This is a genomic window from Pararhizobium polonicum (genome assembly GCF_001687365.1).
GTDB lineage: Bacteria > Pseudomonadota > Alphaproteobacteria > Rhizobiales > Rhizobiaceae > Pararhizobium > Pararhizobium polonicum.
Genome location: NZ_LGLV01000014.1, coordinates 115,344 through 228,420, shown reverse-complemented (window position 1 = coordinate 228,420; position 113,077 = coordinate 115,344). Strand labels below are relative to the sequence as shown.

The following is a 113,077-nucleotide window of genomic DNA, read 5'->3' as shown; positions in this document are numbered from 1 at the left end:
TCCCGGCAAGGTCCGAGCTTGCCACTGTCGCGACGGCGCCCCCGCCGCGAAGGCTCCAACGAACCAGTTCGATCCAATCGCGGCTTGAGCCGGACCGCCGTGGCGGCGGAAACAGAAAAATCAGCGGCGGCGGCGCGGCGCGACTTGCCGCGCGATATCGCATCGACAATCCGATGACGCAGATCCAAGGAAAACGCGTGAGACATGGCAAAATCCTCCTGCCATATCGAATCACAAAAGTCCCCAGAACGGAATCCACAGATTCACAAAATCCCCCCGACGCTCTAATGCGACTGAGTTCCTGATAGGCGCCATTCGCGAGTTATATAGCCGGTCAAGATCTTTGTGTTGACGGCGGTTTCACGAAATCAATTCTGAGCTACCTTCCCGGGCGTCCAAGCTCAAAACAGTAGTCTTGGAAAATCATGGGCTGAATGCCACCATCTCGTCACGAAGAACGCTGGCGCGACCAAGCCAAGCTGGTCACCCTGCACGTGAGCGACGCGTCATATCTTAAGAATTCCCTTTGCAACAGGCATCCAATTTAACAGCCCCCGATGGGAGCCGGAGGCTGTTGTAACGTCATTGCAGATGGGGGCCGTTTGAATGCGGTTACCCGAAGTGGGGGGACCTTAATCCATGCCGAACCACACCAAACGGCTTCCGGCAAAGGCCACGCGGTTCACTGCTTTCCCGGCTTAGCTAAAGAAGTCCGGCCCCAGTGTTCCTTGAAGCCGCTCCTTCAGGCCAGATGAAAATTCGCGAACGACGTCAAACGGGCTTTGAAAGAGTTTGATGTTGTAGATGAGACCAGACTCATTCCGAGTGACGATGGTGGCGCCGGCGATCGGCTTGCCAGCGTGTATGGCATCCCACTCAAGGTAAGTCTTCACACCGTCAACCGTCTCCGCAGTGAACACGAATTGTTCGTACATAGTGCTCGTCGCGGCGAAGAACGCGCCGATGAGTGTCGGGCCGACCACCGCCTTGCTAAGGGCTGTGGCCTGAAGCCTAGCGTCAGCGGTGAACGATTCCGCGAAGTCGCTCGTTCCCTTTTTCTTGACGATTTGCATCCATGCCGTTCCCGGCGTGTTGGTGTCAGTGGGCATAATAATCTCCTATCAAGTGTCTACGTTCTCGTTGAAAGCGCGCGCATGCTATTTCTCGAGGTGGCCGATGAGAAACTCGCCGGCTCTCTGCAGCGCGTCGCGGGCCTGAGGCAAAGCTGCTGTTTGAATGCGCCAGACGTGCAGAGAAATAAGATCATTGCAAGATCGTAGACATTCCGCTTATTGACTTCTGCCACTGCTAAAGGTGAGGACTGGCCATGCCTATCCTGCCCGCGGCAGACGTTGCCGCGGGTGTATTCTCTTTTGAAGCCGGGCTGTCGTGCAGGGTGTCTATATCGCCTGGGGTCTGAAGTCAGCCGCGGCGCTGGGCATTACGCCCTGCAGGAGAGCAACGGATTTCTCCAGGCCTTCCAGGGAATTCAAGAGCACGTCCTCATGCTCGATCGAAAGCCAGCCGTCATATCCGGCCATCTTCAGGCGATAGCAGAATTGACGCCACCACTCCTCTCCGTGGCCGTAGCCCAGCGTGATATAGGACCAGCTGCGAGCAGGGATATCCATCAGGCTTCCGGTTTCGAGAAGGCTCGTAACAGCCTGCTTCGGAGCGTTGAGGAAAGTGTCCTTGGCATGAACATGATAGATCGCATCGCCGAGAGCTTCGGCGGCAATCAACGGGTCTGCGCCCATCCAGAAGAGGTGTGAGGGATCGAGGTTGGCGCCGACGGTCGGGCCGACGGCCTGACGCAGCTTCAAGAGCGATGGCACATTGTACACACACTGATTACCATGAAGCTCCAGAGCGATCCGCTCGACACCATTTTCCTTCGCAAGCGCGACGATCTCCTCCCAAAATGGAAGCAACTTCTCTTCCCACTGATATCGAAGGATAGCCTGTGTCTCTGGCGGCCAGGACGAGACGACCCAGTTCGGCATCGTGTCGTTGGGGCTGCCGGCAGGCAGGCCTGACATGGTGCAGACGGTTTTAATTCCCATTTCGCCAGCGACCCGGATCGTATTCTTTAAGCCTTCACCTTGCATGAGGTCTGTCGGATGCAACGGATTGCCGTTTGCGTTCAAGCTGATCACCTCAAGGTCGCGGTCGGCAAATCCCTGGAGAAAGGATTTCTGCGCATCCCGGTTACCCAGCATGGCTTCCAGATTGAAGTGCGGCGCGGTCGACCATCCGCAGGTGTTGACTTCCACCCCGGATACGCCCATGCGCCTGGCGTGCTCGAGCAGTTGATCGATTGGCACGCCGCCAAGGCTGTCGGATACGAAACCCAGTTTCATGCATAGAACTCCGGCTTATTGATCATTTCGACTGCGACTTTGCGCCCCTCGTTCAAAGCTTTGACGCCAGCTTCCGCGACGATGGCCGCGCAGTAGCCGTCCCAGCAACTCGATGCGATCTCCGGGAATTCCCGGGTCTCTACGAAGCGCAGGAAGGCACGGTTCTGGCGACGATAGGCGTCATAGTACCGGCCGCGCCAATCGGCGTCATAGCCGGTGTGTTGGCCGAGACGCTGGTCGATCCGCGTAAACGCGACCTGGTTCATCGCGATCGAGGCTTTTTCACCAACGAGTTCCGCGCGCACGTCGTAGCCATAGGCTGCGTTGTTATTGATTTCGATATTCACCAGCTGCCCATCCTCGGTCTCCAGAACCATGACGACAGGAGCGACCAGTGCATCCGAACGTTTCGGCTGAAACGCCGAGATCGATACATATTCTGTGCCAAGCACATGACGGACCACGTCGAATTCATGCGGCGCTGAATTGGTAATCGCCATCGCACCTGTGAAGTCAGATGCGGGCGTTTCCACATTGCGATGGAAATTGTGCATCATCAGCGGGCGCCCAATCACCCCGCTTTTCAGCGCCTGCTGCATTTCCATATAGGATTGGTCATACCGTCGCATAAAGCCGAGCTGCACGAACCGGGCAGCCGCTGCCATTTCGGCGTTCATCACCTTCAGGCATTCGTCGGGCGATTGTGACAGAGGCTTTTCGCAAAGGACCTTCTTTCCAGCTGCGATACAGGCGAGTGAAAGGGAGGCATGGGTGAAATCGGGGCTTGCCACGATCACCGCATCAATGTCGGCACGGCCGATAGCCGCTTCCGGATCGTTTCCGACATCAGCCGCACCATACAAATCGGCCACCTTGCGAGCGCGGCTCACATCCATATCGCAGACGAGTTGAAGGGTGGCGCCCTGCATTTCTTCGGCAACGATCTTCGCGTGATCCGCGCCCATCAGGCCTGCGCCGATAACTGCAATTCTTATTGTCATGGTCTTTCCTGTGTTTCGGACAAATGGCTGATGGATAAGTGAAAGGTTCGGCGTGCCGGAAACGGATTTCCGACACGCCCGGGAGGAATTACTTCTTGATGAACTGGTCGACGTTTTCCTTGGTGATGGAGGCGAAGGGAACCAGCTTCTCGGCCGGCGCCTGTTCGCCCTTCTTGATACCCTCAACGACCTCGAAGGCGGCCTTTGCCTGACCGGCGGCGTCTTGGAAGATCGTCTGGGACATTTCACCGGCTTTGATGGCCGTCAATGCATCCGGAACACCGTCGACGCCGGAGATAAGCACGCCCTTGAGGCGGTCGGCACCCTTGAGAGCTTCGAGAGCACCCAGCGCCATCTGGTCATTGGCGGTGATGATGCCGTCGAACTTCGGGAAGCTCTGGATCCAGTCTTCTGTCACCTTCATGCCTTCGGCGCGATCATAGTTTGCCGAGAGGCTGGCGAGCGTCGTGACGTCAGAACGGCCGAGGGCTTCTTCGAAACCTTTCTTGCGTTCCTGCGTATGCGACAGGCCCGGCGTGCCTTCGAGATAGAGGATCTTGGCGTCCTTTGGCAGGTTCGCCTTCATGAACTCGCCCTGAAGACGGCCGGCGTCGATGTTCTTGGAACCGACAAAGGTGTATTTGCCGCCAGCCGATTGAATCCCGAGAGCAATGACCGGAATTCCTGCCGCGTTGGCCTTTTCGACGCCTGGGACGATGCCCTGGTAATCGACGGGAACGACAACAATTGCATTGACCTTCTGGGCAATGAAATTGTCGATCTGGTCAAGCTGCTTGCTGGCGTCATTGTTGGCGTCAGAGAAGTTGACTTCGACAGCCGGGTCGGACTTGGCGGCTTCGATGAAGGCATTCTTGCGTGCCATGACGAAGACGTCGGTGTCGGCCATGTTCGCATATCCGACGACGAATTTGTCAGCGGCAAAGGCAGCATTTGCCGACAGCGCGGAGACGGAGACGGCGCAGGCGAGAGCAAGTTTAGCAAAAAGTTTCATAGGGTCCTCCCAATTGAGACTAGGTTACGTTCAGCGCCGCGAGGCGCACATACAGTTGGTCCCGGCCGCGCTTGTGGTGCGGCCCGAGCGGTGTCAGGCCTTCTTTTTGCTGCGGGCCGATTTTGTCCAGACATCGAGGATGACCGCGATCGCAATGATCAGTCCCTTGATGATCTGCTGCCAGTACGAGCTGACATTGAGGAGATTGAGGATGTTGTTGATGACGCCGATGATCATTGCACCGATGACTGTGCCGGTGATCGTGCCGGTTCCGCCCATCAAGCTTGTACCACCGACGACGACTGCCGTGATCGCATCGAATTCATAGCCGACGCCGCCTGCCGGCTGACCGGAATTGATGCGCGACATCAGCACGATCCCGGCGACCGCGCAGAGAATCCCGTTGAAAATAAACGCCTTGACGACGATGCTATCGGGATTGATGCCGGAGGCTCTGGACGCCCGCTCGTTACCGCCGACCGCGTAAACGTAGCGCCCGAACTTTGTCTTGTTGAGAAGACCCCATGACAAGATGACAAAAGCCACCAGGATGAGCACGGAAATCGGAACCGGACCGAGCGAACCCTGGCCGATGATCTTGAAGTCGCCAAGACCGGTAATCGGCGAGCCGCCGGTGTAGAGCAGCACCACGCCACGAGCGACCGTCGTCATCGCAAGCGTCATGATGAAAGATGGAATCCGGAAGAATGTGATGACAAAACCATTGATCAGGCCGGTAAGGATTCCGACCGCGATCCCGGCACAGACGGCAAGAACCACGCTACCAGTCATGGCCATGACGCTTGTGGCGATCACACCGCAAAGTGCCAGCACCGACCCGAGCGACACGTCGATATGGCCAAGGATGATGATGAAAGTGACGCCGCAGGCAAGAAGACTGACGACCACGACCTGGCGCAGCACGTTGGTCAAGTTGGCTTCGGTCAGGAACGTCGGGCTTAGAAGCGACGCAAGAATACAGATACCAATGAAGATCAGCACTGTTCCGTATTTGCGGTAAATCTGCGCAAAGTTCACATTGCTCAGCGGCGACGCTTTGCCCTGCCTGTCGCTTTTGGTTGCCGTTTCGATGCTCATCAGTGTCCTCCCGTTGCAAGGCGCATGACGCTTTCCTGCGTCGCCTCGCTTCTTGTCAGTTCGCCAGCAACGCGGCCCTCGCTCATCACCATCACGCGGTCGCTCATCCCGAGAACCTCGGGCAGTTCCGACGAGATCACGAGGATCGCCAGGCCTTGGCGGGCAAATTCAGTCATCAGTTTGTGGATTTCGGACTTGGAGCCGACATCGATGCCGCGCGTCGGCTCGTCCAGGATCAAGAGCTTGAGATCGCCCAGCAGCCATTTCGCCAACACGATCTTCTGCTGATTGCCGCCACTCAGGTTTTCGACAATCATCTCCGTGTTCGGCGTCTTGATCTGCAGCATCTTGATCATACGCTGCGCGGCTGTTTCCTCCCGCCGCTCGCTGATGAACAGCCCTGACGCGAACTTCTTCAGATTGGCGAGCGAGATGTTTTCGCCGACCGATCGGCACAGCACGAGCCCTTCGGCCTTCCGGTCCTCCGAGACCATGGCGATGCCGTGGCGGATTGCATCAGTCGGAGAGCCGATCTTGATCGGCGTGCCATTGAGTCGAATAGTCCCGGCGTCGTATTTGTCGAGTCCGAAAATCACGCGGGCGACTTCCGTTCTTCCCGCGCCGATCAATCCTGCCAATCCAACAATCTCGCCCGCGCGGACCGTCAGATTGACGTCTTCGAAGACGCCGGCGCGGCTGACATTCTCAAGGGACAGAACGACGTCACCGATGGGCACATCCTCTTTCGGGAAAATACTTGAAATGGTCCGACCAACCATTTGAGAGATCAGCTTGGCTTCGGTGTAGTCGCTCGACGGCCCTGTCGCGATGAACTGACCATCCCGCATGACGGTGATGTCATCCGCGATTTGGAAAATCTCGTCCATTTTGTGGGTTATGTAGATGATCGCAACGCCGTTCGCCTTGAGGTCGGCGATCTGCTGAAAAAGCATGGATACTTCAGTGTCGCTGATTGCCGACGTCGGCTCGTCCATGATGACGAGAGACGCTGCGCGCGAGATCGCTTTGACGATCTCGACCAGCTGAATGGCCGCGATCGAAAGATCACGCATCTTCGTGTCGGCCGAATATTTGAGGCCAAGTCGGTCGAGAAGCTTTTGCGTGTCGGCGTTCATCTGGGCGAAGTCAACGAACGAAGCGAACACGCCCTTTCGCCCGATCGTCGGCTCACGGCCGAGGAAGATGTTCTCGGCGATGGTCATGTCGAGGACCGGGCTGAGCTCTTGATGGATCATCGAAATGCCGCGATCCAGAGCTGTGGCCGCGTTTTGATGGTCGAGCTTCTCGCCTTGAAAGAAAATCTCTCCGTCGTCGATGGCGTAAATGCCGCTTAGGATCTTCATCAGCGTCGATTTGCCGGCACCGTTTTCGCCGACCAGGACGTGGACGCTGCCTGGCCGGACGCGCAGGCTCATACCGTCAAGTGCGCGGACGCCCGGAAAAGATTTGGTAATCCCCCGCATTTCGAGAACATATTCGTTCTTGGCCGCTGCGAGTGATGTCGCCGGGGCTCCTCCCACCGAAGTCATATGAATATTCCTCCTAACCACAGGCTCTCCCAAGCCCGGCGCCACAAGGCGTCTTTTCTGTTTCCATTCTCTGTCAACTTCTTCATTTTATGTCAATTTCTGTCTATATTTTTCTCTCAAATTCGTTCACAATGACTTTCATGAAATGGGAGAATATGTTGTGTCACGACCGACGATTGCCGATCTGGCAAAGGCAGCAAATGTTGGAATTTCAACGGTGGACAGGGTCATCAATGGCCGCCATCCGGTGCGACCGAAGACCGCCGAACTCGTTCTCGAGGCCGCTGAACGCATCGGGTTTCACGGCCTCACGGCGATCAAACGTCGGATCGAGGCGGATAAACCCGTGATCAAATTCGGTTTTCTGCTTAAGCAACAGCACCGAAAGCTCTACCAGATGTGGAGCGAACTCCTCACGAAGGCTGTCGACGCCTACCCCGATGCCCATGGGCGAGCGATTGTTCGGTTTATGGACGACCTCAGTCCTGACAAGGCAGCTGCCGCAATTCATGCACTTAGTCGCGAGGCTGACGTCATCGGGATGATCACGTCGGACCACCCACAGGTCAATCATGCGATTGCCGACCTTGCTGCAGATGGCATCCCCGTGGTCACAATGATCTCTGACGTATCCGCTCCGGAGCGAGCAGGTTTCGTCGGGAATGATTGTGCCAAGAAGGGAAGGACAGCTGCCTGGTTCATCGCACACCTCAATTCAAGGCCGGGCGAAGTGGCTGTATTCGTCGGGAGCCACCGCTATCTCGCCCAAGAACTTTGCGAGATGGGCTTTCGATCGTATTTCCGGGAGGCGGCACCGAAATTCCGGATGCTCGAGACGTTTGCGACGATGGAGGAGCCACAGACTGCCTACGAACTGACAAAGCAACTTCTAGTGTCGCAAGAACGATGGGTTGGCCTTTACGTTGCAGGGGGCGGAGTAACAGGGGTAATGCAAGCCCTTCGGGAGGATCGAAGTACCGCAGCCCAGAAACTGGTGGTCGTGGCCCACGAGCTAACCAATGAAACGCGAGCCGGTTTAGCTGAAGGGCTTTTGAAGGTCGTGCTGTCACATCCTGCGCGCCAACTCACAGACACGCTGGTGCGCTCTATGGGCGACGCTGTTTTGAACAGAGGAGAACACACCGCTACCGCCCAGAATATATTGCCGTTTGACATACATACCGCCGCAAACATATGAGCATTTATCTTCGGAGCGTGACAAAGGCGAGCGCCAGGACATAACTCGCCTTGGTTGTATCTTCGCAGTTCGTTTTTCAATCATACTCCTGAGGCAGACTCCATCTTCAGAAGAGCCCCCGCCAATTGCTGGCCTGACCTTTGTCTGTAGGCAATGCCTAGCGAGACAAGCACCGTGCCAGGCATCATCCGTCGAATGAAACTCCGCGATCCGTCGCTGCTTGGCTGAGCGGGAACATTAAGAGGGCATAGCGTTGGTTTGCCGCTGAACAATGCTAGCAGGAGCGCATCCTCCTGAATACCGTTGCGCCACCCGCAATTTGGCGGACAGGTTGAGCGGTTTTCGGCCGGTAACCTTCCCGGCGCGATCCCAAAGGAAGCCGCCGGAAAAAGGCGATGTGCTCCCATTCGACCCGTAAAGCATGGGTCAAGAAATCGTTGGAAACAACTTATTCCTGCGAGCGCAGGTGTTCATGGCGTCAGCCATATCGCTAGAATTCCAATAGACGATCGCCGCAATGACAAGATTGAAGCCAGAGGCCGGTTTCCTGAGCTTCAGGGCTGCGCTCGATGATGCGCGGCCACGGCTTATTCCGACTGTCCGGTCGAAATGGGGGGCAGTTCACGATACAAGCAGCCTCTTTCGACCCTTCACCATCCGATCGCTTGAACTCAAAAATCGCATTGTGATGGCACCTATGACCCGAACTTTTGCGCCTGAAGGCGTGCCGGGGGCAGCGAGCGCTGACTACTATCGGCGCCGGGCAGAAGAGGAAGAAGGTTGAGATGCTCTTTGCCCACCTCAAACGCATCCTCAAGTTGGGTCGCTTGCGACGACGGAGGCCGAACGGAGCCCGCGATGAGTTCCACCTTACAGCCGCAGCCCAAAACCTCGAGAAACTCGCAAAGCTTATCCCCACACCGATGCCGGAACCGGAGTGAAAGGAACGACGCTCAGCGCGCCACCACCATGGAAATACGGCCGCATGATTACGACGCGTCTTTTTCAACGATATCGGCTCAAAGCAGACATCCCCGTTTTCCTACTGTGACTATCGTCATCGGGCCATCGGCTCCGATGCGATTGCATTCATTGTCTGCAGCGCGCTGTGCTAGGGCGTGGACTCAAACGATCTAATCCAGATGCGTGTTGCGGCCAGCTTGATGGCGGCGAGAAAGTTGCGCGGGTCTTTGTCGTATCTGGTCGCGATGCCCCGGAACTGTTTGAGTTTGTTGAAGAAGCGTTCGATCAGGTTGCGTTGGCGATAGACCCATGCGCTGAAGGGAAAGCTGGCCTTGCGATTCCGTTTTGCCGGAATGTTGGCCCAGGCCCGTTTTTCTTTGGCCAGATCGCGCAAGGCATTGGTGTCGTAGGCGCGGTCAGCAAGGAGGATCGCGCCTTGGCGCATGTCCTGCAGCATCGGTTCTGCCATCCGATTGTCGTGGGCTTGTCCTGCTGTCAGTTCAAGGCTGATCTGTCTGTCGTCGGCGTCGACGACCGCGTGGATTTTCGTCATCAGGCCGCCGCGGGAACGTCCCATGCAGCCATCGTCTCGATCCCCCTTTTTCCCGTGGCCGCATGCTGATGAACGCGGACACAGGAACTGTCGATCATGACGATGTCGCCGTCGAAGGCCTTTGCGATCTCGCGCAAGACATGATCCCAACCCCCCGCTTTTCTCCATCGCACGAAGCGGTTGTAGCAGGTGGTGTAAGGCCCATATCGCTCCGGCACGTCCGCCCAGGGTGAGCCTGTGCGAAACCGCCACAAAATGCCGTTAATCACCCGCCGGTCATCGACCCGCGGCACGCCGCGACTCTTGTTTGGCAATAGGGGCTGAATGATCGCCCACTCGAAATCAGTCAGGTCGAAACGACGGCGGGTCACGCACGGCCTCCAAATCAAGGCCTCATTGAATCATCCCCTGTCCGGTTAGAAAACCCCGTTTATGAGTTTGCGGCCTAAAGCATCGCCCGCAACGGAACCCGGGGTGACATCTGATGGTCGCTGAACAATCGCCACAATCGGCGTCTTCTGCGTTTTCGCTTGCCCCTTGCGGCCTCTTCCGAGCGATGGATCATCGGAATGCTTTCGTGGTCTGCCACCGAGATAGAGAGGGACAATCTCTACCGTGCTGTCGCGCATGTTTTCTCGCGCCACCATGAGACGCAGCGCATGGTCGATCCGCAGACATGGAGCGAGATCGCCCATCTTCAGGTAGCCTGATCGCAGATCTCGTGCCCAAACTTGACCCGAGGTCCATAAGTTTACAGTGCCTCCCGCAGTGTTTGTCAATATCAAGCCATCGTGCGTTCCGCGCCCGCAACAATCGCGTTTTTGCCGTCGGTTGCGAGCCGCCGTTCGATACGGGCCAGGAGCGAGGTCAGATCTTCGTGGTCACGCGCCGTCAGCTTAGGCCCGGGGTGTCGCGTGACGCCCGAGGCAATAGCACCTCTGCGGCGCAAAACTTCCTTGCGTAGAGCAAGGCCGATACCGGGTTGCGCCTCATGTCGCACCAGCGGCAGATAGATGTCGAAGAGATCTTCGCCCGCTTCCGCGTCGCCCCGCGCATAAGCCGCGCAGACACCGACCAGCATTTCCGGGAAACAGAAGCCGGTCATTGCTCCGTCTGCTCCGCGGGCAAGTTCCTGAGGCAGGTGCAGGCCGCCCATCCCCGTCAAGATACTCAGCCGCCGCGCGCCTTTTTCTTCAGCATCGCGCAGGATAGAAAGCTTGTTGAGCCCCGGCCAATCCTCATGTTTAAACATGACGATTTGCGGATTTTCGGCAAAAATCTGGCCGAGAATCGAGGCTGACATATGAACACCAAGCGCCAGAGGGAAGTCCTGCAAGACCAAGGGCACATCGGGACCCAGCGCATTGCAGATGGCGGCAAAGTAATCGCGGGCTTGCGGGTCGGTCCGCAGTGAGGTGACGGGCGCTACCATCACTCCCGCAGCTCCCGCCGCCATTGCGTCATGCGACAGTTGCACAAGATTGAGCGTGCCCGGATTGCTCGCCCCCACAATGACAGGAATTCGCCCGCCAACCACGTCCAGCACACGACCGAGAAAGCGTCGCGCCTCGTCGTCCGACAGCTTGTTTGCCTCACCCATCATGCCCAGGATGACGAGGCCATGCACACCTGCATCCAGATAAAACTGGGTGAGGCTTTCAGTGCTGGCCAGATCCAGACTGCCATCGTCGAGAAAAGGAGTAGCGGAGATGGCAAAGACGCCACGAGCGTTTGCGGTCAGTATCTGGGAGGGCATGGAATGGTCCTGTATCGGGTCGGTGGGTTGCGGGCCAGACGGGGTAGCCGCCTGCGGAGGCAGGTCAGACGATCATTTCGGCCGCCGGCCAGCGCGGGTCGAGGAACTGCTGGATTTGCAGGTGGTAGCCTTGCGGATCCCGGAAGAAGGTGCCGATCAGCGAGCCATCGCCCAGTGGCTTCGGCGGATGCTCGAATTCGACCCCTTTTGCCAGCAGCCGCTCGTAAAGTGCCTGCACATCGGCGGTCAGGAATGTGACCATCATTCCTTTGGTTCCCAGCGGTCGTTCCGGTATGCGACATACGCCAATGAAGGCACCGGCTGCCATCCGAAACACACGGCAGCGGGCCTGTTCCAAGACCAATGGCAGCTCCATCACATCGCGATAGAACGGGACGAGTTTCTCCAGTTCCTCGGTGTAAAGCCAGGTCACGGCTTGATTTATCAGCGGTTCGTTCTTGGTCACGTTTCACTCTCCTTTGCGCTCGGCATCGCGGGCCATCCGGCTCCATGAAAATTGATATTCTATCTGTATACATCCGGAATACGAGTAAAGAAATCGTAGATATGCTGGTAGAGTAATGGAGGAGTGTGGCAGGCTCGCGCCCGGTTTTCTTCAGCCCACTGAGAGGAGTTGCCCGCCATCAACTCGCAGGAACGATCCAGTGATGAAGCCTGCCTGGCGACTGGCGAGAAAGGCTGCGGCGGCCCCGAATTCGGCAATTGTGCCATAGCGACCAACGGGGATACGCGCCTGCGAGGCTGCACGCACCTGATCAAGACTTTGCCCGGTACGGGCAGCGTTGGCTGTGTCGATCTGGCTGGTGCGATCAGTTGCAATACGGCCGGGGATGAGTACATTCACCGTCACGCCATCGGCCGCCACTTCCTGCGCCAGCGACTTGCTCCAACCCGCAATTGCTGGGCGAATGGCATTGGAAATGGCAAGGTTCGGGATGGGCTCGATCATACCGGAGGAGCCGACGGTCATGATCCGGCCAAAGCCGCGCGTGCGCATAGCCGGCAAAAGCCGGAGCGCGAGATCGACAGGTCCTGCGAAAAGCTGCTCGAAGGCCGCACGATAGGCGCCGATGGTGATGACACTTGCAGGTCCTGCCGGTGGGCCGCCGCTATTCAGCACCAGAATACCGATGGGATCGAGGCTTGCCTCCACCTGGCCGGCCAGCGCCGCAACGCTGGCCGGGTCAGAGGTGTCGCAGGCCAGTCCCTTGGCCCCCGCACCAATTTCGGCTGCCGCGCGCTCGGCGTCTTCCAGCTTGCGCGAGGTCAACAGCACCTTCGCACCTGCTGAAATCAGAGCCTCCGAAATACCGCGGCCGATACCCTTGCCGCCGCCCAGTACCAGGGCGGTTTCACCCGTCAATCCGAGGTCCATTTTTCTGTCCATTCGTTCTGTGTGTTTCAGGAATCCCAACGGGCTGCATCGCCGCCGCTTCGTGGCAGAAAGCGCCCCTCACCCGGGCGCGCGAGCAATTCGCCCTCTTTCAGTACCAGTTTTCCGCGCCGCCACACCGCTGAGATTGCCCCGCGCAATTCCATGCCAGGGTAGGGGGTGTAGCCAGTGCCGTCTTGCACCGTATCATCCGATAAGAGAGTGGTTGAATCCGGGTTCCAGAGAACCAGATCGGCATCGGCACCGACGGAAATCCGTCCCTTCCGGCCAAGATTATAGATCCGCGCCGGTGCCGTAGCGCCCAACTCCACCACCTGAGGTAAGGTCAGCTTTCCGCGCAGGGCTGCGTCAATCAGGAGCGGCATCCGCGTTTGCAAGCCTGGCATGCCATTGGCGATGCGATTGAAGGCAACGTCTGGCCCTGCCGCAAATTTTCCCGTGGCATCGGGGCGGAACGGCGCATGATCTGATGACACGATATCCAGATCTCCGCCTCGCAACGCGGCCCAGAGCGCGGCCTGATCCGCCACGCCTCGCAAAGGCGGCGAGCACATCCATTTCGCGCCCTCATTTCCCGGGCGTTCCATCGCGCTGTCGGTGAGGTAAAGATAATGCGGGCAAGTTTCGGCCCAGATCCGCACGCCGCGTGCGCGGGCCGCGCGGATCAGATCCAGCGAATTCGCAGTAGAGACGTGGAAAATCATCACCGGCTGGCGCGTCAATTCGGCCAGCGCGATGAGCCGTGAAATCGCCTCGGTCTCGGCCAGGCGAGGATGTGCCGCAGCCTGATGTTGCGGCGCGGTTTTGCCCTCGGCCAGAAGACGCGCGGTCGCCCATTTGATCATCGCATGGTTTTCGGCATGGACGCAGACCATCGCTCCCGCGGCTTTGGCGGCGGTCAGAAGCGCCAGAAGACCACCGTCATCGACGATCAACGGATCATAGGTCATGAACACCTTGATCGAGCCATGGCCTGCAGCGATCAGAGCCGGGAGATCCTCGGTCAAAACCTTTTCCGTCGGTTCTGTTACGATCATGTGGAAGGCATAGTCGGTCATTGCGCCGATTTCGGCCCGGACATGGTAGTCCGCGACGACCGCTGTCAGATCCTTGCCACGATGCTGCGCGGCGAAAGGGATGATCGTCGTCGTGCCGCCATGCAGGGCAGCGCGGCTGGCGCTTTCCCAGCTATCGGCATTCATGATGCCCGCCGCCGTCATCTGCTCGATATGGCAATGACTGTCGACGCCGCCCGGCAACAGGAAATGGCCCGCCGCGTCATACTCTGCCAGACCGGGCCGCAGATCGTGGCCAATGGCTGTGATTTCTTCACCGCGCAGGCCAATGTCAGTGGCGGCCATCTCACTTGCGGTCACCAGCCGGGCATTGCGGATGACCAGATCGAAAGGCGGGTTCATAGGTGGCCCCCTGCCCGCACCATTTGCGGCTTTGCGGGTGAATGGTTCAGTTCCACACTTCCTCCGGGAAGAGGAATACAATATGTATAAAATTCGTATGAGAAATTTTCTAGCTTGGTATGGTCAGCCGCATGGATAGCAAGACACAGAACTCCGCATCTGAAACCAACACGACGTTGGCACAGACCGCTTATGATGTGCTGCTGTCGCGCATTCTGGATGGCACCTTTGCCACGGGCAGTCAGGTATCTGAAGGGCGCATCGCCAATGATCTGGGGCTTTCGCGCACGCCGTTGCGAGAGGCCATCGGCAGATTGGAGGGGGAGGGGTTGATGCAGCGCTCGGGCCGGTCGGTGACCGTGCGCGCGATCTCGTTGCGCGACTATATGGAGGTGCTGCACATGCGCCGCTTGCTGGAATGCGATGCGGCGGGGATTGCCGCGGCGTCTATCTCTCTGGATGTCGTGGCGGTGCTGCACGAGCGGGTCCAGGCGATGCAGGATAGCGTCAGCTCGGCTGAACACTGGGCGCTGGATGACGATCTGCATGATGCCATTGCGCGCTCCACCGGCAGCAGCCTTCTTATCAAGACCGTGGCTGATTTGCGCCGGCGTACCCGGATGTTCGGCCGTGACCGTATTCCCGGCCGCTTCGAGGGTGGTCGGCAGGAGCATCTGCGCATCCTCGATGCTCTTTCCGCGCGCAACAGGGGGGCCGCAATTCAAGCCATGGCGGAGCATCTGGAAAACGCCAAGAACGCCATTCTTGCGGAGCTGCAGCGCTTCGGCTGAGCCGTGAGTGTGGAGGAGGCGTCGGGTCATGGTGCCGTCGCCGCCAGCAGTTGCCTGGTATAGGGGTGTTGCGGTGCCGCGAAGACTGTTTCGCAATCTCCGACCTCGACGATCTGGCCCTGCTTCATCACCGCCAGCCGATCAGACAAATAGCGTACGATGTTCAGGTCATGCGATATGAACAGGTAGGTCAGCGACAGCCTTTGTTGCAGATCAGCCAGCAGGTTGATTACCTGCGCCTGGATCGAGACGTCAAGCGCACTGGTCGGTTCGTCCAGGATGATGAATTCCGGCTCCACCGCAAGGGCGCGGGCGATGCCGATACGCTGCCGTTGCCCTCCTGAAAGCTGATGTGGCCAGCGGTCCATGGTGGTGGCGGGCAGGCCCACAAGGGATAGAAGTTCGACAATCCGGTCACGCCTGGCGCCCCGGTTCATCTGCTTCATATGCAGTTCAAGCGGGCTTGCCAGCACATCCGAAATCCGCATCGCCCGGTTGATCGAGCTTTGCGGATCCTGAAACACGATTTGCGCCCGCTTGCGGAAACCATGCAGGGCATCGCCTTGCAAAAGCTGGCCATTGAAACGGATCTCGCCCCCCGAAAGCCCCTCCAACTGCATAATGCAACGGGCAAGCGTCGATTTGCCGCTGCCACTTTCACCGACAAGCCCCAGTGTCTCGCCCCGGCGGATGGTCAGGCTGACGTCGTCAAGGACAATGTTGGAGCTCGACCGGCCCACGAGGCGGGCCGCGAGCGAAGGGTTCAGGCGATATTCCTTACGTGCACCGCGCACTTCGACCAGAGGTTCAGACATGGGCTGCCTCCTTTACCGCAACATGGCATGCGACCTGGGTGCCGCAGGAAAGCGTCACCAGCGGCTGCGGCTGCGAACAGGCATCCACCACGCGGTCGCAGCGGGCACGAAACGGACATCCGGCGGGGAGGCGGGCAAGATTTGGCGGTTCCCCCCGCACCGGGCGCAGAGGGTGGGTCTTCTTGTTGCCGCGGGGAATAGAAGAGAGGAGCGCTCGGGAATAGGGATGCATCGGGTGCTGAAACAGCTTCTGTGTACTGGCTTTTTCGACCAGATGGCCCGCATACATAACCGCCACATCGTCGCAAATGCGCGAGACCAGCGACAGGTTGTGCGAGATAAACAGCATCGACATCCCCATTTCCTGCTGCAATTCCCGTAGCAGCGCGATTACCTGTGCCTCGACCGTCACATCGAGCGCCGTGGTCGGCTCATCCGCCACCACGAAGCTCGGCCTTGCGATCAGGGCCATGGCGATCATCACCCGTTGCTTCATCCCGCCGGAGAACTGATGCGGATATTGCGCCAGACGCTTGCCGGGTTCGGGTACGCCGACCCGGTCCAGCAACTCGACGGCGGCGGCACGGGCGTCACCGGGCAGGCCGTGTTGACGATGGATGCGCATGATCTGTGTGCCGATGGTCAACACCGGGTTCAGCGCGGCGGCTGGGTCCTGAAAGATCATTGCGATCTCTTTTGCACGAAGCCGCTGAAGCTCGGCTGCCGGCATTGCCAAGAGATCGCGCCCATGGAAAGTGACGCTGCCGCCGGTTACGGCATCCGCCGGTTCCAGAAGCCGGGTGATGGCGCGGGCTGTCACACTTTTGCCCGATCCGCTTTCGCCGACCAGTGCAAGTGACCGCCCTGCGCCGATATGGAAGCTAACCTCGCGGCTGGGCCAGACCTCGCCCACCGACGTCTTGAACCGGGTGCTCAGATTGCGGACCTCGATCAATGCCATCAGTTCTGCCCCCGGCCATTGAAACGCGGGTCCAGCAGATCGCGCAGGCAATCACCCAGCAGGTTCAACGACAGCACCGTTAAAAAGATCATCGCGCCGGGACAGAGGGTCAGCCACCATTCGCTGGAAAAGACATAGGTCTTGGCGTCCGATAGCATACCGCCCCAGCTTGGCAGTGGCGGCTGGATGCCGAGGCCCAGGAAGCCCAAAGATGCCTCGGCAATGATCGCGTCGGCGACCATGGTCGTGCTGTAGACCACGATGGGCGAGATGCAGTTGCGCATCACATCACGAAAGAGAATGCGCATTCCAGAGGCGCCAAGTGCACGTTCGGCCAGGACATATTGCTCCTGGCGTTCGATCAGAACGGCGGCGCGGACAAGTCTTGCGATTTGCGGCACTGAAAGGAGGCCGATGACGATCATCAGCTTGGCGATGTGCGGAATGGTAATCGGTCCGATCTCGATAGGGCGCGTGCCAAGGGTGCCGATCACCGCAATGGCCAGAACGATGGCCGGAAAGGCCAGCATCACATCCATCACCCGCATGATGATATTATCGATCAGGCTACCGGGACGGAAGCCCGCCACGGCCCCCAATGGTACGCCAATCGCCAGTGCCAGCGACACCGTGCCGAGGCCCACCAATACCGACGTTCTCGCGCCATGTGCGATGCGTGAAAATACGTCGCGCCCAAATTGATCGGTGCCCATGAAATGCAGCATGGACGGTGCGACGAGCCTGTCGCGGCTGGGGGCCGAGACCTTGTGTGTCGCAAGGAATTCAGGGAACAGAGCCGCGATCAACACAAGGATCAGGACGATCACGCCAAACAGCGCCAGCGGATCGCCCAGCACAGCCCGGCGGATCTGCCGCACGAGTGAGGGCGGCGCTTCAGCGCCGTCGGCAACTCCTGATCTGGTGCCTGACGCCATGCCGGACTCAGCCCCGCAGGCGGGGGTCGAGGGCGATGTAGAGGATGTCGACAATAAAGTTGATCCCGATGAAGAGAAGGACGTTCAGCAGCACGATGGCTTGAACCAGCGGATAGTCACGACTAAGGATTCCCTCAAACAACAGCCGGCCGATGCCGGGGATATTGAAGATCACTTCGGTCAGTACGGTTCCGGAAAGCATGACGCCAAAGGCGAACCCCGCAACTGTCAGTGTCGGCACCATGGCGTTACGCAAGGCGTCGTGCCACAGAAGCCGACGCTCGGGGATGCCGGCGGCGCGTCCGGCGAGAATGTAGTCACGGGCCAGAATGTCGATCAACGAAGCGCGCAACATCCGCATGATCGTGCCTGCATAGGCGGTGCCGAGCGTGATCGCAGGCAGGATCAGGTGGCGCAGGCTTTCGAGCGGGTCTTCGCTTGGCCAAACGAAACCGCTGGTCGGCAACAGTTGCAGTTGCACCCCGAAAGTGAAGATCAGTAGCAAGCCCAGCCAGAAGGCTGGCATCGACAGCCCAATCAGCGCCGCAAGACGCGCCAGATGATCTGGTGCCCGGCCCTTGAACCTTGCGGCAACGATCCCGGCCGGAACTGCTATGGCAAAGGCGACGGTGATCGAGGCCAGAGACAGAATGACCGTGCGCGGGAAACGGTCTGACAGCGTTTGGGCTACCGGCAATTTGAACGTGAAGCTGTTGCCGAAGTCGCCCCGCAGGGCATCTGTCAGCCACTGCCAGTATTGCACTGGCAGTGGCTGGTCGAGACCAAGCTCCACCTGCATCCTGGTGACGGTCTCGCTTGAGGCATCCATCCCGAGGATAGAGGCGATCGGATCGCCCGGAAGCACCCGGATCACGATGAAGATCAGGATACTCGCCCCCACCATCACGAGGATCAGTGAAATCAGCCGCTGGACGATAAGTGTCTTGATATCCATCGCGGGGCGTTAGCCCTTCTTCGCCCTGGAAAGGTCAAGCTGGTAAAGCTTGCTCGGCTCGAATCCCGTCACATCCTCACGCCAGAGGTTGCAGGTGTTCAGCCGTCCGATCCAGATCGAGGTGCAATCGTCGACCAGATGCTTGAGGACCTTTTTCAGATACGGTGCCTTCTTATCTGGCTCGACCTCGCGGAAGGAGTCGAGCACGGCGGCGTCATATTCCGGTACGCAATGCTGGTGGAAGCTGAACTGCGCGCCATCACAGGAATAGGAATTGTAGATCAGGTAGTCCTCGATCGAAAACTGCATGGAGGCATTGGGGAAAGCGAAGAAATCGCCCGCGCGCGCGGCCTTGTACATCGAGGTGAAGTCGATCTGCCGGATGTCCATGGTGATGCCGACATCGGCAAGATTGGCCTGCATGACGACGGACGCATCCGTCACTTCGATATAGGTCGAAGGCGCCGGGATCATCGCCTCGAACGTGAAGCCATCGGGCATTCCGCCTTGGCGTAGGTGGTAGCGGGCCTTGTCCGGATCATAGGACAGTTCTTTGGCCAGCGCCGCGTCGTACCAGAATTCATCGGGCGTGGCGGGAATGCTGGTGGGTGTCACCAGGCCATAATAGATGTCATTGCAGATGAAATCACGGTCGATGGCGCAGGCAAAGGCCTTGCGTAGATGCACATTGTCGAAGGGGGCGATCTTGCGGTTTAGCGGCGAATAGAAGATGCCGGTGCTGGGGCGCATGGCACCCTTGATGCCAGGCTTTTCCAGCGCCGGCCCGAAATCCTTGGGCGGCACCGTGGACGCGATGTCGATGCTGCCGGAGAGGATTGCGGCGAGTTGTGCGGAAGGGTCGGGGATGCGGGTGACGATGATTTTTTCCTGTGGTGCCTTGCCGCCGAAATAACCGGGGAAAGCCTCGAATTCGGCCACGGCATCTGGCTCGAACTTGGTCAGGATGTAGGGCCCGGACCCCGCGCCGTTGTTGCCGAGATAGAGATTGTCCTTGCCCGTCTCGTTCGACACGACATCGGTGCCGGCGCGGACAATGCCTGCCTCATAGCTCAGAGAGTAAAGAAAGCCGGAATTCGGGCGCTTGAGTTCGAAGCGCACACCATAATCACCTTCGGCGACGATCTCGCGGATGAAGCTGGTGAAGTTGTCCTTGCGCCGTGCCGTCGCCTGGAATTGCTCCCAAGTATAGAGCACATCGCGTGATGTCAGCTTGTCGCCATTGTGGAAGGTAACGTCCTTGCGAAGCTCGAACGTGTAAGTCAGGCCGTTATTAGAGATCTTCGGCAGGGCCACAGCCACATCCGGTACGATGGAGCCATCAGGAAGCGTGCGCACGAGGTTGCTGTAAAGCAGATTGATCATTCCCGACGCTTCGACATTCATTACCTGCCAAGGATGCAGATTGGCCATCGACCCCAGCACCGCCGCCCGCAGCGGCGCTGCGCCCGTCGTCTGCGCCATGGCGCGATAGGGCAGGTCAAGTGCCATGGCGGCGGCGGCCGTGCCCAAACCCTTCAGCAGATCACGTCTTCCGAATTTGCCCAGCCCCATGTGAAATCTCTCCTGTTTTCTAAAGCGCGGCACGGCTATCTGTTGGCAATTGCAATTGATCTGAAAACACGCGCCTCAGGCTGCGGTACTTTGAACATAGTCGGACAAGGCCGCGATCACGCGGTCCATCTCGGCGTCGGTGCCGATGCTGATGCGCAGAAATTCGGGCAGGCCGTAATCTTCAATCTTGCGGACCATGATTCCCTTCGCCATCAACTGATCAAAGGCGGAGCGCGATCCGCTAACACCATGGGGGAAGCGGACACAAAGGAAGTTCCCCTGTGACGGCAAGACATCAAGGCCAAGCGCAGTCAGCGCTCCGGTTGTGCGACGGCGGGTGGTTATGGTTTTCGCCACCACATCCGCCAGATGCTCAACCGCCCCCAGCGCGGCAATGGCAGCGGCCTGACCCAGAACATTGACATTGCCGATCTGCTTCATCCGATTCAGCACGCGGATCAGGCTGGCAGGGCCATGCGCCCAGCCCACTCGCAGTGCTGCCAGCCCATAGGCCTTGGAGAAAGTGCGGGCGACGATCACATTCTGCGTGCCTGCGACCAGCTCATGCCCAGCGGAATAATCCCCGGCATTCGCGAACTCGGCATAGGCGGAATCGATGACCAGCACGATATCCTTGCGCAGCCCATCGCGCAGGCGGCGTAACTCTTTTGCGGGCACATGGGTCGCAGTCGGGTTGTTGGGGTTGGCGATGAAGACAATCTTTGTCCGTTCCGTCACCGCAGCCAAGAGGGTGTCGATATCTGTGCGAAAACCGGTTTCCTCGGCCAGGACCGCCGTGGCACCAAGGCGTTCGGCAAAGATCTTGTACTGGATGAAGGAATAGCGGCCGAACAGGATCTCGTCACCCGGCCGGGCATAGCAGCGGGCGATGGTTTCGACCACGGCTTCGGAGCCGTTTCCGCAGATCAGCTCATCGATAGGCAGGCCAAAATGGGTTGCAATCGCAGTGCGCAGTGCGATGGAGGATGGGTCGGGATACCGCTCCAGTGTATTGGCCATATCAGCGACGGCCTTGCGCGCTTCGGAGCTGGCTCCATAGCTCGATTCATTTGCGTTAAGCCGCAACCAGTTAGCCGGATCGCCGCCAGGCTTGCCCTGCGGGACGACCGTTGCGCTGGCCTCATGGATATAGGCCCGGGGAGGAATCGTTTCAGTCACGTCACTCTGCCTTGTCTTTTTGTGCCTCTCGCCAGGCAGCATAGTCCGCCAACGCGGCCTCATTGGGTGGATAGGTACCATCCAGAGGCGCACCAGCGCGGATACGTTCCAGGATGAAGATTTCCATTTCTTCCTTTTCCCGTGCCTCATGCGCCACCTCTGCGGCCAGCGCTGCAGGGATGACGATCACTCCGCAGGCGTCGCCCACGATGATATCGCCGGGAAACACGGCCACGCCGCAGAGATTCACGGGAACCTGAAGGTCGGCGATGTAAAGCGTGCCAGGCCATGGTACCGGAGCGGACCCGGTGCAAACCACCGGCAGGTCGAGTTCTGCCAGGCGCTGCGTATCGGCAACCCCGCCATCAACCACCACCCCAGCAATGCCCCGCACAATCAGGCTTTCGGCCAGGATATCGCCCAGCACCGAACAGCCGGTCGTCCGTCCGGTATCCGCGACCAGAACCCCTCCCGCCGGGATCTCTCGTAGAGCCTGACGGTGCAGGTTCGGTACGGTTCCGGATGCGACAGCCGTCCGCAGATCGGGTCGGGTCGGGATCGCGCGTAAAGTGTAGGCGGGGCCGGCAAAGCGCCGCGTGGACAGTGGCATAAGGCCGGTCACGAACTGTTTTTCATATCCCTTGCGAAACAGGACCGCAGCCAAAGTCGGCACTGGTAACCGTGCGAGATATGCCACCGTTTTCGGGTCTATTTCCGTCACCTGAATTAAAGTCGACATCCTGCACTCAATTCGTATACATATCGGATAAATTGAGGTTAGTGCCGCGCCTGACGCCATGTCAACAGATTAGTGCCCTTATTTTGCTGCGCCGCGAAATAAAGACTAGACATCCAGTAATTGCATGGAAAATAGACATAATTTTTTCGAATGTGCTGCGTTTTTAAGCTATTATTTAGAGGGGAAGAGTGATCCAGATGCCTTTTCTGGAGTGTCGCCCCAACATTTACGGCGGTATTTACCGGCATGAGCCCGAACCCATCGATCAATGTCACGACTCCGCGATATAAGCGTCATCGTTTTCCCGCCGAGATCACAGCGTATGCAGTGTGGCTCTCTTTCCGCTAAGCCTGCGTCATGTAGAAGATCTGCTGGCTGAGCGCGGCATCGAAGTCTCGTTCCAGACTGTAGCGGAATGGGCTGCCCAGTTCGGCCGAAAATACACCGGCTCCATCCGGCGTCGATCCAGGGGAAGTTTTGCCGACAAGTGGCAGTTTGAAAATATAGGCCAGTGAGCGGGGCATTGTCCTTACGCCCCGGCAACGCCGATTTGCCACTGTTGCGGAGGTGCGGTTCCATTGACTGCGTAGTCGCCGACGATGCGGTCCTTGTAGATGCGGGGATTGTGCGATGCCAGCGTGCGGGCATTGCGCCAGTGGCGATCGAGTGCCAAGCCCTTGCGGGTTGCCGATGCGCCGACCGCGTCGAACAGTTGCGAGGCGGCATCGATGATCAGCTGGGACACAATCGGCAGCGCCTGGCAGGTCTCGAGCTCGGCAAGGTCGACAGCCTCGCGATAGGCGGCCTCGTCCCCGGCGAGGCGCGAGACCGCTGCCCGGTCCAGCGCGCGGGCAGTCTGTAGCACGATGGCGGAAGCAGCATAGGCCGCAGAGCGGGCGCGTCCGACAACCTGCAGGACCTGCGGGTCGGCGCGCGGCAGGTCGGCTGCGGCGTTGCTGTAGGTGCGCCTGCGCGTGGCGACGATCTGCGACACGTCGCGGATGATAGCGCGTCCGATGCCGGCCAGCGTTGCAAGGTGCACGAGCTGGTAGAAGGCGGGCGAATAGAGAAAGCGGCCTTCCTCCTTGACGAAGTCGTCGGCCGATACCGGTACATCCTTGAAGAGGGCCGTGCCACTTGCAGTACCGATCTGGCCGAACCCGTCCCAGTCGTCGATGACGCTGACCCCGGCGGCTGCGCGTCGCACCGAGACGGCCACCGTTGTGGCATCCTCGTCCAAGGTGGCGCCCACGTCGATCCAGTCGGCATACAGAGAGCCGGTCGTGTAGAACTTGGCACCGTTCAACACATGGCCGTCCTTGCTGCGGCTCAGCCGTGTCGCAAAACCGTCCATCGGCGCCTCGCCGATTTCGGTCCAGGCGCTGCCGACCGTTTCGCCGCGGGCGATGCGCTGCGCCCAGAGTTCCCGCCGCGCGCCGAAAGGCAGGCCGACGATGTCTTCGACGAACCCGAGGTGCGCACGCAGTGCCTGCGTGACGTTGGAATCGGCTTCCGAAAGCTCGATCAGAAGCGCAAAAATTTCCGCTGCCGTCGCACCCGATCCACCTTCATTTTGCGGCAGGCGTGTGCGTGTGAAGCCGGATTCCTTCAGCCAGGCGATCGGATCGGCCGGCAGGCCGCGTGTCGTCTCGCGCGCGATTGCACCACGCGCAATGCGGTCGAAAACGGGGCGGAAACGGGCGGCGAGTTCGTCGTAGCGGTTCGTCGGGCCTGCGCCCCAGGCCTGGTCTATGCGCGTCATGTCATTCTCCGTGGATGATGGGCAGCAGCGCCATCCGGTCAGGATCTCAGGCGCCGGATGCCGTAGGTAAAAACGAGAGAGAGGAAGATCGCGACCCCGGAGCCGAACTGCTGCCAGTAGAAGTCCCAGCCGATCAGCAGCAGGCCGTTGGCGACGATCGCCAGGAACAGGACGCCGGTGAGCGTGCCCAGCACGTTGGGGCCCCTGCGGCCGCTCATGGTCGTGCCGATATAGGCGGCGCCGATGGCGTTCATCAGAAAAGCATTGCCGGAAAAGGGCATGTAGGCGTTGACGTTCGCGGAGAGAAAGATGCCCGATATGCCGCCGATCGTCGCCGTTAGCATGTAGATACTTGCTAGCGTGAGTCCGATGGGTATGCCTGAGTAGAGCGCCAGCAGCGGCTGCACCCCGATCGCGGCACTCTGGCGGCCGAGCCTGCTTTTTTCGAGGAGAAGATGAACGGCGAGCGCCAGCACGATCACCACCAGCAACGGGATCGGTAGTCCCAGCACCGGTCCGCGTGCGAGAAAGGGCAGTGCGGCCGGAACCGTGTTGTAGGGGATGTAGAGCGGATTGCCGCCGCTCGTGGTCAACTGCTGTACCGAATGGCCGATGAACAGCGTGCCGAGTGTCGCCAGAAATGGCGTGATCGCCAGCACGGCAATCAGCAAAGCATTGAAGATACCCGCAGCGAGCGCAGCGGCGAGACCGAGGAAAATGGAGGCCGGCACGGAAAATCCAGCGGCGATCGCTGCTACGAACGACAGACTTGCAAAGTCGATGGCCACGGCCACCGACAGGTCGATGCCGCCGGAATGGACGGCGATGGTCAAGGCGATCGCCGCGATCGACAGGATTGCGAAATTGTTGATCAGCAGGTTGCGGATGTTGCCGGCGGTTGCGAAGCCGGGTGCGAGCGTCGCGAAGAACACGAAGGCGACGATGACGGCGAGCGGCAGCCCGAGGCGGGTCAGCAACTGCACGGCGGAATGCGCGCGTGCACCGGTCCGGATTGCGGAAAGGCTGGCGATGCTCATACCTTGCTCCTGACCGATGTTACCGCAACGACGAGCAAGGTCAGCGCGCCCTGGATGCCGCTGACCCAGTAGCTCGAGACGTTGAGCAACTGGAACCCGTTGGTGAGCATGCCGATGAAGAGGCTCGCCAGCAGCGTCCCGGCGATCGTCGCGATCAGACGGCGGGAAAAGATGACGCCGAGAAAGGTCGCGGCGATGACGGGCAGCAGCATTTCGCTCGAACCGTTCGAGTTTGCGCCAAGGAATGCGATCGAGAACAGGCCGCCGACGGCGCCGGAAAGTCCGCTTGCTATATAGGCACCAGCGATATGGACGGAGACGTTTAGCCCCGCTGCGCGCGCTGCCAGCGGATTGCCGCCTACCGCATGCAGGTTCAGGCCGAGCGGCGTGTGACGCGTCACCAAGATGAGGACGGCGCCGGTGATCAGCAGCGCATAGGCAAGGATGGGAAAGCCGAACCCGTCCGTTCCGCCGAGAAAGGTGGTCAGTGGTGTCTCGACAAGGATGGTGGCGTTCTTGGTGACGATCTGCTCGAGGCCGGTCGCAATCGTCATGGTCGCGAGCGTTGCTAGAAGCGGCAGCATACCGATCAGCGTCACGGAAAATGCATTGACGATCCCGATGCCAAGGCCGGCCGCCAACGCGGCGCCGATGCTGACGGCTTCGGGCTGGCCCGCCTGGGACAGGCTGGCATAGATCGCGGCGGCGAGCCCCATGGTCGCGGGCAGCGAGAGGTCGATCCCGCCGGCCAGCGCATTGTCTCCACCGGCGATCACGACAAGCGTCAGGCCGAAGGCAAGCACGCCGAGGATTGCCGACTGGGAGGCGATCGACAAGAGATTGCCGGGAAGCAGGAACAGTGGCGAACTTGCCGCGAAAAACAGGAAGATCGCAACGAACAGCAGCAGCGCGCCCGCGCGCAGAACTGAGGGGAGGAGGGTTTCCAAATCCGGCCGCCGAAAACCCTGCGGTGTGGCCTGTTCAATGGGCAGAGGCGTCATGTGTATTCCCGTGCTTGCCGGCGACAGCTGCGGTCAGCAGCTTCGCGGATGTCACCGATCCCGCCGGCTGGTCAAGTGCGATACGCCCGCGGTGAAAGACGACGATGCGGTCGCACAGCCCCTGGACCTCGTCGAGATCCGAGGAGACGACGATCAGCGCTTGGCCGTTGTCGGCAAGGTCGCGCAGGATGCGATAGATCTCGGCCTTGGCTGCGACATCGATGCCGACGCTCGGTTCATCCAGAACATAGAGGTCTGCCTCGCGGCACAGCCACTTCGCCAGCGCAACCTTCTGCTGGTTGCCGCCGCTGAGGCTTCCGGCCTGCACCGTCTCGTCCGGCGCTTTAATGCGCAGGGAGCCGAGGAAATCTCGCGCGCGACCGCCTTCGGCGCGCTGGCGCATGAAACCCGCGCAGCTGAAGCGGTCAAGGCTCGCTAGCACGATGTTTTCCCTCAAGCTGAGTGTCAGGCCGACGCCTTGGGTGCGGCGATCTTCGGGAACGAGTGCCAATCCGGCGGAAAGGGCTTCGCGCGGCGAGCGTGGTGCATAGGGAGCGCCCGCAAGCGTCATCGTGCCGCTTTCCGGACGCTCCAGTCCGAATAGTACGCGTGCGAATTCCTTGATGCCCGAACCGATCAGGCCCGTGACGCCCAGGATTTCGCCGCGCCGGACAGTCACGTCCACATTCGCGAACCTTGTCTTGTGCGAGAGGCCGGTGATCACAAGGACGGGCGCGCCGATGGAGGCGCTCCGATCGGGGAAGAGGCGGCCGATGTCGACGCCGATCATCAGTTCCGTCATCGCATCGATGCTGGTTTCCGCCGCATCGAGTGTCGCGATGTCCTGGCCGTTGCGCAGTACGGTGACGCGGTCGCAGATATCGCGGATTTCCCGCAGGTAGTGCGAGATGTAGATGACGGTCATGCCGTTGTCGCGCATCGCGCGGATCGCGCGGAAGAGGTTGTCGACCTCCTGCTTCGCGAGCGCCGCCGTCGGCTCGTCGAGTACGACAACACGCGGGTCCAGCAGGAGCGTGCGCGTGATATGGACGATCTGTTGCTGCGCCGTCGACAGGTCCCGCATCAGCGCCTTTGCAGGAAGCTCGGTCTGGAAATAACGGTGAATGATGGTGCGCGCCTTCTGGCGGAGGCCGCGCCGGTCGATGATCACACCGTTCCGCGAGACCGCGCGCGTGGCGTAGAACAGGGTCTCCTCCACCGTGAAGGCAGGCATCGTCATCCGGTCCTGGTAGATGATGCCGATGCCCTTGCCGATCACGTCGCCGGGCGTCAGGCGATCGACCCGCTCGCCCTGGATGACGATGTCTCCGGCATCGGCATGTTCAAGGCCGGACAAGATCTTCATCAGGGTCGATTTTCCGGCGCCGTTCTGGCCGATCAGCCCGTGGACCTCGCCGCGCCGCACACTGAGGTTTGCGCCGGAAAGGGCGGCAACGGGGCCGTATCGCTTTTCGATCGCGCGCAGGTCGAGGGCAAGGTCGGTCTGGGGCATCAGGGGTCAATCATCAAAGGGACAGGGAAACCGCAACGTCTGCGGGCGGGCGCCCGGTGCGCCCGCCCTTGCGCGCATGCCGGGCCGGATCAGCCGGCCTGGCCGACCTGCTTCTGGATCTCGCGGGCGTTCTGCTTGTTTGCGAGGACGCCGGGCACGAAGCTGGTGGCCGGGACCGTCTGGCCGGCGAAGTGGCGGGCAACGTTCCAGACTGCGGTCTTGCCGATCAGTTCTGGCTGCTGCACGGCAACGGCACCGGCCGGGGCATTCGGATCGGCGACGAGGGAGACGTATTCGGGCGTTCCGTCGACGCCGTAGGTCAACACGTCCTTGCGGCCTGCTGCAAGAAGCGCCTGGGTCGCGCCGAGAACCGGAATGTCCCACGACGCCCAGATCGCGGAAAGCTGGCCTTCCGGGTACTGGCTAAGAAGGGCAGTCACCTTCTGGAACGAGTCCTGGATCGTGTTCGGGACGATCTCGCGCAGGTCCGGCTGTATGATCTTGATATCGGGATAGTATTTCAGCACCGCATGCAACTGTTCGAGGCGGATTTCGCAGGGAACGACGCCTTCGATAGCCGTGAAGAGGGCAATGTTGCCCTTGCCACCGATGTCGGAGACGAGCTGTAGTGCAAGCTGCGCGCCGATGGAGAAGTTGTCCGACGTCGAGTTATTGATGGCGTTGTCCGTCACCACGTCGACTGTGAAAACGGGAATGCCCGCTTCCCGCAGTTTCTTGAGGCCGGGATCGACGATCGGCAGCGCCCCCAGTGTCTGGATCACGGCATCGGGCTTCTGGGTGACGAGGGTCTGCAACTGCGCGACCAGCTTCTTGTCGTTGCGGCCTGCGTCGAGCCCGATCACCGTTCCACCTAGGCGCTCGATCTCCGCGATCTGGGCTTGGTAGGCCTTCAGGTCGAAGAAGTGATCGGTGCCGACGATGCTGACGGCGATCGTCTTGCCCTTCAGTGACGGAAGATCTGCGGGCGCGCTGTCGGCCTGTGCGGCGGCAGGCGTTGTGAGTGCGCTGATGGTTGCTGCGGCAGCGGTAGCGGCAATGCCGACCTGAAGGAAGCTTCTGCGGTCCATGGGTTCTCCTTGCGGTGAGCGTCGGCAACATGCCTGATCATCGTGCGGGGAAATTACGGAGTCGAATGATAGAAATATATAAAATATATGTTTTTTATATAGATAAGTGAGGTATTTTTTTCTACGTTATCCGAGCCGGAGGCCATGCTCGTACCCAACAAGACAATGTCTCGTTTTCCGGTGAAACAGGGTTCCCTTCGTATTTCATGAGAGTTTCGATGACGCCATTGATCTTCAACGCCTTTGTCATGAACAGCCCCGGCCACCTGTCGCCAGGGCTCTGGCGGCATGCGGACGATCGCTCCGTCCGCTACAAATCGCTGGCCTTCTGGGTCGAATTCGCAACCCTGCTGGAGCGCGGGCTCTTCGACGGCATCTTCATCGCGGACTTCTACGGTCATTACGATGTGTTCGAGGGATCGCCCGCTCAGGCCTTCCGCAACGCCGTGCAGATTCCGCGCAACGATCCGCTGCTGCTGGTGTCGGCGATGGCGCATGCGACGCGCCATCTCGGGTTCGGCGTGACGATGTCCACGACGTACGAGCCGCCATTTGCGCTGGCGCGCCGGCTGTCGACCCTCGATCACCTGACCGACGGCCGGATCGGCTGGAACATCGTTACCTCAGCATCCGAAAGCGCAGCCCGCAATTTCGGCATGCGCGAACAGCTGTCCCATACCGAGCGGTACGATCGGGCGGAGGAATACATGCAGCTATGCTACAAGCTTTGGGAGGCCAGCTGGGAGGACGGCGCCGTGGTGGCCGATCGCGCCAGCGGCATCTATGCAGATCCCGCGCGCATCCATCGGATCGACCATGTCGGGCCCCATTTCTCCGTGGAAGGGCCGCATCTGTGCGAGCCTTCGCCGCAGCGTACGCCGGTGCTGTTCCAGGCCGGGGCATCTTCTTTCGGCCGGCCGTTCGCCGCGAGGCATGCAGAATGTGTCTTCGTCGGCGCGCCGTCCAGGGCCGTTCTTGCCGGCAGCGTCAGGAAGTTGCGGCAGGCCTTTGCGGATGCGGGCAGGGACCCAGCGTCGATCGCGATCATCGCCGAGCATACCGTCATCACGGCGCCGACCGCCGCGGAAGCCGAGGACAAGCATGCGGCCTACAGGCAGCATGCCTCGCGTGAAGGCGCCCTCACCCTGATGTCTGGCTGGACGGGTGTCGATTTCAGCCAGTTCGCGCCCGACGACGTCTTCGAGCATGTCGAGAGCAAGGCCATACGCACGGCGGTGGAAGCAATGAGTTCTGCCGATCCGTCGCGTGCCTGGACTGCGGCCGAGATCGCCGAATGGTGCGGAATCGGCGGCCTCAGCCCGGTGTCAGTTGGCAATCCGCAGGACGTGGCTGATTCGCTGGCCGACTGGGCGCAGGAAACCGGCATCGACGGCTTCAATCTCTCCTACGCCATCATGGACGGCGGGTTCCGCGACTTCATCGACCTGGTCGTCCCGGTATTGCAGGCGAGGGGGCTCTACAAGACGCAGTATCGCGAAGGCACATTGCGCCAGAAACTGTTCGGAAGCGGAGACAAACTCGTATCACCCCACCCGGCATCAGCATATGGTTGCGATACACTATCGCCAACCTGATAATGGCTGGGGACAACCCGTTGTCTGGAGCCGGCGTCGCCGGCATCAATATGCAGCGATGCCGGCAAGGTTCTGGATGAATTCTGCGTCAGGAAGAGCCAAGAGTAAGATGGCTTCCGAGAAATAAGACTTCGTCTGCTGTTCCGACCTCTACCATGTTGGGGGCGGTTCATAACCACCGACGCCCTAATCGCAGCCGGATGAAACTTCAGTGGCAGGTCAATATCATTTACTTGCCGGCATTGATCGCTAACCTTGCCGGCGAGTTGGTCGTCGGCTCAACAACGAAACCGGACGAAAGGAAGATCGTGCGACTCGACATCGGATTTACAATGCTGGCCCTGAGCATGGCTGGACCTGCACTCGCAGCGGATGGGGCAATGCCGCCAACAATTACCATCGACCCGAGCATCGTCGCCTGTAAGACGGTGACGGCGGACGAGATGGGAGCCTTCGTCGGCGCCCCCGCGCGAATCACCGAGACGACCAATGACGGCCTTTGTGCCTGGGAAGGGAGCACACCGGATGCCTACGCGAAGGTCATGTACTTTACGGGTGAAACCAATGGCCTTCCTGCCGGGATGGAGCGAACCTATTTCGATGGGATCATCGAATATACGAAGCGGGAAAAAAAGCCTGGAGAGGTCGTCGAAGTGCCTGGTGTTGGCGATGTCGCGTGGGGAGTAAAAATTGCCGACAACACGACGGATTACTACACGGTCCTTTTTTTCAAGGGTAAGGACAACGTCACGATCACGACGAACGGCATCGGATTCGAGAAAACGGTCGAGATTGCAAGAATAGCGGCCTCGCGCATGTAAACCCTTTCGGGTCAATTGGGACTCTATGCCTGCCAGGGCTAGCACTACTTTGGCAGAATTGATTTTGGGGTCATTTGGAAGCTGATACGGCAGTGTGGACATCGTTGTGGTGGATGGTGGTTTAAGAGCGCGGCTATGACGGCGCGTCGGATAGCTGGCAATGTCGGTTTAGGCGGGCCGCGTCTGTTCCTTTTTTTCCCGCTTTGCTTTGTATAGGCGCTGATGTTGCAGGAAGGCATAAGCGATCATGGTCATCAGTGCGTGTCGATGGAGGCCTTGCCATGATCGGCCTTCGAAGTGATCGAGGCCGAGTTCTTCCTTCATCTGCTGATGCGCCTGCTCGCAGACCCAACGAGCTTTAATGGTCGCCGCGAGTTGTTTCAATGTCGCCGCGGCGGGCAGATTGGATAGATAATATTTGCGTTCGTCGTTTGAGCGCCACTCGCCAACCAGCCACGCCTCTTCGCCCGGCATGTGCTGTTGTCCCTTGTCGAGGATACGCTGCGGGCTGCCATCCGCAATTCGAATACGCAGGGCAGCAAAGCGCGCGGTCAATCGGCCTTTGGTGCCACGCCGCCAGCTGAGTGTCTTCCATGTCGATGCCGCAAGGATCGTTTCGGCTGCGGTCGGCAGCGTATCGGGGATTGTATGCTTGCGCGGTCGTCCATGGCCAGCAACAGGAAAGATCAACGCGACATCATGGGGATACACCTTCTGATGCTTGGGAATGCCGACGGCCCAGGTGAGACCCCGCGCACTCAACCCCTGGCGAAAAGCGGCCGACAGACCGTAACCTGCGTCAGCAAGCACGGTGCCAAATCGCACGCCCGCGGCAATGAGCCGATCGATCTCGTCAAGCGCGATCTCCGGTTTGGTGCGGGATAGGCGCATTGGCTCGGGAACGCCGGCTTTTGCCATCCGATCCTGATCACTGGTCCAACTGTCGGGCAGGAACAGCCGCAGGCCAACGGGGACAGGAGCCTCGGCGCGTGCCAGCGTCAATGACACCAGCGTCTGGCAGTTGGCTCGCTTGCCCAGCATCGATGCATATTGCGGTGCGACTCCAACAGAATGGTCGCCCTTCTTCGGAAGAGCTGTATCATTGATCACCAGAAAAGCATCTGAAGCCCCAACTATTCTGTCAGCCTGCACCGCCAATTCCGCCGCAAGCGGACCGGCGTCCCAAATTCCGTCCGAGATGAAATGATGCAGGCGGTCATAGCGCTCAGGTGCCAGGCGCTCCGCCATCGGCTCGATACTCTTGCGATCTCCCGGCTCGATCAGGCCAGAAACATAGATCGGGCACATCTGCCGACGCTTCTTGTGGCCAAGCGTCTCAACGAACGGCTTCACATTCCGTCAGTGCAACATCCTGCTCTGCCATTCTTCGCACCCCTATGGAAGTGCAAAGATGGCCGATCATCATTAACCGAGGTTAATCTGCCAAAGTAGTGCTAGATTGAAAGGAGGGATATATCGATGGGATATACATGGGTGCGACTGGAAATTGCGAAGGCTGCTTGTCGGATCCCGACTGCCAAGTATTCCTTACCCTGCGCGGAATACGGAGGCCCAGATATCGTTGAGCTCGACCTCGAATCTGTGTGGCATGGCCGCTGGCTTAGATCCCTTCAAGGCGATCCGACTGAAGCTTCACTCCAGCGATAGGGACGCACGCTGATTTCTACTCTTCAGTCTGGTTAAGTTCATCAAGAACGGCCGCTATTTCAGCTTCCGGCACGCTGTCGCCCACGTACCAACTCAGCGTATCGTAGAAGCCAAGGAAAGACTTGCGCACTTGATCGAGAATAGCCACCGCTTCCTCCTTCGAAAGCAGTAATTTCGCGACAAGGAAGGATTTTAGAGCATTTTCAGCTTGAGGATGGGAAAAAATGAGCGATGGCGAAGACCGTGTGGAGAGTTTTTTCAGAGGAAAGACTTGACGTTCACAGGCAACGTTCCTGCTTTGACGAATATCGCGTGAAGATGATGCTACCTCGATGATGAAAGCCTCTGCATCCAGCACCCAATTGGAGCGTGATACGTCGAAATGCTGGAAGTCGCGCGGGTGCAGCAAGAGGTCAATCGTTTTTGCTTCTCCGCGCTCCAAGTGCACTTTGGAAAATGCCTTCAACTCCCGGATCGGGCGCTTCAACCCGGGCCTGACCGGCCGCACATAGAGCTGAACAATTTCCTTGCCTGCGATTTTCCCAGTATTGCGGATCGTGACGGTAACGGTGCAGCTCTCACCCGGCGCGATCGTCTCCCTGTTGATAGACAGGTTTTCATAGGAAAAGTCCGTGTAGCTCAGGCCATGTCCAAAGGGGAAAGCCGGTGCAATAGCCTTTAGGTCGTAGTAGCGGTATCCGACGAAGACGCCTTCGCTATAGATATGGTGGTCATGTTCGCCAGGATAGGTGTGCCAACCTGGAATGTCTTCGATGCGAACGGGCATGCTGGTGGAGAGCTTGCCGCAAGGATTCTGGTCGCCGAAAAGCACGCGGGCGATCGCCTCGCCACCGCCTTGGCCTGGGAAAAAGCAGGCGAGAACCGCATCCACTTTATGAAGCCAGGGCATCTCCACCGTATCCGGCATCGAAAGGACAACAACAACGCGGCGGCCTGCAGCCGCCAATGCGCCGATGAGATCATCGTGACCTTTGACCAGCTTCAGTGTATCGCGATCATTGCCCTCGCCGTTGCGGCTCTTTTCGTTTTCGGTGAAGACAAGGACGACATCGCAATCTGCTGCCGCGTGCAAAACCGTGTTGATCGCGGAAGCCGCATCGGCGGTGGTCTCAACATCGAACGGCATGTGACGGATGGTGCAGTGTTCACCGGCCCTTTTGCAAATCTGCTCGAAGGGTATATCAACCCGGTAAGGATTGGTGGTGGCCGAGCCGGAGCCTTGAATGACCGGCGCGACCGCTCCATTGCCGACCACCAGGATGCGCGGTGAGGCGGAGGCGTCAAGCGGCAAAGCCGCGTTTTCGTTGCGCAGCAGAACGATCGATTCTGCAGCGATCTGGCGGGACAGAACGTGGTGATCTTCGAGGTCGGCTGGAGTGCCCGGCTTCTCGTTTGCTTTGCAGCGCTGAACCAGATCGAGCACTCTTCTGCAGGACGCGTCGATGGTTTCCCGGTCGATCCCGCCGCCTTCGATTGCCGTAAGAAGCTGCGCCTTGCGCGGTTTGCTTTCCGGCATGTCGAGATCGGTTCCGGCTGTAAGAGAAGCCGGCCTGTCCCTGATCGCATGCCAATCGGAAACAACGAGCCCGTCATAGCCCCATTGCTCGCGCAGCACCGTCGTCAACAGCCAGGCGTTCTGCGTCGCGTGAATGCCATTCACCGGATTATAGGCGCTCATGACAGTCCATGGGCGGCCTTTTTCGATCGCCCGCTCGAAGCCGGCAAGATAAATCTCGCGCAGGGCGCGCTCATCGACATCTGAGCTGGTCGTGGTGCGCTCGATCTCGGAATTGTTGCAGGCGAAATGCTTCAGCGATGCGCCGACGCCGTTGTCCTGCATGCCGCAGATCAAGGCTGCGGCAAGGTCACCGTTGATGATCGGGTCCTCGGAATAATATTCATAGGCACGGCCGGCAAGCGGTGTGCGCCGCGTATTGATCCCCGGCCCGAGCAGCAAATGGACGCCGAAGTTCTGGCACTCTGCCGCAAGGGCAGCCCCCATGCGGTAAGCAAGGTCTATATCCCAGGAACAGCCGAGCAGATTGCCGTTTGGAAAACACGTCGCCGGCCGCGTGGTGCCGAACATGGTGCCCGCCTCATCGGCCTGCTGGTTGACCAGAGCTAGAAACCCCTGAAGGCTATTGTCGTCGCTATCGCCGGCATTGATCTGCGTGGTTGAGTATCGAACACCGTAGGCGCCGTCGGTCATTAGGATTGACGGGATGCCGAGCCTCTCGATGGCGGCCGTTTTCCATAGGCCCTGGCCGCTCAAAAGATCGGCCTTTTCCGCAGCCGTCATCTGATCGACGAGCAGCGTCATGTCATCATGGGTATCCTGAACCATTGAAGTCTCTTTAAATTCCGGCTGTTATCAACAGATCTTCTGAAGCAGTTCCATCAGCATCATCCGCTCTGCCGGCGTCAGGGTGCTCAGTGTTTGCTGCGAGATTTCCAAGGCAATCGAGAGATTGCGTTCAACCGTTGCATCGCCTTCGGCCGTCAGCGTCAAAACCAGCCGGCGCGCATCGGTCGGATCCGGTTCCGTATGGACGAGGCCGCGCTTGACGAGGCGGTCGACGACACCCTTGATCGTCGCCATGTCCATGGCCGTCTCGCGTCCAAGATTGCCTTGCGAACATGGCTGCAAATCCTTGAGCCTCACGAGCGCTGCCCACTGGGTGGTCGTCAGCTTCTCCGAAATCAGGCTCGCGAAGATGGCGACATGGCGCTGGTTGGCCTGGCGCAGATAAAAACCGATCTGTTCTCCGAGCGTATATTGCGTCTGGCGGCCATTGGTCCTCGCGCTTGACGGCGCCGCGTCGCCGGGCAAGTCAACATTGTCTTTTAGCGGAACATCCATCCGGATCCCTCAAATCGTGCTGTGCCACGAAGCCATGGCCATTTTGAACGTCAAGCCCGCCACAACTTTAAAATAGCATCCGTCGATAAAATCTCGATCTGTTCCGAAAGCCTGGGAGCCAGGGTCTCCAAAACAACGTCATGCGCTTGCGCGTTGCTGCTTGCCAGGGCATCGGCGGCGAGAATGACGCGGTAGCCTGCATCGACTGCATCCAGCACACTGGCATAGACGCAGACATCGGTCTCGACGCCGGAGAAAATCAGTGTATCGATGCCTGCGGCCTGCAGTCTTTTGGAAAAACCCTCCGTGCCGAAAATCGAGTAGGTTTCCTTATCGATGATGGAGCTTTCATCCGCTATTGCCGCAAGCGGCGCGACGAGATCAAGCATCGCCGGATCGATCACATCCAGGGTAACGGATGACCACCGCCGATAGTAGCTTTTCCATGCACCCTTTGCAGCATCGGCATTTTGCGGAACAACAAAACGCGCGAATACCGTGTCCGATGACCTGGACTCGGTGAGTTTCAGGACGTTTGGAAGGATGACAGCAATCGCCGGCGTATGCCATTCCGTTTCTTCGGCAAAGATGCGTTGCATATCGATGACGACGTGCAACGCATTTTTTGAGACCGGCCGCGTTTCCATGGTCAATCCGTGACTGCGACAGTATGGTCTGCAGCCCAGCTCAAGGTAATGTCGTCGCCTTCGCTGAGCACGGTGCCGTCGCGGTTCTGCGCGAACAGCTTGAGCGGCAGGCCATCGGCCGTCTCCAGATGATAGGACAGCACGGGGCCTGCATAGATGACGGTGGTGATGCGTGCCTTCATGGTGTTTTCACCGGTAAGATCCGGCGAGATCGACATCTTCTCCGGACGTATGGCAAGCGTCACGGTGGAGCCCGTGGATGGCAAGGCGCTCGTGGTTTTGACCAGAGAGCCGTCAGCCAGGCGAACGGCGCCGTTTTCGACCGTTCCAGTGAGGAAGTTGGAATCACCAAGGAATTCGGCTGCAAAGCGGGTCAGTGGTTTTTCATAGACCGTTTCCGGCTCGCCGATCTGGACGATGCGGCCTTTGTCGAGAATGGCCACCTTGTCCGACAGCGTCAGGGCCTCCTCCTGGTCGTGCGTCACGAAGATGGTCGTCAGTCCGCTTTCGCGCTGGATACGCAGCAATTCCACCTGCATTTCCTGGCGCAGCCTGCGGTCCAGCGCCGATAGCGGTTCATCAAGCAGAAGCACGCTCGGCTTGATGACGATGGCGCGTGCCAGTGCGACGCGCTGCTGCTGGCCTCCGGACAATTGCTTGGGCGTGCGGTCGCCGAAGCCGGGAAGGCGCACCATCTCAAGGGCGCGGTCCACTTCCTTGCGGGCGGTGGCTCCCTTGATGCCGCGTCGCTCCAGGCCGAAGGCAACATTCTGGGCGATCGTCATGTGCGGAAACAGGGCGTAGGACTGGAACATCATGCCGATATTGCGGCCCCAGACCGGGACATCGGTGACATCCTTGTTACCGATCATCACCACGCCGTGGTCCGGCTTGATGAAGCCCGCAATGATGCGCAGCAGCGTGGTCTTGCCAGAGCCTGATGGTCCCAGAAGACTGGTGAAGGAGCCTTCGGTGAATTCGGTGGTGATATCGGCGAGAACCGGTGTGGTGCCATAGGTCTTGGCGACGGAATCGACTTTAACGTTTGTCACTTGTGTCTCCGGGCTTGGCGAAGCGCGCAAAAATCAGGATCACGGTCATGGAGCCGAGCAGGAGCACGGTCGAGATCGCATTGATTTCAGGGGTGAAGCCCTTGCGGATCGAGGAATAGATCTGCACCGGCAGCGTCGTGTAGCCGGGCGTTGAGAGAAAGTAGGAAATCACGAACTGATCGAGCGAAACCGCGAAGGCAAAGAGCGCGGCCCCCAGAATACTGGGATAAAGCAGCGGTAGCGTCACGGAGAAGAAGGCATGGACCGGTGTCGAGCCTAAGCTCATGGCAGCTTCTTCAAGATCGGCGCGGATCGTCTTGAAGCCCGTGCCGACCACGAGGACGACATAGGGGATGGCAAGCGCGACATGGCCGATCAACAGCGCATGCATGCCGCGGCCGATCCCGCTCCAGTAGAAGAAGATCAGCATGGCGGTGCCCGTGATCAGCCATGGAATGGCAATCGGCGGGAGCAGCATCAGCTGCAGCAGGCTCTTGCCCCGAAAGGTGCGCCTCGACAGGGCCACCGATGCCATCGTCCCAAGCGTCGTTGCCAGAACGGCGGTGATGGTGGCGATGATGATGCTGTTCATGCCCGACTTCAGGAGCACCGTGTTGCTCCAGAGCGCTTCATACCATTGGGTCGAAAACGAAAAGGGCAGCTCATAGAGTGGAGAGGCATTGAAGCCCATCGCCATCATGACGAGGATGGGCGTGTAGAGGAAAACCAGGATGGCGATGAGATAGAAGCGGCCAAGCGATGTCATCGGCGTCTCCTCACAATGCCGTGCCACGGCGCAGGACGCCGGAGAAAGTTGCGAAAATGGCAAGCACCACGGCGAGCAGTGTGAATGACAGGGATGCGCCGAGCGGCCAGTTGAACGCCTGCGTGAACTGGTCCTCGATCACCGTTCCCATGGTTACCCCAACACGGCCACCGAGAATGCGCGGCTCCATGAACGAGCCAATCACCGGAATGAAGGTCAGTACCGCGCCGGAAATCAGACCGGGAGCCGCCAGAGGCAAAAGTATCTTGAAAAGGATGGTCCACCAGCGCGCACCAAGGCTCGCGGCTGCCTCGATGATCGCGTCATCAATTGTTGAGAGCGCGATATAGCAGGTCAGGATCATGTAGGGCAGATAGCCATGAACGAGGCCGACGACGATGGCATAGCGCGTGTAAAGAAAACCGATCGATCCGGCTTCGGGCGCCACCATGTGCAGCAAGCTGTCCAGAAAGCCGTTTTCGCGAAGGACCATCGTCCATGAAAAGACGCGCACCAGACCGTTCGTCCAAAAAGGTAGCAGAATAAGGATCAGCAGCATTTCGCGTGTTCTGCCGAAGGTCGAGCGCACCAGCGCGACGGCTGCCAGAAAACCGAGAATGGCACAAAAAAGCGTCGTCCAGAAGCCGATCAGCAGCGATGTGATGCCGATGCCGACCAGATAGGGCTGGTCGATGAAGGCCCGGTACTGCTTGAGCGTGAAGACGATCGGCGCCTTGCCCATCGGCGTCGCCGACAGGAAGCTGAAGGCGAACATTGTCAAAAGGGGCAGAAAAACTGCAATCGTAAGCCAGCCGTATGTTGGCATGAGCAGGGCCGTCGTCGAGACCCAGGATGGGAGCGTGCGCCGACTGCGCGGACCCGAAGGTCCGCGCGCTGACGCCAATGTCAGCTGATCATTCTGCATAGAAAGCCTTCACTTCCTGCCAGACATTGTTGAAGGCTTCGCGGCGGTCGTCCGGAATTCCCGACACGATGCCCATCGTCTTCAGATATTCCGGCTTGTGCACCTGGCGGCTGAGGTCATCAGCGGGAAGTGCTTCCAGAGCGGCGGAGTTGGAGGAGGCAGGTGCCCCGACTTTTGTTGCCCATTCGACGTAGAATGCCGGATCGATCATCCAGTTGGCGAAGGCAAGCGCGCCCTCGGCGTTCGGAGCCGATGCCGGAATGCCGAGCCCATCGACCCAGCCGATGCCGCCTTCCTTCGGAACGACGAAGGTCACCGGCAGCTTGGAGTTGCGCTTGGAACGCACGGAGCCGCCAGACCAGAACAGTGACAGGTCGAACTCCTTGGCTGCAAAGGACTTGTTCCACTGATCTTCTGTCGACCACAAGAGCTTTACATTCGGCTTGATCGATTTCAGCGCTGCGGTGACGGCAGCTAGATCCTTCGGATCGTTGATGTCCTGTCCGCTCATGAGGGCGCCGACGCCCACGTTGATGATCGCGTCATCGTCCATGGCGACACGGCCCTTGTAAGCCGGATCGGCCAGAGCTGCGTAGCTATCGGGCACAGGCATGCCCTCGCGAATTGCGAGCGACGTCATGCCCCAGACCCAGGGAACCGCGTAGCCTTTGCCGTCCTTGCTAAAGTTCGGATTGGATAGGAGATTGTCATCGACGGTCGCAGCGTTCGGGACCTTGGTGAAATCGATCGGCTGAAGCAGATCTTCGGCGACGGCCTGAGCGCAGCGGGCGGCATTTAGAACGACCAGGTCGTAAGTGCCTGGATTGGTGCGCAGCTTTGTCAGCATTTCCGATTCGGAGCTGTAATAATCGTGCACGACTTCAATGCCGGTCTTCTCGGTAAAAGCCTTGACGGACCAGGCTTCGTCGGTGCCGTATCCCTGCCAGTTCAGGACAGTGATGGTGCCGGCCGCAAAGGCCTTGCCTGGCAAGCTGGAAAAGCCGGCGCCCGCTAAAAGCAGCGCTGTGGACATCAGTTTCAAAGTATTGCGTCTTGTGATCTCTGTCATTTTGGCACCCCTCTTGAAATACACAGTTGCAGGTGATCGTGACCGCAGTCATCGACCTCCACGGGATCGGCAGAACCGAAATGGAAGCGCGTAAAACACGCCATAATAGTTTGTATACAAATTAAAATCAGGAGGAATCACAACGGTCGCGGCGTCTATGTCAGTGCGAGCAAAAGCGTGCCCCGAACAACAGCGGAGCAGGATGTCTAACCCAGCGATGCATTTCAAGTCGCGATGCGGGACTGGTCTGGAAAACATGGATTTCCCAATTTAGTCCTCAGTTCAAACCCTCTGATCTTAGTGTCAGTCTTTTCATTTTTTATTTGTATACAAACTATTGTTGATGAATCTTTTCCTGTCAAGGTCTTCTTGGTGCCATCTGCGCGTCCTGAGACGAAAAATAGACCTCCAGACGCTGCGATTGCGCGCTTTTGGCGATCTCCACGCGAATGCCCACAGCGCTTGTGTCATGGCGAATGTCGTTTCCGCCCAGGCGGGCGATGGCGACGGTGCCTGCGGTCATACCGGGAAGGTCAATGAAGCCATCATTGGCAACGGGCGCGATGGAGCATACAAACCGTCCATCGCCGATATCGATCTGTGACAAGGCCGCCTGCAGGTCTGTCTGCAGCACGAGCTTTTCATTGATCGTCATGGAAAGAACGGCAGCATCTACCGAGATATGCAATGTTCCAGCCGGCGACAGCATGGGGCCGATCGACAGGTCCTGACCCGTATTGCGCACAGTCCATCCGGACCATGGATCGAAATCGACGATCTCGCCCGCCGCCATCAGCGGGAGCAGGGCGGCCCAGATATAGAACGGATCGGTATCGCCCTGGTCCATCGCCTCGCCGGTCACTGCATTATAGTTTTCGGAGGCGATGCGATCCTTGCTCCAGGATGACATGAAGAGTGCATAGCTCTGGCTGGCGAGCTTGCTTGCCTCTGCCGTGAAGCCGTAACGGCGCAGGCCGAGCCAGACCATGTAGTTGACGTTCGGCCAGATGCGCCCGCGCCAGTAGATGTTGTCGGCAAAGGCTGGGTCGTTGCGCGTTGCGTTGGGTAGAACGAAATCCCCGCCGAACGTCGTCTCGTCGCTGAGGTGCTCCAGCAATCTGGCGGCCTGCGCCGGCGTGGCAGCCCCGCAAAGGAGCGGGTAGAAACTGGTGGGCGAAAGCGAGCGGACGAACCCGCCATTGCGCTGGCGGTTGGCGAAGAGACCGCGGCTCTCATCCCATAAAGTTTCGGAAATCAACGTCCGGCAGCGGTCTGCAAGATGGGTAAATTCCTGCGCGTCCGCATGCTTTCCAAGCACCGTCGCCATGTTTGCCAGCATTTCGGCATCGAGCGCAGCCGCGCAGTTCAATCCGAGATCGAAGGTTGACAAGGTGCGGGTGACTGGATCGTAGATCGCCTCGTCATGGGTTGCGGAATTGTCCATTCCGGTTTCGTTGCGGGCGCCAAAGGCAGTCCCCTTGTAAAGACCTTCGCCGACATCGGAGGTTCCGCAGGACAGGAGACCAAAGGCGCCGGGATCGCGGTTTTCCCACCACCAGCGTTGATTGCGGGCTAGGGCATCATAGTTTGCTGTTAGCATCGAGCGTTCGCCGGTACGCTGGTAAAGCTGCCAGGCGACGAGCGCACCGTTCGGGTGCTGGCTGCGATCGACCCAGGCGTCGTTGGAGGTGACGATGCAGGCGATGTTGCCTTGCGGCGTGGCGCTGGCCATGGCTGTCGCCATGTTTTCGCGCGCCAGGTCGGCGTCGAAAACGCAGGAAAGAAGCGCTGCGAAAAGTTGGTCGTTGTACCAGACCGCAAATTTTCCGAGGTTCCAGATTCTGGTCACCGCCGTATAGGGCCGCGCATTGGTGTCGTCCCAAATGGTGTTCCAGGCGACCACATCCCGAACCGCATCGAGCGATCCTGGAAACAGGCCCGTCTGTGCATAGGGTATCTGCGCCGGCGTATCTTCCACAAGGCAGGCGCGTGCTTTTGCGATGGCGAGTTCAGCGCTGTCGGCGACAGCGGCGGCGTAGCCGCCCTTGCGCATCATTTCGAGATTGAAGCGCAGTGCGATGACAGGCGCCTCGTCGCTGCGGGTCGCTGTGTAGAAATATCCGTTCTCCTCGAAATCGGCGCGCAACGCTTCGATCGTCGCATGGCCGGTCACGTGGACCGGAGCCTGTGCCGTCACCACCGCGACGAACCGGGTGCCGACCTTCAAGAGGGTTGTATTGCTGCCGCCGTCATAGACACCGATCTCGCCGCCATCAGCCGATACGGCCAGCGTCAGCCAGAACCGCAAGCCCCATTCGGCCGATACCGTTCCCTCCCAATTTCCGCAAACTGCGAACGGATCGGTTTTCGTGGTGGAGAAGGCGACCGTCGTGCCGGTGTGATCCGTTTCGAGTTCGATCAGCGAGCCGTCGATGGCGTGGCGTCCGAGACGGGCGGGATTGTGCCGCGGCTCGATTGCCGACGTCGTCTTGCTGCGCGTGGAATAAAGTACCGGCGTGATCCGCACCCCGAGCGGCAGGAAAACCATCTCGGCCGGCCGGTCCGACCAGCTGTTCCAGGCGCGCATCAGGGGGATCGTTGAGTGTTTTGGCATGGTTGTTTATCCGGTCAGCTTGAAAGCGGGATGAGTTTCGGCGCGGCAGTCAATCCGCTTTTATCGGCGGTGCCACCGAGATAAGGCGTGTTGCTGTAATAGCGGTTTGCCGCTGTGTTGGCGACGTGAAGCTCCAGCCTATGCGTGCCGGGGCTTAAAGTGCCGAGCGCAAACCGGTAGGGCCGCCAGGCCCGCCGACCGATCTCACGGCCGTCGAGAAACGCGGTCACGGCTGTCTCGACCTTCGGCAATTCCAGAAGCCAATCGGCCTGCGTCGCAATCTTCAGTTGGCACCGGTAGATGCCCGTGCCGGAAAAGTCTGCGAAACCCTGTGTTTCCCAGCCGGCATCGACTGAAATCGATTGAAAATCCCCATCATGTCCAGGAGAAAAGCTCCATCCGCCCTCCAGCAATACCGTCTCCGCGGCAGCGGAGATGATACGCACAGTCTGTACGGCGCCCTGACCTGCCACGGCCGCCAATGGCTTGCGTACCCGTATGCACAGAACCTCGTGTGGCTGAAGCGTTGCCAGAGACCATTCACGCATGACTGCCGCATGGATCGCGCCATCCGCCGGCGACCATTCCTCGTACTCGAACCCACGGCCGTATGAGATTTCGACCTCAAGGTCGTCCGATCCGTCGTTGAAGAGGACAAGTCTCCACCAGCCGTCCGCCTCATATCCGATCCACCGCCATGGCTTGCCGCCGGAACGGCTCTTGATCTGCGGACCGCAGGAGGGAAGGGATGATACGAGGGTGGCGATATCCCGGCTTTCCGGATGCCCTTCGATATGGGTGGAAATCTCTGGGAATGTCACCGGCGCACCGTTGTCGCAGATAACGGATACGCGTTTGCCGGAGGACCAGATCGCGCCGCCGGCTGTCTTGAAGGCCTCAAGTGCCCGCAGGGTATTCACCGTTTCCAATACGGTCACGCAGGGTAGTACGACGGCATCGAAAACCAGCCCCGATGCCATAAGCTTCCCGTCTTCGATCGTCGCCCCTGCAAGATCGGCCTCGCTGACGAACATGAAATCACATCCCTGCGTCAGAAGATGCTCACACCATGCGCCGATATGCGTGGCATGGCCATGGCGCGGTCCCTGTGCAAAGGCTGTGTAGAGCGGGTAGAGAATGGCAATGGGTGTGTGGGGTTTGGCCGGTTCGATGAAAGCGGAAATCCGGGCCGTCTCGTCGGCGAAAAGGTCGTGATAACTCCACCAGGGCTCAAAATTGATGCCGGGAGCGAAATCGAACCTTGGATTGACGAACAATGCCGGTTCGCCGTCGCAGCCATCGGTCTGGTAAACGCCGTGCCAGATGAACTGCCGCATGCCCAGGCAATGAAGCCGGATTGCCTGGGCACGGGCTGTCTCCAGCGTCAGTTCCCATTGGCCGGCGGCACGCCGGGGCGTCCGTTCCGCGCTGGCATAGGTTTCGACCATGCAGCGGCTACGCCCGTTGGAACGCGCAACGGAATCGCCGAGCTTCGGCGCCAGCTGCGCGCTGAAATTGTTGGAATCCACGGCGGTTTCATGCCGGTAGGCATCGATCCCGAAGAAATCGACAGCTGGCGCCACGCGCGGATCGATGCTGGTAAAGCCGCCGTTCAGCGACCATGAAGCGATATGCGGGAGGATTTCGTGCCCGGTCAGTAAAATGCCGTGCACGTCGGACCATCTACGCAACGTGCCGAAAAAGGCTTCGTTCATCAAAGCCGAATATCCGGCATAAAATTGTGCCCGTAGCCGCAGCGTGTCGTGGCCGATATTCTGCAGCAGTGCCAGGAGAATTTTGGCAAAGGGTGCGCCTGTTTTTTGCACCGTTGTCTCCTGCAACGCCGATGCAAAAAGTAGGCTATTGCCCAGATCGCCAGAAATCTGGTCCCAGCGATAGAACCCCGCGGCAGGCTGATCGTAGAAAACGAAGCCGGCAGGGTCTAGCAACAGGCCCTCCAATGCCGTGAGCAGCGGATTGAGCCCGACGTCTATGAAGCGCTCAGCCGCTTCCGGCAGCAGATAGTTGATCAACCGGGATGTCGAGGACCGGGCGCTGATGAAGACGGTGAGTGCCTCACCCGCCTTGACGTGACCGTCGAAGGCGTAGCTGCAGGATACGGCATCTCTTGCTGTGATGTTGGTCTGCGCCGTCACATCGGATACCGCGTCCAGGTTTTCAATGCCGGAAAGAGGGTGAAGGACGGCGGCCTCCACTGTCCAGTCGCACCATTCGACCTTGCCTGCCTCATATTGCCACCTCAAAATATCCGGACCCATCGTCTCGACGAACGGCGGGTGGATGCCGGTGATCGAGCCTTCAGATGAGGATTTTGACGACCAGAACATGTGCCGCTCGCGCAGGGCATCGCAGCCATCAACTGTGCGCCCCCCGGCATGGCCGCTGATCCAGTTGTAATCGTCATAGATGCCCAGTTTCAGGCCGAGATCACCGGCAATGTGGGCGGCGAGGCGATAGGCGGCGAGATAGGCGGGCGAAAGATAGTTTTCGCGCGGCAGCGAGAGCCGCGCTTGGATGAGGATGGTTCCGATGCCTTTCGCCCGGAAGTCGGCCAGTTGTGCACGGCAGGTGGCCTCATCGGGAATGGAATGCCAGAACCAATAGGCTGAGGGACGAAAAGCCGCCGTCGGGTTTTCGAACAGCGCGCGGTTTGTGATTTGCGAATGGACGTGATCACACATTGCCGTCGAACTTCATGATCGAGCGTGCGGCAGAGACATCGGCGAGAATGGATAGCGCCAATGCGTTTCCATCACGGGCCGGTCCGAACATCCCAATCGGGGCCTTGATACGATCGATATCGTGATCAGCGTATCCGTGCTTTTGCAAGGTTTCGCGGCGCCTCTCATGCGTGCGCTTGCTGCCGAGGGCACCGATGCAGAAAGGGGCGACGGGGATGATCTCACGATTGGATCGCGTGTCCGACATGATGGAGCGGAGCGGACTGCCGCTGACGGAAATGCTCTCGCTCTCGAAGAGGGCACGTGCGGTGATGCCGGTCTCAAACTGCCCCACAATCGCTCCTTCAGTGGCTCGCCGCCGTTACGCGCTTCATGGCGCTCGTCGTGTCCGTCCATGCCGGCTTGTCCGATGCAAAACGCGCCCGGAGATAGGTTGCAAGGTCGTTGATCTGCCCTTCGTTCAACGTCTCGCTGAATGCGGGCATGGACATGACTTCCGGCGCATCGCGACCGGTGGTTTTGGCAAGGATCGCCGGTGCCTCGACACCGTTCAGGATCACCTGGAGAATGTTATCAGGCGTATCGGCATGCAGATTGCTGTTGAGCGCGAGCGACGGCAGGATCGTATTGCCGGTATGGCAGGTCGCGCACGCGCCGTTGAAGATCCGTTCGCCCTTCGGCGACAGAAGTGCAGCGGCGGCCTTGGTCGTCTCGCTTGCGGCAATAGCGTGTTGACTCTGGGTGGCCGCGACGGCGGGTTCTGTTCCACCATTCAGGCTTGCCAGATAGGTGGCCATGGCGCGGATGTCGCTGTCGGGAAGCGGTTGCATGACGTTGACCACCTGCGCCATCGGGCCGGCCGCGCTGCCATGGTCGCGCGAATGCCCGGTGCGCAGATAGTCGTAGAAGGCGTCTGCCGTCCAGCCGACGGGGCCCTTGGCAAAGGCGTTGAGCGCGGGCGCTTCCCAGCCATCGGCAAATCCCCCGGATAAACGGGCACTGCCGGTCTTTTCCGCACCCAGCACATTGCGCCGTGTGTGGCAGGCCGAACAGTGGCCGAGGGTTTCGACCAGATAGGCACCGCGGTTCCACTGCGCGTCGCGCGTCTCCACATAGCGGAACGGATCGGCCGTCAGGAACAGGGCGTTCCAGCCAGCCATCATCGCGCGAATATTATAGGGAAACTTGAGCTTGGTTTCCGGTGGTTTTTCGGCGGCAGGACTTTGCGTCATCATATAGGCATAGAGCGCCTGGAGGTCCGCATCCTCCGCCCCCGCAAACGATGTATAGGGATGGGCGGGATAGAGGTGATGGCCGTCGCGGCTCACGCCCTCGCGCATGGCGCGCTCGAAGGCGGGATAGGACCAGGCGCCGATGCCGTTTGTCGCATCGGGGGTGATGTTGGTGGCATAGACCGGGCCGAACGGTGTGTCGAAACGCCGTCCGCCAGCAAATGGGGTTCCGTCGGGGCCGGCATGGCAGACATTGCAGGCGCCGGCTGCAGCGGCCATGCGTCCACGTTCGATCGTCACGGCGCTATAGACATTGGCATCGGGTGTCGGGATCGTGCCGATCGCGGGGCGCCATGGCGAGGCCATCGTCACGATCCCCGAAAGGGCGGCGACGGCCCCCGCGGCGGACAGGCCGATCGTCCGCCAATTGCGTTTCCTTGAGGGTTCAGCGGGCGATGCCTCGTTCTTCCCGCCGTTCAGGGTGGCCCGCACCCGTTCCGGCGTCAACGGCAATTCACGGAACCGGATGCCGGTTGCGTCATAGACGGCATTGGCGATGGCCGAGGCGCTAGGCACGGATGCGGACTCGCCGACGCCCAGCGGCGGCTCGTCCTGCCGGGGGATCATCAGGACGTCGATATCGGGAACTTCGGGGAAGGTGATGAGCGAATAGCCGCCCCATTCCTTCGAGGTGACGGCTGTTGAGGAGAATTCCACCTTTTCCTTCAGCACCCGGCTGGTGGACTGGATGATGTTGCCGTGGATCTGGTGGCGGACGCCATCGGGATTGATCATCATCCCGGAATCCTGGGCGCAGGTCACTTTCGTGACCGCCACTTCGCCGGTCTTGGTGTTGACGGCGACATCCGCGACCCATGCAGCCCATGCCGCCGCTTTGCCGGGGAAGGGGCCGTGGATATAGACGGCATAGGCAAATCCGCGCCCGTAGAGAAGATCGCCTTCGCCGCCAAGCGTGCCCCATGTGGTGTGCGGTACCCAGTTTGCCCGCTCGGCCAGCGCCTTGACCAGATCGATCGCGCGTGGATCCTGCAGATAGCGTAACCGGTATTCGATCGGATCGACACCCGCAGCGGCAGCCAGTTCGTCCACATAGCATTCATGGGCAAAGGTGTTGGGCATGGCCGAAACACCGCGAAACCAGGAAGCGCGAGCGATTGGCGGCATATCGTGCACGGTGACGCGAAGATTGCCATAGGCATAGGGCGGGATCGCGGTGCGGTCGCCCATCTGCACCACATCCGAGACCGGCGGCACCTTGCCGGTGAGAATCAGCGGCAGGGTCGGGGCGAGGTTTGAGGGATAGCGTGTTTCGAAATCATAGGCGGAAGGGCCGCCCTCCAGATCGAGGCCGCCGCGCACGTCCATAATCTGTGCCGCGCCCTTGGGCTCCCAGGCATGTTCCTGCTCGCGGCTCAATTGCACTCTGACCGGCGCATTGACTGCGCGCGACAGGAGGGCTGCATCGGCGGTCACGTCATCAGCACAGTTTCGGCCGTAGCATCCGGCTGCTTCAAGCCGTTCGACAAGGATCAAGTCTTCGGGCATATCCATAAGCAAGGCGAGATCGCGCCGCATGGGGAAGGGGTTCTGCGTCCCGGACCAGACGGTCAGGCCATCGTCACGATAGTCTGCCACGGCGCAGGACGGCCCGATCGATCCGTGCATCTGGTAGGGCCAGACATAGGTTCGGTTCATCGGCTGGGCGCTGCCTGCGAGCGCCATCTCGACATTGCCGCGATCGGCAAGCTTGCGCGGGGTCGCGGGATTGGCGCGTAGCGCGGCTTCCGGTGCGTTGAGGTCGGGGCGTTCCTGCGCTGCGCGCCAGACCACCTTGAGGATCTTTGCCGCCTTGATGGCGATTTCCTCGCGCGTGGCGACGACACCGACAAAGTCACCGATGGCGACAACGCCAACCAGGCCCTCGATACCGGCGACTGATGTCTCATCGATGGAGATCAGGCTGTTGCCGACATGCTCGCCATGATCAAAGCCGGCATAGGGCGGACGGATGACGCGGCCGTGCAGCATGCCGGGCACGCGTACGTCGTGCACATAGGTCCAGCGGCCAGTCGCCTTTGCGGGAATATCGACGCGCGGACGCGAGGAGCCGACAATCGTATAGGCAGATGCCGGTTTAAGTTCGGCGCCGGTGTCGATCGACAGGCGCACATGCGCGCCGGCGACGAGATCGGCAAAGCTCAGGCTCCAGTTTTCACCGGAACCGGCGCGAATGGTCCCGTCTTCCAGGATGAGCTTTTCAAGCGGTATGCCGGTCCGCATAGATGCTTTGGCAAGCAGGTGACGGCGTGCGGTCGCTGCCGCATATCGCAGGGGAACGGCAGTAATCTGGATGGTTTCGCTGGCAATGGTCGCGCCCTGATTGGGGGCGGCCGAGGTTGCCCCGAGCACCATGTCGACCTGCTCGAACGGGACATGAAGCTCTTCTGCAACGATCTGCGCCAACGACGTCCGGATGCCGGTTCCCAGATCGACATGACCATTGAACGCAATGACGCGGCCATCCGTGCCGATAGCGATGAAGAGTTCGGCCGTGTCGCCCTGTTCGGCATCGGAAACGATCAGCAGCGTATCGGCGGCGGCCATATAGGCCGATTTGGGTGTTTCGCGGTGCAGGGTCATGGCGAAACCTCCGTCGTGCCGTCTGTTCGTGTCGTGTGTGGCTGTTCCGCCTTGGCATAGGCAACGGCACGCCGCGCGGCGGCCAGTATTTCAAGATGCGTGCCGCACCGGCAAAGATGGTGCCGCAGAGCCTCGCGAATATCGCTCTCGTCAGGATCGGCATTGCGCTTGAGCAGTCCGACCGTAGCGATGATCATGCCATTGAGGCAATAGCCGCATTGCGCCGCCGCTTCTTCGATAAAGGCCCGCTGAACCGGGTGCAGATGTCCGCCCGCTGCAAGCCCTTCAAGCGTGGTTACACGCCGTGTCCCAATTGCGCCGAGCGGCACCGTACAGGAGCGCACCGGACGGTCGTCAACCAGAACAGCGCATGCGCCACATTCGCCCAGGCCACAGCCATATTTCGGGCCGTTCAGGGAAAGGTCATTGCGCAGAATATAGAGGAGGGGTGTTTCCGGCTTTGCGTCAACGTGCCAGAGGGCGTCGTTTACATTCAGTGAAACGGAAACGGGTCGCGTCAAGGCCGCCGCTCCAGCGCCGCACAGGCGGTCAAGCCCAAGCCTTCTGCTACCGGACGGATCGCTATGCGGCTGGCCCCGTCGCGGTGCCTGTTCCTCATAACGACGCGACTGTCACCGACATCACGCATCTGCTGCCCCTTATTTTTATATAAAAAGCGTATACGCTTCATGTGATGGGCTGGCAAGCCAAATTTTACCGTTGCAAACGGCGAGAAACCCGGTAGGCTTTGATTTAGTAATCGCAAAAGCTGACAAAACTGATGCTGAGCGCTTGCCATTTAAAGCGTATACGCTAGAAATTATGCCGATCATCCAATTCTGAGAACAACACGTCGAAAGACGGATAGAGGGGTCGCCATGTCCAGGGAAAATGAAAAGATCGCGATTGTCGGCGCGGGCCTCGGCGGCGCCGTTGCTGGTGCTTTGCTTCAGCATGCCGGCTTCGACGTCAATGTCTACGAGCAGGCGCCCAGCTTCTCCCGCCTCGGTGCCGGTATTCATATGGGCCCGAATGTCCTGAAGATTTTCGAGCGCATCGGCGTCGACAGGCAGGTCATCGATATCAGCAGCACACCGACCCACTGGTTCAGCCGCGACGGCATGACCGGTGACTATCGCTCGCGCATTCCGCTTGAGGGATATGGCGCAACCTATTGCACGGTTCATCGCGGAGATCTGCAGGCGATCCAGTGTGACGCGCTTCAGCCCGGCACTCTGCATTTTGGCAAGAAGCTGGCGCGCGTCGATGATAACGGCACGGATGTCCTGATTGAATTCGAAGATGGAACATCGGTTCGCGCCGATATCGTCATTGGTGCCGACGGTATCAATTCGAGGGTACGCGAGACGCTTCTTGGCGAAGAAAAGCCGAACTACAGCGGCTGGGTGGGACACCGCGCGCTGATTTCCTCCGACAAGCTGAAGAAATTCGATCTGACCTTTGAAGATTGCGTCAAATGGTGGGGTCCTGACCGTCACATGATGGTCTACTATACAACGGCACGGCGCGACGAATATTATTATGTCACGGGCGTCCCGCATCCGGCCTGGGAGTTCGACTCCGCATTTGTCGACAGCAGCCGTGAGGAGATGGCGGCAGCCTTCGACGGATATCACCCAATCATTCAGGCGCTGATCGATAGCACCGATACGGTGACCAAGTGGCCGCTGTTCAATCGCAATCCTTTGCCTTTGTGGAGCAAGGGCCGCCTGGTCCTGCTCGGCGACGCCTGCCACCCGATGAAGCCGCATATGGCGCAAGGGGCGGCCATGGCCATCGAAGACGCGGCCATGCTGACGCGCTGCCTTCAGGAAACGGGCATCAGTGATTTCAACACGGCCTTCAAGCTTTATGAGGCCAACCGTCGCGATCGGGCGACGCGTGTGCAGACCGTTTCCAATGCCAATACCTTCCTGCTGAACCAGGAAGATCCTTCCTGGGTCTATGGCTACGACATCTATGCCGAGCCGCTGAAGAGCGAGAACGCGGCATGAGCGGGCCGGCGCCGTACGGCGCGAATGTTTTCGCCAACGGTATTCGCCAGCACTACCTGCGCTATGGCGGCAAAGGCCCTGCCGTTATCCTGATCCCGGGCATTACGAGCCCGGCAATCACCTGGGGCTTCGTCGCAGAGCGGCTTGCCGAACGATATGATGTCTATGTGCTTGACGTGCGCGGACGTGGCCTGTCCGCGACCGGCCCGGATCTAGACTATGGTCTTGACGCCATGGCAGCCGATGTCGTCGGCTTTGCGTCGGCACTCGGGCTTTCCGGGCCGGCGCTGCTCGGTCATTCGATGGGCGCGCGCATAGCCATCCGTGCGGCGGTTTGCGCTCCGACGGTCTTTTCGCGCCTGGCGCTGATCGATCCGCCGGTTTCCGGACCCGGCCGCCGGGCCTATCCGAGCAAGCTGCCATGGTATGTCGATAGCATCCGGCTTGCCATGAAGGGTATCGATGCGCAGGGTATGAAGGCATTCTGCCCGACTTGGACCGATGAACAGCTCTCTTTGCGGGCCGAATGGCTGCACACGTGCTATGAGCCGGCGATCGTCACTGCGTTCGAGGATTTCCACAAGGACGACATCTTTCCGGATCTGCCGAAGCTTCAGCAACCCGCCCTGTTGATGGTGGCAGGCCGCGGCGGTGTGATCGAGCAGGTGGACGAAGACGAAGCACTCTCGCGCTATCCAGCATTGGAGATCGTCCGGGTGCCGAACGCCGGGCACATGATCCCCTGGGATGATTTTGACGGGTTCTTTGCAGCCCTTGGAGATTTTCTCTCCCGCTGACCGGCAGCGGCGGATCGCTCGTTCCGCCGCTGTTTCTTTTTGCCATTGTTCGTGAAGCAGAGGATGTCATCCCGTGCAAAAATACTACCGTATCGGTCAGATCGTACCCAGTTCCAACACCACCATGGAAACCGAAATCCCGGCCATGCTGACGGCGCGGCAGTCCATCCGCCCGGAACGCTTTACCTTCCATTCCAGCCGCATGCGCATGAAGAAGGTCGTCAAGGAAGAACTGGCGGCCATGGATGCGGAATCCGACCGTTGCGCGGTCGAACTGTCCGACGCCCGCGTCGATGTCCTGGGCTACGCCTGCCTCGTAGCGATCATGGCGATGGGGCTTGGATATCATCGCCAGTCCGAAAAGCGCTTGACCGGTCGCACAATCGACGAAGGCACGAATATTCCGGTCGTCACCAGCGCCGGCGCCCTGATCGAAGGGCTGAAGGTCATGAAGGCGAAGAAGATCGCCGTCGTGGCCCCCTATATGAAGCCGCTCACCGAACTCGTTGTCGATTACATCCGCGAAGAAGGTTTCGAGGTTGTGGATTGGCGTGCTCTGGAAATTCCGGACAATCTCGATGTCGCGCGCCACGATCCCGATAACCTGCCGGCCATCGTACAGACGCTCGATCTCACCGATGTCGATGTGATCGTGCTCTCGGCCTGTGTGCAGATGCCGTCTTTGCCGGTGATTGCCAAGGTTGAGGCCATGACCGGCAAGCCGGTTCTGACGGCCGCAGTCGCCACGACTTACTGCATGCTGAAATCGCTCGGTCTGGAAGCGGTCGTGCCGGGTGCCGGCGCGCTTCTGTCCGGTGCCTATTAGGGAGGCCATCGTGCAAAGCGCCGAAACGAACTATCAGGGTGTGTGGGGCAACCGGATCGGGTTTGGCCAGCGTCCGGCTCTTCTCGTTATCGACTTCCTGAAAGCCTATACGATCGAGGGCGCGCCTCTTTATGCAACCGGCGTGGTCGATGCGGTCGCGCAGGCGCCCGAATTGATCCGCGCGGCACGCGACGCCGGCATTCCCGTCATCCATACCCGCATTCTCTACCTGGCGGAAAACTGCGCCGATGGCGGCATGTGGGTAAAGAAATCGCCCGTCATGAAGGCGATGGTCGAGGGCAACGTGCTTGCCGAGTTCTGCGACGAGGTGCAGCCCGAACAGGGGGAGCTTGTCATCGTCAAACAATATGCCAGCGCTTTCTTCGGCACCAGCCTGGCGTCGCATCTGCACGCGCAGGGCATCGACACGGTTATCATGGCGGGCTGCTCGACCAGCGGCTGCATCAGGGCAAGTGCCGTCGATGCGGTTCAATATGGGTTCAGGCCCATCGTCGTGCGTGACTGCGTCGGCGACCGGCATCCCGACCCGCACAATGCCAACCTCTTCGATATCGACAGCAAATATGGCGATGTCGTCCTGAAGGAAGAAGCGATTGCCGAAATCGCCAAGGTCAAGTTCGGCTGTCCGTCACGGGACGAAACACCCACGCCTTGAATCAATATAAGGGAACAAGCATGGATCACTTCAGCTTCACGGAAATCTGCCTGCATCAGTTGAAGATGTCGGGCGTCCACGAGGGCGAAAAACTTATCGTCCTGACCCAGGGCAACGAGCGCCTCGATTACGCCGACGCCTTCATGGCGGCGGGCATGCGCCTTGGCGCCAAGATGTATCACATGCGTTTGCCGCCGGTGCCGCCGGCCGGTGCATGGGCAGTCGGCCAGACAGGCCTTGCAGCCATGCCGGAAGCGGTCGAGGCCCTGAAGGCGGCCGATATGTTGATCGATTGCATCTTTCTGCTCTTCAGCCCGGAACAGATGGCGATCCAGGCGTCCGGCACGCGTATTCTGACCGCAGTGGAACCGCCGGAGCTTCTCGCCCGCATGCTGCCGACAAAGGAACTGCGCGAGCGCGTCGAATTTGCCGGCGATCTGCTCTCCAAGGCGAAGGTGATGCGAATTACCTCGGCGCATGGCACCGACGTGACCTACAAGCTCAACACCTATCCCGCCATTACGGAATATGCGTGCACCGACGAGCCGGGCCGCTGGGACCACTGGCCGTCTGGCTTCGTGTTCACCGGTGGTGACGACAACGGTGTTGACGGTACGATCGTCGTTGCTCCCGGTGATATCCTGCTGCCGCAGAATATCTACGTGCGCGACCCGATCATCTATACGATCGAAAACGGTTGGATCACCGACATTCGCGGCGGCCTCGACGCTGAGCTGGTCAAATCCTACATGGCCGGTTTCAACGATCCGCGCGGCATGGGTATGAGTCATGTCGGCTGGGGCCTTAATCAGAACGCCAAATGGCATCGCATGGTGCCTGGTGAATTCCCGGGCGGCATGGGCATGGAGGCCCGCTCATTCTATGGCAACGTGATGTTCTCGACTGGCCCCAACAACGAGTTGGGCGGACCGAACGACACGGCTTGCCATCTGGACATACCGATGCGCAATTGCTCGCTGTTCCTGGACGACGAGCCGATGGTTCTGGATGGTGACATCGCTGTCAAGGACATGCAGTACAAGTTCGACTGATTCTTCGGCTTCCGGCCGAATTGTAATCGAAGAGACGGAGTTATTTCCGGAGTCCTGGCCGCCGTGAGTGGCGGCCAGGACACGGCAAACCCGTGCGTTCACTGTCGAGAGCTAAAAGGTGGCAAAGACCACCGCTCTTGAACCACAGCGACCGGCATGATTTAAAAAAAGAGGGGTACCATGCAGTCACCAATTACAGTTGAAGACGGCCTCAGAATGGCTGATGTCGGCGCTTTCCAAAAGCGTCTGTTCGTCATTTTTGGCCTGGTCTGGGCTGCGGACGCAATGCAGGTTCTGGCGATAGGGTTCAGCGCTCCGTCGATTGCCGTCAGCTTCGGCATTACCGTTCCGCAGGCGCTGCAGACCGGCACTTTGTTTTTTCTCGGAATGCTCATCGGTGCCTTCGTTTTCGGGCGGCTGGCAGACAGGATCGGCCGAAGGCCTGTGCTGTTCATCGCCATCATTCTCGATGCGATCTGCGGGGTTGCCTCGGCTTTCGCCCCGGATCTTCAATGGCTGCTCCTGGCGCGGTTCCTGACGGGCCTTGGCGTTGGCGGCACGCTTCCGGTCGATTACGCGATGATGGCCGAATTCCTTCCCTCGGACCGGCGCGGCCGCTGGCTGGTTCTGCTCGAAGGCTTCTGGGCTGTCGGCACCGTCGCTTTGGCTCTGCTCGCGCTCGGCGCCGGAACACAAGGGGGGGAGGTCTGGAGGACGATTTTCTTCGTGACAGGTCTTCCTGCTCTGATCGGCGTCGTTCTGCGCTTCTACGTTCCTGAATCACCCCTTTACCTCAGTCAACAGGGACGCTCGGAACAGGCACGGCAAGTCCTGCAGACGGTCGCAAAGGCGAATGGCACGAATGTTGAAATTCCGCCACTCGTGCAGCAGAAGCCGCAACGCAAGTCGATATCAGCGCTTTTTTCCGGCGACCTGCGCCGCCGGACGATTTTCCTGATGCTCGCATGGATGCTGATTTCGGTCTCCTATTACGGCGTGTTCGTCTATCTGCCGGTCAAGCTTGCCGCCGATGGTTTCGGTTTCGTTCGCGGCCAGGTGTTTCTCGTCATTCTGGCCATCGCCCAACTGCCGGGCTATGCGCTTGCTGCCTATGGCGTCGAGAAATGGGGGAGGAAGCCCACATTGATCGGCTTCCTTCTGCTCAGCGCCATCGGAACGCTTGCCTACGGGCTGGGGCAGACGGCAGAGATCATCGTGGCCGCGACGCTGCTGCTGAGCTTTGCACTTCTGGGCACATGGGGTGCGATCTATGCCTTCACGCCCGAGATTTACCCGACGACGCTTCGAGCGAGCGGCATGGGCATGGCCGGGTCGGTCGCCCGTTTCGGCGGTCTCCTGGCACCCTCTATCGTGGCGCCTTTGATGACCTCGAACTTCGGCCTTGCCTTGGGGGCGATTTCCGGCCTGCTGGTTGTCGCTGCCGTCAGCGTCTGGCTGATCAACGTGGAATCGAAGGATCGTGTCCTCGAGTAAATCACCTTCAGTCTCGCGGCACGTCAACAGTACGCTACGAGACCCTGCCATCACCCACAACCGCTCGTGTCAGCCCGGTCATGACGATCGACCCGCTTGCGATTTGCAGCATTTTGGAAGAAGACAGATCTGAAATGGGAGCGAGCGTGACAACAATGACTGGCGGCGATGACAGGAAGGACTTGGGCCGGCGGGACCCTTATCTGGTCACCGAGCAGGTGGGCCATCTGCTGCGCAAAGCCTATCAGCGGCATCTTGCCATCTTCCAAAGCAATGCGAGCGACCCCGACCTGACATCCGTGCAATTCGTGACGCTCTGTGCCCTGCACGACCTTGGCCCCAGCTCGCAGGTCGAACTCGTCAAGGCCACCTCGGTCGATCAGGCAACGATCCGCGGCATCGTCGAAAGACTGAAGGCGCGGGGCCTGATCGATCTTTCCAGAGATGAGGCCGACGGCCGCAAGGTGGTGATTTCGCTTCTGCCAAAGGGCGAAGCGGTGCTTGAGCAGATGTATCCGCAAGGCCATCTCATCAGTGAAAAGACCATGCGCCGTCTCAACCCGGCCGAACGGGTGGCGCTGCTGTACCTTCTGCGCAAGATCGCGGAAGAGGATGAACAGGACAGTTGAAAGCCAGGGCACCATACCAGAACCGACCGGAGTGTTTCCGATAGAGATCGATCCGCAATAGCAGCCGGTTGGTGCACATAGGCTTGCTCGACGATAAGGCATCCGTCGCGATCGTCCCCCTGGCTGCCGGCTTCTCCGCCCGATGTACGCAAAGCCGAGGGTGTGCTTGTCATGCTCGCGGACATGCCATCGCTGTCTGGTCTAAATTGAGTGGACACGGTGCAGGGTGTTGATTCTACTCGTATTCGAACGTTTGGCGATGATCCCGGACACGACAGAGGAGCAACTCCGTGCAGCACCACAAGAGCGTCCTTTATGATCTCTCGAAGAGTGTTCCATGAGCTGTCTTTGCTAGGCGAGTGGACGAGCACGGGGCCGACAAACATATCCGGCGGTTGTCGACGAAGACCCAGCTGACCGCCCTCCTGTACGGACAATTGGCAAAGGCCGTGAGTTTGCGCGAGATCGCTGGCGGCCTGGAAAGCCATGCGGCCAGTCTTCGTCAGCTTGGCCCAGCCAGCCCCGCGCTCGACACATGCCAACCATCGTCGATTTCATAGAAGGTCAGCTCCCGGACAAGATTTCATGACGTGGTTGGGGCGAAGATGCGCGACCCAGGCTTCCACTTGGCCAACGCTTGAAAAGTGCACTTGCATTGACGCCGCCAAAGCCGAAGCCGTTCGATATGGCGTATTCAGTGTCTACGTGCCGAGCGTTATGCGCGACGAAATCGATACCGGCGGCTTCCGGATCCGGAGTATTCAGGTTCAAGGTTGGTGGTGCGATCTGGTTTCTGAGCGCCATGATCGTGAAGATGGCTTCCAGCCCCCCGGCGGCGCCGAGGAGGTGTCCTGTCGCTGATTTCGTCCCGCTGACGGCGACGGTCTTTTCGGAACCGAAAACACTTTTGATAGCCCTGATTTCCCCCAGATCCCCGACCTGTGTCGATGTGGCGTGCGCGTTCAGATGACCGATCTCACGCGGCGCAATCCCAGCCTGTGCGATGGCGATCTCCATGGCTCGGCGCGCGCCATTTCCGTCTTCCGGGCCGGAGGTGATGTGATGGGCGTCGGCTGTCGTGCCGTATCCGACGAGTTCGGCAAGGGGCGTGGCGCCGCGGGCAAGCGCATGGCTCAGGGATTCAATCACCAGGATTCCGGCTCCCTCTCCCATGATGAAGCCGTCACGCCTCGCATCGAACGGCCGCGATGCCTCGCCCGGTGTTTCGTTGAAGCCGGTCGAAAGAGATCGGGCCGCTGCGAAGCCTCCAAGGCTGACGATGTTCAGGCAGGCTTCGGTTCCGCCGCACACGGCAATGTCTGCTTCGTTTGCCCGGATCAGTCTGGCGGCATCGCCGATCGCCTGAACGCCGGCAGCGCACGCCGTGACTGGTGCGCCAAGCGGACCTTTGAAGCCATGGCGGATCGAGACTTGTCCGGCTGCGAGATTGACGAGAAACGACGGTATGGTGAAAGGCGAAAGACGACGGACACCCCGTTGATCGACGGTGCGAACCGCCTCGGTGATCGCCGGAAAGCCCCCGACACCCGAAGCGATGATCGTTGCTGTTCGCAGCCGGTCATCATTCGAAACCGGCCTCCACTTCGCCTGTGCGAGCGCTTCTTCCGCAGCCGCCAGTGCGAAGATGATGAACCGGTCGACCTTGCGTTGGTCCTTCGGAGCCAGAACCGTGTCCGGATCGAAGCCACCTTCAGGGTCTTCGGCTGATGAGGGGACCACTCCGCCTATTTTCGAGGGGAGGTCTCCAACGACATCGTCTGCCAGCCGGCGAATGCCGCTTTGACCCGCAAGGAGGCGCGACCAGGAGATACCGGCATTCGCACCAAGGGGGCTGACAGCTCCCATTCCTGTTACAACGATACGACGCATCTGTTTTCCACCTGTCTTCTCATTAAAAATAGGCATGCCTGGAGCGTGCCGGCCGGCGATACGACCAGTGCCCATTGTCAAAACATGAAGTTTGCACGAGGGTTCAAACGGCGCCGCTGCCCGCACATTCGGGCGGCAGCTCAGCTCGGGCCCTCATCCGCACCGGGTCATCGAACCCGGCGGTAGCCTTCAGGCGATACTATCACCGCGCGCAATGCGCCTGACTTCGCCGGCAGCTGCATCGAGGATGCCCTGCGACAAACGCTCGTCGTCCATAATGCGCGAGAGTGTGACGGCACCCACCATAAGGGAGAGTATCGCCATCGCCTTGCCGCTAGGATTGGAGCTCTTGGCATCAGTCATCAGTTCATCCAGAACCTCGAAGTGGGCTCGGATCCCGTCCTCAAAGGGGCGCTTCACCTCGGCACTCTGCCGCGTGGCATCAGATCCTAGCGCGACTATAGGGCAACCCTCTGCCTTTTCTCCCCTATGGTCCGTTGAGAGATAGAACTTTATCACCGCTTCGAGGGGATCAGAGTCGTCTGCCGCTGCCGCCGACCATCGGCGTGTAGCGCTTTCCATTGCGCGCCTTGATGCCTGGACAGCAAGATCGTCCTTGGACGAGAACTGCTTGTAGAACCCGCCTTGTGTAAGGCCCGCCCCCTTCATCAGATCCTTGAGGCCAATACCATCGAAGCCGTGCTCTCGAAACAGACGACTGGCGACGTTGATCACCGTTTCCCGATTTTCCTCGGCCTGTGCGCGGCTCACTCTCATATCGATCTCCGATTAGATTTCATTTGACATCTATATCTCAAATAGAGTTAGATCGCAATCTAAATCATCCAGGTCGCTGGTCAAGAAGAGAACTTAAAATGAAACGCAAACATGTCCTGACTTTCGTGGGTCTCGTGGCAGCGGCGGGTGCCGCTGCCTTCTTGCTTGTTTTCGAAACGCCAAAACGGGAAGCCGAGGCTGCAGACCCAAGGACTGCTTCACCACTGGTGAAGGTGGCAGAGGCGACAAGGACCGAAACGGCGGAACGGTCGTTTACCGGCACTGTTGCTTCGCGGGTACAGAGCAACCTCGGCTTTCGGGTTCCGGGCAAGATCGTTCAGCGGATGGTGGACGCCGGCCAGCAGGTCAAGCAAGGCCAGGCCCTGATGCGGATCGATGAGACCGATCTCCAGCTTGCGCTGACAGCCAAGCGCAACACGGTTACCGCGGCGCGTGCTGTCCTGATCCAGGCACAGGCAGACGAGAAACGTTATGCCGCACTGGTCAAAAATGGATTGGCTGCCACTCCGCAGCGTTATGAACAAGCTAAGGCGGCCCTCGATACGGCCTCGGCACAGCTTGCCGCGGCTGAAGCGGACGCCGAGGTTGCGGAAAACGCCTCCTCCTATAGCGTTCTTCTTGCAGACTCGGATGGAACGGTCGTCGATACGCTCGGAGATCCGGGACAGGTGGTTGCTGCTGGCCAGACTGTTGTTCAACTGGCAAAGGCAGGGCCTCGTGAAGCGGTCATCTGGCTGCCTGAGACGCTGCGACCTGAAGTCGGATCCGAAGCACAGGCCAGTGTCTACGGAAGAGATGGGCTCAGTGGGAATGCAACGCTGAGACAGATCTCCGATTCTGCCGACTCGCAAACCCGGACCTACGAGGCGCGTTATGTTCTCGGAGGCGCAGCTGCCTCCGCCCCGCTCGGCTCAACGGTGACGATCAAAATTCTGGACGCGAACCGGCAGTCAGAGGTCGCCGTACCAGTCGGTGCCATCCTGGACGATGGCAGCCGGACAGGTGTGTGGGTCATCGACAGAGCATCCTCGGCCATCAAGTTTACACCGATTGCCGTAAAGCGGATCGGCGAGGAAACAGCCACCATTACCGGAATCGAGGTTGGTCAGCAGGTTGTCGCCCTCGGCGCGCATCTCCTTGAGGATGGCGATGTCGTCAGGACTGGCGTGCAGCAAGAGGTGGCAAAATAATGAACTTCAATCTTTCCGCCATCGCGGTCCGCGAACGCGCCGTTACCTTGTTCTTCATTGTCCTGCTGGCCGCTGCCGGGGTCTACGCCTTCGTCAAACTAGGCCGCGCCGAGGATCCCTCCTTCACCATCAAGACCATGACGGTCACGTCGGTCTGGCCAGGCGCCACTGCTCGTGAAATGCAGGATCTTGTCGCCGAGCCTCTTGAGAAGCGCATCCAGGAACTCTCCTGGTATGATCGTGTCGAGACGACAACGCGGCCTGGCTACGCATTCCTCACAGTCACCCTCAAGGACAGTACGCCAGCGTCGGCCGTCGAAGAGGAATTCTACCAAGCACGCAAGAAGCTCGGCGACGAAGCCGGAAATCTTCCCCCAGGCGTGATTGGTCCGTTTGTCAACGACGAGTATTCCGATGTGAGCTTCGGCCTCTATGCATTGAAGGCAAAAGGGATGCCGATGCGCGACCTCGTGCGGCAGGCGGAGGTTATCCGTCAGGATCTCCTGCATGTTCCCGGCGTCAAGAAAATCAACATCCTGGGGGAGCGCCCCGAACAGATCTTCGTCGAATTTTCCTATGCCAAGCTGGCGACACTTGGGATATCGGCGCAGGATATTGCCGCAGCCTTGCAGAGACAGAACACGGTGACACCCGCGGGCTCGATCGACACGCGCGGGCCGCAGGTTTTCATCCGTTTCGACGGAGCCTATAACAGTGTGCAGGCCATTGCCGACACGCCGATCGTAGCAGGTGGACGGACGCTGAAACTCTCCGATCTGGCGGATGTACGACGAGGCTATGAGGATCCCGCGACCTATATCATCCGCCATGAGGGCGAGCCTACGATCATGCTGGGCGCGGTCATGCAGGCGGGCTGGAACGGTCTTGAACTCGGCAAAGCGCTTGAAGCACGGTCCGCCACGATCGCGCAAACACTGCCGCTGGGTATGTCGCTGACCAAAGTCAGCGACCAGGCCGTCAACATCGACGAGGCTGTCGGCGAATTCATGCTCAAGTTCGCCATGGCGCTTGGCGTCGTGCTGTTCGTGAGTCTTGTCGCACTCGGCTGGCGTGTCGGCATTGTTGTCGCGCTCGCAGTTCCGCTGACGCTCGCTGTCGTCTTTCTTATCATGCTGGAAACCGGCCGGTTCTTCGACCGCATCACGCTCGGCGCCTTGATCCTTGCGCTTGGCCTTCTCGTGGATGACGCCATCATCGCCATCGAGGTGATGGTGGTGAAGATGGAAGAGGGCATGGACCGCATCAAGGCGGCTGCTTATGCCTGGAGCCACACGGCGGCGCCGATGCTGTCTGGCACACTCGTCACCTTCATCGGACTGATGCCCGTTGGTTTCGCCAAGTCGACTGCCGGTGAATATGCCGGCAACATCTTCTGGGTCGTGGGTTTCGCCCTGATCGTTTCCTGGATCGTCGCGGTGACTTTTACACCTTATCTTGGCGTTAAAATGCTGCCTGACATCAAACCGGTCGAGGGTGGACACCACGCCATCTATGATACGCCGAACTACCGCCGCCTGCGCTCGCTCATCGAGTTTGCGGTTCGCCATAAATTCATGACCTGTGCCGTGGTCGGCATCACTATGGCTGTTTCGGTCGTCGGGATGGGTGGCGTAAAGCAGCAGTTCTTCCCGACATCGGATCGTCCGGAGGTGCTGGTCGAAGTTCGCATGCCTGAGGGTACGAGCATCGAATCAACGACGGCAGCAGTGGAGAAAGTCGAAGGCTGGCTGCAGACCCAGCCGGAAACGAAAATCGTCACCAGCTATATAGGGCAGGGCGCGCCCCGGTTCTTCTTTGCCATGGCACCCGAACTGCCCGACCCCGCCTTCGCCAAGGTGGTCGTGCTCACGCCTGATGCCCATGCACGAGAAGAATTGAAGCACCGCCTTCGTGCCGCCATATCGGACGGCCTTGTTCCCGAGGCATCCGTGCGTGTGACCCAGCTTGTATTTGGTCCCTACACGCCATTTCCGGTCGAATTCCGGATCATGGGGCCTGATCAGGATGAACTCTACAAGATTTCCGAGCAAGCTCTGGCGATCATGAAGGGTGTTCCCGATGTCCGGCAGGCCAACCGCGATTGGGGCAACCGCACCCCGGTGCTGCGCTTTGTTCCCGATCAGGAAAGACTCAATCTGATTGGTCTTTCACCTTCGGAGGCAGCCCAGCAGATGCAGTTGCTGCTCAGCGGCATCCCTGTCACGCAGGTGCGTGACAACATCCGCAACGTGCCCGTTGTTGCACGCAGCGCTGGCGAAAACCGCCTCGATCCATCGCGGCTTGCCGACTTCTCGCTGATGAGCAGGGATGGTCATCAGGTTCCGCTGGATCAGATCGGACATTCCGAAATTCGCTTCGAGGAACCGATCCTGAAACGGCGCGACCGGATGCCGGTGATCACGATACGCTCTGACATCAACGAGGCGACGCAACCTCCTGAGGTTTCGCAACAGGTCATGAAAGCGCTTCAGCCGCTGATCGCGTCGCTCCCCGTCGGATACCGCATCGAGATGGGCGGCAACATCGAGGAATCCCTGAAAGCCAATGTTGCACTGGCCCAGGTTTTCCCGCTGATGATCGCGGCCATGTTGATCGTCATCATCCTGCAGGTGCGCAGCCTGTCGACAATGACAATGGTGATGCTGACCGCACCCCTTGGCCTTGCGGGTGTGGTTCCGACCTTGCTCCTGTTCAATCAGCCGTTCGGCTTCAACGCCATTCTCGGGTTGATAGGATTGGCCGGCATCCTCATGCGCAACACGCTGATCCTGACGGAGCAGATCAAGGAAAACCAGGCGGCCGGTCTGGATGACTATCACGCTGTCGTTGAAGCGACTGTGCAGCGGACACGCCCTGTCATCTTGACCGCACTTGCAGCCATCCTGGCCTTCATACCTTTGACCCATTCGGTGTTCTGGGGGTCGATGGCTTACACACTGATTGGTGGAACGGCGGCAGGCACCGTAATGATCCTGCTCTTCCTTCCGGCGCTGTATGCTGTGTGGTTCAGGATCACGCCCACCAGAGAAGACAACCACGGAGAAACGATTGAAGAACTGGAGCCACCGATGACAATGGCCGCCGAGTAGGACGAACATCAGTTGGTTAAAAACTCCACGCTGGGGACGTCATGAGCGGCCGTACCCCTACAGAGATCGACATTGACCTCTCGCGGGAGCGCATTCTGGATGTGGCGGAAGAGCACTTTCGCCGCATCGGTTACCAAAAGACGTCGGTGGCCGACATTGCATCCTGCCTCGGAATGAGCAGCGCCAATATCTATCGTTTTTTTCCCTCACGGGCGGCAATCAACAAGTCGATCTGTGGCCGTTTCTTCGCGGAAACGGCTCAGTTGGCAGAATCGATCGCACGGATGAAAGCGCCGGCCCATGAGAAGCTCGCAGATCTTTTTAAGATCCTCCATCAGAAAAGGAAAACGACCTTCATCAAGGAGAAGCCGGTCCACGATCTGATCGTTGCCGCAACAGAGAAGAATTGGGCGATCATCAGAGCCCATGGTGACCAGATCGTGGTGATCATCGAGACGATCGTAAGGGAGGGCATTGAAGCGGGGGAGTTTGAGTTTGAAGACGCCGCGCAAGCCGCCCGAAGTGTGATGAACGCCTTCACGCCATTCTACCATCCCGTCCTCGTTGAACAGCGAGTCCGAAATGGTGAAGACACCGAAACAGGTCTGCGTGACCAGATCCACTTCTTTCTGAGAGCTCTGGGTAGGACCTGAGCCTAGCAGCACAGAGAGGTGTTCAAAAGAGCTGCCACTGTTCTAACCACTGGCCAATAAATCCTCTTGACTCTCAAAATGGGATACCTATTTAGATGAGTAATAACTCACTCAATTGAGCTCGGTCATATGGCGCGCCCTCTAAGCGAAGAAAAACGGCAAGCCTTGCTTGAGGCGGCATGCGATTTTGTGGCCCGCCTGGGAACTGAGGCGTCGACCGCGAAAATTGCAAAGGCTGCGGGCGTCTCGGAGGGAACGCTGTTCACATATTTTCCAACCAAGGACGATCTTCTCAATCAGCTCTTCATTGCGATTGAGACCGATCTGATGGAGCGAATGCTTGCTCCATATTCGGACGGGGACGCACCTCGCGACAGGCTGAGACGCGTGTGGGACCGCCTGGTTGATTGGGGATTGACCAATTCGACAGCTCGAAAGGCTGTCAGGCAACTCAAGGTTTCGGATCGGGTAACCGCGCAGAGCAGACAGAAAAGCAAAGCCATGGTCCACGATGCACGGGCGATCGTCGCAGCATGTCTTACCGGTCATGCCGATCCTGAAAGGATTGACTTCTATATCGATACGATCGTGTTCGGTCTCGCCGAAATCACGATCAATGCTATAGCCGCCAACCCGAAACAGGACGAGAACATCCGCCAGTCTGGTTTCGACCTGCTGTGGAAAGGCACTGCTGCATAAAATTTGGAGAATTATTGAGTGTCTAGGCGCTCATTTATAGGAGAATAAACATGTCCGGCTCTACTGGTTTCACTGAAAAGAATGTTCCCGAACAGTCGGGGAAGACCTACATCGTCACAGGTGCCAACGCAGGTATCGGCTTTGAGATTTCGCGAGTGTTAGCCGCACGAGGTGCTCGTGTGCTACTGGCATGCCGGGAGCGCACCAGGGCAGATCAGGCAATAGCGCGGATCAGGCGTATCGCGCCAAGGGCTGATTTGGTCTGGTTGCCGCTTGATCTGGGCGATCTCGACAACGTTCGCGCTGCGGCTGATATTGCTGCGAGAGAGCCGCGTATTGACGTGTTGATCAACAATGCAGGCATCATGAACCCACCTTTGACACGCACCAGGCAGGGCTTCGAGTCCCAGTTCGGCGTTAATCATCTCGGTGTGTTTGCGCTGACAACATTACTCTTACCAAAGCTGGCTCAAACGCCGGGATCGCGCGTCGTCGTGACATCCAGTATCGCGCACCTGAAAGGGAAGATCGACTGGAACGACCTCAACGCCGAAAAAAGTTACAACAAGAGCGAGCGCTACGGCGGCAGCAAGTTGGCAAATGCAGTGTTTTTCTTCGAGTTGGATCGGCGCCTGCGGGCTGCAGATTCTCCAGTTACAGCTGTCGGGTGCCATCCGGGCGTAGCGAGTACCAGTCTTGGACGCCACATGGGGATCTTGCAGCTCGCCGGTCCAATCGTCGGGCTGCTCCTCAACAGCGCGCAAAAGGGCGCCTGGCCTGCGCTGCAGGCGGCAACAGGCAAGGTGAAGCCGGGTGGCTACTACGGGCCAACCGGATTTGGTGGAATCCGCGGGCCATCCGGCGAAGCAAAACGTGCCCCGCATGCCCAGGACCTAGCCCTGGCAAAGCGTCTCTGGGACGTCTCGATTGCGATGACCGGGATAGATCCGGGCTTATTGCCCGCCGGATAGAAACACAAAGGCCGAAGCAGAGGCTTAAAGTAGAAAGCAATGGGAAAAACAGGCCCACATTTACGGAGCCAAATCTATGATCGACGAAGTTTTCGTCCCGTTGCGCCTTTGCGGCAAGTCCGCTCTGGTTTCGGGCGTGTCGCACGGACACGGTGTGGAAAAAAAGCCCACACTCAGGCCGCCGACGGCGCCACCCGCAATCTCGGTGGGCCGTTCTGATCGTACCCAGTCGATGACCTGTCATCACCTCCAGCCGCGCAAAACCCCGAGGGCGAGCTTTCGCAAGAGGTAACACTATGTCCGAACACCTCGCAGTCTATTACACCACCGACATGTCGGCAGGCTTACGACACCACAGAGCAGTTCCTGAGTCTGCGTAAATACCGGGTCTGCTTTCATTTCAAATCAACAGCCATGTTCCTTCCCTTCCCGAGGGAGTTTCATAAATATGCCTTATGCCTAAAAGGCTAAAAGGCCAAAATGCCAGTGCCTTAGGCCAGTTCTTTGGGAATTTAACCCGTGTCGCCGGTTTGCTTCCTTTCAAGGCGACTATCATGAGAGACAGACGGCGGGTACCGGCGCGAGCTTGTGCCTACGTTGTAGCGATCGTCGCTAGGGTCGCTTTGCAGGTTCGGGCAATTACACTTCGTTGCCAGTTTCGGATCGTGCGGCCCCAATCTTTCGTCAGTGATATGTTTGTTTGGAATGCGTCGAGCGTAATCGGCACCTCAAGCGGGAGCGGCATCAACTGCACATTTATGCGTTCAATAAATCGTGCTAATCGCGGCTTCGATGTGACGCTGAACCTCAACAATTAAAGGCGTTGATGAGTCAGCCTTGAATGCTGATTTCCCCAAAAATGGCGCACCTGGGAGAACTCAAACGGCTATTTAATAGGATTTCGTTAACCATCGGGACTCAGACTTCTAGCTCCCGATAGAGGAGTTGAACATGTCGAATACAATCATTGATCTTCTTGAAAGTGCCAAGATTTTGGCTAATGTAGCTAATGTAAATGACGACAATATATTGTCTTACTTGATCGAAATGGCGTTGATCGAAGCTCGCGAAACTAAGTCAGTGCCATTCGATGCCGAAAAGGCAGCATGATCTCGATGATTAAACCCGAGAAAATTCTGGCTTTTGGCTAGTTGAGAAAATAAGGGCGCATCAACCAGATTTCCGTAATATTTCAATAATATATATTACACCGCAAATCTCTCAAGAACGCTTCACGGAAGACCGCCGACACCGAGAAAACGTTCTATCGCCTGCTGATCATTTGAAAGCGCCTGCGGAGTTCCGCTGCAGGCCACGTGCCCGCGCTTGAGGATGACGACTTTTTCTGCGAAATCAAGCGCGCTCTGGATGCGCTGCTCCACGAGAAGGATTGTCATGGGACTTCGGTTCGCTTGGGCCGGTCGGCAGCTCTGCAACCGAGGTTCGCTTCTTCCATTTGGCAACGGTCTTCTGGTTTATGCCGTAGCGCTTGGCAAGCGATCTCAGGCTCTCTTGACTATGCTGTATCGACGGATTGCCTCTGTCGTGGTGGCGCTCCTGTGAAGAGCCTAGCCCATAGTGCCTCCCTCCATTCAATGGATAACATCGCACGATCAAGGTCCGGGATCAAACACCTAGAAGCCGAACAACGTGGATATGATTTCAACAGTCGTTTCCGACTGCCGGAATCCGGCTTCGCGGCCAGCGGGGGCGGCTTTCCGCTGATGTTGAGGGGCGGCACCATGATCGGTACGGTGGGGGTCAGCGGGCTTCCCGACCTGGAGGATCATCTGCTCGTGACAAATGCGCTGCGGGAGCTATTGACCTTGGGTCATTGACGGGCATTTGATCCCTCTCATCCGTTGGCGCAAGAAGCATCCCCGACAGGGGTAAAAACAATTCAGGGGAGAAGGCAATTGGCCAAAACGATACGATGGGGAATCTTGGCGACAGGCTGGATAGCGGATCTGTTCGTCAAGGACCTGATCCATGCGGGTCATTCGGTGGCGGCGGTCGGATCCCGTGCGCAGGAAAGCGCGGATCGCTTTGCAAAGACTTTCGGCATCGCAACGGCGCATGGCAATTACGAGGCGCTGGTGGCCGATCCCAATGTCGATATCATCTACATTGCTACCCCGCATCCCCAGCATGTCTCCGCGGCGAAACTCGCGCTCAATGCTGGCAAGCACATTCTTGTCGAGAAGCCCTTCACCCTCAATGCCGGGGAGGCCGCCGAAATCGTGGACCTTGCCCGCGCCAAAGGTCTGGTCGTGCTTGAGGCGATGTGGACCCGTTTTCTTCCGCACATGCGCCGCATCCGGGAGATCATTGCTGACGGTACCATCGGGGAAGTTCGTTCCATCACCGCTGATCATCGCCAGAAGCTTCCGGATGATCCGAAGCATCGTCTGAACGCGCTGGACTTGGGCGGTGGCGCTTTGCTGGACTTGGGCATCTATCCCATTTCGTTTGCCTGGGACATTCTGGGCAAACCTGCGTCGATCAAGGCGACAGCGACGTTCCGCGACACCGGGGCAGACGCGCAGGTCGCGACGCTCTTTCACTATGCATCGGGCGCGATCGCCACCACCCTGTCCTCAAGCGACAGTGCAGGGCCGAATCGGGCGAGTGTGGTTGGGACGAAAGGGCGGATCGAGATTGACCGCGTGTGGTATGCGCCGACTACATTCCGGGTATATGACAATGAAAACAACGTTCTTGAAACGTTCGACGGTTCGATCGAAGCCCGCGGCATGCAGTTTCAAGCCCAGGAGGCTGAGCGCCTGATCACTGGCGGGCTGATCGCGGGCCAGATCATGCCACCTTCGCAATCCGTCGATATCATGGCCGCGTTGGACGAGGTGCGCAGGCAGATTGGACTGCGATATCCTGGTGAGAAGTGAAAGATCGATGTTCAGGTATCGGTAATCCCCCACAAATGAATCGGGTTCAAACGTAGAATTGTCTTGGCAACATGATCGCGGAGATTTTGACGAAGGCGAATAGATTTGGCGAGCCGCAAATCCTTAAGATCCTTTGCCGGGCGCGAAGCAGCGGTTTCTGTGCCTGAATTCTGCTGGGCACGCCGGATGAGCACGGTGCATCTTTATAGATGGCGAGCCAAATACATAGCCGGACATACGTGATCAAGCCCCGCATTTTCGGTGCCGTGTTGCGACGCTGAGGAAAGTCAGGAGCGGCGGGAGAACGTTTTCCTGGAGCGGAACACGTTCACCAGATTCAATATACGGTTGGAAAGGGTTTCTTGTCACGAAGGGTGATGGCATCTCCACACCGCGGTTCGTATGCGCGAGACCTAACCGCCCGTAACGCTCATATGCCTTGCGACCGCCGGTTTGTTGCGGGTGCGGTCGATGATGAAATCGTGGCCCTTGGGCTTGCGGGTGATCGCCTCGTCGATGACGGTGGACAGATAGGCGTCGTCTTCGGAAGCGCGCAGCGCCGTGCGTAGGTCGGCGGCGTCGTTCTGGCCGAGGCACATGTAGAGCGTGCCGGTGCAGGTGAGGCGCACGCGGTTGCAGCTCTCGCAGAAATTATGGGTCATCGGCGTGATCAGGCCGAGACGGCCGCCGGTTTCTGCGACGGTCAGATAGCGGGCCGGGCCGCCGGTCTTGTAGGAGATGTCCGACAGGCTGAACTGTTCGGCAAGGCGGTCGCGCATTTCCGAGAGCGGCAGGTAGTGGTCGGTGCGGTCCTCGTCGATCTCGCCCATCGGCATGGTCTCGATCAGCGTCAGGTCCATGCCGCGCCCGTGCGCCCAGCGCAGCATGGCGGGGATTTCCGTGTCGTTGAAATCCTTCAGCGCCACGGCATTGATCTTGACATGGATGCCGGCGGCCTGCGCCGCGTCGATGCCTTCCATGACCCTGGAGAGGTCGCCCCAGCGGGTGATCTGCCTGAATTTGTCCGGATCGAGCGTGTCGAGCGAGACGTTGATGCGGCGGACGCCGCAATCGGCAAGCTCGGCGGCATATTTCGCAAGCTGGGAACCGTTGGTGGTCAGCGTCAGTTCGTCAAGTCTACCGGCATGGACATGCTTGCCGAGTTCGCGCACCAGGAACATGACGTTCTTGCGCACCAGCGGCTCGCCGCCGGTCAGCCGCAGCTTGCGCACGCCCTTGGCGATGAAGGCGGAACAGAGCCGGTTCAGCTCCTCCAGCGTCAGCAGATCCTTCTTTGGCAGGAACGTCATGTTTTCCGCCATGCAATAGGTGCAGCGGAAGTCGCAGCGATCCGTCACCGAAACCCGCAGATAGGTCACGGCCCGCCCAAAGGGGTCGATCATGCTTGGAACGGGCCGCATTCCCATTGATTGTTCCTTGAACACGGTCAGATCGCCGGACAGTCGGCCGCCGTACGTGCGGCAGCGATGTCTGCAAGGACCGACAGGGCCAGGGTGTTGGCATCGCGTGCCCTGCCGAACAGACCGATCGGCGCCTTGATCCGGTCGATATCATGGTCGCGATAGCCCAGCGCCCGCAATTTTTCAGAGCGCCGCTCATGTGTCCGAGCGCTGCCTAAAGCGCCGATGTAAAATGGCGTGCCGTTCAGCGCCGCGTTCAGGGCGGGGATCTCGTGTTCCGGGTCGTGAAACAGCAGGGCGACTGCGGTATCGGCATCGATAATCCCGGAGAAAGGCTTTCTCCAGTCGTCGCTCGCTTGCACGTCGTAGCCGGCTATGCGGGCAAGACCGGCTGTTGCCTCCATCTCGATGGATCGCCCGTAGATCAGAAGACGGGTTTGCGGCCGGTAGCAACGCAGGAAGCAATCATCTGTCCAGCCCGTGCCACCCGGCCAATCCCCGAACGCGATGGTTTCCAGACCGGGATCATATTTCAGGCTGCATGGTGCGCGATTATCCAGCGACGCCATCACCCGGCGCAAGCTGGCGCTCTCGCGAAGAACGTGGATCGAAAGGATGATGCCACCGCCGCATGGAAGCACGATATCGAAGAATGGCGAGCCCTCGCCGAGATGGAGCATTCGATCCCGTCCTGTGCCGATGGCAGCCACCGCTTCTGCTGCGACCGCCGCCTCGACGCATCCTCCCGACACATATCCGCAATAGGCCGCGTCGTCCCGGACGGCCATCTGGGAGCCGAGTGCCCGAAATGCGCCACCCCTGATCTCCGTCAGCGTGACGATGGCGCAGCCGGCGCCTGAATCGAACGTATCGGCGGCAAAGCGTATGATATCAACAGGGTTGTCTGTCATGAATGCGCGTTGCGGGGCCTGCAGATACGGTTCTGGTTCCACGGAACGCATTGTAACTTCCATCGCTTTCAAGGGATGCAGTCATGTCCTGGCCTGTTTGTGCAGACATCCTGATCCAGCATCGGTCTGTGTTGGTTCAATCCTCAGTGTTGAAAGCATGCCCGGCGGACCTTCCGGTCCGCCGGGCATGCGAGATTACACATTGAGTGACTTTGCAAAGGGCATGATGCGGATACGCTTGCCGAGTGCTTTGTATGCAGCGTTGGCAACTGCGGGGCCGACGGGAGGAACCCCAGGCTCACCGATACCGGAAGGCGAATTGGCCGAAGCAAGGATGTGGACTTCGACCATTGGCATCGCGTCGATCCTGAGCGGTGTGTAAAGGTCAAAATTGCCTTGATCGACCTGACCATCTGTCAAGGTGATTTCCTCGCCCAATATGGCGCCAAGCCCGAAGCCAATGCCACCCTCGACTTGAGAGCGGACCTGATCCGGGTTGATGGCCAGACCGCAATCCACGGCTGAGACGATGCGTTCAACCTTGATGTGCCCATCTTCCGTGCGCGAAACTTCCGCGATATGCGCGACGACCGAACCGAAGCTTTCGGCAACGGCAACACCCCGGAAGCGCCCCTCCGGAACGGGCTTATCCCATCCCGCCTTTTCTGCCGCGAGCTTGAGGACGATTGCATGGCGCGACTCCGGCTCAAGCATGGATAAGCGGAACTCGACAGGATCTTTCCCGGCCGCTTCGGCGACTTCATCAAGAAAGGCTTCGGCTGCGAATGCGGTATGTGTCGACCCGACGGAGCGCCACCATAGAACCGGAACCCCGACTTCCGTCGTCGTCAGGCCGACCACCTGGTTGGGGATGGCATAGGGAAGATTGTTCGCACCTTCGATGGAGGTGGGATCCACTCCATTCTGAACCATCCCGGCGAAGGCTGTATTCGACACGATGGATTGGCCAACCACATGGTTGCTCCAGGCAACGAGCTTCCCGTTCTCGTCGATGCCGGCCTTGAGGCTATGCGCATAAGCAGGCCTATAGCGGCCACCCCGCATGTCGTTCTCGCGTGTCCATTGCACCTTCACGGGTGCCCGGAAGCCGAGAGCCTTTGCGACGTGTACCGATTCGACGACCACATCTCCGTCGAACACAGCACGCCGGCCGAAGCTGCCGCCTGTCTTCATGACATGCAAGATCACTTTGCCTGGTGCGATCCCGGCGATTTCGCCGGCAAGTGCCTGATAGGTATCCGGAAACTGGTGGCCACCCCAGATCTCGAGCGTGCCATCCGCGTTCATGCGCGAAACCGAATTCAGCGGCTCCATCGGCGCATGTGCCAGATAGGGAAACTCGAAGCTTGCTTCGATCACCTTGGCAGCTGCTGCAAATGCCGATTCGACGTCACCGTCCTTGCGGGCGATAGCCGCGGGAGGCTTGGCCGCGAGATCGCGATACATGGACATCAGTGCGGGCGTGCCGCGCTTTTCCGCCGCCGATTCGTCCCACTCGACGGTAACGACTTCGCGTCCCTTCAGCGCCACCCACATATTTTCTCCGACGATTGCGATGCCGCGCGGTATTTCAACGACGTCAACGACGCCTTTGATGGCGCGGGCCGCCGAGGCATCAAAGGATTTAACCTTTGCTCCAAACAATGGAGGATGGATCATCACCGCCGTCAGCATGCCTGGTAGCTTGACGTCGATCGTATATTGCTCCGTTCCATTTGCCTTGCGGGCACTGTCGAAACGCTTCAATCCGGCATTGCCGATGCGTTTCCACTCGTTTGGCTGCTTAAGCGTCACCTCAACAGGCACTGGCATCGTCGCTGCCTTGGCGGCAAACATACCGAACCCGCCACTTTTACCCGACGGATGCGAGAGAATGCCGTTCTCAACGGTGATTTCAGCCGCAGGCACACCCCATTCAGCAGAGGCTGCTGCGACGAGCATGACGCGGGTTGCTGCACCCGCTCTGCGATAGCGATCCCACGAGGTGAGCATCGATGTGGAGCCGCCGGTTCCTTGTAACGCACCACCAAAGGCAACGTTGCCATAGGCTTTTACGTCGCCTGCAGCGCCCTTGACATCGATGGTCGACCAGTCTGCTTCGAGTTCTTCCGCAACGAGTGTGGCAATGCCGTTATACGAACCTTGCCCCATCTCGAACTGCGATGAAAGGACGGTGACTTTTCCATCCACGTCAATCGTTACATAGGGCGAAAAGGCATGCGTATCGCTTACTGTCGCTGTCTCACTGGCAGCGGCTGGCGATGCGGATAGCAGATGATAACCGACTGCCAGGCCCGTGCTGGTCGCAAATGCGCCGATCAGGAACTGCCGGCGGGAGGCCTGAGCCTTTACGGCAGGAACGATGATTGATTCCATCAGGTTCGGGATCATGTCTCAGGCCTCCAGACGCTTCGCGGTTTCATGGATACCAGCGCGAATCCGCTGGTAGGTGGCGCATCGACAGAGATTGCCTGCCATGGCAGCGTCGATATCTGCGTCTGTGGGTTTCGGGTTGGTCGTGAGCAGATCTGTTGCCGACATGATCTGCCCGGACTGACAGTATCCGCATTGCGGAACGTCAAGATCAGCCCAAACCGCCTGGACCGTTTCAGCAACCTTGCCGTTGATGCCTTCAATGGTGGTCACCTGCGCTCCTGCGACGTCGCCGATGAAAGTCTGACACGACCGCACCGGTGTGCCGTCCAAAAAGACAGTACAGGCGCCACATTGCGCCATGCCGCAGCCAAACTTTGTGCCCGTTAGCCCGACGAGGTCACGGATGACCCAGAGAAGCGGCATATCCGCCTCCGCTTCGACTGTGTGTTGGGTGCCATTGATCGTTACTGTCACCATGACGCTCTCCTTGGGTTATCGCACGGCTGCAGAAATGCTGTGTCAAATATACGGTTTAAAGCATCCCGACCGTTCGCCAGATATCCCCGTTAGCTTAGCGGCCCATCTGCAAAATGGGTAGATTCAATCCTCTCGCATTATTGCCTATTTGTCCCGGCTTGCTCGAAATTTGTCTGTTGGCGATATCACGTTATTGGGAAGCGCCGTTTTTCACCCTATGTCGGATGGCCACAGCATTAGCCGACGGAATTGCGTCTGGTGGCACCGTCGGAGTTCAAGATCGACTTGATGTTGCGCAGCGGCGGATGGCCGAACGTTCTTCGATATTCCCGGCTGAATTGCGTTGGGCTCTCGTAGCCCACGCGCAGCGCCGCGGTTGCAGCGTCAAGAGATTCCGAAAGCATCAATTCCCTTGCGTGGTGCAGCCGCAGATGTTTCTGGAACTGTAGCGGGCTCATGGATGTCATGGTTCGGAAATGATGGTGCAAAGTAGAGACCCCCATATTGGCCACCTCCGCCAGCTCTTCAACCCGCAGAGGCCGGGTATAATTCTCCTTCAGCCATGCAACAGCCCTGGCCACGCGATTGCTGTTCGTTCCGGCAAGCGCAAAGCGCCGGAGCGGCGCACCCTGCTCCCCCGTAAGGAGCCTATAAAGGACTTCATTATGGATGTGATTGGCCAGGAAGGGGATGTCATCTGGCGAGCTGGCAAGAGAAATCAACCGCAAGAGAGCATCGAACAATTCCGGCGTGGATGGGCCAACGACGCATCCAAGGTCACGCTCAGGCATATCTGTCGGGTGTATATCGTAATCCGCAATGATCCGTCGCAGCCTCTCGAGGTCAAGACGTATCATGGCTGCGACATAAGGCTCGCCTTCACTGGCTGCGCAGATTTGTCCTGTCATGGGCAGCCCAATGGCCGTCAGGAAAAAAGACGATTCGTCGTAAACGAGCGTTTCATTGCCAACAGTGACGTGTTTGCTTCCCTTGATGATCAGCGACAAACTGGGCTCGTAGACGGTGAAAAAGGGGCCAGCCGGTTCGATGATGCGGTAAAGCGACAGTCCGGGAACGTTATGCTTGAAGCTGATGCCATCCCATGGAAGGTGCGAAAGTTTGGTGAGGATGCGTTCGCGAAGGCCGGCTGTTTCTTCGCGCAAATCCCGTTTCTGAGGCATTGTCCTGTTCATTTCATCCATCGATCCCGGTTGACCTTTATCGCTATTTCATGCCGAGAGCTTATCACATTATTTTGATACCAATAGAATTAGGCAAGAATGACGCAGAATCGAGCTACCGCCCTGATTTGATTATCGCTATCGGTTGCAGGAGGCTTGAAGTTATTCGCGATTGTCATGAGGCATGGTCATTTGCGTGAATAAGCTGTGCATGGTCTTCAAGCATATCCTTGAAAGGACACCCAAGTGATGAAGAGAATGAAACTCGCCACGTTTTGCGTTCTTGGCTTGGCGCTCTGTCCCTCCCTTGCCGCTGCAGAAAGCGATGCCGGGCGCGGTGAAAAAATCTTTAACCGCTGCAGCGGCTGTCACACGGTGAATAGTCAAAACAGGGTTGGCCCATCACTCTCGGGCGTCGTTGGCCGTAAAGCCGGCACAGTTGAAGGTGCGCGCTATTCGAAAGCACTGACTCAGTCAGGGCTGGTCTGGACTGAAGAAAATCTCGATGCTTACCTGGCGGCTCCTGCGACGCTTGTCCGGGGAACGACTATGACGGTGCGGATCGCCAACGGTCAGGACCGGCAGGACATCATCGCCTATCTAAAGTCTCTTGGTTCTGGCTCTGCCCAGTAACAGGAAGGATTTTGAACTTCTGTGGTTGCCGTCCGCTGCGCAAGTCGTTTCTGACCTTTTGACATGTGATCGAGTGTGGTCTTCTGTCAGGCCTTTACTTGCTATCAGAAGCCGCTGGCCGGTACGGTGATCTGCGGATCGGGTCCAAATCTGCTCTTCGAACTACGCGCTCCAGTTCAAAAGCTGGTTTTCCTTATCCGGATCGGTTCGATCATGCGGCCATTCAGGATAAACCGCTCCCAAACGTTGGACCAGGGGACGCTGGAGGTTTGGCTTTTTTCAGCGGAGCGGGCTGGTTGCGCTCCCCGAATTTATCAATGAGATCGGCACCTTGTTGCCGATCGCACCATGCGATCGTTCTTCGTTGTCGTATCTACGTCAATCCTCCATCTTTTCGCGCGCATCCGCAAGGGTCAGGAACCAATGCTGGTTCAGGCATTCGGCACGGAAGCAGCCGTTGAACGCTTCGATAAAGGCGGTTATGGGTTGGCTTGCCAGGGCGAGAGAAATCCAATGTAACGCCCTTGGAATAGGTCCAGAGGTCCAAATCACGCGACACGAATTCCGTCCCTTGATCGACACGGATCGTATTCGGTTAGCCAGTTTTCGAGAACACACGTTCCAGAGTTTGCATAACGTCTTCGCCGCGATAGCTATGGCTTGGGTCAAGCACCGGCACATAGCGGGGGAGGGTGGCGACCACCGTCAGCACACGCAGTTTCTTGCCAGTTGCAAGTTGATCGTGGACGAAGTCCATTGCCCAGACATCGTTCGGTCCAACCGCCATTTGTCGATCCTCCCTGAGTTTGGCTTTCACCCTGCGCTTGGGTGTCTTGTTCCGCAACTGCAGCCCAAGTCTCCGCAAATCCGATAGGTTCGCTTGATGTTGGTGCCCCAACCCTCGCGTTCCAGCAGCACGTGCATGCGACGATAGCCGTAGCGGACACAGGTTTCGCAGATCTCGCGGATGCGACGTTCAATGTCTGCCTGATCGGCACGGCGGGAGGTGGGCAGAGATCGTTCTTAACGGTCGTAACCGCGAAAAGCTGGCCGAAGTGACGAGCATCATGGGCGGGAAAACGCGTCAGCTGGCTTTTGACGTTACGGACTACGCTGAAGCGAGATGCACCATCGACAGCTTCGAACGGGAGGTCGGTGCGATCGATATTCTGGTCAACAACGCCGGTATCCAACACCGGTCACCGCTTGAAAATTTTCCAGAAGACGCTTTCCAGCAACTGTTAAAGACGAACGTCGCGTCCGTCTTTAACGTAGGACAGGCGGTCGCCCGGCATATGATCGCGCGGCGTATGGGCAAGATAGTCAACATTGCCAGCGTGCAATCGGCCTTGGCAAGGCCGGGTATCGCTCCCTATACCGCGACAAAAGGCGCGGTTGCCAATCTCACAAAAGGGATGGCGACTGACTGGGCGGGTTACGGACTGCAGTGCAACGCCATCGCTCCTGGTTATTTCGATACGCCGCTGAACGCCGCACTGGTCAATGACCTCTCTTTTTCCAGCTGGCTTGAGAAACGGACCCCCGCGGGCCGGTGGGGTAGGATCGAGGAGTTGACGGGCGCTTGCGTCTTTCTCGCATCAGATGCCTCCTCCTTCGTCAACGGACACATCCTTTACGTTGATGGAGGAATAACCGCATCTCTTTGAAACAACGCGAATGTTTGCCTAGGGGGACAGAACAAGTACGCCGGTAGAAACCGGCAAGGAGTAGATGGTGCAAGTCCACTGCAATGAAGGAGTAGCGATCCACATTGACCCCGGGTCATGCGCGGGCAGTTGTGAGGCTGTGCGTGAAGTGTTGACAGGGGAGTGTGTAGGCCCGCCATTGAACCGCGAAATTGACGCTTCTCGGGTGCCGATGTTTGTCTTGTGTTGTTGATTGCCATTGAGAACTGACTCTGTATTGGAGTAATGAGGTAGACGGTCTCCGCAACCAGCACCGTTGTGCCATATTGTCCAATACAGGGTCAGTTCTCGGTGGCAATCAACGCTGTAGAGATCACCGTGCGGGCTGCCGTGGACGCGGAAAGGGCAGGCGCATGAACGCTTGGTCAAGACGAATCTTCTCATGAAACACTGTTCATGCGCCCATCGCGATCCAAATGCAGCAAGGCTGAAGCGATTGCCATGTGAATTTTAATCCGCCGCTTGACACATGATGTAACCGGTTACATAATGAAAATGTAAACGGTTACATTGTATGAGTAACCCTCGGAGGAGGAGTCCTGTATGTTTAAGGTGTTGACGGCGGCGATTATGCTGGCGGCTGGTGTTTCGGCTGGGGCGTATGCCCAGGAAAAGACGCTCAAGATCGGCCTTTCAAACGGTTTCGTTGGCAGCGAGTGGCGCACCCAAATGATTGAGGAAGCGCAGGCCGCAGCCGCAGCCTGGGCAGAGAAGGGCGTGAAGGTTGAAGTTGTCGTGCAGAGCGGCAATGTTGATGTTCAAGGTCAGATCGGTCACATCCGCAATTTCATCAATCAGGGCGTCGACGCCATTTTAATCAATCCGGGCAGCCCGACGGCTTTCGATCCGGTTTTCAAGCAGGCCAAGGCGCGTAACATTCTCGTGGTTGCGACTGATGCCGAAGTGTCGTCCAAGGACGCCATCTATGTTGGCATCGATCAGAAGGCATGGGCGGCGCAATCGGCGCAGTGGCTTGCCGACGCACTCGAGGGTAAGGGTAATGTCGTCGCGATCAATGGTATCGCGGGCAATCCGGCAAACGAGGCGCGTGTTGCAGGATATAAGGAAGTTTTCGCCAAGTACCCTGACATCAAGGTGCTGAACGAAGCCAATGCCAGCTGGGATCAGGCGCAGGGCCAGCAGGCCATGCAGAACCTTTTGGCGACCTATCCCGGCATCAACGGCGTCTGGGTTCAGGATGGTATGGCTGATGGCGCGTGGCGCGCAATCGAAGCCGCCGGCAAGGTCAAGGATATTGCTGCGACGGGCGAGATCCGCAAGGACTTCATGAGTCGCTGGGATGCTGAAAAATTCAATTCGGCTGCATCGGTCAATCCTCCCGGCGTTATGGCCAGCGCCTTGAATGTTGCCGTGCTGAAGTTGCAGGGCAAGGAATTCAAGGATGGGATCTTCGGCGGAACCTACGGCAACGCCATCTATATTCCCATTCCCTTCGTCAGCGGTGACAACCTTTCTGAAAACCTCAAGAACGCCGAAGGCAAGCCAGGATACTGGTCTGTGACGGCAACGGTCAGCCCGGAGCAGGCGGCGGAGTTTTTCAAGTAAGATTTCGAATTTCAATCGGAGTCTGATTTGGCTGGCAAAATTGTTGCCAGCCAACCATTCGAAGACATTGCGGGACGGGCGGCCAATGTCCGCGTCCAGCCAGTAGACAGCATCTTTCGGAGGCAAGCAATGGCGAACGCTTTGGAGGCGGCCGGCATCACGAGGATCTTTGGCGCGGTGCGCGCATTGGCCGATGCCCGGCTGACGGTTGCCAAGGGAGAAATTCATGCGTTGCTCGGTGCCAATGGCTGCGGCAAGAGTACGCTTTGCAAGATCGTCGCCGGAGCCGTTGCGCCCACCAGCGGGGTGATCCACCTCAATGGCGAAGAGGCGCGTTTTCGCAGTCCTCGCGACGCCGAGCGTGCCGGTGTCGCGCTTTTCTACCAGGAGCTTAGCCTGATTCCGCAACTCTCCGTCGCGGACAATATTCTTCTCGGACGCGAGCCAAAACGCGGCCTGTTCGTGGATCGCAAGGCACTCAACACTCTGGCCGCCGGGCTGATCGCACTGTTCGACGGTGTCGCGGGTGACGGTCTTGTTCCTGATGCCATCACCGGTGAGTTACCGCCAGACCAGCGCCAGATCGTCGAAATCCTCAAGGTCTTTGCGCAGAATGCCAACCTGATGATCATGGACGAGGCGACCGCCGCGCTTGACGGTCGCCAGTCGCAGCGCTTCTTCGATATCCTCAAGGCAAAAAAGGCCGAAGGCATTTCCACCATCATGATCTCGCATCGTTTGGATGAAGTGTTTGCGGTATGTGATCGCATTACCGTGATGCGCAATGGCATGACGATTGCCGAACTCGACACCGCAACGACGACCCGCGAAGCCGTGGTTCATGCCATGGTAGGTGACGTGCGTGCGGCTGCCGCAAAGTCTGTCACATCGGCGCGTCAGCTGCCTAGCCTCAGCGTCACCGATGCGCAAAGCGGCGCGGTGCGCGGTGTCACCTTGAATGCCTATGCCGGCGAAATTCTCGGATTGGCGGGATTGCAGGGGCAGGGGCAATCAGCGCTGTTGAAGGGCCTGTTCGGCTCGGAGCCGTTTTTTTCCGGAACAATCGAATTCGAGAATGCGAAACTCAATATTCGCAAACCTTCGCATGCGGTCTTTCAAGGCTTTGCCTATGTTTCCGGTGACCGTGGGCGCGATGCGGCGTTTCAGGGACGGTCGATATTCGAGAACCTTGTCGCGGCTTTGACTGTGCGCGAGAGGATGAAACTCGTTCGCCCGGCGACGCTGAAGCCGCGGGTCAACAAGGTCGCTCAGGACATGAAAACCAAATTCGCCGGTCTCGACATGCCGATAGGCACCCTGTCGGGCGGCAACCAGCAGAAGATTTTCATCTCCCGGTGGCTGGCGACATCGCCGAAATTGCTGTTGCTGGACGATCCGACCAAAGGCATCGACCTTGGCGCCAAAGCGGATCTGTTTGCTTTGATGCGGCAACAAGCCGAGGCGGGCGCGACCATCATTTTCTATTCATCCGAAGATTCTGAAATCCTCGACTATGCCGACCGCATCCTCGTCTTCAACGCAGGCCGTATCTCCGCCGAACTGACCGGCGCGAATATGACATCTGTGAACATGACGCGAGCGGCCTTTGGAGATGCCGCGTGACTGCACTTTCACTGCTGCGTAAGCAGCCCTGGTTGATAACGCTTTTCGTCCTGATCGTGCTTGCCGTCGTCAACACGACACTGCAGCCCAGTTTCGTTGAGCCGAGCGTGCTGCAATCGAACCTCACGACATTCCTGCCATTGATCCTGGTGGCGATCGGTCAAACATATGTGGTCCTGGCTGGCGATATCGACTTGTCGGTGGGCAGCATCGTGGCTCTTGCCAATGTCGTGACGGCCACCGTTATCTCGGCGCTTGACGGTTCGCTTGCCGCGATCTTCGCCGGTATGGGCGCGGGTTTGGCGGTCGGTATTATCTGCGGGCTGATCAATGGCCTGTTTATCTCGGGCCTGCGTTTTCAGCCGATCGTCACAACCTTTGCGACCGGCATTATCTTTGCAGGCCTTGCCATTTGGGTGATGCCGCAAGCCGGCCTGCCGGTGCCTGAAGCCTATTGGCAGACCTATTCGGAAAACGTGCTGGGAATACCGGTGGTCGCCTGGGTTCTGGTTGCCGGTATCGCCTTTTCACTGCTGGTGTCGCGTTTACCCTTCCATGTGCATCTGCTTGCCGTTGGCGGCAATCGCACCGGCGCGTTTCAGACGGGCTTGCGTCTCGGCGGTATCCGTATCGGGGCCTATGTGATTTCCGGATGTTTTGCAGCACTGGCAGCGCTGTGTCTGACCGGTGAAACCGCATCGGGTGATCCACTGCTTGGTGCAAGTCTTGCGCTTTCCTCCATCTCTGCGGTGGTCCTCGGCGGGACGGCACTCTCGGGCGGTTTTGGCAGTTCAGCCGGCTCGATCGTCGGTGCCCTCGTTCTCGGCATGATCGGCAATGTAATCTTTTTCGCTGGCCTGTCCTTCGAGTACCAGACGCTGGTACAGGGCCTTATCGTGCTTACCGCGCTTGCCGGTGGCGTTTTCGTGACGAGGCGCTGATATGACGACCATGACATCCCGCATCACGGCTCTTGTGACCGATCCACTGACAATCGCCATCGGTGCGTCCGTCATTCTGCTTCTCGTTGGCGAGACCTTGTCCCCCGGGTTTGCCCAGGGTGACCAGATCGTCAAGCTGCTGACCGTCGCTGCTATCCTTGGCATTGTTGCCGCCGGCCAGAATCTGGTGATCCTCGGAGGCAGGGAAGGGATCGATCTTTCCGTCGGTGCGATGATCTCGCTTGGCGCTGTTCTCGCCGGCAATATGATGAGCGGCCAAAACAGCGGCATTCCACTGGCCATACTGGTCGCTGGAGCGGTTCCTTTTCTGATCGGGTTGATCAACGGCATTGGCGTCACTTTTGTGCGCATTCCTCCGCTGGTAATGACGCTCGGCATGACCGCCGTCATTCAGGGCGGGCTTGTGGTCTATTCGCAAGGCGTGCCTTCCGGAGCCGCTGCCCCTCTGCTGGCGGGCTTTATCAATCGCCCGTTGCTGTTCGGCATTCCCGGTGTCCTTTTCGTGTGGGTGGGGATCGCTGCGGTCATGCTGTTCGTGCTGCGGCGCACGGCTTTCGGTTTTGCCATCTATGCCATCGGCTCCAATGAACGCGCAGCCACGCTGGTGGGATTGCCCGTCCCGCTGATCCGCACGCTGATCTACGGTTTCTCCGGCCTTTTTGCAGGACTGACCGGCGTCTGCGTCATCGGTTATACCGGCACCTCGTTCATATCGGTTGGCGATCAGTATGTGCTGCCCTCGGTCATCGCCGTCGTCATTGGCGGAACATCACTCGCAGGCGGTGCCGGCGGCTACATAGGCACCATGGCTGGAGCCGTTGCCCTGACTATCCTTCAAAGCGTATTGATCACCCTCAATCTCGACGTGTGGGCACGTCAGATCATCTTCGGTGTCACCTTACTGGCCCTCATGCTTCTCTATGGGCGGCAGAAAAAGTTGCGTGTTTGAAAAATGAACAAAGACCATGTCTCCAATATCCGGGAAGTTGCGGCGCTGGCCGGGGTGTCGACTGCGACGGTGTCGCGTGCCTTGCAGCAGCCCGACAAGGTGCGTGCCGAAACGCGCAAGAAGGTGTTCGACGCCGTTGAGAAGATCAATTTCAGTCCGAATGCCCATGCGCGCAGCTTTCGTCAGCAATCCAACCAGACGGTTATTCTTCTGGTGCGCGACATCGGCAACCCCTTCTATCTCGAAATCTACAAAGGGGTCGAAGAGGCGGCGAGCGATGCCGGCTACAAGGTGCTGATGGGCGACGCGCGCAACGATGAAACCCGTGTTGCCAACTATATCGAGATGGTGCGGCAGAAACAGGCCGATGGTCTGATCCTGATGACGGGGCATTTCCCGGAGGAACAGGCCAAACGGCTCGATCTTCTGCCGCCGATCGTGCTGGCATCGGAAACGGTGCCTGGCCTCGATTTGCCAACCGTCAAAGTCGACAACAAGACGGCATCGAAAGACGCTGTGCGTTATTTGATCGATGCTGGACACAGACGCATTGCCCACCTTGCTGGCCCATTGCCAGAAAACCTGGCTGCTGACCGTTTCGAAGGTTACCGGCAGGCGCTTGCCGAGGCAGGTATCGATTATAACGAGGATCTGGTCACGAGCGGAGATTACAGTATCGAAGCGGGCCGCCATGCCGTGCTCGGCATGCTGTCGAAGAAATCGGCCTTCACCGCCATTTTTGCATCGAGCGACCAGATGGCTATCGGTGCGATCAGTGAATTGCGAAGCCACGGCCTCGCCGTGCCGGATGACGTGTCGGTGATAGGCTTCGACGATATCATTTTTGCCAATGCCATCGAGCCGCCATTGACCACCGTGCGCCAGCCCCGCCGGGAAATGGGGCGGCAGGCGATGGCGCTGATGGTGGAGCGCCTGAACGGCCAGAAGACCAACGAAACAATCGAACTGAAAACGGAACTGGTCATTCGTGGGTCGGTTGCGCCTTGCGCGCCCGGGCGCAGCCAGACGTGATGAAGAGGAAACTTCCATGAAGACGATCAAGGGCCCGGCGATTTTTCTCGCGCAGTTCGTCGGCGAGCAGGCACCTTTCGATACGCTCGACCATCTCGTCGGCTGGGCTGCATCGCTTGGCTACAAGGGTGTGCAGGTGCCGACTGATCCGAATCTGTTCGATCTTGAGAAGGCCGCGGCATCGAAGGGCTACTGCGACGATATCAAGGGACGCCTGGGCGAACACGGTATCGAAATCACCGAGCTTTCCACGCACATTCAAGGGCAGCTGGTCGCAGTTCATCCCGCTTATGATGAGATGTTCGACGGGTTTGCGCCCGCGCATCTCAGAGGCAGGCCGCGCGAACGCCAGGAGTGGGCGGTCAACCAGCTCAAATGTGCTGCAAAGGCATCGCAGCATCTTGGACTGAAAAGCCATGCGACCTTTTCCGGCGCGTTGGCCTGGCCCTTTATCTATCCCTGGCCGCAGCGGCCGGCGGGTCTGGTGGAGCAGGCGTTCTCGGAGTTGGGCAAACGATGGTCGCCTATTCTCGATGCCTTCGATGAGAGTGGCGTCGATCTCTGCTACGAGCTGCATCCGGGGGAAGATCTGCACGACGGCGTGACATTCGAGCATTTTCTCGACGCGACCGGCAATCATAAGCGGGCAAACATTCTCTACGATCCGTCGCATTTCGTGCTGCAGGCGCTAAATTATCTCGATTTCATCGACATCTATCATGACCGTATCCGGGCGTTTCACGTCAAGGATGCCGAGTTCAATCCGACCGGACGCTCGGGTGCTTATGGCGGATATCAGGGCTGGATCGACCGGCCTGGCCGCTTCCGTTCGCTCGGCGACGGTCATGTGGATTTCGGCGCGATCTTCTCCAAGCTGAGCCAATACGACTTCGACGGATGGGCAGTGCTCGAATGGGAATGCGCCCTGAAGCACCCGGAAGACGGCGCACGCGAAGGTGTACAGTTCATCACCGATCACATCATTCGTGTCACGGATCGCGCTTTTGACGATTTTGCCAAAAGCGGTGTCGACGATGCGGCCAACCGTCGCCTTCTCGGTTTGTGAAAGGGTAAATCATGAGTGGAAAATTCAACAGCCGTCGTATCCGTCTTGGCATGGTTGGTGGGGGGCAGGGCGCCTTCATCGGTAATGTTCACCGGATCGCTGCTCGGTTGGACGACCGCTACGAGCTGGTCGCCGGTGCACTCTCATCGGACCCGGCCCGCGCAGCGGCTTCGGCGCAGGAACTCGGCATTGCCGAAGACCGCTCCTATGCCAGCTTCAATGCGATGGCGACTGCAGAGGCAGCCCGTGACGACGGCATCGAAGTTGTGGCCATCGTTACCCCGAACCACCTGCATTTTGCACCTTCGAAGGCCTTTCTGGAGGCGGGCATTCATGTGATCTGTGACAAACCTGTCACCGCGACCATGCAGGAAGCGAGAGAGCTCGCCACGGTCATCGAGAACACCGGCAAGCTTTTCATTCTCACCCACAATTACACCGGCTACCCGATGATCCGCCAGATGCGGGAGATGGTGGCGGGTGGCGCCATTGGCAAATTGCGGCATGTGCAAGCCGAATATGCGCAGGACTGGCTGACAGAAGCAGTCGAGGCCACTGGTGCCAAGGGTGCGGAATGGCGCACCGATCCGGCGAGATCGGGCGCTGGCGGAGCGATCGGCGATATCGGCACGCACGCTTTCAACGCTGCGGCTTTTGTGACGGGCGAGACGCCGGAACGGCTTCTGGCCGACCTGACTTCGTTTGTGCCGGGCCGCAAGCTCGACGACAGCGCCAACATCCTGCTGCGCTATGCCAGCGGCGCAAAGGGCATTTTGTGGGCAAGCCAGATTGCGGTGGGCAACGAGAACGCGCTGTCCCTGAGGATCTACGGCGACAAGGGCGGTCTGGAATGGCACCACCACTCCTGCGACCAGCTTTTGTTCACCCCGTATGGTGAACCCACGCGATTGATAACCCGCAATGGCGCAGGTGCCGGCGCGGCCGCCAACCGGGTCAGCCGTGTACCATCCGGCCATCCGGAGGGGTATCTTGAGGGTTTTGCGACGATTTACCGCGAGGCCGCAGACACAATCATTGCCACGAGGGAGGGAAAGAAACCGGCGGAGGGCGTGACTTATCCTGGAATAAGGGAAGGCCTTGCGGGGCTTGCCTTCATCGATGCAGCGGTTGAGTCCAGCCGCACGTCGTCCTGGGTCAAACTCGACATCTAGCCGCAGGAACACCGGACAGAGCAGACATAACAGAGGGCACACAAACGGATCGCAGCCGTTTGGCTCCACATCATCGGGCGGCCGGCATGGATAGGCCAGCTGTCACGGATCCATCAAACGGAAAGAGGAGTAAATCGTTTGAAATCTCTTAAAATGAAACTGTCGGGCATCGCAGTCATGCTCGGATTGGCAGCTGGTTTTGCAAGCCCGGCTTTGGCCGACGAGACCAAATCGCTTCCGATTGCAGCGCAGATGTACACTCTGCGTGACGCTGGAACGCTCGAGGAGCAATTCGCCATTCTCAATCGTGCGGGTGTTTCCAATGTGGAAACCGTCGATATGCAGAAGGTCAGTACCGAAGAACTGAAAGCGCTGCTCGAAAAGCACAAAATCAAGGTGATTTCGTCGCATGTTCCCATCGATAAGCTGCGCGGCGACCTCGACGTCGTGATCGCCGAGCAAAAGGCTGTCGGCAATAGCGTGGTAACCGTGCCTTTCCTCAAGCCGGAACAGCGTCCAACCGACGCCAACGGCTGGGCCGCCTTCGGAAAGGAACTTGGTGGATATGCCGATAAACTCGCCGCACAGGGTGTAGGCATGGCCTATCACAACCATGATTTCGAGCTGGTCAAGTTCGACGGCAAGACAGCGCTAGAAATCCTGCTCGATGCGGCTGGACCCGCGCTGCAAAGCGAGCTTGACGTCGCCTGGGTCGCACGCAGCGGCAATGACCCGGCCGAGTTCCTGAGCCATCTCGATGGCCGTCTCTTTGCAATCCATGCCAAAGACAACGCTCCTGCCGGCACGGCCGAAGTTGAGCGTGGTTTTGCAACGCTTGGAACTGGCGTGCTTGATTGGAAGACCATCCTGCCGGCAGCTGAGAAAGCTGGAGCCAAGTGGTTCATTCTCGAGCATGACATGCCGATCAATGCCGAGGATGTTCTGACCAAGGGCAACGCCTTCCTGACTGAGCACCTGCCTGCAAACAACTAAGACATCGGTACTCCCTCGGCTCTTTTCGCTGAGGGGGTGCCCCCGGCATGGGGATAATATCCCCGTGCTAGCTGGAGAGCGAAGAGTTGGCCGCAGCCAGAGGGCCGTAGGTACTTCGCTTATGGAGGTAAGCAGACTGGTTCGCCAGTGGCTTATGGTTACAATTGGAGGTGTCATCTTGGCAGACAATCATTACGATGCAATCGTCGTCGGTTCGGGCATTAGTGGCGGCTGGGCCGCAAAAGAACTAACGGAAAAAGGCCTCAAGGTTCTCCTGCTGGAACGTGGCAGAAACATCGAGCATATCAGCGACTATCAGAATGCCGATAAAGAGGCTTGGGATTTCCCGCACCGGAACCGTGCGACGCAGGAGATGAAAAAGAAGTTTCCGGTCCTCAGCCGGGATTACCTGTTGGACGAAGCGACGTTGGGCATGTGGGCCAACGAACAGGAAACGCCCTATGTTGAGGAAAAGCGTTTCGACTGGTTCCGTGGTTATCATGTCGGCGGCCGCTCTCTGTTGTGGGGACGTCAGACCTATCGTTGGTCGCAAACGGACTTCGAAGCCAATGCCCGGGACGGTGTCGCTGTCGATTGGCCGATCCGTTATGAGGATATTGCTCCCTGGTACGACTATGTCGAACGCTTTGCTGGTATTTCGGGTAGCCGGGAAGGTCTGGATATCCTTCCAGATGGGGAGTTCCTGCCGCCAATTCCGCTGAACTGTGTTGAAGAGGATGTCGCGCGCCGGCTGAAAACAGCTTTCGGCGGAAAGCGTCACCTGATCAATTCGCGCTGCGCCAATATTACCCAGGAATTGCCTGATCAGGACCGTGTACGCTGTCAGTACAGAAACAAGTGTCGGCTGGGCTGTCCTTTCGGCGGCTATTTCAGCACCCAATCCTCCACCCTTCCAGCGGCGGTCGCCACCGGTAACCTCACGCTTCGTCCATTCTCGATCGTCAAGCAGGTGATCTATGACAAGGACCGCAAGCGGGCGAGCGGTGTCGAGATCATCGATGCCGAGACAAATCTCACCTACGAATACACGGCTGACGTCATCTTCCTCAATGCGTCGACATTAAACTCGACCTGGATATTGATGAATTCCGCGACGGACATCTGGCCGGACGGTCTTGGAAGCAGCTCCGGCGAGCTCGGCCACAACGTTATGGATCACCATTTCCGTATGGGGGCGACCGGAGAGGTACAGGGATTTGAAGACACCTACTTCAAGGGGCGCCGCCCGGCCGGATTCTACATCCCGCGGTTCCGTAACGTCGGAGACGACAAGCGGCACTATTTGCGCGGCTTTGGTTATCAGGGCTCGGCCAGCCGGACCCGCTGGGAACGGGAAATCGCCGAACTGAATATCGGCGCCGACTACAAGAACGAAGTGCTTCAACCGGGCGGTTGGACCATCGGCATGACTGCGTTTGGAGAAATGCTCCCTTATCACGAGAACCAGGCGAAACTGGATCGCGGCACGACCGATAAGTGGGGTCTGCCCGTGCTTTCGATGAATGTCGAGATGAAGCAGAATGAGCTCGATATGCGTGAGGACATGGTGAATGACGCCGTTGAGATGTTCGAAGCGGCCGGCATTAAAAATGTGAAGGCAACCCGTGGCAGCTACGCACCTGGCATGGGTATCCATGAGATGGGTACCGCACGCATGGGACGTGATGCCAAAACCTCGGTGCTGAATGGCAACAATCAGGTCTGGGACGCTCCCAATGTGTTCGTCACTGACGGCGCCTGCATGACGTCATCGGCCTGCGTCAATCCATCTTTGACCTATATGGCTCTTACGGCGCGTGCTGCGGATTTTGCAGTTGCAGAGCTCAAGAAGGGGAACCTGCGATGAACAGACGTGACTTGTTAAAGCTGATCGCCGCTTCAACCGGCATGTCTTTGATTGGCGGCGGCGTGATTAGCGCGCAGGAGCCCGCCAACAAGACAGCAGATGTCAACGCTGCGTTCAGCCCAGCTGATATACAGAAGCTGGACGAGGTGGCGGAGACGATTATTCCGCGAACCGACACCGCCGGGGCAAAGGACGCAGCGGTTGGGGCCTTTATGGCCGTGTTCGTCGCGGATTGCTACACGCCGGAGCAGCGGGAAATTTTCCTCTCAGCTCTGCCCGACATCGAGCGGCGTAGCCAGGAAGGCTACAAGAAAGAGTTGTTGCAACTGACGCCAGAGGAACGGCATGAACTTGTCGTAGCGTTGGACAAGGAAGCGCGGGCCAGCGCCACAACGGACAAGCCGCATTACTTCACCATGATAAAGCAGCTCACCCTCATGGGCTTCTTCACCTCGAAAATCGGGGCGACCGAGGTCCTAGCCTACGACGAAATTCCGGGTGGTTTCGAGGCCTGCGTTCCCTATGTGAAGGGCAAACCCGCCTGGGCGACAACCTGAGCCAGACACCGAGTCGACCCGCGCGTCTGTGACGGGCGGGTCGACTTCGCAACTGTTTCCGAGACATTGAGGACTTGAAAATGCGCAATATTGTTAGGATAGCCGCTGCAATGCTCGTGCTCAACGCCGTGCCGGCGTTGGCGGATGGGGATGCGGCCAAAGGTGAGGCGCTGTTCAAACGGTGCAGTGCCTGTCACGCCATCGGCGAGGGTGCGAAGAACAAGATCGGCCCTCAGTTGAACGGGGTCGTTGGCCGGACGGCCGGCACCGCGACGGACTATAATTATTCGAACGCCATGAAGGAAGCTGGCGCTGCCGGACAGATTTGGACGATCGAGGAATTGCGAGATTTTCTTTCAGCGCCCCGTAAAAAAATTCCTGGAAATAAGATGGCGGTAGCCGGGATAACCAAGCCAGACGATCTGGAGAACTTAGTTGCTTACCTTCAGATGTTTTCAGGTGGGAATTAAAGGAAAAGTGGATGGTTTGGTTGAATTCAGCGGTCTAACCGGCGACCGCAACGGTATATTTTGCCTGTCTCAAAGATTTGTGATCAAAGCATTGTTCAGTGTTCTAACCCTGTCGCCGGGATCGCCGTTCCTAAATTATTTGGCAACCGCGAACATCGACATATTCCTGGCCTGAACTTAAAAGCCGGCCAGCGCTTCGAAAATCGCACTGGTAACGGCGCCCAAATTCAGATGTCGTCGCGTTCCATGAGATGTAAGCATCCGGTGAAGCCTGCGATTACCCACATCTGAGTGCCGCTGCTGTTTCAGTTCCAAGGCGAATGTCTGTCAGCCGGCTGAGGCTGCGCCAGACGATCGTATTTGCTGGTGGCGGGTCTGATGTTCTTGCAAGGTAACCGCCTAAACGAGCGAGCTTGGTGAGAAAGAAGTTTAGAGCGTTTCCTCATTTGTCTGAAACATTGCTGAATCCGAAATCGGTTTTGATGTGATTCAAGATGCTGGTTGGAAGGAGGCCAACATCGGATGACGCAGCCTTTATCGAATGACCTTCGCGAGCGCGTTGTTGCGGCTGTCTTGAATAGCGAGAGCAGTCGGACGGTGGCGGCACGCTTCGGCGTTGCCGTCTCGTCCGTGGTGAAATAGTCTCAGCGCCATCGCACAACCGGCTCGGTTCAACCCGGCAAGTGGGCGGTCACCGCAAACGCGTTCTGGAACCGCACCGCAACTTCCTTATCGAGCGTCTTACGCAGAACCCGCACCTGACGCTGCATGGTTTGAAGGACGAACTGACCTCACGCGGCATCACCGTCTCCCATAACACGATCTGGCAGTTCATCCGGCGCGAGGGGCTGGGCTTCAAAAAAAACACTGTTTGCTCTTGAACAGGCCCGCGCCGACATTGCCCGAAGACGTGAGCGATGGAAGGCTTTGCGGCATCATTTCGCCCCTGAGCGCCTCGTCGTCATCGATGAGACCTGGATCAAGACCAATATGACGCCGATCAGAGGCTGGGGGCCGAAGGGCAAGCGACTGCGCGCCTTTGCTCCCCATGGTCACTGGCGCACGCTGACCTTTCTGGGTGCTTTGCGTTGCGACCGGCTGACCGCCCCTTGTGTCTTCGATGGACCGATCATTGGTCAGTGCTCCCTTGCCTATGTCGAGCAGCAACTTGTACCGTTCCCAAACCCGGCGACATCGTCATCATGAACAATCTCGGCAGCCATAAAGCGGCGGCTGTGCGCCAGCTCATCCAGGCGGCCGGCGCACGGCTCTTGTTCCTGCCGCCATACTCACCAGATCTCAGCCCGAGCGAGCAGGCCTTTTCCAAGATCAAGCACTGGATGCGGCTCGCACAGAAGCGGACCATCAAGGACACATGCCAACACGTCGGAACACTGGTGCAAACCATCCAACCAGAAGAATGCGCAAACTATCTCAGAAATGCAGGCTAGGCTTCCATCAAAACATGAAACGCTCACACCTCGATACGCGTAAACATGCTCCAAAGATGTTGGGCAAGCGGTGGCAGTTCGGTGTTGCTGAGTTTTATCAGACCCAGCGTACGGCTGATCTTCGTGTCTTCGAAGGGGACGGCGACGACGCGCTCGTAATTGGCCGCCCAGATACAGACCTGGGGCACCACCGCGACGCCCAAACCTTCGTTGACCAGCGATAGCGCCGAATTCACATGCTGAACCTCGTAGGCCCAGTTTATGCGCATGCGGGATTCGGCAAGCCGCAGATCCATGAGCATTCTGAGGCCGGCACCGTGACGGGCGGCGATGGTTCGTTGCTTGCTGACTTCGTCCCAGCTTACCTCGCTCCTCGATGCGAAGGGATGATCGTCCCTAACAGCGACGATAAACGGGTCTTCCATCAGTGGTTCGAAATCGATTCCACTCTCGTTCTTGCCCATGTAGCTAATGCCAAAGCTGATCTCTTGCTGGTAGAGAGCATCGAGCAGTTGAACCGCCGTCGCATCGACGATCTTCACCTGCGCCGAAGGGTAGCGGTCAATCACGGTGTTGAGGACCGGAAGCAGGACCGTGCGCAGAGCGGACGGAACACATCCGACGCGGATCAGACGCGAATAGCGATGCCCCTCGCCGCGCATGGCGAAAAGCATCTCCTCGACATTAGACAGGATATCCTGGGCCGAGCGGAAAAGCTCCTTACCCGCAGGCGTCAGTTTCACGTCGCGCGTGGTTCGAACGAAAAGCTGAACGTTGAGGCTTTCTTCAAGCTTCTGGATCCGTCTGCTGAGCGCGGACGGCGAGATGTGCAGCGTATCAGCAGCAGCTTTGTAGTTGAGTTTCCGTGCGACCTCGGCGAAAGCGTGGAGATCATCCATGTTGAGATTTATACGCATCCGGCACTTATAGAAGCTATATTGCCGTCATGACAAGATCGTGACCTTCAATGCAGCTTGTCGTCGATCATCAAGCCTGCGGATCGCTGCAGAACCTTTCCCGTCCGATAAAGATCTGTCCTGCCGATCACTGTGAAAGAGTCTGAAAAGGCGTGATGTTTCGCAGCGGCGGCAATATTTCGCCGCGCATGTTGCCGATGCGGTTGCAATGACTGTTGCGCCGTTTGCAATTCCAGCTCGTGGGCATGTTGCTATACCAAAACGCATCAAATTGGTGTCGCATACGGCGCGAAGGCCGACGCGACGTCTCAAAGGAATGATGCATGATCGACGGCGCTTTTGACCTCAAAGACAAAACGGCGGTCTGCGGCGTGGGCCTGAAAATAGGTCCGACGCCCGGCAGTACCGAACTCTCTCTTGCCGGCGATGCGTTCAAGCTTGCCTTGGAAGATAGCGGACTGAGGGCCAAGGATATCGATGGTTTTATCGCGCCGTCCTTCGGTGCCGACTATGATCGCGTGCTCGAAAGCTGGGGCGTGGATGTCCGCTTCGCGTTCCAGGGTTGGACGCATGGTCGTTTCGTTTCTCCGACGCTGCAGCACGCCGCCATGGTCGTGGCAAGCGGCCAGGCGAAGGCGGTCGCGGTGGTCTTTGCCCGCAAGAAGAGACAGCACGGCAATACCGATCAATGGGAAATGTGGCGCCAGGGGCAGGGGCCGCATGGCGAAAGCCCGGCCTATGGCGCGGTCGCTCCCGTCTTCGGCGCGGCGATTTCCATGCAGCGCTATTTTCACCTTTATGGCGGCTCGCCGGACGCGCTGGCGCCCATCGCTATCGCGGCTCGCAAACATGCGGCGCTCAATCCCATCGCCCTCAAGCAGGAGCCGATGGATCACGCAGCCTACGTCAATTCGCGCTGGATCGTCGAGCCGCTGCGTCTTCTCGACTGCTGCCTCGTCAACGAGGCCTGCGCCTGCGTAATCGTCACCTCGGCGGAGCGGGCGCGCAATCTTGCAAAGCCGCCGGTCTATATATCCGGGGTGCAGGGCGTTCACGCCGGCCCGCAATATCACAACCTCGCCCTTCCCGGCCTCGGCGTGGCGCAGCAGAAAGTCTTCCGCTTTGAGCCGCAGGCCGCCGACCTGCACGCCCATCGCATGGCCGGGGTCACCGCGAGGGATATCGATGCTGTCATGACCTATGACGCATTCACGCCGCTCGTACTGTTCGGACTGGAGCGGTTCGGCTTCTGCAAACCGGGGGAAGGTCTGGACTTCATCCGCGATGGTCGCATCGAACTCGGCGGGGAACTGCCGGTGAACACGTCAGGTGGCCTTTTGTCGGAGGGGCATGTCTCCGGCTGGAACCTGATCATCGAAGCGATACGGCAGGCTCGCCACGAATGCGGTGCGCGGCAGGTCAAGGACCTCGAGATTGTGCAGTACGGCGGCTTCCTCGGCGAAGCGATTATTTTCAGGAGATAGAAGATGGCTGACCCACGGGTTGACGAAAAAACGGGACGGTATCTTCCCATCATCCACGACATCGAGAAGCCCTATTGGGAGGCGGCAAAGCAACATCGCCTCGTTCTGCAGAAATGCGGCCATTGCGGGCATGTGCGTTATCCGATCGGCCCCCTTTGCTCCGAATGCCTTTCCGACGAGGCCTCCTGGGAGGAGATGTCGGGGGCTGGCGTGGTGCACAACTACGTCATCTATCACAAGGGCTGGACTGACTATCTCAAGGCGAAGACGCCCTATGCCGTCGTTCAGGTCGAACTTGCGGAAGGCCCCCGACTGACGACGAATATTCTTGGCCTGCCGGCGTCGGAGGTTCGGATCGGGATGCCGGTGAAGGTCGTCTTCGAAGACGTGACTGGCACGATAACGCTCGTGCAGTTTTCAGTGCAGGTGCAGGAGGCAACACAATGAGTGAGACCACGCACAAGGGTCCGTTGGCCGGCATACGCGTTCTCGACGTCAGCATCATGGCGGCCGGTCCATGGACGACTGCCATCCTCGGCATGCTGGGGGCAGAAGTGATCAAGGTCGAGCCGCCGGCAGGCGACGGCACCCGCTGGGCATTGCCGACGCAGCGCGGCATGGGCACGAACTTCATCGCCATGAATGTCAACAAGAAGGACATCATGCTCGACCTCAAGACGGAGGAAGGTGCGGCTTACGCCAAGGCTCTGGCGGCGGACTGCGATGTTTTTGTTCAGAACTTCCGGGTCGGTGCGATGAAACGGCTAGGCCTCGACTACGATGTCCTGAGTACGATCAATCCGAAGCTCATCTACTGCTCTATTTCCGGCTTCGGCCACATGGGGCCGCTTGCCACGGTAGGCTGCGGCGACCCGATCATGCAGGCATTCTCCGGCTTTGCGGCGCAAAATGGGGCCGAAGGCGATCTTGCGGAGTCTTTCCGCTTCACCGGTTTCCTCGACCTGTCGACAGGAGCGATCGCGGTCCAGGATATCCTTGCGGCGTTGGTCTGGCGGCAGGAGACTGGCCGGGGGCAGGATATCAATCTGTCGATGCTCGAAGCGGCGATGGAAATGCAATTCACCCGCATCTCCGAACTTTTTGGAGCCCAACAGGCATCCTCGCCTTCGGGCAGCGCCAATCCGGCCTTTGCGCCCGACCGCGCCTATATCGCCGAGGACCGGGAGATTTTCGTCAGCGTCACGCGTGCCAGGCAATGGCAGGCTCTCTGCAAGGCGCTCGAACGCGAGGATCTCCTGTCCGACAACCGGTTCGTCAACAACCGTGCCCGATGCGCGAACCGGGACGCTCTGGATGAGATCCTCTTAGGCATCTTTGTCCACAAGCCGTCCGTCTGGTGGCTGCGGCTTTTGAAGCGAGCCGGCATTCCCTGCGTCGTCGCGCATGATTACGAAAGCTTCCGCTATCACCAGCAGATCGTCGAAAATGAAATGATTGCCGAAGTGCGGACCGCGCAATGGGGCGACGTCTCGGTCGGGGGACTTCCCTGGCATTTCGAAGGAACACCCTGCAGCGTCCGGGCGCCATCCGAACCGGGCGCCGATACCGATGAAATTCTTAGGCCACTTTCGGACACAGCACCTGCTTTGTTGAAGGATATCGCATGACCAACCTTTCCAATCTGATCGTCGTGGAAATTGCCGAAGGCATCGCTGGGCCGCTGGCCGGCGTCCGGTTGGCCGATCTCGGTGCCACAGTCATCAAGGTCGAGCCTAATGAAGGCGATTTCATGCGCGAAGCCTCTCCGGCCAAGGTTGGCAGCGACATGAGCGCGGCATTTTTCGAACTGAACCGTGGCAAGAAATCGGTGCAGCTGGGCGAAAAGCTCGAACAGGCGACCGCTGCCGTGGATGCGCTCCTCGCGAAAGCTGACGTCCTGATTCTGGATCGCAGCCAGGAAGAGATCACTGCCCTCGGCCTTGAGGATGTTACTAATCGTTTTCCTGGCCTGATCGTCGTCGATATCAGTCCCTGGGGTCGCAAAGGTCCGATGGCGGACCTGCAGGGCTCGGAACTGACGGCTCAAGCCATGGCGGGTTATACCCGCTATCTCGGGCGACGCGGTTTGCCGGCTCGGCGGCTCGGCTCTGATGCCGGTTCGATAGGCACAGGCATTTTTGCCGTGCAGGCGGCGCTTTCGGCGCTGCTCCACAGGAACGACGGGGGGCGTGGCCAGCGGATTAGCGTCTCAATTCTGAATTCCTTGCTCAGTATGAAGAGTATCCATCTGGCTGCCCAGTCCGATCCGGACGCCTACAAAGGCCCTCGAGTAGGCGGTCCGCACGAGCCCGTGGAGCAAGGCTGGAAGACTGCAGACAAGCCTATCTATTTCGCCTTTGGCGGTTCCGTCGGTGCGACAGGACGTGCCGGCTGGGAGCAGTTCGTTGAAGAAATGGGCATGTCGGAACTGCTCAGCGACAGCCGCTTCGATAAACGTGGCAAGGCCTCGACCGGACATGGCAGCGAGGCAATCCGCTTGCGACCGGTTTATGAAAAGTATTTCGCCAACAAGACCTCCGCAGAGCTGGTCGCGTCCATGCACAAGCACCGCGCCAACGCCGCCGTCTATGCAACCGCGGTTGAGGCGCTGGAGCATGAGCAGACAAAGGCGCTCGGTATCGTGGTGGAGGTGCCGGATCACGGCGGGCAGACCAAGGTCCGGGCGTTTCCCGGAGCGTTCTCAGACATCGTCGTGGAACTCAAGGGCGATGCTCCGGCGCTGGGTGCCGACACCGGGACGGTGCTTGCCGAACTGGGCTTTACACCTGAGCAGCAGCGCGCCTTGCAGACGGCGGGCGGGATTTTCGGGGTTGCAGCATGAACGACGCATCCGCAACCTGGTCCAGTTCCGCGCCCTTTTCCGACTTCCTCGGCATAAAAGTTCTCAGGGAGGAGGGGGGCGAGGTGGAAATCTCCCTCCGCTCCCGCCCGGAACTGACGAACCGCAAAGGCGATATTCACGGAGGCGTGCTGGCCTCCCTCATCGACTTGGCCGCTAGCAGAGCGACTCGCAGCCTCGGAGAATTGAAGGGGGTCTCGACGGTAACCCTGCTGACCAATTACATCGCACCGGCGCAGGGTGATATCACCATTCGCGCCACCGTTCTGAAAGCCGGGCGCTCGACCTCCTTCGTCGATGTGAGGATTTGCAACGCTGACGGCGATCTGGCTGCGACAGGCAGTATCACCCTGCGCATTATAAGGTAACTCCAATGAGCGAGACCCGCATCCTGGCGGAATTCGCCACGGAACTCACGTTCGAAAATATCCCTGCGGCGACCCGTGCTCAGGCAAAGATCGTCTTGCTCGATGGGCTTTCATGCCTTCTCGCTGGTTGCGACGGACCGCTTGGCCGCAGCGCCGGAAAGATGGTTGAGGAACTGGGGGGCATTGAACAGGCAACCTCGTTTGCAAGCGGACGCCAGCTAGCGACGCGGGACGCTGCTTATGCCAATGCCATGGCGCTTTACAGCGTCGGCCTCAACGACATCCACAAACCTTCCGGTACGCATCCGGGCGGCTGCATCATTCCGGCCACCTTGGCTATGGCAGAACAAGAGCGGGTATCAGGTGCCGATCTCCTGACTGCACTTGTCGTTGGGTATGAGGTCAACGGACGGATCGGTCGCGCAGTCAAACAGGGGCACCGCAAGCGTGGCTTTCACCCCACCGGCACCTGCGGGAGTTTCGGATCAGCCGCCGCTGCCGCAAAGATTAGACGTCGCAATCAGGAAGGCCATTTGAATGTCCTCGGCATTGCAGGCAGCCAGGCTTCCGGGCTTTACGAGTTTCATCAGACCGGTTCGACGACCATGGTCTATCATGCCGGGCGGGCGGCACAGAACGGTATCGAAGCCAACATGCTCAACGATGCCGGGCTGACCGGACCGCATTCCGTTCTGGAGGGCATCCAGGGATTCTTCGTGGCAATGTCTTCCAGTGCCGATACCATTGAAATCTCGAACGGCCTCGGCAGAAAGTTCATGATCGATGAGACCAGCCTTCGTCCGAATTTCGGCTGCAACTCGACAAAATCGACCTCCATTGCACTCGCGGATATCCTGAAGTCGGAAAAGATTCCGGTGCGGGATGTCGCCAGTATTGAAATCAGCCTCAACTCCCTGCCGGCGCGTGACAACGATATCCCGCTCATTGAAAGCCTGATCGATGCACGCCTTAGCGTCCAATATAACGCGGCGCTGGTGCTGGCGGCAGGCAATGTCGTGGTTCGCGATGTGACTGAAGCGGACACCCTCGATCCTGCAATCTTGTGCTGGATGCCAAAGATCATCGTCAGGCCTGACGACGCGCTTTCCCGTTATGCTTGCCGGATCAGAGTCGCGCTGGACAACGGGCGAGTGTTTGTCGGTCAAGACGCAGGTGCCCGCGGCGATCCCTCCGATCCACTCGATTGGCGCCAAGTGTCACACAAAGCAGCAAGCCTGGTGAACCTAAACATCAACAATGCACATTTCGCTCGCCTGGCGGCCATCATTCAGAACATCGAGGCCTATGATGTCGCAGGTCTTGTTACGGCACTCGCTGCGATCCGCTCTCAGGAGGCAGCGAGCCGGGGGGCATGATTTTCAAAAGCATGGTTGGGGGGACCTGGGATATGAGCAGGCTTTTCGCGAAGATTGCAAAGGATGAATTGGCGCTCGGAGTCTGGATCAAGGGTGGACCGCATCTGGTGACGACGCTGGCCAGGGCCGGTTTCGATTTCGTTCGGCCGGACATGATGTTTTCGGCGCTGGACTGGAAGGAGCTCGACCACGTCTACCGCACGGCGGAATCGGTAGGGATGGCAACGTGGCTGCGTATCCCGTCCAATCTCTGGCTCGGTGGCGAAACGGCGCTGCAGGTCACGGTCGATGCCACACGCATTCAGCCTCGGCGTTCCGGTCGTTCACGTTTCGGTGGCCTCGGCGGTTCGGGTGCGGGCGCTGGTCGATGTAGCTAAGGACTGGCACCGCTCGGGCGCTGGCGAGTATCCGAACTCCAGCGAGACATTTTCCGGCCAGCGCGAGCAGGTCATCGAAGAAACGGTGGTCGTGCCCGCGATCGAGAGCAAGACGGCAATCGACCAGATCGATGAAATTCTCGAAATGCCGAGGCTGCGTGCCATTCAGTTTGGGAGCACCGACCTCAGTAAAGAAATCGGTTATGCCTTTCAGTACGAACATCCGGCCGTATGGAAAGCCATCCGCGATATCAGCGACAAGGCGCGCTCGCGCGGCATTCTGGTTGTCGCCAATACTGGCTATGACTTGACGACGGTTGATGCCATCGCTGGGCGTGTCGGACGGCTCTACGACCACGGCATGCGCGTCGTGTTGATGCAGGGAGCCGAATTCCTGCTGGAAACATTGACCAAGCCGTTGGTGGAGCAAATCCACCGTTCGAGATAAACATGTCGGGGGATGCCTGGGCGCGGTGAAGCCTTTCTATGCTGAATTATGACGGTGCCAGCTGAGCATTCGGGCCGACAAGGGCGTTCCAGAACTCTCTGGCCAGCGGCCTCAATGGCTGGCCGTGCCGTTTGAGAACACCAATCCGCCGCTTGATCTCCGGCTCGATCAGGCCGACTGCCACCAGATTTGGGTTCTTGCTCTCCTCGTAAATGGATTTCGGCACCGCGGTCACGCCAATACCAGCTTCCGCCATCAACAGCGCGGTATCGGTATGGCGCACTTCGTGGAACCATTTTAACGTCACACCTTCCTTTGCCATGGCACTATCGATGAGAATCCGGATCCCGGACTCCCGGACAGGTCCGATGACCCTCTGGGCGAGTAGTTCGCGCCACGAGACGTTGTTGCGGCCAGAAAATTCATGCCCTTTTCTCATCGCCAGGACGAATGTCTCTTCGCGCAAGATTACGCCGTCCAAGCCTTCGGTGTGGCCATCCAGGTACCCGACGCCGACATCCGCATTGGAGCGCAGCACGGCGTCATTGGTTTCGTTGGAGGACAGGTCGGATATGCGGATTCTGGCATGAGGGTTAGCCCGCAGGATATCGTCCTGAATAACGGGAATAAGTTCCCGGATGACGGACGGTACACAGGCGATCGTAAGTGTCGGAGAACGGAAATTCGGGACGCCCTTGAACGAGGCTTGAACTTCGGAAAGTGTTTCGACGATCTCGCGTGCACGCGAAAAAAGCTGTTTGCCGGCAAGGCTCAGTTTAACCTCGCGCGTCGTGCGTTCGAACAGCTTGCATTCCAGCGCATATTCCAGTCTCTGCACCCGCCTTGTCAGCGAGGAGGGTGACACATTGAGCTCTTCGGCCGCTGCCGCATAGCTCAATCGTTCAGCGACGGCCAAGAAAGCGACAAGCTCGGAAATTTCGTAATTAATGCGCATACTGCAATCATTTGCATAAATATTACCGTTTTGCAATGAATTCCGGTCCCGATCAGAGAGTTTACGCCCGTCAATCCATACCTGAGAAACGTGCGGCAAGCTTTGACCAGGCTTGGTTATGCCTTGCCCGTTTGGCCTTTCGGCAACGGCAATTTCAATATCTGCAGTAATCTATAAAAAAATCCATGATATGACAATTATCGAGGCAATGCTTAGCTACTGGCTTGAAGGAGTTTAGCCATGACGAACGTTACACCCCTTATCATCGGCATAGGAGGAACGCTCCGGCCGGAGTCGTCGTCGGAGCGTGCGCTTCGACTAACCCTCGACGCAGTTGAGGCACGCGGTGGTCGTGCCGTGATGTTTGCCGGGCAGGACCTGGATGCGCCAGCGTACGATTTCGGTGCGCCGCTCACGCCCAAAATGCATGCATTGATCGAGGCTTTGCGCGTGGCAGACGGCGTCGTTCTTGCATCTCCGTGCTATCATGGCGGCATATCCGGACTTATCAAGAATGCACTGGATTATACGGAGGAGATGAACAGGGATGTCCGCCCATACCTCCACGGCCTCGTGGTCGGCTGCATAGCGACAGGTGCTGGTCATCAGGGCCCGGGAATGGTGCTCAGCTCGCTCCGCAACATTGTGCACGCCTTGCGCGGCTGGCCGTGCCCTCTCGGCGTGGGGATCAATACCGCAGAGGTGAATTTTACGAGCAACGGTTGCTCCGACCCCCGCGTCGGCTCGCGCCTGACAGCTCTTGCCGATCAGGTATGCGATTTCATCAGACTGCCACAGCTCGGCCGCGAACGGACACCCCAAACCCTGGCCATGTCAGCATAATCGACTGTGAAAACCCGAACGACGACAAAGGCGGCAGTGATGCCGCCTTTGTCGTTTCGATCAGCTCCACATATTTGGACCGAAGCTTTGGACTCAATTCGGCGACCGGTAGCTCAGTGTGTTCGCCGCTCTCTCGTTTCGTCTGCCGACGACACCGGACTTCAGATGGGGAGTTCCATGCGCATCACAGCGGCATGGAGATCACCCAGCTCGGTGTCGCTGATCGGCAGACGCGGCGCCCGCAGTTTACCCGAAGGCAGACCAAACTTGTTCATAAGCGGTTTCATCGACCGCATCGAGCTTCCGCCGTTGTAAAGCGTATAGGCCCGTTCGAACTCCATGAGCTTCAGGAAAGATAGACGGGCCTTGTCGTAATCTCCGCATGACCAGCCGTCGATGACGGACTGTACGAGACGCGGCGTTAGGTTTCCTTCTCCACCCATGAATCCGTTGCCGCCCATGGCGAGCACGGAAAGCCCGTTGCCAGGCCCGGCGCAGTGCACTTCCATACGGTCGCCGAGGCGTTCGATCAATTCCGCAAGGTATGGAATGCTCGGACCGCCATAGGCTATGCCGACGAGGTTGGGAAAGCGGTTGGCCAGCTTTTCGATCAGAGCGGGTGGAACGTAATAGCCTGCAGCATGGTGGCTGGAGAGATAGACTGGAAGGGAGACGGAACCGATGGTGGTGTTATAATATTGCTCCAGTTCGGCGATGCTCGGTTTCGAGCCATGTCCGATATCCAGGGAAAAGATCTGGGCCGCATCCACGCCAGCCCGTTCCGCGGCGCGCAAGAACTCGACCATTTCGTTGGCCGTGCGGGGCTCGCAGCCCATCGCCCGGCAGGGCACATGGCCCTTTAGCTCCTCGACAGCGATAGCCAGAACGCGGTCCCGCTCCGCGACCGACAGAGAGTAGCCTTCGCCGCTTCCGCTGCCACCCACATAGACGGATACGCGGGCTTCCTTCAGCCTGCGCAAATGGGTGCGAAACGCCGGTTCGTCCAGTTTAAGCTGATCGTCGAACGGCGTGAGGCTGACGACGACGACACTAAGTTTCTTAGGCATGTTTCCCTCGGAAGGTTTAGATTTTGGAATGACTCGCCCACACGTCGCAAATTTCGCTCGTGGTCACGACCGGCGTGATCCAGCTCTGCAGGAAAGACAGGCTGCGTTCATGGGACTCGGTGCTGTAAGCTCCGCAAGCGTCCGCTGCGACGACGGGGTAATAACCGTAAGAGGCCGCGTGGCGGGCGTTGAACTCGATGCCGATATCCGTTGCGACGCCGGCAAAGATCACCGTTTCGACCTTCAGCGTTTTCAAACGCAGATCGAGCGGCGTATCGACGAAAAGAGACGGCTGGCTTTTCTCAAGGACGATGTGATGCGGAGCCGGCTTCAATCCTTCCAGAAAGTCGGTATCAGGCATTCCGGGCTGCATCGTTGGCTTCAACAGGGCGATATCGTCAACTTTCTGTTTCTTCATGAGGAAGAGCAAAAAGGGGCCGGTGGTGTATTCGATCAGCGGCAGGATATGCCGGCTCCAGATCACCGGTACACCTACATTGTCGGCAGCCTCGATCAGGCGCAACGCGTTCTGCCGCACCTCATCCACATTATAGGCCTTGCCCGCTAGACCGTTCTGCAGATCCCAGAGCACGACAGCAGTCCGCCGCTTCGCTATAAAATCCTCCAGGTTTCGAGGGAGGTCCGGAAGACTGGATTTATGAATTTTCAATGTCGTTTCCTGTCGCGTGGTTGCTTGAATGCGCGCACCATGGGTCAAGCCTCTGCTGGGTGGAAGCGCAGTTGAAGCAACGACAATTCCAGTTTCTGCACTAATGGGTAGATCGATTGCCGCCGACGGGAATCCGCTTGTGGAAATAGCGAGTGCCAGGTCGGATCGGATGCCGATAACGCAATTATGAACCAGTTTTCATGCTAGCCAGGGTCACCTGCCGCCCCGTTCATTGCTACGCGAAATGATGCCTGGATATTGTCCCGTTTTGCGCACCAATTGACCCGATAATTAGACTTAATGTTACGGGCCGGCACCGATAGAACCGTCTTCATAATGCGGCACGTCAGGCTAGATTGCCTTGGGTGCCGCGTTTGTGACAACCGGGAGGGTTTCATGAAAAAAATATCCGGAATGATCGCTATGGTGGCGGTCGGCGTTGCTTTGCATCCGTCCATTGCGCATGCGCAAACCATCGACCCCGAGCTTGAGGATGCCTGGGCGTTCATGCAGGAGCAGATGCCGGGCGTTCCTTATGCGCTTCTTACCGAAGCCTGCAAGGAAGGCGAAGTGATGATCTATCATGGCAGCTGGCAGGATGCCGAAGATGCCCAGATCGCGGGGTTTACCGCGCGCTTTCCCTGCATCCAGGTGAGAAAGCAAGGTGGCGGCATGAGCGATATTCGCGAGCGTTATCTCGCGGAATTCCGGGCAGGTCAGCGTATCGCCGATCTGGTCCAAGACAGCAATTCCAATGTGCTCGACAACCACGCGAAGGCTGGCTACCTGACGAATTACGTCATTTCTAACGACAGTAAGTTCAAGGACAACACGAAGAGCACCAGCAATTGGTATTCCATGCGCCGTGGTATGGCAGGCATAGCGTGGAACACAGATCTGGTGACCGATGCGGAAGCTGCCAAGCTCAATGAATGGAAGGGGATTCTCGATCCGCGCTGGAAGGATGTCGCAGCCGTCGGTGACATTTCCGCCGGTGGGGTGGCCTATCTACCTTTCTATGCATGGCGCAAGCTTTATGGCGACGACTTCATCAAGCAACTCGGTAGCTTGAACATTCGTAATATCGGCGGCACCAATAATGCGGCTGCGGCTTTGGCTTCCGGCGACGTGCAGATCGTCTTCAATGCCAGCGAAACGGCTCTTGTTCCGCTGCTCGAAAAGGGCGCCCCGATCAAATGGACACTGCCGTCTCCCGGTGTCGGTCCTTTGACGGGACAGGCCGTGACGGGCAACGCTCCCCATCCCAATGCCGCCAAGCTCTATCAGGAATACTCTTTCACCACCGAAGGATATGCGCTCTTCCAGAAGCTGGGCGGTGTCCCGACGATGACGGGGGTCAAGGATGCGCGCGATGTGGCAGCGGAGCCCTGGTACAAGGTTCCCACACAGATCTTCGAATATTCCGAAGAGGATGCAACCGCAGCCGTGAAGGACGTGGTTAAGCTGTTCAACGAGAACGTTGCTGCCGGTCGCAGATAGCTCTCGCCAAAACCGTGACCGCGGAGGAGGGCTCTGCGGTCACCTTTCGAATTTGTGGAGTCCTTATGACCATTCCCATGATTGCAGACAGCAAGCCAAGGTCGGCACGTTTCAGTTTCGCGAGTGAGATAACAGTGCAGACATTGATGTTTCTGCTGACGTCTCTTCTGATCTTTGCCCCGCTGATCTACCTGCTGATAGGCTCCTTCAGCTCCGAGGTCATTGGGCATCCAGATGCGCATCCGACTTTGGACAACTGGATTACGGTCTATACGTCCCCGCTCTACATCACGGCCTTTCTGAACACTATTTCCCTGTCCGCGGTGACTTCTGTTGTGTCACTCGTCGTCGGTGGGGCAATGGCCTGGGTCGTTGCACGCACGAATGCGCCGGGCAAGGATACGCTTGCTCTGCTGATTGTCATCCCCTTGATGCTGTCGAATACCATCACCACGTTGTCGTGGATCGCACTTGCCGCACCGAATGCGGGATTCATCAATGCAGCCGCGCGTGCCCTCTTCGGCGTCAACACAATCTTCAATATCTACTCGTTCGGAGGGATCGCTCTCGTTCTCGTGACGCACTATGCATCCTTCGCATTTGTCGCGATGTATGCGGCCCTTCGTTCCATCGACGGCTCACTGGAGGAAGCATCCGCCATGGCTGGCGCCGGTACCTACCAGACTGCATGGCGGATGACGCTTCCGTTGGTCTGGCCGACGATCATATCCTCCACCCTGATCATTTTCGTTCTTGCAGCCGAAAACTTCTCCGTGCCGACGCTTCTTGGTGCGCCATTCAATTTCCAGACGCTTCCCGCTCGCATATTCTACGACATGACCGTCGAGCCATCGAAACCGACGCTTGCCGCGGCCGCCGGGACGATGCTGCTGTGGATTGCCTTGCTGGGGACATTCTGGCAGCGCAAGACCATAGCCAGGGCCAAGAATTACGTGACAATCACCGGCAAGGGCAGCCGTCCGCGCATCGCGGAACTGGGCAGAACCGGCAAGGCGGTCTGTTCCGGCGGCCTCGTCCTGTTTGTCCTGATCGCTGTCGTCATCCCATACTGCGCTCTGGTTCTGGGATCTTTCCTCAGTTTTCTCACGCCTCGCCTGACGATGAAGCTCCTGACGCTGGACAACTATCTGCGGCTGTTTACCCCTGATACCTTCGTTGCGACGCGGAATTCGCTGCTCTATTCGGTGTTCGGCGGGCTATTCATGACCCTATTCTATGTGTTTCTGGCCTATTGCATCAAACGGTCCCACGGCACTTCAGGTCGTCTGATGGAGTACGCGGTCATCGTGCCGACGGCCATTCCGGGCTTGGTGCTGGGCCTGGGTATCCTCTGGACTTTCGTCGGGTTGCCGTTGCCTATCTACGGCACGGCCGCGATCCTGATCATCGCCTACCTCTCCAGAAATGTCGGCTACGGCGTCCGGCAGTCACGCGTCGCGCTGGTGCAGGTTTCCGATGAGTTGACGGAAGCGGCCCAGATGAACGGCGCAACGGCCATGCGGGCGTTTCGTGACGTGACCGTTCCGATCCTGCAGCCCGTCCTGCTGGCGCTGTGGACCATGCTGTTCATGAATGTCTTCACCGAACTCGGCCTGACGATCCTGCTCTACAACTATAAAACGGTGACACTGCCGATTGCGCTGTGGAACGACATGGCGTCGGGACACCAGACACGCGCTTTCGCCATCGCAGTCCTTCAGGCTGTGATCATTTTCACCATCATCTTTGCCGCCAACTGGCGGTGGGGCATCCTTAAAAACACGCTCGATAAGTAAAGCCGGGAGGCAATTTATGTCCAAAGTCATTGAAGTTAGAAATCTGTCGCGCGTATTTGCCGGGCGTGCCGCCGTCGATAATGTCTCCTTTGATGTCGATGAAGGTGAAGTCCTTGTCATCGTCGGTTCAAGTGGGTGCGGCAAGACGACGACGTTGCGCTGTATCGCCGGGCTGACCGAGCCGACCTCGGGCACCGTCACCGTCGATGGGAGGATGATGGTCGGTCCCGGTGTCTTCGTGCCGCCGGAGAGGCGTGGCATCGGCATGGTGTTCCAGAGTTATGCTCTCTGGCCGCACAAGACCGTGGCGGAAAACATTGCCTACAGTCTGGTTGTTCGCGGCACAGCCAAGGCCGAGATTGGCAAAGCCGTCGATCGGGCTCTTGCGCTGGTAGACCTGAAAGGAATGGGCGACCGGTATCCATCCTCGATGAGTGGCGGGCAACAGCAACGTGTTGCGGTGGCGCGGTGCGCCGTCTCTGAACCCCGCGTCCTCCTGCTGGACGAGCCTTTGAGTAATCTCGACGCAAAACTGCGTGAGCAGATGCGCGAAGAACTGCGCTATCTCATCACGAAGATCCGCAGCACGGCAATTCACATCACGCACGATCAGACCGAAGCGATGGCCTTGGCGGACCGGATCATCTGCATGCGTGACGGCAAGGTCGAGCAGGTGGGGTCGGCACGCGATCTTTACCGGCGCCCCGCGAGCCGGTTCATCGCGGATTTCATCGGGATCAGCACTTTTCTTGACGGAAAATGTCTCGAGAGAGGACTGGACGGCAGCTACCGGATTGTGCTGACCAATGGCGATCAGCTTCTCTCGTCCATTTCCACGTCTGTGGGCTCCGGGAGCAAAGTGACCGTGGCGATCCGACCGGAGAATTTCAACCTCTATGCACGCAGGCCAGAGGGCACCAATGTTCTGGAAGGGATAATAAGCTCCGGCATCTTTTTTGGGGACCATATCGAATATTCGATCACCTATGGTGGGGTGATCCTCAAGGCGCGAAGCCGGCTCGATTTTCCGGTTGGCGCAGCCGTGTTCGTGCAGGTCAATCCAGACGATGTTGTTTACTTTGGGCAACAAAGTGCCGCTGCGGTAGCCGCTTAGATTTGCCGCAATGAATACGCGTCAGTCACACCGCTCCAGCGTGTTCGGTTAATTCATCACGCGGATGCCGTTCCTTTCCGCGCTCGAACTTCGGCTGATCGCACGCGCTGCGCGCTATGACATCTGCAGCACCGTGAGTGGGAATACTCAGATTAAGGAAGGTGTAGAAGATGCAAGAGAGACCGCATGCTGAAAGAGCGCTTTGACTACAGAACTATCCTCTGTGTCCTCCTGAGTGTCGCAGCAGGTTTTTTTGGTTCCTATTTCCGTCTTCCGCTCGCCTGGGTGTTGGGGCCACTCCTTGTCACTGCAGCTTTTGGCATGGCAAACATCTCCGTCTTCGCGCCACTGGCGGGGCGACGGCTTGGGCAACTGATCATCGGCGCCTCCGTTGGGCTCAATCTGACGGCCACCGTTCTGGTCAGCCTGACGGGCTGGCTTCCGCTGCTCTTTGTGACGGCGCTGATCGGCATCCTGTTTGCGGCCGCAATCAGCGTCGCTTTCGCGAGAGTTGCCAGGATCGATCAGGCCACAGCCTTTTTCGCCATGATGCCGGGTGGCATGTCGGAAATGGCGAATATCGGCGCGACAGAAGGTGCCCGCCCCGAGCCGATCGCGCTAAGCCAGGCATTACGGGTTGCTCTCGTCGTATGCCTTTTGCCGCCCTTACTCATCTTTTTCGGCGATTCGGTCGATCTCGGCGCCTGGGCTGCAAAGCCACAGGTTTCATGGGGCAGCTTGCCGTTCGTCCTTGCCGCGGGAGGGATAGGCACGATCGTTTTTCGCTGGATCGGATTTCAGAACCCCTGGATGGTTGGATCGTTGATCGGAGTTGCCGCCCTGACCGCAGCAGGGCTGGTCGCCGGCCGGTTGCCGCTTTCCCTTGTCAATGCCGGTCAGTTCTTTCTTGGCATCGCGATCGGTGCCCGATTCAAAGGCGATATCCTGCGTCACCTTGCCCGCCTCAGTGCCATCAGCATGGCTTTCACCCTGTTCCTGACCCTGCTGATGGCGGCCTATTCCCTCATGGTGACGGCGTTCGCCGATATCAGCTTTTCCGACATGATGCTGTCGACTGCGCCGGGAGGGTTTGCGGAAATGGTGATTACGGCGCAGGTGCTGCACCTTCACGTCGCACTCGTCACTGCGTTCCACATTATCCGGTCCATTCTGCTCAACGGACTGGCGCTGCACATCTGGGCATTGCTGAATCGGATCGGGTTCTTTGCGCGTGTCAACGCAATCCTGCATCGGATTTCCTGAAGATCGGTTCCCTTACAAGTCTGCGTCGGATTGTTCCCATTTGTGAGCTCGATTTGCCTCGATTGTCCCGTTTCACGCAACAACTGCCCCGTAAAATATTATTCCGCTCATAGCCTTTGTCCGGCTAAGTGAAGACCTGAGGCTGTAGTGAAATGTCGCGTGGAGGTGAGCTGGTGGTGAGGCCAGCGAAGCGGGCATTTCCAACCTGCGGCGGAGGATACATCGAACCGATCGGCAGGCGAAGCTCTGTTCAGAGTGCGTTTCAACACGTCTATTCGTCCGATAGCTACCGGAACTGCAATAATCAAAAAAGGGAGGAACACAATGAAAACTTTGCTTCCAACACTCACGGCGCTCGTCTTGCTCAATCTTGTCGGCACGGCAGGTGCCCAGACGATTGCTCCCGAACATGCCGACGCGTGGGCCTTCATGCAGGAAGCCATGCCGGGCGTTCCCTACGAGGTGCTTGCGGGCGCCTGCAAGGAAGGCAAGCTCATGATCTACAACGGGACCTGGACGGATGCGCAGAAGGCGCAGATTACCGCCTTCAAGCAGCGCTTCCCTTGTGTCGAGGCTGAGAATTTCGAGCTTCCTACAAGCGAGCGCCGTGAACGGTTCGTCACGGAGACGAAGGCCGGGCGCTATGTCACCGACATCGTACAGGATACAGATCCGGGCGTTCTCGATGCACAAGCGAAGGATGGCTATCTCGCCTCCTACAAGATCAGTTCGGACGCCAAATTCGCCGACAACGTCAAGAACCCCGGCTTCTGGTATCCGCTGCGCATCGCACTGGCGGGGAACGCCTGGAATATCGACGGCGTTACGCCCGAAGAAGGGGAGATCCTGTCCAAATGGCAAGGCATCATCGACCCCCGCTTCAAGGGTCGCGTCGGCATTTCGATCAGTGCGTCGGGGGCCGGTGGCGCGACCCTCTATCCGTATTATGCCCTCTACAAGCTGTATGGCGAGGAGTTCATGACGAAGTTCGCAGCGCAGGAGCCGCGCAATTTCAGTGGCGCCAACACGCTCGCAGGCGCGCTTGCCTCCGGCGACATTGATGTCGCGCTGGCGATCAGCGAGACCGGCATCGTCCCGCTTCAGGCAACCGGTGCTCCGATCGAATGGTCGCTGCCGGATCCCGGCCTGGGCCTTGCGACGGGGCAGGGCATCAGCGCCCATGCTCCCCATCCGAATGCGGCCAGGCTCTATCACGAATATTCGTTCAGCGAAGAAGGCTACGGCGCCTGGAATAAAACCGGCGGCGCGCCGGCTATGACCGGGTTCAAGGATACGCGCGATGTCGCGCAGCAGAGCTGGTACAAATTGCCGTCTTCCTTTGCGGACGTCGATCCACGCCAGATGGATAGCGAAAAGAAGAGCTTCCTGGCGAAAAACAACGTCTGGTTCAACCTCAGCCAGTAACCCCACCTCGTGACCATATTGCTGTCCGGCCTATCGGGGCCGGACATGGAAGGAGTTTATCTATGGCCGTTCAAGATGCGCACGGACGAACCATTGACGCAGCCGTTTCCGAACGTTCCGAACGACTTGCCGCCCCCAGCTGGCTGATGTTCGGTCTCACGCTTGTCCTCGTCGCCATGCCGATCCTTTACCTGCTCTACGGGACACTGGTTTCCGACGACGGCGGCAAGGAGGGTGCACACTTCACCCTGGAGAACTACAAGGAGGTCTACACAGGCAGCGTCTTCCTCAGTCGCTTCTGGAATACGATCCTGCTTTCGGCGACGGTGGCGCTGCTGTCGGTGGTCCTCGGCGCAATTTTCGCCTGGATCGTCAGCCGCACCAATGCGCCGGGCGTCCGTGCCGCGACCCCGTTCCTCGTCATTCCCATCATGATGTCGAGCCTCGTCAGTTCCCTGGCCTGGATTGCGCTTGCCGCGCCCAATGCCGGCTTCCTGAACCTCCTCATCTCGAATATCACCGGCATCCGCCGCATCCTGGACATCTACAGCTTTACCGGTATGGTGTGGGTGCTCGTCCTGAACTACGCGGCCTTTGCCTTCATCGCCATCCACGGCGCTTTGAAGTCCATAGATGCCGATCTGGAAGAAGCGTCCTACATCCTGGGCATCAGCCCGCTGCGCACGGCCTTCACCATGACGCTGCCGCTGGTCCTTCCGACGCTGGCCTCGACTTTTCTGCTGGTCTTCGTGTTCGTGTCCGAGAATTTTGCCGTTCCGCTCGCTCTGGGCACGTCGAGCGGTTACGAAACGCTGATGTCGCAGATCTACAACGCCGTTGCCGACACACCGGCAAAACCGGGCCTTGCCGCGACGGCTGGCACATTGCTGCTTCTGATCGCATTGATAGGCACGTTCTGGCAGCGGCGCATCATGTCAAATGCCAAACGCTACGTGACGGTGGGTGGCAAGGGTGGTCGGCAGCGGCTTACGGATCTCGGCCGGTGGAAGTACGTCGCGTCTGCGGTGATCTTCGGCTACCTGTTCATCTCGGTCATCCTTCCCTACTGCGCCCTGATCATGGCCTCGCTGATGCGCTTCGTGACACCGCGCATCTCCATGAGCATATGGACGCTGAGCAACTACGAGAAAATGCTCGATCCGTCCTTTCTGCATCTGATCAAGAATTCGTTCATGCTGTCTGTCGTCGGTGGTGTTATCGCGGTGGCATTCTACTTCTTTCTTGCCTATCTGCTCAGCACCTCCCGCTCGAAGCTTGCCAAAGTCACTGAATATGCCGCCATCGTGCCGACCGTCACACCCTCCATTGTGCTGGCGATCGGTTTTCTCTGGGCCTATGTGTCCCTGCCGTTGCCGCTCTACGGGACGGTTTGGCTGATCTTCATCGCTCTGCTGACACGCAGCATTGGCCTTGGCGTGCGCCAATCGCGGTCGGCAATCCTGCAGATCTCCAGTGATCTGGTCGATGCGTCGCGGGTCTCGGGATCCGGCCCGGTCAAAACCTTCAAGGACATCGTGGTGCCAGCGCTGAAGCCTGCGGTCATGTCGATCTGGACGGTCGTCTTCGTCCAGTTCTTCCTGGATGTGGGCCTGACGGTCGTGCTCTACACGCCATCCTCCATGACAGTCCCGATCTATCTCTGGACCAAGATGAACGGTGGGCAGGTGACAGAAGCCTTTGCCGTCGCGGTTCTCGAAGCCACCATCATTTTCATCGTGTTGTTCGCAGCCGACCGCCTGTTCGGAACGGTCCGCGCGTCCATCAACAAGTAGCGGAAACCCAATGTCAAATATCAAGGTAACGTCTCTCATCAAGACATTCGGTGGTGCCAATGTCATCGACGACGTTTCTTTCACGGTCGCCCCAGGAGAGATTCTGGTTATCCTGGGCGCCAGCGGCTGCGGCAAGACCACAACCCTGCGCTGTATCTCGGGGCTCGAGCAGCCAACGAGCGGATCGATCGTCATCGACGGCAAGACCATGTTCGATGCGAACGTCAATATCCCGCCGGAGCATCGCCACCTGGGCATGATGTTCCAGTCCTATGCGTTGTGGCCGCACAAGACCGTGTACGGAAACATCGCCTATGGATTGGGCAAACTCAGCGACGACGAGAAACGTCGGAAAGTGCGCGATGCGCTGGCGCTGGTCGGTTTGTCCGGAACGGAGGACCGCTATCCTTCCACGTTGAGCGGCGGACAGCAGCAGCGCATCGCGCTTGCCAGAAGTGCGGCAGCACGGCCGAAGGTGATCCTCCTCGACGAACCTCTGAGCAATCTCGACGCCAAGCTGCGCGAGCAGATGCGCAACGAGCTGCGCAAGCTGATCAAGGAACTGAACATGACGGCCGTCTACATCACACATGACCAGTCGGAGGCGATGGCGCTCGCCGACAAGATCATCTTCATGAAAAATGGAAAGATCGAGCAGGAAGCAGCGCCCCGAACGATCTATGCGCGTCCGGCTACGAGGGCGGTCGCCGAATTCATCGGCAGCGCAACCTTTCTGAACGGTACCATGACCGAGAATGCCGCAGAGGGGGCCACGATCGATCTGGGCAATGGTTTCAAGCTGAGTTCGAGTTTGCCGCTCAGTGCGTCCAAGGGGGCCGCGCAGGTTGCGATCAGGCCGGAACGGGTGAAGCTTTCCAGAGCGCCGACAGGATCTCCAAACGAGGTCCGGGGGCAGGTGGCGAATCTCATCTATCTGGGCGAGCACACGGAATATGCCATCGATGTCGGGCCGACCAGGATCGTCTCTCGGTCCCAGCTCGAGCTAGAGCCGGGCGCCAATGTATTTGTGCGGGTGGCGCCGGAAGACGTCATTCCTATGCCTGCCAACTGACCGTAACAGCTCAATTTTCTCGGAGTTTACATGGGAACATTCATTCCTCTCAAAATTGCTCTCAGCGATACCGCCCCGCACAAGGCCGTTTTCTCAAGCGGCCTGAAGCTTTCGGGATATGATGTGATGCTCGATCCTCTAGCGCCCGGTGAAATGTATTCCAGGGCGTTCGAGGACGAGACGCTCGATGCCGCTGAAATGTCCATCGCGCGCTACGTCAGGATGAAGGCGAAAGGTGAAGGCGATCTCGTTGCCATCCCCTATTATTTCTCGCGTGTCTTTCCGCATCCGACCTTCTATGTCCGCTC

Annotated in this window: 95 protein-coding genes and 11 pseudogenes (1 of these 106 running past the window's edge); 54 read left to right on the top strand and 52 right to left on the bottom strand. The window is 58.7% G+C overall.

The window, feature by feature from the left end:
* Positions 1 to 698: 698 nt before the first annotated feature.
* The 6 genes from ADU59_RS22025 to ADU59_RS22000 all read right to left on the bottom strand — a co-directional run bounded on the left by ADU59_RS22025 (position 699) and on the right by ADU59_RS22000 (position 7,021).
* On the bottom strand, positions 699 to 1,109 hold the full coding sequence (locus ADU59_RS22025; RefSeq protein ID WP_068956540.1) for a hypothetical protein: 411 nt from the start codon (positions 1,107 to 1,109) through the stop codon (positions 699 to 701).
* 291 nt (positions 1,110 to 1,400) lie between these two features.
* Positions 1,401 to 2,360 carry a sugar phosphate isomerase/epimerase family protein gene (locus ADU59_RS22020; RefSeq protein ID WP_068956538.1) on the bottom strand — a complete coding sequence of 320 codons (960 nt, stop codon included), beginning with the start codon at positions 2,358 to 2,360 and terminating at the stop codon, positions 1,401 to 1,403.
* On the bottom strand, positions 2,357 to 3,361 hold the full coding sequence (locus ADU59_RS22015; RefSeq protein ID WP_068956535.1) for a Gfo/Idh/MocA family oxidoreductase: 1,005 nt from the start codon (positions 3,359 to 3,361) through the stop codon (positions 2,357 to 2,359). The genes ADU59_RS22020 and ADU59_RS22015 overlap by 4 nt, the downstream gene beginning before the upstream one ends.
* 88 nt (positions 3,362 to 3,449) lie before the next feature.
* Positions 3,450 to 4,373, bottom strand: coding sequence for a sugar ABC transporter substrate-binding protein (locus ADU59_RS22010; RefSeq protein WP_068956534.1), 924 nt, complete (start codon positions 4,371 to 4,373; stop codon positions 3,450 to 3,452).
* A 93-nt stretch (positions 4,374 to 4,466) separates the two neighbouring features.
* On the bottom strand, positions 4,467 to 5,471 hold the full coding sequence (locus ADU59_RS22005; protein ID WP_068956532.1) for an ABC transporter permease: 1,005 nt from the start codon (positions 5,469 to 5,471) through the stop codon (positions 4,467 to 4,469).
* A complete protein-coding gene (locus tag ADU59_RS22000; RefSeq protein WP_068956530.1) occupies positions 5,471 to 7,021 on the bottom strand; it encodes a sugar ABC transporter ATP-binding protein in 1,551 nt (516 codons plus the stop codon). The genes ADU59_RS22005 and ADU59_RS22000 overlap by 1 nt, the downstream gene beginning before the upstream one ends.
* Positions 7,022 to 7,181: 160 nt before the next feature.
* On the opposite strand from ADU59_RS22000, the gene ADU59_RS21995 reads away from it, so the two are divergent.
* The 3 genes and pseudogenes from ADU59_RS21995 to ADU59_RS21990 form a co-directional block, all read left to right on the top strand.
* Positions 7,182 to 8,219 carry a LacI family DNA-binding transcriptional regulator gene (locus ADU59_RS21995; protein WP_068956528.1) on the top strand — a complete coding sequence of 346 codons (1,038 nt, stop codon included), beginning with the start codon at positions 7,182 to 7,184 and terminating at the stop codon, positions 8,217 to 8,219.
* A 589-nt stretch (positions 8,220 to 8,808) separates the two neighbouring features.
* A pseudogene (locus tag ADU59_RS29765) lies at positions 8,809 to 8,988 on the top strand (oxidoreductase); the annotation flags it as partial.
* Positions 8,987 to 9,160, top strand: a pseudogene (locus ADU59_RS21990) (transposase); the annotation flags it as partial. The pseudogenes ADU59_RS29765 and ADU59_RS21990, both read left to right, overlap by 2 nt.
* Positions 9,161 to 9,330: 170 nt before the next feature.
* On the opposite strand, the pseudogene ADU59_RS29760 reads toward ADU59_RS21990, so the two are convergent.
* From ADU59_RS29760 to hydA, 6 genes and pseudogenes are all read right to left on the bottom strand, one after another.
* Positions 9,331 to 10,106 (bottom strand): annotated as a pseudogene (locus ADU59_RS29760) (IS5 family transposase).
* A 78-nt stretch (positions 10,107 to 10,184) separates the two neighbouring features.
* Positions 10,185 to 10,406 (bottom strand): annotated as a pseudogene (locus tag ADU59_RS31210) (IS1595 family transposase); the annotation flags it as partial.
* A 110-nt stretch (positions 10,407 to 10,516) separates the two neighbouring features.
* Positions 10,517 to 11,491 (bottom strand): dihydrodipicolinate synthase family protein, encoded by a 975-nt coding sequence (locus ADU59_RS21975; RefSeq protein ID WP_068956519.1) that lies wholly within the window; start codon positions 11,489 to 11,491, stop codon positions 10,517 to 10,519.
* Positions 11,492 to 11,555: 64 nt separating this feature from the next.
* On the bottom strand, positions 11,556 to 11,957 hold the full coding sequence (locus ADU59_RS21970) for a VOC family protein (RefSeq protein WP_068956517.1): 402 nt from the start codon (positions 11,955 to 11,957) through the stop codon (positions 11,556 to 11,558).
* A gap of 150 nt (positions 11,958 to 12,107) precedes the next feature.
* A complete protein-coding gene (locus ADU59_RS21965; RefSeq protein WP_068956570.1) occupies positions 12,108 to 12,887 on the bottom strand; it encodes an SDR family oxidoreductase in 780 nt (259 codons plus the stop codon).
* Positions 12,888 to 12,913: 26 nt separating this feature from the next.
* Positions 12,914 to 14,323, bottom strand: coding sequence for a dihydropyrimidinase (gene hydA, locus ADU59_RS21960; RefSeq protein WP_068956515.1), 1,410 nt, complete (start codon positions 14,321 to 14,323; stop codon positions 12,914 to 12,916).
* Between the two features lie 131 nt (positions 14,324 to 14,454).
* Between hydA and ADU59_RS21955 the strand changes: the two genes are divergently transcribed.
* Positions 14,455 to 15,114, top strand: a complete 660-nt coding sequence (locus ADU59_RS21955; RefSeq protein ID WP_158515757.1) for a GntR family transcriptional regulator — start codon at positions 14,455 to 14,457, stop codon at positions 15,112 to 15,114.
* Positions 15,115 to 15,140: 26 nt separating this feature from the next.
* Here ADU59_RS21955 and ADU59_RS21950 read toward each other — a convergent pair whose 3' ends face one another.
* The 7 genes from ADU59_RS21950 to ADU59_RS21920 form a co-directional block, all read right to left on the bottom strand.
* The gene (locus tag ADU59_RS21950; protein ID WP_068956511.1) at positions 15,141 to 15,929 is read right to left on the bottom strand and encodes an ATP-binding cassette domain-containing protein; all 789 of its coding nucleotides are present in this window, start codon (positions 15,927 to 15,929) and stop codon (positions 15,141 to 15,143) included.
* On the bottom strand, positions 15,922 to 16,884 hold the full coding sequence (locus ADU59_RS21945) for an ABC transporter ATP-binding protein (protein ID WP_158515756.1): 963 nt from the start codon (positions 16,882 to 16,884) through the stop codon (positions 15,922 to 15,924). The genes ADU59_RS21950 and ADU59_RS21945 overlap by 8 nt, the downstream gene beginning before the upstream one ends.
* Positions 16,885 to 16,889: 5 nt before the next feature.
* Complete coding sequence (locus tag ADU59_RS21940) at positions 16,890 to 17,747, bottom strand: ABC transporter permease (RefSeq protein WP_158515755.1); 858 nt, start codon at positions 17,745 to 17,747, stop codon at positions 16,890 to 16,892.
* Between the two features lie 85 nt (positions 17,748 to 17,832).
* Positions 17,833 to 18,780: an ABC transporter permease gene (locus tag ADU59_RS21935; protein WP_068956506.1), complete on the bottom strand. Its 948-nt coding sequence runs from the start codon at positions 18,778 to 18,780 to the stop codon at positions 17,833 to 17,835.
* 9 nt (positions 18,781 to 18,789) lie between these two features.
* Entirely contained in the window at positions 18,790 to 20,352 is a 1,563-nt protein-coding gene (locus ADU59_RS21930) for an ABC transporter substrate-binding protein (protein WP_068956504.1), read from the bottom strand.
* Positions 20,353 to 20,427: 75 nt separating this feature from the next.
* Entirely contained in the window at positions 20,428 to 21,573 is a 1,146-nt protein-coding gene (hisC, locus tag ADU59_RS21925) for a histidinol-phosphate transaminase (protein WP_158515754.1), read from the bottom strand.
* On the bottom strand, positions 21,533 to 22,270 hold the full coding sequence (locus ADU59_RS21920; RefSeq protein ID WP_068956502.1) for an RraA family protein: 738 nt from the start codon (positions 22,268 to 22,270) through the stop codon (positions 21,533 to 21,535). The genes hisC and ADU59_RS21920 overlap by 41 nt, the downstream gene beginning before the upstream one ends.
* A 246-nt stretch (positions 22,271 to 22,516) precedes the next feature.
* Here ADU59_RS21920 and ADU59_RS29750 point away from each other — a divergent pair.
* A pseudogene (locus ADU59_RS29750) lies at positions 22,517 to 22,776 on the top strand (IS6 family transposase); the annotation flags it as partial.
* A 23-nt stretch (positions 22,777 to 22,799) separates the two neighbouring features.
* Here ADU59_RS29750 and ADU59_RS21910 read toward each other — a convergent pair.
* The 5 genes from ADU59_RS21910 to ADU59_RS21890 form a co-directional block, all read right to left on the bottom strand.
* Positions 22,800 to 24,032, bottom strand: a complete 1,233-nt coding sequence (locus tag ADU59_RS21910; RefSeq protein ID WP_068956498.1) for an acyl-CoA dehydrogenase family protein — start codon at positions 24,030 to 24,032, stop codon at positions 22,800 to 22,802.
* Positions 24,033 to 24,070: 38 nt separating this feature from the next.
* A complete protein-coding gene (locus ADU59_RS21905) occupies positions 24,071 to 25,069 on the bottom strand; it encodes an ABC transporter permease (protein ID WP_068956497.1) in 999 nt (332 codons plus the stop codon).
* Positions 25,066 to 26,070: an ABC transporter permease gene (locus tag ADU59_RS21900; RefSeq protein ID WP_083198375.1), complete on the bottom strand. Its 1,005-nt coding sequence runs from the start codon at positions 26,068 to 26,070 to the stop codon at positions 25,066 to 25,068. The genes ADU59_RS21905 and ADU59_RS21900 overlap by 4 nt, the downstream gene beginning before the upstream one ends.
* Positions 26,051 to 27,583, bottom strand: a complete 1,533-nt coding sequence (locus tag ADU59_RS21895) for a sugar ABC transporter ATP-binding protein (protein WP_068956496.1) — start codon at positions 27,581 to 27,583, stop codon at positions 26,051 to 26,053. Before ADU59_RS21895 ends, ADU59_RS21900 begins: the two co-directional genes overlap by 20 nt.
* Before the next feature lie 89 nt (positions 27,584 to 27,672).
* Positions 27,673 to 28,671, bottom strand: coding sequence for a sugar ABC transporter substrate-binding protein (locus tag ADU59_RS21890; RefSeq protein WP_068956495.1), 999 nt, complete (start codon positions 28,669 to 28,671; stop codon positions 27,673 to 27,675).
* Positions 28,672 to 28,889: 218 nt separating this feature from the next.
* On the opposite strand from ADU59_RS21890, the gene ADU59_RS21885 reads away from it, so the two are divergent.
* Together ADU59_RS21885 and ADU59_RS21880 are read left to right on the top strand one after the other, a co-directional pair.
* Positions 28,890 to 30,266 carry an LLM class flavin-dependent oxidoreductase gene (locus ADU59_RS21885; protein WP_068956494.1) on the top strand — a complete coding sequence of 459 codons (1,377 nt, stop codon included), beginning with the start codon at positions 28,890 to 28,892 and terminating at the stop codon, positions 30,264 to 30,266.
* Positions 30,267 to 30,466: 200 nt separating this feature from the next.
* Positions 30,467 to 31,087, top strand: a complete 621-nt coding sequence (locus ADU59_RS21880; RefSeq protein WP_068956493.1) for a hypothetical protein — start codon at positions 30,467 to 30,469, stop codon at positions 31,085 to 31,087.
* A gap of 171 nt (positions 31,088 to 31,258) precedes the next feature.
* Here ADU59_RS21880 and ADU59_RS21875 read toward each other — a convergent pair.
* The 13 genes and pseudogenes from ADU59_RS21875 to ADU59_RS21815 all read right to left on the bottom strand — a co-directional run.
* A pseudogene (locus tag ADU59_RS21875) lies at positions 31,259 to 32,440 on the bottom strand (IS701 family transposase); the annotation flags it as partial.
* A gap of 331 nt (positions 32,441 to 32,771) precedes the next feature.
* Positions 32,772 to 35,120, bottom strand: coding sequence for a beta-glucosidase family protein (locus ADU59_RS21870; RefSeq protein ID WP_068956491.1), 2,349 nt, complete (start codon positions 35,118 to 35,120; stop codon positions 32,772 to 32,774).
* 27 nt (positions 35,121 to 35,147) lie between these two features.
* Positions 35,148 to 35,636, bottom strand: coding sequence for a MarR family winged helix-turn-helix transcriptional regulator (locus ADU59_RS21865; protein WP_068956489.1), 489 nt, complete (start codon positions 35,634 to 35,636; stop codon positions 35,148 to 35,150).
* Positions 35,637 to 35,686: 50 nt separating this feature from the next.
* Entirely contained in the window at positions 35,687 to 36,283 is a 597-nt protein-coding gene (locus ADU59_RS21860) for a cysteine hydrolase family protein (protein ID WP_068956487.1), read from the bottom strand.
* Positions 36,284 to 36,285: 2 nt separating this feature from the next.
* Positions 36,286 to 37,335 (bottom strand): ABC transporter ATP-binding protein, encoded by a 1,050-nt coding sequence (locus ADU59_RS21855; protein ID WP_068956485.1) that lies wholly within the window; start codon positions 37,333 to 37,335, stop codon positions 36,286 to 36,288.
* Positions 37,322 to 38,101: an ABC transporter permease gene (locus ADU59_RS21850; RefSeq protein ID WP_068956484.1), complete on the bottom strand. Its 780-nt coding sequence runs from the start codon at positions 38,099 to 38,101 to the stop codon at positions 37,322 to 37,324. The genes ADU59_RS21855 and ADU59_RS21850 overlap by 14 nt, the downstream gene beginning before the upstream one ends.
* Positions 38,102 to 38,111: 10 nt before the next feature.
* Positions 38,112 to 39,026 (bottom strand): ABC transporter permease, encoded by a 915-nt coding sequence (locus ADU59_RS21845; RefSeq protein WP_083198374.1) that lies wholly within the window; start codon positions 39,024 to 39,026, stop codon positions 38,112 to 38,114.
* Entirely contained in the window at positions 39,016 to 40,095 is a 1,080-nt protein-coding gene (locus tag ADU59_RS21840) for an ABC transporter substrate-binding protein (protein WP_068956483.1), read from the bottom strand. The genes ADU59_RS21845 and ADU59_RS21840 overlap by 11 nt, the downstream gene beginning before the upstream one ends.
* A gap of 358 nt (positions 40,096 to 40,453) precedes the next feature.
* Positions 40,454 to 42,709, bottom strand: a complete 2,256-nt coding sequence (locus tag ADU59_RS21835) for an MGH1-like glycoside hydrolase domain-containing protein (protein ID WP_068956482.1) — start codon at positions 42,707 to 42,709, stop codon at positions 40,454 to 40,456.
* Positions 42,710 to 42,723: 14 nt separating this feature from the next.
* A complete protein-coding gene (locus ADU59_RS21830) occupies positions 42,724 to 45,411 on the bottom strand; it encodes a carbohydrate-binding protein (protein WP_068956480.1) in 2,688 nt (895 codons plus the stop codon).
* Positions 45,404 to 45,745 (bottom strand): XdhC family protein, encoded by a 342-nt coding sequence (locus ADU59_RS31345; RefSeq protein ID WP_068956479.1) that lies wholly within the window; start codon positions 45,743 to 45,745, stop codon positions 45,404 to 45,406. Before ADU59_RS31345 ends, ADU59_RS21830 begins: the two co-directional genes overlap by 8 nt.
* Before the next feature lie 10 nt (positions 45,746 to 45,755).
* The gene (locus ADU59_RS21820) at positions 45,756 to 49,304 is read right to left on the bottom strand and encodes a molybdopterin cofactor-binding domain-containing protein (RefSeq protein WP_068956478.1); all 3,549 of its coding nucleotides are present in this window, start codon (positions 49,302 to 49,304) and stop codon (positions 45,756 to 45,758) included.
* Positions 49,301 to 49,825, bottom strand: coding sequence for a (2Fe-2S)-binding protein (locus tag ADU59_RS21815; protein ID WP_099050904.1), 525 nt, complete (start codon positions 49,823 to 49,825; stop codon positions 49,301 to 49,303). Before ADU59_RS21815 ends, ADU59_RS21820 begins: the two co-directional genes overlap by 4 nt.
* A gap of 357 nt (positions 49,826 to 50,182) precedes the next feature.
* Between ADU59_RS21815 and ADU59_RS21810 the strand changes: the two genes are divergently transcribed.
* The 8 genes and pseudogenes from ADU59_RS21810 to ADU59_RS29745 form a co-directional block, all read left to right on the top strand.
* Positions 50,183 to 51,319 (top strand): FAD-dependent monooxygenase, encoded by a 1,137-nt coding sequence (locus ADU59_RS21810; protein ID WP_068956477.1) that lies wholly within the window; start codon positions 50,183 to 50,185, stop codon positions 51,317 to 51,319.
* A complete protein-coding gene (locus ADU59_RS21805; RefSeq protein ID WP_068956475.1) occupies positions 51,316 to 52,116 on the top strand; it encodes an alpha/beta fold hydrolase in 801 nt (266 codons plus the stop codon). The genes ADU59_RS21810 and ADU59_RS21805 overlap by 4 nt, the downstream gene beginning before the upstream one ends.
* A gap of 73 nt (positions 52,117 to 52,189) precedes the next feature.
* Complete coding sequence (locus ADU59_RS21800; RefSeq protein WP_068956473.1) at positions 52,190 to 52,942, top strand: maleate cis-trans isomerase family protein; 753 nt, start codon at positions 52,190 to 52,192, stop codon at positions 52,940 to 52,942.
* Positions 52,943 to 52,952: 10 nt separating this feature from the next.
* Positions 52,953 to 53,618, top strand: coding sequence for an N-carbamoylsarcosine amidohydrolase (locus tag ADU59_RS21795; RefSeq protein WP_068956471.1), 666 nt, complete (start codon positions 52,953 to 52,955; stop codon positions 53,616 to 53,618).
* Between the two features lie 20 nt (positions 53,619 to 53,638).
* Positions 53,639 to 54,670: a 2,5-dihydroxypyridine 5,6-dioxygenase NicX family protein gene (locus ADU59_RS21790; protein ID WP_068956469.1), complete on the top strand. Its 1,032-nt coding sequence runs from the start codon at positions 53,639 to 53,641 to the stop codon at positions 54,668 to 54,670.
* 180 nt (positions 54,671 to 54,850) lie between these two features.
* The gene (locus ADU59_RS21785) at positions 54,851 to 56,164 is read left to right on the top strand and encodes an MFS transporter (RefSeq protein WP_068956467.1); all 1,314 of its coding nucleotides are present in this window, start codon (positions 54,851 to 54,853) and stop codon (positions 56,162 to 56,164) included.
* 155 nt (positions 56,165 to 56,319) lie between these two features.
* Positions 56,320 to 56,793 (top strand): MarR family winged helix-turn-helix transcriptional regulator, encoded by a 474-nt coding sequence (locus ADU59_RS21780; protein WP_068956465.1) that lies wholly within the window; start codon positions 56,320 to 56,322, stop codon positions 56,791 to 56,793.
* A gap of 290 nt (positions 56,794 to 57,083) precedes the next feature.
* Positions 57,084 to 57,336, top strand: a pseudogene (locus ADU59_RS29745) (DUF4372 domain-containing protein); the annotation flags it as partial.
* Between the two features lie 21 nt (positions 57,337 to 57,357).
* Here the strand turns inward: ADU59_RS29745 and fabF are convergent.
* On the bottom strand, positions 57,358 to 58,683 hold the full coding sequence (gene fabF, locus ADU59_RS21775) for a beta-ketoacyl-ACP synthase II (protein WP_068956463.1): 1,326 nt from the start codon (positions 58,681 to 58,683) through the stop codon (positions 57,358 to 57,360).
* Positions 58,684 to 58,872: 189 nt separating this feature from the next.
* Complete coding sequence (locus tag ADU59_RS21770; RefSeq protein ID WP_068956461.1) at positions 58,873 to 59,460, bottom strand: TetR/AcrR family transcriptional regulator; 588 nt, start codon at positions 59,458 to 59,460, stop codon at positions 58,873 to 58,875.
* Between the two features lie 98 nt (positions 59,461 to 59,558).
* Here ADU59_RS21770 and ADU59_RS21765 point away from each other — a divergent pair, with 98 nt between their 5' ends.
* The 6 genes from ADU59_RS21765 (at position 59,559) to ADU59_RS30800 (ending at position 67,214) form a co-directional block, all read left to right on the top strand.
* Positions 59,559 to 60,671 (top strand): efflux RND transporter periplasmic adaptor subunit, encoded by a 1,113-nt coding sequence (locus ADU59_RS21765; RefSeq protein WP_068956459.1) that lies wholly within the window; start codon positions 59,559 to 59,561, stop codon positions 60,669 to 60,671.
* The gene (locus tag ADU59_RS21760; RefSeq protein WP_068956457.1) at positions 60,671 to 63,781 is read left to right on the top strand and encodes an efflux RND transporter permease subunit; all 3,111 of its coding nucleotides are present in this window, start codon (positions 60,671 to 60,673) and stop codon (positions 63,779 to 63,781) included. The genes ADU59_RS21765 and ADU59_RS21760 overlap by 1 nt, the downstream gene beginning before the upstream one ends.
* 41 nt (positions 63,782 to 63,822) lie before the next feature.
* The gene (locus ADU59_RS21755; protein WP_068956455.1) at positions 63,823 to 64,434 is read left to right on the top strand and encodes a TetR/AcrR family transcriptional regulator; all 612 of its coding nucleotides are present in this window, start codon (positions 63,823 to 63,825) and stop codon (positions 64,432 to 64,434) included.
* A gap of 129 nt (positions 64,435 to 64,563) precedes the next feature.
* Entirely contained in the window at positions 64,564 to 65,133 is a 570-nt protein-coding gene (locus tag ADU59_RS21750) for a TetR/AcrR family transcriptional regulator (RefSeq protein ID WP_068956453.1), read from the top strand.
* 50 nt (positions 65,134 to 65,183) lie between these two features.
* Positions 65,184 to 66,104: an oxidoreductase gene (locus ADU59_RS21745; protein ID WP_068956451.1), complete on the top strand. Its 921-nt coding sequence runs from the start codon at positions 65,184 to 65,186 to the stop codon at positions 66,102 to 66,104.
* Between the two features lie 951 nt (positions 66,105 to 67,055).
* Positions 67,056 to 67,214, top strand: coding sequence for a hypothetical protein (locus ADU59_RS30800; protein WP_162493788.1), 159 nt, complete (start codon positions 67,056 to 67,058; stop codon positions 67,212 to 67,214).
* A gap of 122 nt (positions 67,215 to 67,336) precedes the next feature.
* On the opposite strand, the pseudogene ADU59_RS30365 reads toward ADU59_RS30800, so the two are convergent.
* Positions 67,337 to 67,516, bottom strand: a pseudogene (locus ADU59_RS30365) (hypothetical protein); the annotation flags it as partial.
* Positions 67,503 to 67,639: pseudogene (locus ADU59_RS30075) on the bottom strand (IS481 family transposase); the annotation flags it as partial. The pseudogenes ADU59_RS30075 and ADU59_RS30365, both read right to left, overlap by 14 nt.
* A gap of 60 nt (positions 67,640 to 67,699) precedes the next feature.
* Here ADU59_RS30075 and ADU59_RS30070 point away from each other — a divergent pair.
* Both ADU59_RS30070 and ADU59_RS21735 read left to right on the top strand, forming a co-directional pair.
* Positions 67,700 to 67,942: a heme-binding protein gene (locus ADU59_RS30070; RefSeq protein WP_244506482.1), complete on the top strand. Its 243-nt coding sequence runs from the start codon at positions 67,700 to 67,702 to the stop codon at positions 67,940 to 67,942.
* A 78-nt stretch (positions 67,943 to 68,020) separates the two neighbouring features.
* A complete protein-coding gene (locus ADU59_RS21735) occupies positions 68,021 to 69,007 on the top strand; it encodes a Gfo/Idh/MocA family protein (RefSeq protein ID WP_068956449.1) in 987 nt (328 codons plus the stop codon).
* A gap of 413 nt (positions 69,008 to 69,420) precedes the next feature.
* Here the strand turns inward: ADU59_RS21735 and moaA are convergent, their stop codons facing one another.
* The 5 genes from moaA to ADU59_RS21710 form a co-directional block, all read right to left on the bottom strand.
* A complete protein-coding gene (moaA, locus tag ADU59_RS21730) occupies positions 69,421 to 70,434 on the bottom strand; it encodes a GTP 3',8-cyclase MoaA (protein ID WP_068956447.1) in 1,014 nt (337 codons plus the stop codon).
* Between the two features lie 20 nt (positions 70,435 to 70,454).
* The gene (locus ADU59_RS21725; RefSeq protein WP_274534657.1) at positions 70,455 to 71,339 is read right to left on the bottom strand and encodes an XdhC family protein; all 885 of its coding nucleotides are present in this window, start codon (positions 71,337 to 71,339) and stop codon (positions 70,455 to 70,457) included.
* 195 nt (positions 71,340 to 71,534) lie between these two features.
* On the bottom strand, positions 71,535 to 73,751 hold the full coding sequence (locus ADU59_RS21720) for a xanthine dehydrogenase family protein molybdopterin-binding subunit (RefSeq protein WP_068956443.1): 2,217 nt from the start codon (positions 73,749 to 73,751) through the stop codon (positions 71,535 to 71,537).
* A 3-nt stretch (positions 73,752 to 73,754) separates the two neighbouring features.
* A complete protein-coding gene (locus ADU59_RS21715; RefSeq protein WP_068956441.1) occupies positions 73,755 to 74,213 on the bottom strand; it encodes a (2Fe-2S)-binding protein in 459 nt (152 codons plus the stop codon).
* A gap of 236 nt (positions 74,214 to 74,449) precedes the next feature.
* Positions 74,450 to 75,406: an AraC family transcriptional regulator gene (locus tag ADU59_RS21710; RefSeq protein WP_068956561.1), complete on the bottom strand. Its 957-nt coding sequence runs from the start codon at positions 75,404 to 75,406 to the stop codon at positions 74,450 to 74,452.
* 237 nt (positions 75,407 to 75,643) lie between these two features.
* Between ADU59_RS21710 and ADU59_RS21705 the strand changes: the two genes are divergently transcribed.
* Positions 75,644 to 76,027, top strand: a complete 384-nt coding sequence (locus ADU59_RS21705) for a c-type cytochrome (RefSeq protein ID WP_068956439.1) — start codon at positions 75,644 to 75,646, stop codon at positions 76,025 to 76,027.
* 595 nt (positions 76,028 to 76,622) lie between these two features.
* On the opposite strand, the gene ADU59_RS31480 is transcribed toward ADU59_RS21705, so the two are convergent.
* Together ADU59_RS31480 and ADU59_RS31475 are read right to left on the bottom strand one after the other, a co-directional pair.
* The gene (locus ADU59_RS31480) at positions 76,623 to 76,814 is read right to left on the bottom strand and encodes a hypothetical protein (protein WP_425332042.1); all 192 of its coding nucleotides are present in this window, start codon (positions 76,812 to 76,814) and stop codon (positions 76,623 to 76,625) included.
* Positions 76,815 to 76,840: 26 nt separating this feature from the next.
* Positions 76,841 to 77,008 carry an IS3 family transposase gene (locus ADU59_RS31475; RefSeq protein ID WP_425332044.1) on the bottom strand — a complete coding sequence of 56 codons (168 nt, stop codon included), beginning with the start codon at positions 77,006 to 77,008 and terminating at the stop codon, positions 76,841 to 76,843.
* A gap of 29 nt (positions 77,009 to 77,037) precedes the next feature.
* Between ADU59_RS31475 and ADU59_RS21695 the strand changes: the two are divergent.
* The 13 genes and pseudogenes from ADU59_RS21695 to ADU59_RS29720 all read left to right on the top strand — a co-directional run.
* Positions 77,038 to 77,694 (top strand): annotated as a pseudogene (locus tag ADU59_RS21695) (SDR family oxidoreductase); the annotation flags it as partial.
* A gap of 582 nt (positions 77,695 to 78,276) precedes the next feature.
* The gene (locus ADU59_RS21690; RefSeq protein ID WP_068956432.1) at positions 78,277 to 79,299 is read left to right on the top strand and encodes a substrate-binding domain-containing protein; all 1,023 of its coding nucleotides are present in this window, start codon (positions 78,277 to 78,279) and stop codon (positions 79,297 to 79,299) included.
* A gap of 129 nt (positions 79,300 to 79,428) precedes the next feature.
* Positions 79,429 to 80,922 (top strand): sugar ABC transporter ATP-binding protein, encoded by a 1,494-nt coding sequence (locus tag ADU59_RS21685; protein WP_068956430.1) that lies wholly within the window; start codon positions 79,429 to 79,431, stop codon positions 80,920 to 80,922.
* Positions 80,919 to 81,863, top strand: coding sequence for an ABC transporter permease (locus ADU59_RS21680; protein ID WP_068956428.1), 945 nt, complete (start codon positions 80,919 to 80,921; stop codon positions 81,861 to 81,863). Before ADU59_RS21685 ends, ADU59_RS21680 begins: the two co-directional genes overlap by 4 nt.
* 1 nt (position 81,864) lies before the next feature.
* Complete coding sequence (locus tag ADU59_RS21675) at positions 81,865 to 82,833, top strand: ABC transporter permease (RefSeq protein ID WP_068956426.1); 969 nt, start codon at positions 81,865 to 81,867, stop codon at positions 82,831 to 82,833.
* A 3-nt stretch (positions 82,834 to 82,836) separates the two neighbouring features.
* Entirely contained in the window at positions 82,837 to 83,865 is a 1,029-nt protein-coding gene (locus ADU59_RS21670) for a LacI family DNA-binding transcriptional regulator (RefSeq protein WP_068956424.1), read from the top strand.
* Positions 83,866 to 83,881: 16 nt separating this feature from the next.
* Positions 83,882 to 84,931, top strand: a complete 1,050-nt coding sequence (locus ADU59_RS21665) for a sugar phosphate isomerase/epimerase family protein (RefSeq protein ID WP_068956422.1) — start codon at positions 83,882 to 83,884, stop codon at positions 84,929 to 84,931.
* Between the two features lie 11 nt (positions 84,932 to 84,942).
* Complete coding sequence (locus ADU59_RS21660) at positions 84,943 to 86,103, top strand: Gfo/Idh/MocA family protein (RefSeq protein ID WP_068956420.1); 1,161 nt, start codon at positions 84,943 to 84,945, stop codon at positions 86,101 to 86,103.
* Positions 86,104 to 86,256: 153 nt separating this feature from the next.
* Entirely contained in the window at positions 86,257 to 87,096 is an 840-nt protein-coding gene (locus ADU59_RS21655) for a sugar phosphate isomerase/epimerase family protein (RefSeq protein ID WP_425332043.1), read from the top strand.
* A 178-nt stretch (positions 87,097 to 87,274) separates the two neighbouring features.
* On the top strand, positions 87,275 to 88,963 hold the full coding sequence (locus tag ADU59_RS21650; RefSeq protein ID WP_068956416.1) for a GMC oxidoreductase: 1,689 nt from the start codon (positions 87,275 to 87,277) through the stop codon (positions 88,961 to 88,963).
* Positions 88,960 to 89,520 carry a gluconate 2-dehydrogenase subunit 3 family protein gene (locus ADU59_RS21645; protein ID WP_068956414.1) on the top strand — a complete coding sequence of 187 codons (561 nt, stop codon included), beginning with the start codon at positions 88,960 to 88,962 and terminating at the stop codon, positions 89,518 to 89,520. The genes ADU59_RS21650 and ADU59_RS21645 overlap by 4 nt, the downstream gene beginning before the upstream one ends.
* Positions 89,521 to 89,600: 80 nt before the next feature.
* Positions 89,601 to 89,990, top strand: a complete 390-nt coding sequence (locus tag ADU59_RS21640; protein ID WP_068956412.1) for a c-type cytochrome — start codon at positions 89,601 to 89,603, stop codon at positions 89,988 to 89,990.
* 522 nt (positions 89,991 to 90,512) lie between these two features.
* A pseudogene (locus tag ADU59_RS29720) lies at positions 90,513 to 91,441 on the top strand (IS630 family transposase).
* Between the two features lie 23 nt (positions 91,442 to 91,464).
* Here ADU59_RS29720 and ADU59_RS21625 read toward each other — a convergent pair.
* Positions 91,465 to 92,340 (bottom strand): LysR family transcriptional regulator, encoded by an 876-nt coding sequence (locus ADU59_RS21625; protein WP_158515753.1) that lies wholly within the window; start codon positions 92,338 to 92,340, stop codon positions 91,465 to 91,467.
* Between the two features lie 341 nt (positions 92,341 to 92,681).
* Here ADU59_RS21625 and ADU59_RS21620 point away from each other — a divergent pair, with 341 nt between their 5' ends.
* From ADU59_RS21620 to ADU59_RS21585, 8 genes are read left to right on the top strand one after another with little or no spacing between them, the layout of a single operon-like run.
* Positions 92,682 to 93,842: a thiolase family protein gene (locus ADU59_RS21620; RefSeq protein ID WP_068956408.1), complete on the top strand. Its 1,161-nt coding sequence runs from the start codon at positions 92,682 to 92,684 to the stop codon at positions 93,840 to 93,842.
* Positions 93,843 to 93,845: 3 nt separating this feature from the next.
* Complete coding sequence (locus tag ADU59_RS21615) at positions 93,846 to 94,289, top strand: Zn-ribbon domain-containing OB-fold protein (RefSeq protein WP_068956407.1); 444 nt, start codon at positions 93,846 to 93,848, stop codon at positions 94,287 to 94,289.
* Positions 94,286 to 95,470 carry a CaiB/BaiF CoA transferase family protein gene (locus tag ADU59_RS21610; RefSeq protein ID WP_068956405.1) on the top strand — a complete coding sequence of 395 codons (1,185 nt, stop codon included), beginning with the start codon at positions 94,286 to 94,288 and terminating at the stop codon, positions 95,468 to 95,470. The genes ADU59_RS21615 and ADU59_RS21610 overlap by 4 nt, the downstream gene beginning before the upstream one ends.
* Positions 95,467 to 96,684 carry a CaiB/BaiF CoA transferase family protein gene (locus ADU59_RS21605; RefSeq protein ID WP_068956403.1) on the top strand — a complete coding sequence of 406 codons (1,218 nt, stop codon included), beginning with the start codon at positions 95,467 to 95,469 and terminating at the stop codon, positions 96,682 to 96,684. The genes ADU59_RS21610 and ADU59_RS21605 overlap by 4 nt, the downstream gene beginning before the upstream one ends.
* Complete coding sequence (locus ADU59_RS21600) at positions 96,681 to 97,070, top strand: PaaI family thioesterase (protein ID WP_068956401.1); 390 nt, start codon at positions 96,681 to 96,683, stop codon at positions 97,068 to 97,070. The genes ADU59_RS21605 and ADU59_RS21600 overlap by 4 nt, the downstream gene beginning before the upstream one ends.
* A gap of 5 nt (positions 97,071 to 97,075) precedes the next feature.
* The gene (locus ADU59_RS21595; RefSeq protein ID WP_068956400.1) at positions 97,076 to 98,446 is read left to right on the top strand and encodes an MmgE/PrpD family protein; all 1,371 of its coding nucleotides are present in this window, start codon (positions 97,076 to 97,078) and stop codon (positions 98,444 to 98,446) included.
* 32 nt (positions 98,447 to 98,478) lie between these two features.
* Positions 98,479 to 98,823: an HpcH/HpaI aldolase family protein gene (locus ADU59_RS21590; protein ID WP_139093205.1), complete on the top strand. Its 345-nt coding sequence runs from the start codon at positions 98,479 to 98,481 to the stop codon at positions 98,821 to 98,823.
* On the top strand, positions 98,798 to 99,271 hold the full coding sequence (locus ADU59_RS21585) for an aldolase/citrate lyase family protein (RefSeq protein ID WP_068956397.1): 474 nt from the start codon (positions 98,798 to 98,800) through the stop codon (positions 99,269 to 99,271). The genes ADU59_RS21590 and ADU59_RS21585 overlap by 26 nt, the downstream gene beginning before the upstream one ends.
* 46 nt (positions 99,272 to 99,317) lie before the next feature.
* Here ADU59_RS21585 and ADU59_RS21580 read toward each other — a convergent pair whose 3' ends face one another.
* Positions 99,318 to 100,226, bottom strand: a complete 909-nt coding sequence (locus tag ADU59_RS21580; protein WP_068956395.1) for a LysR family transcriptional regulator — start codon at positions 100,224 to 100,226, stop codon at positions 99,318 to 99,320.
* Positions 100,227 to 100,466: 240 nt separating this feature from the next.
* Between ADU59_RS21580 and ADU59_RS21575 the strand changes: the two genes are divergently transcribed.
* On the top strand, positions 100,467 to 101,069 hold the full coding sequence (locus ADU59_RS21575) for an NADPH-dependent FMN reductase (protein ID WP_068956394.1): 603 nt from the start codon (positions 100,467 to 100,469) through the stop codon (positions 101,067 to 101,069).
* A gap of 161 nt (positions 101,070 to 101,230) precedes the next feature.
* Here the strand turns inward: ADU59_RS21575 and ADU59_RS21570 are convergent, their stop codons facing one another.
* Positions 101,231 to 102,136, bottom strand: coding sequence for a dihydrodipicolinate synthase family protein (locus tag ADU59_RS21570; RefSeq protein ID WP_068956392.1), 906 nt, complete (start codon positions 102,134 to 102,136; stop codon positions 101,231 to 101,233).
* A 16-nt stretch (positions 102,137 to 102,152) separates the two neighbouring features.
* A complete protein-coding gene (locus tag ADU59_RS21565) occupies positions 102,153 to 102,854 on the bottom strand; it encodes a cysteine hydrolase family protein (RefSeq protein WP_158515752.1) in 702 nt (233 codons plus the stop codon).
* Between the two features lie 348 nt (positions 102,855 to 103,202).
* On the opposite strand from ADU59_RS21565, the gene ADU59_RS21560 reads away from it, so the two are divergent.
* The 8 genes from ADU59_RS21560 to ADU59_RS21525 form a co-directional block, all read left to right on the top strand.
* Positions 103,203 to 104,306 carry an ABC transporter substrate-binding protein gene (locus ADU59_RS21560; protein ID WP_158515751.1) on the top strand — a complete coding sequence of 368 codons (1,104 nt, stop codon included), beginning with the start codon at positions 103,203 to 103,205 and terminating at the stop codon, positions 104,304 to 104,306.
* Between the two features lie 134 nt (positions 104,307 to 104,440).
* A complete protein-coding gene (locus ADU59_RS21555) occupies positions 104,441 to 106,102 on the top strand; it encodes an ABC transporter permease (protein ID WP_158515750.1) in 1,662 nt (553 codons plus the stop codon).
* A gap of 16 nt (positions 106,103 to 106,118) precedes the next feature.
* On the top strand, positions 106,119 to 107,216 hold the full coding sequence (locus tag ADU59_RS21550) for an ABC transporter ATP-binding protein (protein WP_068956384.1): 1,098 nt from the start codon (positions 106,119 to 106,121) through the stop codon (positions 107,214 to 107,216).
* A gap of 186 nt (positions 107,217 to 107,402) precedes the next feature.
* Entirely contained in the window at positions 107,403 to 108,479 is a 1,077-nt protein-coding gene (locus ADU59_RS21545; RefSeq protein WP_068956383.1) for an AbrB family transcriptional regulator, read from the top strand.
* A gap of 324 nt (positions 108,480 to 108,803) precedes the next feature.
* Complete coding sequence (locus tag ADU59_RS21540; protein WP_068956382.1) at positions 108,804 to 109,904, top strand: ABC transporter substrate-binding protein; 1,101 nt, start codon at positions 108,804 to 108,806, stop codon at positions 109,902 to 109,904.
* A 62-nt stretch (positions 109,905 to 109,966) separates the two neighbouring features.
* A complete protein-coding gene (locus ADU59_RS21535) occupies positions 109,967 to 111,697 on the top strand; it encodes an ABC transporter permease (protein ID WP_068956381.1) in 1,731 nt (576 codons plus the stop codon).
* A 10-nt stretch (positions 111,698 to 111,707) separates the two neighbouring features.
* Positions 111,708 to 112,769 (top strand): ABC transporter ATP-binding protein, encoded by a 1,062-nt coding sequence (locus ADU59_RS21530; protein WP_068956380.1) that lies wholly within the window; start codon positions 111,708 to 111,710, stop codon positions 112,767 to 112,769.
* 30 nt (positions 112,770 to 112,799) lie between these two features.
* A protein-coding gene (locus tag ADU59_RS21525; protein ID WP_068956378.1) for a substrate-binding domain-containing protein crosses the window boundary here: on the top strand, positions 112,800 to 113,077 show its 5' portion. Its footprint extends 649 nt past the window's final position; 278 of the gene's 927 nt are visible here — the first part of the coding sequence; the start codon lies at positions 112,800 to 112,802; its stop codon lies off the right edge, out of view.

What these genes read in the sequence shown, in the direction of transcription:
- ADU59_RS21675 (WP_068956426.1), top strand. Translation starts at nt 81,865, where the DNA reads ATGACGACCATGACATCCCGCATCACGGCTCTTGTGACCGATCCACTG.
- ADU59_RS21665 (WP_068956422.1), top strand. Translation starts at nt 83,882, where the DNA reads ATGAAGACGATCAAGGGCCCGGCGATTTTTCTCGCGCAGTTCGTCGGC.
- ADU59_RS21590 (WP_139093205.1), top strand. Translation starts at nt 98,479, where the DNA reads ATGAGCAGGCTTTTCGCGAAGATTGCAAAGGATGAATTGGCGCTCGGA.
- ADU59_RS21820 (WP_068956478.1), bottom strand. Translation starts at nt 49,304, where the DNA reads ATGACCCTGCACCGCGAAACACCCAAATCGGCCTATATGGCCGCCGCC.
- ADU59_RS21575 (WP_068956394.1), top strand. Translation starts at nt 100,467, where the DNA reads ATGACGAACGTTACACCCCTTATCATCGGCATAGGAGGAACGCTCCGG.
- hydA (WP_068956515.1), bottom strand. Translation starts at nt 14,323, where the DNA reads ATGAACCCGCCTTTCGATCTGGTCATCCGCAATGCCCGGCTGGTGACC.
- ADU59_RS21655 (WP_425332043.1), top strand. Translation starts at nt 86,257, where the DNA reads ATGAAACTGTCGGGCATCGCAGTCATGCTCGGATTGGCAGCTGGTTTT.
- ADU59_RS21920 (WP_068956502.1), bottom strand. Translation starts at nt 22,270, where the DNA reads ATGTCGACTTTAATTCAGGTGACGGAAATAGACCCGAAAACGGTGGCA.
- fabF (WP_068956463.1), bottom strand. Translation starts at nt 58,683, where the DNA reads ATGCGTCGTATCGTTGTAACAGGAATGGGAGCTGTCAGCCCCCTTGGT.
- ADU59_RS21750 (WP_068956453.1), top strand. Translation starts at nt 64,564, where the DNA reads ATGGCGCGCCCTCTAAGCGAAGAAAAACGGCAAGCCTTGCTTGAGGCG.
- hisC (WP_158515754.1), bottom strand. Translation starts at nt 21,573, where the DNA reads ATGCTGCCTGGCGAGAGGCACAAAAAGACAAGGCAGAGTGACGTGACT.
- ADU59_RS21895 (WP_068956496.1), bottom strand. Translation starts at nt 27,583, where the DNA reads ATGCCCCAGACCGACCTTGCCCTCGACCTGCGCGCGATCGAAAAGCGA.
- ADU59_RS21930 (WP_068956504.1), bottom strand. Translation starts at nt 20,352, where the DNA reads ATGGGGCTGGGCAAATTCGGAAGACGTGATCTGCTGAAGGGTTTGGGC.
- ADU59_RS21910 (WP_068956498.1), bottom strand. Translation starts at nt 24,032, where the DNA reads ATGACGCGCATAGACCAGGCCTGGGGCGCAGGCCCGACGAACCGCTAC.
- ADU59_RS30070 (WP_244506482.1), top strand. Translation starts at nt 67,700, where the DNA reads ATGGATAACATCGCACGATCAAGGTCCGGGATCAAACACCTAGAAGCC.
- ADU59_RS21890 (WP_068956495.1), bottom strand. Translation starts at nt 28,671, where the DNA reads ATGGACCGCAGAAGCTTCCTTCAGGTCGGCATTGCCGCTACCGCTGCC.
- moaA (WP_068956447.1), bottom strand. Translation starts at nt 70,434, where the DNA reads ATGGGAATGCGGCCCGTTCCAAGCATGATCGACCCCTTTGGGCGGGCC.
- ADU59_RS21845 (WP_083198374.1), bottom strand. Translation starts at nt 39,026, where the DNA reads ATGCAGAATGATCAGCTGACATTGGCGTCAGCGCGCGGACCTTCGGGT.
- ADU59_RS21830 (WP_068956480.1), bottom strand. Translation starts at nt 45,411, where the DNA reads ATGTGTGATCACGTCCATTCGCAAATCACAAACCGCGCGCTGTTCGAA.
- ADU59_RS22025 (WP_068956540.1), bottom strand. Translation starts at nt 1,109, where the DNA reads ATGCCCACTGACACCAACACGCCGGGAACGGCATGGATGCAAATCGTC.
- ADU59_RS21950 (WP_068956511.1), bottom strand. Translation starts at nt 15,929, where the DNA reads ATGTCTGAACCTCTGGTCGAAGTGCGCGGTGCACGTAAGGAATATCGC.
- ADU59_RS21780 (WP_068956465.1), top strand. Translation starts at nt 56,320, where the DNA reads ATGACTGGCGGCGATGACAGGAAGGACTTGGGCCGGCGGGACCCTTAT.
- ADU59_RS21645 (WP_068956414.1), top strand. Translation starts at nt 88,960, where the DNA reads ATGAACAGACGTGACTTGTTAAAGCTGATCGCCGCTTCAACCGGCATG.
- ADU59_RS21550 (WP_068956384.1), top strand. Translation starts at nt 106,119, where the DNA reads ATGTCCAAAGTCATTGAAGTTAGAAATCTGTCGCGCGTATTTGCCGGG.
- ADU59_RS31480 (WP_425332042.1), bottom strand. Translation starts at nt 76,814, where the DNA reads ATGGCGGTTGGACCGAACGATGTCTGGGCAATGGACTTCGTCCACGAT.
- ADU59_RS21670 (WP_068956424.1), top strand. Translation starts at nt 82,837, where the DNA reads ATGAACAAAGACCATGTCTCCAATATCCGGGAAGTTGCGGCGCTGGCC.
- ADU59_RS21715 (WP_068956441.1), bottom strand. Translation starts at nt 74,213, where the DNA reads ATGGTGACAGTAACGATCAATGGCACCCAACACACAGTCGAAGCGGAG.
- ADU59_RS21975 (WP_068956519.1), bottom strand. Translation starts at nt 11,491, where the DNA reads ATGCCCTCCCAGATACTGACCGCAAACGCTCGTGGCGTCTTTGCCATC.
- ADU59_RS21840 (WP_068956483.1), bottom strand. Translation starts at nt 40,095, where the DNA reads ATGACAGAGATCACAAGACGCAATACTTTGAAACTGATGTCCACAGCG.
- ADU59_RS21640 (WP_068956412.1), top strand. Translation starts at nt 89,601, where the DNA reads ATGCGCAATATTGTTAGGATAGCCGCTGCAATGCTCGTGCTCAACGCC.
- ADU59_RS21530 (WP_068956380.1), top strand. Translation starts at nt 111,708, where the DNA reads ATGTCAAATATCAAGGTAACGTCTCTCATCAAGACATTCGGTGGTGCC.
- ADU59_RS21955 (WP_158515757.1), top strand. Translation starts at nt 14,455, where the DNA reads ATGGATAGCAAGACACAGAACTCCGCATCTGAAACCAACACGACGTTG.
- ADU59_RS21935 (WP_068956506.1), bottom strand. Translation starts at nt 18,780, where the DNA reads ATGGATATCAAGACACTTATCGTCCAGCGGCTGATTTCACTGATCCTC.
- ADU59_RS21760 (WP_068956457.1), top strand. Translation starts at nt 60,671, where the DNA reads ATGAACTTCAATCTTTCCGCCATCGCGGTCCGCGAACGCGCCGTTACC.
- ADU59_RS22000 (WP_068956530.1), bottom strand. Translation starts at nt 7,021, where the DNA reads ATGACTTCGGTGGGAGGAGCCCCGGCGACATCACTCGCAGCGGCCAAG.
- ADU59_RS22020 (WP_068956538.1), bottom strand. Translation starts at nt 2,360, where the DNA reads ATGAAACTGGGTTTCGTATCCGACAGCCTTGGCGGCGTGCCAATCGAT.
- ADU59_RS21570 (WP_068956392.1), bottom strand. Translation starts at nt 102,136, where the DNA reads ATGCCTAAGAAACTTAGTGTCGTCGTCGTCAGCCTCACGCCGTTCGAC.
- ADU59_RS21850 (WP_068956484.1), bottom strand. Translation starts at nt 38,101, where the DNA reads ATGACATCGCTTGGCCGCTTCTATCTCATCGCCATCCTGGTTTTCCTC.
- ADU59_RS21720 (WP_068956443.1), bottom strand. Translation starts at nt 73,751, where the DNA reads ATGATCCCGAACCTGATGGAATCAATCATCGTTCCTGCCGTAAAGGCT.
- ADU59_RS21705 (WP_068956439.1), top strand. Translation starts at nt 75,644, where the DNA reads ATGAAGAGAATGAAACTCGCCACGTTTTGCGTTCTTGGCTTGGCGCTC.
- ADU59_RS21610 (WP_068956405.1), top strand. Translation starts at nt 94,286, where the DNA reads ATGAGTGAGACCACGCACAAGGGTCCGTTGGCCGGCATACGCGTTCTC.
- ADU59_RS21620 (WP_068956408.1), top strand. Translation starts at nt 92,682, where the DNA reads ATGATCGACGGCGCTTTTGACCTCAAAGACAAAACGGCGGTCTGCGGC.
- ADU59_RS21885 (WP_068956494.1), top strand. Translation starts at nt 28,890, where the DNA reads ATGACGCCATTGATCTTCAACGCCTTTGTCATGAACAGCCCCGGCCAC.
- ADU59_RS22005 (WP_068956532.1), bottom strand. Translation starts at nt 5,471, where the DNA reads ATGAGCATCGAAACGGCAACCAAAAGCGACAGGCAGGGCAAAGCGTCG.
- ADU59_RS21880 (WP_068956493.1), top strand. Translation starts at nt 30,467, where the DNA reads ATGAAACTTCAGTGGCAGGTCAATATCATTTACTTGCCGGCATTGATC.
- ADU59_RS21765 (WP_068956459.1), top strand. Translation starts at nt 59,559, where the DNA reads ATGAAACGCAAACATGTCCTGACTTTCGTGGGTCTCGTGGCAGCGGCG.
- ADU59_RS21860 (WP_068956487.1), bottom strand. Translation starts at nt 36,283, where the DNA reads ATGGAAACGCGGCCGGTCTCAAAAAATGCGTTGCACGTCGTCATCGAT.
- ADU59_RS21865 (WP_068956489.1), bottom strand. Translation starts at nt 35,636, where the DNA reads ATGGATGTTCCGCTAAAAGACAATGTTGACTTGCCCGGCGACGCGGCG.
- ADU59_RS21595 (WP_068956400.1), top strand. Translation starts at nt 97,076, where the DNA reads ATGAGCGAGACCCGCATCCTGGCGGAATTCGCCACGGAACTCACGTTC.
- ADU59_RS21810 (WP_068956477.1), top strand. Translation starts at nt 50,183, where the DNA reads ATGTCCAGGGAAAATGAAAAGATCGCGATTGTCGGCGCGGGCCTCGGC.
- ADU59_RS21685 (WP_068956430.1), top strand. Translation starts at nt 79,429, where the DNA reads ATGGCGAACGCTTTGGAGGCGGCCGGCATCACGAGGATCTTTGGCGCG.
- ADU59_RS21560 (WP_158515751.1), top strand. Translation starts at nt 103,203, where the DNA reads ATGAAAAAAATATCCGGAATGATCGCTATGGTGGCGGTCGGCGTTGCT.
- ADU59_RS21600 (WP_068956401.1), top strand. Translation starts at nt 96,681, where the DNA reads ATGAACGACGCATCCGCAACCTGGTCCAGTTCCGCGCCCTTTTCCGAC.
- ADU59_RS30800 (WP_162493788.1), top strand. Translation starts at nt 67,056, where the DNA reads ATGTCGAATACAATCATTGATCTTCTTGAAAGTGCCAAGATTTTGGCT.
- ADU59_RS21805 (WP_068956475.1), top strand. Translation starts at nt 51,316, where the DNA reads ATGAGCGGGCCGGCGCCGTACGGCGCGAATGTTTTCGCCAACGGTATT.
- ADU59_RS22010 (WP_068956534.1), bottom strand. Translation starts at nt 4,373, where the DNA reads ATGAAACTTTTTGCTAAACTTGCTCTCGCCTGCGCCGTCTCCGTCTCC.
- ADU59_RS21605 (WP_068956403.1), top strand. Translation starts at nt 95,467, where the DNA reads ATGACCAACCTTTCCAATCTGATCGTCGTGGAAATTGCCGAAGGCATC.
- ADU59_RS21580 (WP_068956395.1), bottom strand. Translation starts at nt 100,226, where the DNA reads ATGCGCATTAATTACGAAATTTCCGAGCTTGTCGCTTTCTTGGCCGTC.
- ADU59_RS21965 (WP_068956570.1), bottom strand. Translation starts at nt 12,887, where the DNA reads ATGGACCTCGGATTGACGGGTGAAACCGCCCTGGTACTGGGCGGCGGC.
- ADU59_RS22015 (WP_068956535.1), bottom strand. Translation starts at nt 3,361, where the DNA reads ATGACAATAAGAATTGCAGTTATCGGCGCAGGCCTGATGGGCGCGGAT.
- ADU59_RS21615 (WP_068956407.1), top strand. Translation starts at nt 93,846, where the DNA reads ATGGCTGACCCACGGGTTGACGAAAAAACGGGACGGTATCTTCCCATC.
- ADU59_RS21900 (WP_083198375.1), bottom strand. Translation starts at nt 26,070, where the DNA reads ATGACGCCTCTGCCCATTGAACAGGCCACACCGCAGGGTTTTCGGCGG.
- ADU59_RS21755 (WP_068956455.1), top strand. Translation starts at nt 63,823, where the DNA reads ATGAGCGGCCGTACCCCTACAGAGATCGACATTGACCTCTCGCGGGAG.
- ADU59_RS21710 (WP_068956561.1), bottom strand. Translation starts at nt 75,406, where the DNA reads ATGAACAGGACAATGCCTCAGAAACGGGATTTGCGCGAAGAAACAGCC.
- ADU59_RS21870 (WP_068956491.1), bottom strand. Translation starts at nt 35,120, where the DNA reads ATGGTTCAGGATACCCATGATGACATGACGCTGCTCGTCGATCAGATG.
- ADU59_RS21785 (WP_068956467.1), top strand. Translation starts at nt 54,851, where the DNA reads ATGCAGTCACCAATTACAGTTGAAGACGGCCTCAGAATGGCTGATGTC.
- ADU59_RS21745 (WP_068956451.1), top strand. Translation starts at nt 65,184, where the DNA reads ATGTCCGGCTCTACTGGTTTCACTGAAAAGAATGTTCCCGAACAGTCG.
- ADU59_RS21535 (WP_068956381.1), top strand. Translation starts at nt 109,967, where the DNA reads ATGGCCGTTCAAGATGCGCACGGACGAACCATTGACGCAGCCGTTTCC.
- ADU59_RS21540 (WP_068956382.1), top strand. Translation starts at nt 108,804, where the DNA reads ATGAAAACTTTGCTTCCAACACTCACGGCGCTCGTCTTGCTCAATCTT.
- ADU59_RS21790 (WP_068956469.1), top strand. Translation starts at nt 53,639, where the DNA reads ATGGATCACTTCAGCTTCACGGAAATCTGCCTGCATCAGTTGAAGATG.
- ADU59_RS21545 (WP_068956383.1), top strand. Translation starts at nt 107,403, where the DNA reads ATGCTGAAAGAGCGCTTTGACTACAGAACTATCCTCTGTGTCCTCCTG.
- ADU59_RS21905 (WP_068956497.1), bottom strand. Translation starts at nt 25,069, where the DNA reads ATGAGCATCGCCAGCCTTTCCGCAATCCGGACCGGTGCACGCGCGCAT.
- ADU59_RS21690 (WP_068956432.1), top strand. Translation starts at nt 78,277, where the DNA reads ATGTTTAAGGTGTTGACGGCGGCGATTATGCTGGCGGCTGGTGTTTCG.
- ADU59_RS21770 (WP_068956461.1), bottom strand. Translation starts at nt 59,460, where the DNA reads ATGAGAGTGAGCCGCGCACAGGCCGAGGAAAATCGGGAAACGGTGATC.
- ADU59_RS21625 (WP_158515753.1), bottom strand. Translation starts at nt 92,340, where the DNA reads ATGGATGATCTCCACGCTTTCGCCGAGGTCGCACGGAAACTCAACTAC.
- ADU59_RS21835 (WP_068956482.1), bottom strand. Translation starts at nt 42,709, where the DNA reads ATGCCAAAACACTCAACGATCCCCCTGATGCGCGCCTGGAACAGCTGG.
- ADU59_RS21660 (WP_068956420.1), top strand. Translation starts at nt 84,943, where the DNA reads ATGAGTGGAAAATTCAACAGCCGTCGTATCCGTCTTGGCATGGTTGGT.
- ADU59_RS21725 (WP_274534657.1), bottom strand. Translation starts at nt 71,339, where the DNA reads ATGACAGACAACCCTGTTGATATCATACGCTTTGCCGCCGATACGTTC.